Annotated in this window: 100 protein-coding genes and 1 tRNA gene (1 of these 101 running past the window's edge); 46 read left to right on the top strand and 55 right to left on the bottom strand. The window is 58.5% G+C overall.

Annotation, left to right across the window (positions count from 1 at the left end; genetic code table 11):
- The 3 genes from nfsA to AAHA41_RS17905 all read right to left on the bottom strand — a co-directional run.
- Positions 1–299 carry the 5' portion of an oxygen-insensitive NADPH nitroreductase gene (gene nfsA, locus AAHA41_RS17915; RefSeq protein WP_323070857.1) on the bottom strand. 427 nt of this gene lie to the left of the window's left edge, so the window shows 299 of its 726 coding nt (coding positions 1–299); it begins with the start codon at positions 297–299; its stop codon lies off the left edge, out of view.
- A gap of 71 nt (positions 300–370) precedes the next feature.
- Positions 371–1,936: an AbgT family transporter gene (locus tag AAHA41_RS17910; RefSeq protein WP_323070856.1), complete on the bottom strand. Its 1,566-nt coding sequence runs from the start codon at positions 1,934–1,936 to the stop codon at positions 371–373.
- 155 nt (positions 1,937–2,091) lie between these two features.
- Positions 2,092–4,032, bottom strand: a complete 1,941-nt coding sequence (locus AAHA41_RS17905; protein ID WP_323069853.1) for an EAL domain-containing protein — start codon at positions 4,030–4,032, stop codon at positions 2,092–2,094.
- Between the two features lie 855 nt (positions 4,033–4,887).
- Here AAHA41_RS17905 and AAHA41_RS17900 point away from each other — a divergent pair.
- The 3 genes from AAHA41_RS17900 to AAHA41_RS17890 are packed head-to-tail and all read left to right on the top strand — an operon-like array spanning position 4,888 to position 7,344.
- The gene (locus AAHA41_RS17900) at positions 4,888–5,826 is read left to right on the top strand and encodes a LysR family transcriptional regulator (RefSeq protein WP_041207450.1); all 939 of its coding nucleotides are present in this window, start codon (positions 4,888–4,890) and stop codon (positions 5,824–5,826) included.
- Between the two features lie 55 nt (positions 5,827–5,881).
- On the top strand, positions 5,882–6,904 hold the full coding sequence (locus AAHA41_RS17895; RefSeq protein WP_201966070.1) for a response regulator: 1,023 nt from the start codon (positions 5,882–5,884) through the stop codon (positions 6,902–6,904).
- Between the two features lie 8 nt (positions 6,905–6,912).
- Entirely contained in the window at positions 6,913–7,344 is a 432-nt protein-coding gene (locus AAHA41_RS17890; RefSeq protein WP_033114543.1) for a PAS domain-containing protein, read from the top strand.
- 95 nt (positions 7,345–7,439) lie between these two features.
- Here the strand turns inward: AAHA41_RS17890 and ltaE are convergent, their stop codons facing one another.
- The 3 genes from ltaE to AAHA41_RS17875 form a co-directional block, all read right to left on the bottom strand.
- Positions 7,440–8,459 carry a low-specificity L-threonine aldolase gene (gene ltaE, locus AAHA41_RS17885; RefSeq protein WP_323069851.1) on the bottom strand — a complete coding sequence of 340 codons (1,020 nt, stop codon included), beginning with the start codon at positions 8,457–8,459 and terminating at the stop codon, positions 7,440–7,442.
- Between the two features lie 112 nt (positions 8,460–8,571).
- Positions 8,572–9,273: a short-chain dehydrogenase gene (locus AAHA41_RS17880; protein WP_041207886.1), complete on the bottom strand. Its 702-nt coding sequence runs from the start codon at positions 9,271–9,273 to the stop codon at positions 8,572–8,574.
- A gap of 87 nt (positions 9,274–9,360) precedes the next feature.
- A complete protein-coding gene (locus AAHA41_RS17875) occupies positions 9,361–9,768 on the bottom strand; it encodes an XRE family transcriptional regulator (RefSeq protein ID WP_156852590.1) in 408 nt (135 codons plus the stop codon).
- A 124-nt stretch (positions 9,769–9,892) separates the two neighbouring features.
- Here AAHA41_RS17875 and AAHA41_RS17870 point away from each other — a divergent pair, with 124 nt between their 5' ends.
- The gene (locus AAHA41_RS17870; protein WP_323069850.1) at positions 9,893–10,792 is read left to right on the top strand and encodes an aldo/keto reductase family oxidoreductase; all 900 of its coding nucleotides are present in this window, start codon (positions 9,893–9,895) and stop codon (positions 10,790–10,792) included.
- Between the two features lie 71 nt (positions 10,793–10,863).
- Here the strand turns inward: AAHA41_RS17870 and AAHA41_RS17865 are convergent, their stop codons facing one another.
- Together AAHA41_RS17865 and AAHA41_RS17860 are read right to left on the bottom strand one after the other, a co-directional pair.
- A complete protein-coding gene (locus AAHA41_RS17865; RefSeq protein WP_323069849.1) occupies positions 10,864–11,145 on the bottom strand; it encodes an RNA-binding protein in 282 nt (93 codons plus the stop codon).
- 216 nt (positions 11,146–11,361) lie between these two features.
- Positions 11,362–11,904: a hypothetical protein gene (locus AAHA41_RS17860; protein ID WP_323069848.1), complete on the bottom strand. Its 543-nt coding sequence runs from the start codon at positions 11,902–11,904 to the stop codon at positions 11,362–11,364.
- A 106-nt stretch (positions 11,905–12,010) separates the two neighbouring features.
- Here AAHA41_RS17860 and AAHA41_RS17855 point away from each other — a divergent pair, with 106 nt between their 5' ends.
- From AAHA41_RS17855 to nuoN, 24 genes are all read left to right on the top strand, one after another.
- On the top strand, positions 12,011–12,781 hold the full coding sequence (locus AAHA41_RS17855) for an amino acid ABC transporter ATP-binding protein (RefSeq protein ID WP_323069847.1): 771 nt from the start codon (positions 12,011–12,013) through the stop codon (positions 12,779–12,781).
- A complete protein-coding gene (locus tag AAHA41_RS17850; RefSeq protein ID WP_323069846.1) occupies positions 12,774–13,577 on the top strand; it encodes an amino acid ABC transporter permease in 804 nt (267 codons plus the stop codon). The genes AAHA41_RS17855 and AAHA41_RS17850 overlap by 8 nt, the downstream gene beginning before the upstream one ends.
- Entirely contained in the window at positions 13,574–14,395 is an 822-nt protein-coding gene (locus AAHA41_RS17845; protein ID WP_323069844.1) for a transporter substrate-binding domain-containing protein, read from the top strand. Before AAHA41_RS17850 ends, AAHA41_RS17845 begins: the two co-directional genes overlap by 4 nt.
- The gene (locus AAHA41_RS17840) at positions 14,395–15,276 is read left to right on the top strand and encodes an amino acid ABC transporter permease (protein ID WP_323069842.1); all 882 of its coding nucleotides are present in this window, start codon (positions 14,395–14,397) and stop codon (positions 15,274–15,276) included. Before AAHA41_RS17845 ends, AAHA41_RS17840 begins: the two co-directional genes overlap by 1 nt.
- On the top strand, positions 15,270–16,007 hold the full coding sequence (mepA, locus tag AAHA41_RS17835) for a penicillin-insensitive murein endopeptidase (RefSeq protein WP_323069841.1): 738 nt from the start codon (positions 15,270–15,272) through the stop codon (positions 16,005–16,007). Before AAHA41_RS17840 ends, mepA begins: the two co-directional genes overlap by 7 nt.
- A gap of 44 nt (positions 16,008–16,051) precedes the next feature.
- On the top strand, positions 16,052–16,657 hold the full coding sequence (locus tag AAHA41_RS17830) for a LemA family protein (RefSeq protein WP_201908553.1): 606 nt from the start codon (positions 16,052–16,054) through the stop codon (positions 16,655–16,657).
- Entirely contained in the window at positions 16,654–17,382 is a 729-nt protein-coding gene (locus AAHA41_RS17825) for a TPM domain-containing protein (RefSeq protein ID WP_323069840.1), read from the top strand. The genes AAHA41_RS17830 and AAHA41_RS17825 overlap by 4 nt, the downstream gene beginning before the upstream one ends.
- A 21-nt stretch (positions 17,383–17,403) precedes the next feature.
- Positions 17,404–18,021 (top strand): TPM domain-containing protein, encoded by a 618-nt coding sequence (locus AAHA41_RS17820; protein WP_041207438.1) that lies wholly within the window; start codon positions 17,404–17,406, stop codon positions 18,019–18,021.
- A gap of 145 nt (positions 18,022–18,166) precedes the next feature.
- Positions 18,167–18,254: transfer RNA gene (locus tag AAHA41_RS17815), tRNA-Ser, on the top strand.
- 230 nt (positions 18,255–18,484) lie between these two features.
- Positions 18,485–19,243 carry a flagellar motor protein gene (locus AAHA41_RS17810; RefSeq protein WP_033114530.1) on the top strand — a complete coding sequence of 253 codons (759 nt, stop codon included), beginning with the start codon at positions 18,485–18,487 and terminating at the stop codon, positions 19,241–19,243.
- Positions 19,218–20,096: a flagellar motor protein MotB gene (locus AAHA41_RS17805; RefSeq protein ID WP_033114529.1), complete on the top strand. Its 879-nt coding sequence runs from the start codon at positions 19,218–19,220 to the stop codon at positions 20,094–20,096. The genes AAHA41_RS17810 and AAHA41_RS17805 overlap by 26 nt, the downstream gene beginning before the upstream one ends.
- A 363-nt stretch (positions 20,097–20,459) precedes the next feature.
- A complete protein-coding gene (locus AAHA41_RS17800) occupies positions 20,460–20,864 on the top strand; it encodes an NADH-quinone oxidoreductase subunit A (RefSeq protein WP_033114528.1) in 405 nt (134 codons plus the stop codon).
- A gap of 29 nt (positions 20,865–20,893) precedes the next feature.
- On the top strand, positions 20,894–21,568 hold the full coding sequence (locus AAHA41_RS17795) for an NADH-quinone oxidoreductase subunit B (RefSeq protein WP_033114527.1): 675 nt from the start codon (positions 20,894–20,896) through the stop codon (positions 21,566–21,568).
- Between the two features lie 2 nt (positions 21,569–21,570).
- Positions 21,571–23,376 (top strand): NADH-quinone oxidoreductase subunit C/D, encoded by a 1,806-nt coding sequence (gene nuoC / locus AAHA41_RS17790; protein ID WP_323069838.1) that lies wholly within the window; start codon positions 21,571–21,573, stop codon positions 23,374–23,376.
- Positions 23,377–23,466: 90 nt separating this feature from the next.
- Positions 23,467–24,009, top strand: a complete 543-nt coding sequence (gene nuoE / locus AAHA41_RS17785) for an NADH-quinone oxidoreductase subunit NuoE (protein WP_323069837.1) — start codon at positions 23,467–23,469, stop codon at positions 24,007–24,009.
- Entirely contained in the window at positions 24,006–25,391 is a 1,386-nt protein-coding gene (gene nuoF, locus AAHA41_RS17780; RefSeq protein ID WP_042033539.1) for an NADH-quinone oxidoreductase subunit NuoF, read from the top strand. Before nuoE ends, nuoF begins: the two co-directional genes overlap by 4 nt.
- 56 nt (positions 25,392–25,447) lie before the next feature.
- Positions 25,448–28,171, top strand: coding sequence for an NADH-quinone oxidoreductase subunit NuoG (gene nuoG / locus AAHA41_RS17775; RefSeq protein WP_323069836.1), 2,724 nt, complete (start codon positions 25,448–25,450; stop codon positions 28,169–28,171).
- Positions 28,168–29,136, top strand: coding sequence for an NADH-quinone oxidoreductase subunit NuoH (nuoH, locus tag AAHA41_RS17770; protein ID WP_323069834.1), 969 nt, complete (start codon positions 28,168–28,170; stop codon positions 29,134–29,136). Before nuoG ends, nuoH begins: the two co-directional genes overlap by 4 nt.
- Before the next feature lie 8 nt (positions 29,137–29,144).
- Positions 29,145–29,687 (top strand): NADH-quinone oxidoreductase subunit NuoI, encoded by a 543-nt coding sequence (gene nuoI / locus AAHA41_RS17765; protein WP_033114521.1) that lies wholly within the window; start codon positions 29,145–29,147, stop codon positions 29,685–29,687.
- Between the two features lie 10 nt (positions 29,688–29,697).
- Positions 29,698–30,249 (top strand): NADH-quinone oxidoreductase subunit J, encoded by a 552-nt coding sequence (nuoJ, locus tag AAHA41_RS17760; protein WP_033114520.1) that lies wholly within the window; start codon positions 29,698–29,700, stop codon positions 30,247–30,249.
- Positions 30,246–30,554, top strand: coding sequence for an NADH-quinone oxidoreductase subunit NuoK (gene nuoK, locus AAHA41_RS17755; protein ID WP_033114519.1), 309 nt, complete (start codon positions 30,246–30,248; stop codon positions 30,552–30,554). Before nuoJ ends, nuoK begins: the two co-directional genes overlap by 4 nt.
- Positions 30,551–32,398 (top strand): NADH-quinone oxidoreductase subunit L, encoded by a 1,848-nt coding sequence (nuoL, locus tag AAHA41_RS17750; RefSeq protein ID WP_124241258.1) that lies wholly within the window; start codon positions 30,551–30,553, stop codon positions 32,396–32,398. Before nuoK ends, nuoL begins: the two co-directional genes overlap by 4 nt.
- Positions 32,399–32,497: 99 nt before the next feature.
- The gene (nuoM, locus tag AAHA41_RS17745; protein ID WP_041207432.1) at positions 32,498–34,042 is read left to right on the top strand and encodes an NADH-quinone oxidoreductase subunit M; all 1,545 of its coding nucleotides are present in this window, start codon (positions 32,498–32,500) and stop codon (positions 34,040–34,042) included.
- On the top strand, positions 34,039–35,502 hold the full coding sequence (gene nuoN / locus AAHA41_RS17740; RefSeq protein WP_041207431.1) for an NADH-quinone oxidoreductase subunit NuoN: 1,464 nt from the start codon (positions 34,039–34,041) through the stop codon (positions 35,500–35,502). Before nuoM ends, nuoN begins: the two co-directional genes overlap by 4 nt.
- Positions 35,503–35,736: 234 nt before the next feature.
- Here the strand turns inward: nuoN and purL are convergent, their stop codons facing one another.
- Positions 35,737–39,642, bottom strand: a complete 3,906-nt coding sequence (gene purL / locus AAHA41_RS17735; protein WP_323069832.1) for a phosphoribosylformylglycinamidine synthase — start codon at positions 39,640–39,642, stop codon at positions 35,737–35,739.
- Between the two features lie 148 nt (positions 39,643–39,790).
- Between purL and mltF the strand changes: the two genes are divergently transcribed.
- A complete protein-coding gene (gene mltF, locus AAHA41_RS17730) occupies positions 39,791–41,275 on the top strand; it encodes a membrane-bound lytic murein transglycosylase MltF (RefSeq protein ID WP_041207429.1) in 1,485 nt (494 codons plus the stop codon).
- Positions 41,276–41,635: 360 nt separating this feature from the next.
- Here mltF and AAHA41_RS17725 read toward each other — a convergent pair whose 3' ends face one another.
- The 20 genes from AAHA41_RS17725 to trmJ all read right to left on the bottom strand — a co-directional run bounded on the left by AAHA41_RS17725 (position 41,636) and on the right by trmJ (position 60,489).
- Positions 41,636–41,866: a zinc ribbon domain-containing protein gene (locus tag AAHA41_RS17725; protein ID WP_071910699.1), complete on the bottom strand. Its 231-nt coding sequence runs from the start codon at positions 41,864–41,866 to the stop codon at positions 41,636–41,638.
- A 124-nt stretch (positions 41,867–41,990) separates the two neighbouring features.
- Positions 41,991–43,487: a ribosome biogenesis GTPase Der gene (gene der, locus AAHA41_RS17720; RefSeq protein WP_033114513.1), complete on the bottom strand. Its 1,497-nt coding sequence runs from the start codon at positions 43,485–43,487 to the stop codon at positions 41,991–41,993.
- 74 nt (positions 43,488–43,561) lie between these two features.
- A complete protein-coding gene (bamB, locus tag AAHA41_RS17715) occupies positions 43,562–44,746 on the bottom strand; it encodes an outer membrane protein assembly factor BamB (RefSeq protein ID WP_323069830.1) in 1,185 nt (394 codons plus the stop codon).
- Positions 44,739–45,389: a tetratricopeptide repeat protein gene (locus AAHA41_RS17710; RefSeq protein WP_041207428.1), complete on the bottom strand. Its 651-nt coding sequence runs from the start codon at positions 45,387–45,389 to the stop codon at positions 44,739–44,741. The genes bamB and AAHA41_RS17710 overlap by 8 nt, the downstream gene beginning before the upstream one ends.
- Before the next feature lie 3 nt (positions 45,390–45,392).
- Entirely contained in the window at positions 45,393–46,670 is a 1,278-nt protein-coding gene (gene hisS / locus AAHA41_RS17705) for a histidine--tRNA ligase (protein WP_033114510.1), read from the bottom strand.
- A gap of 138 nt (positions 46,671–46,808) precedes the next feature.
- Entirely contained in the window at positions 46,809–47,924 is a 1,116-nt protein-coding gene (gene ispG / locus AAHA41_RS17700) for a flavodoxin-dependent (E)-4-hydroxy-3-methylbut-2-enyl-diphosphate synthase (protein WP_033114509.1), read from the bottom strand.
- A 10-nt stretch (positions 47,925–47,934) separates the two neighbouring features.
- Positions 47,935–48,900, bottom strand: coding sequence for a cytoskeleton protein RodZ (rodZ, locus tag AAHA41_RS17695; protein WP_208736143.1), 966 nt, complete (start codon positions 48,898–48,900; stop codon positions 47,935–47,937).
- Entirely contained in the window at positions 48,890–49,681 is a 792-nt protein-coding gene (tapF, locus tag AAHA41_RS17690; protein WP_323069828.1) for a PilW family type IVa pilus biogenesis/stability lipoprotein TapF, read from the bottom strand. Before tapF ends, rodZ begins: the two co-directional genes overlap by 11 nt.
- A gap of 11 nt (positions 49,682–49,692) precedes the next feature.
- Entirely contained in the window at positions 49,693–50,796 is a 1,104-nt protein-coding gene (locus AAHA41_RS17685) for a bifunctional tRNA (adenosine(37)-C2)-methyltransferase TrmG/ribosomal RNA large subunit methyltransferase RlmN (RefSeq protein WP_041207424.1), read from the bottom strand.
- Between the two features lie 168 nt (positions 50,797–50,964).
- On the bottom strand, positions 50,965–51,393 hold the full coding sequence (gene ndk / locus AAHA41_RS17680; protein WP_041207423.1) for a nucleoside-diphosphate kinase: 429 nt from the start codon (positions 51,391–51,393) through the stop codon (positions 50,965–50,967).
- A 267-nt stretch (positions 51,394–51,660) separates the two neighbouring features.
- Positions 51,661–52,944, bottom strand: a complete 1,284-nt coding sequence (gene pepB / locus AAHA41_RS17675) for an aminopeptidase PepB (protein WP_323092170.1) — start codon at positions 52,942–52,944, stop codon at positions 51,661–51,663.
- Positions 52,941–54,245 (bottom strand): aminopeptidase PepB, encoded by a 1,305-nt coding sequence (gene pepB, locus AAHA41_RS17670; protein ID WP_323069826.1) that lies wholly within the window; start codon positions 54,243–54,245, stop codon positions 52,941–52,943. The genes pepB (AAHA41_RS17675) and pepB (AAHA41_RS17670) overlap by 4 nt, the downstream gene beginning before the upstream one ends.
- Before the next feature lie 150 nt (positions 54,246–54,395).
- Positions 54,396–54,734 carry an ISC system 2Fe-2S type ferredoxin gene (fdx, locus tag AAHA41_RS17665; protein WP_033114502.1) on the bottom strand — a complete coding sequence of 113 codons (339 nt, stop codon included), beginning with the start codon at positions 54,732–54,734 and terminating at the stop codon, positions 54,396–54,398.
- Position 54,735: 1 nt separating this feature from the next.
- Positions 54,736–56,583, bottom strand: coding sequence for a Fe-S protein assembly chaperone HscA (hscA, locus tag AAHA41_RS17660; RefSeq protein WP_323069825.1), 1,848 nt, complete (start codon positions 56,581–56,583; stop codon positions 54,736–54,738).
- A gap of 28 nt (positions 56,584–56,611) precedes the next feature.
- Positions 56,612–57,130 (bottom strand): co-chaperone HscB, encoded by a 519-nt coding sequence (hscB, locus tag AAHA41_RS17655; protein WP_215801453.1) that lies wholly within the window; start codon positions 57,128–57,130, stop codon positions 56,612–56,614.
- A 9-nt stretch (positions 57,131–57,139) separates the two neighbouring features.
- Positions 57,140–57,463, bottom strand: coding sequence for an iron-sulfur cluster assembly protein IscA (gene iscA, locus AAHA41_RS17650; protein ID WP_041207418.1), 324 nt, complete (start codon positions 57,461–57,463; stop codon positions 57,140–57,142).
- A 15-nt stretch (positions 57,464–57,478) separates the two neighbouring features.
- Entirely contained in the window at positions 57,479–57,862 is a 384-nt protein-coding gene (gene iscU / locus AAHA41_RS17645) for a Fe-S cluster assembly scaffold IscU (protein ID WP_033114498.1), read from the bottom strand.
- A 37-nt stretch (positions 57,863–57,899) separates the two neighbouring features.
- Positions 57,900–59,114 carry an IscS subfamily cysteine desulfurase gene (locus AAHA41_RS17640; protein ID WP_041207416.1) on the bottom strand — a complete coding sequence of 405 codons (1,215 nt, stop codon included), beginning with the start codon at positions 59,112–59,114 and terminating at the stop codon, positions 57,900–57,902.
- 53 nt (positions 59,115–59,167) lie between these two features.
- Complete coding sequence (gene iscR / locus AAHA41_RS17635; RefSeq protein WP_041207415.1) at positions 59,168–59,671, bottom strand: Fe-S cluster assembly transcriptional regulator IscR; 504 nt, start codon at positions 59,669–59,671, stop codon at positions 59,168–59,170.
- A 92-nt stretch (positions 59,672–59,763) separates the two neighbouring features.
- Complete coding sequence (gene trmJ, locus AAHA41_RS17630) at positions 59,764–60,489, bottom strand: tRNA (cytosine(32)/uridine(32)-2'-O)-methyltransferase TrmJ (RefSeq protein ID WP_182925655.1); 726 nt, start codon at positions 60,487–60,489, stop codon at positions 59,764–59,766.
- 186 nt (positions 60,490–60,675) lie between these two features.
- Between trmJ and AAHA41_RS17625 the strand changes: the two genes are divergently transcribed.
- Positions 60,676–61,092, top strand: coding sequence for a hypothetical protein (locus AAHA41_RS17625; RefSeq protein ID WP_215801455.1), 417 nt, complete (start codon positions 60,676–60,678; stop codon positions 61,090–61,092).
- Here the strand turns inward: AAHA41_RS17625 and AAHA41_RS17620 are convergent.
- On the bottom strand, positions 61,045–61,578 hold the full coding sequence (locus AAHA41_RS17620; protein ID WP_215801456.1) for an SCP2 domain-containing protein: 534 nt from the start codon (positions 61,576–61,578) through the stop codon (positions 61,045–61,047). The genes AAHA41_RS17625 and AAHA41_RS17620 overlap by 48 nt on opposite strands.
- A gap of 190 nt (positions 61,579–61,768) precedes the next feature.
- Between AAHA41_RS17620 and AAHA41_RS17615 the strand changes: the two genes are divergently transcribed.
- Both AAHA41_RS17615 and AAHA41_RS17610 read left to right on the top strand, forming a co-directional pair.
- Entirely contained in the window at positions 61,769–62,764 is a 996-nt protein-coding gene (locus tag AAHA41_RS17615) for a peptidase U32 family protein (RefSeq protein WP_041207411.1), read from the top strand.
- Positions 62,765–62,777: 13 nt separating this feature from the next.
- A complete protein-coding gene (locus tag AAHA41_RS17610) occupies positions 62,778–63,650 on the top strand; it encodes a U32 family peptidase (protein ID WP_323069822.1) in 873 nt (290 codons plus the stop codon).
- Positions 63,651–63,713: 63 nt separating this feature from the next.
- Here AAHA41_RS17610 and nlpI read toward each other — a convergent pair whose 3' ends face one another.
- From nlpI to queA, 7 genes are all read right to left on the bottom strand, one after another.
- Positions 63,714–64,658 (bottom strand): lipoprotein NlpI, encoded by a 945-nt coding sequence (nlpI, locus tag AAHA41_RS17605; protein ID WP_323069821.1) that lies wholly within the window; start codon positions 64,656–64,658, stop codon positions 63,714–63,716.
- A gap of 90 nt (positions 64,659–64,748) precedes the next feature.
- Positions 64,749–65,117 (bottom strand): rhodanese-like domain-containing protein, encoded by a 369-nt coding sequence (locus AAHA41_RS17600; protein WP_323069819.1) that lies wholly within the window; start codon positions 65,115–65,117, stop codon positions 64,749–64,751.
- 86 nt (positions 65,118–65,203) lie between these two features.
- A complete protein-coding gene (gene secF, locus AAHA41_RS17595) occupies positions 65,204–66,151 on the bottom strand; it encodes a protein translocase subunit SecF (RefSeq protein ID WP_033114488.1) in 948 nt (315 codons plus the stop codon).
- 10 nt (positions 66,152–66,161) lie between these two features.
- Positions 66,162–68,015, bottom strand: coding sequence for a protein translocase subunit SecD (gene secD / locus AAHA41_RS17590; RefSeq protein ID WP_041207408.1), 1,854 nt, complete (start codon positions 68,013–68,015; stop codon positions 66,162–66,164).
- A gap of 18 nt (positions 68,016–68,033) precedes the next feature.
- Positions 68,034–68,369 (bottom strand): preprotein translocase subunit YajC, encoded by a 336-nt coding sequence (gene yajC, locus AAHA41_RS17585; RefSeq protein ID WP_041207407.1) that lies wholly within the window; start codon positions 68,367–68,369, stop codon positions 68,034–68,036.
- Positions 68,370–68,419: 50 nt separating this feature from the next.
- Positions 68,420–69,556, bottom strand: a complete 1,137-nt coding sequence (tgt, locus tag AAHA41_RS17580; RefSeq protein ID WP_041207406.1) for a tRNA guanosine(34) transglycosylase Tgt — start codon at positions 69,554–69,556, stop codon at positions 68,420–68,422.
- A gap of 71 nt (positions 69,557–69,627) precedes the next feature.
- The gene (queA, locus tag AAHA41_RS17575) at positions 69,628–70,680 is read right to left on the bottom strand and encodes a tRNA preQ1(34) S-adenosylmethionine ribosyltransferase-isomerase QueA (protein ID WP_042033560.1); all 1,053 of its coding nucleotides are present in this window, start codon (positions 70,678–70,680) and stop codon (positions 69,628–69,630) included.
- A gap of 230 nt (positions 70,681–70,910) precedes the next feature.
- On the opposite strand from queA, the gene AAHA41_RS17570 reads away from it, so the two are divergent.
- The 3 genes from AAHA41_RS17570 to ahpF all read left to right on the top strand — a co-directional run bounded on the left by AAHA41_RS17570 (position 70,911) and on the right by ahpF (position 74,443).
- Positions 70,911–71,357 carry a CBS domain-containing protein gene (locus AAHA41_RS17570; RefSeq protein WP_040066530.1) on the top strand — a complete coding sequence of 149 codons (447 nt, stop codon included), beginning with the start codon at positions 70,911–70,913 and terminating at the stop codon, positions 71,355–71,357.
- Between the two features lie 814 nt (positions 71,358–72,171).
- Positions 72,172–72,738: an alkyl hydroperoxide reductase subunit C gene (ahpC, locus tag AAHA41_RS17565; RefSeq protein ID WP_005299724.1), complete on the top strand. Its 567-nt coding sequence runs from the start codon at positions 72,172–72,174 to the stop codon at positions 72,736–72,738.
- Positions 72,739–72,862: 124 nt separating this feature from the next.
- On the top strand, positions 72,863–74,443 hold the full coding sequence (ahpF, locus tag AAHA41_RS17560; RefSeq protein ID WP_323069818.1) for an alkyl hydroperoxide reductase subunit F: 1,581 nt from the start codon (positions 72,863–72,865) through the stop codon (positions 74,441–74,443).
- Between the two features lie 111 nt (positions 74,444–74,554).
- Here ahpF and AAHA41_RS17555 read toward each other — a convergent pair whose 3' ends face one another.
- The 9 genes from AAHA41_RS17555 to AAHA41_RS17515 form a co-directional block, all read right to left on the bottom strand.
- Positions 74,555–75,265 (bottom strand): SIMPL domain-containing protein, encoded by a 711-nt coding sequence (locus tag AAHA41_RS17555; RefSeq protein WP_043851502.1) that lies wholly within the window; start codon positions 75,263–75,265, stop codon positions 74,555–74,557.
- Positions 75,266–75,321: 56 nt separating this feature from the next.
- A complete protein-coding gene (locus AAHA41_RS17550; protein ID WP_323069817.1) occupies positions 75,322–75,882 on the bottom strand; it encodes a hypothetical protein in 561 nt (186 codons plus the stop codon).
- An 85-nt stretch (positions 75,883–75,967) separates the two neighbouring features.
- Positions 75,968–83,044 (bottom strand): retention module-containing protein, encoded by a 7,077-nt coding sequence (locus tag AAHA41_RS17545; RefSeq protein WP_342697333.1) that lies wholly within the window; start codon positions 83,042–83,044, stop codon positions 75,968–75,970.
- Positions 83,045–83,312: 268 nt separating this feature from the next.
- Entirely contained in the window at positions 83,313–85,238 is a 1,926-nt protein-coding gene (locus AAHA41_RS17540; RefSeq protein WP_323069813.1) for a LapD/MoxY N-terminal periplasmic domain-containing protein, read from the bottom strand.
- Between the two features lie 3 nt (positions 85,239–85,241).
- The gene (locus tag AAHA41_RS17535; protein ID WP_252353702.1) at positions 85,242–85,928 is read right to left on the bottom strand and encodes a transglutaminase-like cysteine peptidase; all 687 of its coding nucleotides are present in this window, start codon (positions 85,926–85,928) and stop codon (positions 85,242–85,244) included.
- Between the two features lie 197 nt (positions 85,929–86,125).
- Positions 86,126–87,454, bottom strand: a complete 1,329-nt coding sequence (locus AAHA41_RS17530; protein WP_041208465.1) for a TolC family outer membrane protein — start codon at positions 87,452–87,454, stop codon at positions 86,126–86,128.
- Positions 87,455–87,491: 37 nt separating this feature from the next.
- Positions 87,492–88,925, bottom strand: coding sequence for an HlyD family type I secretion periplasmic adaptor subunit (locus tag AAHA41_RS17525; RefSeq protein WP_182925667.1), 1,434 nt, complete (start codon positions 88,923–88,925; stop codon positions 87,492–87,494).
- Positions 88,918–91,062, bottom strand: a complete 2,145-nt coding sequence (locus AAHA41_RS17520; protein WP_139393955.1) for a type I secretion system permease/ATPase — start codon at positions 91,060–91,062, stop codon at positions 88,918–88,920. The genes AAHA41_RS17525 and AAHA41_RS17520 overlap by 8 nt, the downstream gene beginning before the upstream one ends.
- 358 nt (positions 91,063–91,420) lie before the next feature.
- Positions 91,421–92,350 (bottom strand): TIGR01212 family radical SAM protein, encoded by a 930-nt coding sequence (locus AAHA41_RS17515; RefSeq protein ID WP_041208468.1) that lies wholly within the window; start codon positions 92,348–92,350, stop codon positions 91,421–91,423.
- 612 nt (positions 92,351–92,962) lie between these two features.
- Here AAHA41_RS17515 and gltB point away from each other — a divergent pair.
- Both gltB and AAHA41_RS17505 read left to right on the top strand, forming a co-directional pair.
- Positions 92,963–97,420 carry a glutamate synthase large subunit gene (gene gltB / locus AAHA41_RS17510; protein WP_323071145.1) on the top strand — a complete coding sequence of 1,486 codons (4,458 nt, stop codon included), beginning with the start codon at positions 92,963–92,965 and terminating at the stop codon, positions 97,418–97,420.
- 12 nt (positions 97,421–97,432) lie between these two features.
- Positions 97,433–98,848: an FAD-dependent oxidoreductase gene (locus AAHA41_RS17505; protein WP_005346752.1), complete on the top strand. Its 1,416-nt coding sequence runs from the start codon at positions 97,433–97,435 to the stop codon at positions 98,846–98,848.
- Between the two features lie 135 nt (positions 98,849–98,983).
- On the opposite strand, the gene AAHA41_RS17500 is transcribed toward AAHA41_RS17505, so the two are convergent.
- The 5 genes from AAHA41_RS17500 to AAHA41_RS17480 form a co-directional block, all read right to left on the bottom strand.
- The gene (locus tag AAHA41_RS17500) at positions 98,984–99,745 is read right to left on the bottom strand and encodes an amino acid ABC transporter ATP-binding protein (RefSeq protein ID WP_323071144.1); all 762 of its coding nucleotides are present in this window, start codon (positions 99,743–99,745) and stop codon (positions 98,984–98,986) included.
- The gene (locus AAHA41_RS17495; RefSeq protein WP_323071143.1) at positions 99,742–100,398 is read right to left on the bottom strand and encodes an amino acid ABC transporter permease; all 657 of its coding nucleotides are present in this window, start codon (positions 100,396–100,398) and stop codon (positions 99,742–99,744) included. The genes AAHA41_RS17500 and AAHA41_RS17495 overlap by 4 nt, the downstream gene beginning before the upstream one ends.
- Positions 100,399–100,455: 57 nt before the next feature.
- Positions 100,456–101,229, bottom strand: coding sequence for an amino acid ABC transporter substrate-binding protein (locus AAHA41_RS17490; protein ID WP_323071142.1), 774 nt, complete (start codon positions 101,227–101,229; stop codon positions 100,456–100,458).
- Between the two features lie 270 nt (positions 101,230–101,499).
- Positions 101,500–101,895 (bottom strand): nuclear transport factor 2 family protein, encoded by a 396-nt coding sequence (locus AAHA41_RS17485; RefSeq protein WP_041208475.1) that lies wholly within the window; start codon positions 101,893–101,895, stop codon positions 101,500–101,502.
- Positions 101,896–101,927: 32 nt separating this feature from the next.
- Complete coding sequence (locus AAHA41_RS17480; RefSeq protein ID WP_323071141.1) at positions 101,928–102,554, bottom strand: O-methyltransferase; 627 nt, start codon at positions 102,552–102,554, stop codon at positions 101,928–101,930.
- 281 nt (positions 102,555–102,835) lie between these two features.
- On the opposite strand from AAHA41_RS17480, the gene AAHA41_RS17475 reads away from it, so the two are divergent.
- Together AAHA41_RS17475 and AAHA41_RS17470 are read left to right on the top strand one after the other, a co-directional pair.
- Positions 102,836–104,131 carry a DEAD/DEAH box helicase gene (locus AAHA41_RS17475; RefSeq protein WP_041208476.1) on the top strand — a complete coding sequence of 432 codons (1,296 nt, stop codon included), beginning with the start codon at positions 102,836–102,838 and terminating at the stop codon, positions 104,129–104,131.
- 90 nt (positions 104,132–104,221) lie between these two features.
- On the top strand, positions 104,222–104,872 hold the full coding sequence (locus AAHA41_RS17470; protein WP_323071140.1) for a DUF2913 family protein: 651 nt from the start codon (positions 104,222–104,224) through the stop codon (positions 104,870–104,872).
- Positions 104,873–104,971: 99 nt separating this feature from the next.
- Here AAHA41_RS17470 and AAHA41_RS17465 read toward each other — a convergent pair whose 3' ends face one another.
- The 3 genes from AAHA41_RS17465 to AAHA41_RS17455 are packed head-to-tail and all read right to left on the bottom strand — an operon-like array spanning position 104,972 to position 107,761.
- Positions 104,972–105,211, bottom strand: coding sequence for a FeoC-like transcriptional regulator (locus tag AAHA41_RS17465; protein ID WP_041208478.1), 240 nt, complete (start codon positions 105,209–105,211; stop codon positions 104,972–104,974).
- On the bottom strand, positions 105,208–107,478 hold the full coding sequence (gene feoB / locus AAHA41_RS17460) for a Fe(2+) transporter permease subunit FeoB (RefSeq protein WP_156853462.1): 2,271 nt from the start codon (positions 107,476–107,478) through the stop codon (positions 105,208–105,210). Before feoB ends, AAHA41_RS17465 begins: the two co-directional genes overlap by 4 nt.
- A 55-nt stretch (positions 107,479–107,533) precedes the next feature.
- A complete protein-coding gene (locus AAHA41_RS17455; RefSeq protein ID WP_033113699.1) occupies positions 107,534–107,761 on the bottom strand; it encodes a FeoA family protein in 228 nt (75 codons plus the stop codon).
- 119 nt (positions 107,762–107,880) lie between these two features.
- On the opposite strand from AAHA41_RS17455, the gene AAHA41_RS17450 reads away from it, so the two are divergent.
- From AAHA41_RS17450 to AAHA41_RS17420, 7 genes are all read left to right on the top strand, one after another.
- Positions 107,881–108,210, top strand: coding sequence for a translation initiation factor (locus AAHA41_RS17450; protein WP_041208481.1), 330 nt, complete (start codon positions 107,881–107,883; stop codon positions 108,208–108,210).
- A gap of 246 nt (positions 108,211–108,456) precedes the next feature.
- Positions 108,457–109,014 (top strand): TMEM165/GDT1 family protein, encoded by a 558-nt coding sequence (locus tag AAHA41_RS17445; protein WP_033113701.1) that lies wholly within the window; start codon positions 108,457–108,459, stop codon positions 109,012–109,014.
- 165 nt (positions 109,015–109,179) lie between these two features.
- Entirely contained in the window at positions 109,180–110,118 is a 939-nt protein-coding gene (locus AAHA41_RS17440) for a DUF2157 domain-containing protein (RefSeq protein WP_323071139.1), read from the top strand.
- Positions 110,111–111,115 (top strand): DUF4401 domain-containing protein, encoded by a 1,005-nt coding sequence (locus AAHA41_RS17435; RefSeq protein WP_323071138.1) that lies wholly within the window; start codon positions 110,111–110,113, stop codon positions 111,113–111,115. The genes AAHA41_RS17440 and AAHA41_RS17435 overlap by 8 nt, the downstream gene beginning before the upstream one ends.
- Before the next feature lie 8 nt (positions 111,116–111,123).
- A complete protein-coding gene (locus tag AAHA41_RS17430; RefSeq protein ID WP_323071146.1) occupies positions 111,124–111,621 on the top strand; it encodes a GDYXXLXY domain-containing protein in 498 nt (165 codons plus the stop codon).
- 71 nt (positions 111,622–111,692) lie between these two features.
- Positions 111,693–112,439: a transporter substrate-binding domain-containing protein gene (locus AAHA41_RS17425; protein WP_033113705.1), complete on the top strand. Its 747-nt coding sequence runs from the start codon at positions 111,693–111,695 to the stop codon at positions 112,437–112,439.
- Positions 112,440–112,581: 142 nt separating this feature from the next.
- Positions 112,582–113,337, top strand: a complete 756-nt coding sequence (locus AAHA41_RS17420; protein ID WP_323071137.1) for a transporter substrate-binding domain-containing protein — start codon at positions 112,582–112,584, stop codon at positions 113,335–113,337.
- Between the two features lie 72 nt (positions 113,338–113,409).
- Here the strand turns inward: AAHA41_RS17420 and AAHA41_RS17415 are convergent, their stop codons facing one another.
- Positions 113,410–114,765 carry an 8-oxoguanine deaminase gene (locus AAHA41_RS17415; RefSeq protein WP_323071136.1) on the bottom strand — a complete coding sequence of 452 codons (1,356 nt, stop codon included), beginning with the start codon at positions 114,763–114,765 and terminating at the stop codon, positions 113,410–113,412.
- Positions 114,766–115,343: the final 578 nt, after the last annotated feature.

Here is a 115,343-nt window from a genome sequence, read left to right as displayed (position 1 = left end):
TGCTCCGCATAGCCGGTCTGGGCATCTGGCACTATCTGGCTGTGGCGGTGGTAATCGGCGCAAAACACCAGAAACTCCGCCGCTTGTTCAACATAGGGCTGATTGCCTGCCAGCTGTGCCAGCTGCTTGCGAGCTTCAGGCCCGGTCACCCGAATGATGCTGGTCACCTGCAGAAAACTTGAGGTCGATGCCGACTGGGCGGCGGCCAGAATGGCGTCCAGCTGCTGCGAACTGATGGGCTCGGCAGTGAACTGACGAATGGAGCGATGGGAAAGGATAAGATCGATGGTCTGATTCATGGCACCTCCAGAGTGAGGTAACACCATAGCGAAAAAAACGAGGGAGCCCAAGGCTCCCTCGCATACCCCGCTCAGGGGGCCGGATAGACATACGGTGCTTGCAACCCGAGCGGGAAGCCAAGCGCCCAGTAGAGCAGCAGGAAGATGGTCCAGCTCACCAGGAAGGCCAGCGAGTAAGGCAGCATCATGGAGACCAGAGTGCCGATCCCGGTGCTCTTCACATACTGCTGGCAATAGACCACCACCAGCGGGAAGAAGACCATCAACGGGGTGATGATGTTGGAAGCGGAATCACCAACACGGTATGCCGCTTGGGTCAGCTCGGGGGAGATCCCGACAGCCATCAGCATCGGCACCAGAATGGGGCTGATCAGCGCCCACTTGGCGGATGCCGACCCCACCACCAGATTGACGGTCGCAGTCAGCAGGATCATTCCGACAATGGTGATTTCACCGGGCAACGCCAGTGCATGGAGCACCTCGGCACCGGAAAGGGCCAGCAGGGTGCCCAGATTGGAATCGCCAAACGCCTTGATGAAGAGCGCGCAGAAGAAGGCCATCACCATGTAGGAGCCCATCTTGTTCATGGTGGCCGACATGGCGTCGATCACATCCTTGCCACTCTTGAAGTTGCCCGCCACGAAGCCGTAGACAATCCCCGGCAGGATAAAGAGCAGGAAGATGAGCGGCACGATGGACTTCATCACGGGGGCGGCAAAGGTGGTCAGAGAACCATCGGCAGCACGCAGCGGTGAATCGCTCGGGGAGAGCGCCAGCGCCAGCAGCACGATGGCAGCCAGCATGGCAAAACCGGCCCAGTTGAAAGCACGGCTCTCCTGAGCTGTATAGCGGCCCATATCGTCGGCACTCTCCAGATCGTCGTTGAGCGCGACATGCTTGAGACGGGGCTCCACCACCTTCTCGGTGACAAACCAGCCGACGCAGATGATCAACAGGGAGGATGCACCGGTAAAGATGATGTTGCACAGGGTATTGACCATGTACTCGGGGTCAAGGATCTGGGCAGCAGACTGGGTAAAGCCCTGCAGCAAGGCATCGCCACCGGATGGCAGGAAGTTGGCGGCAAAACCGCCTGAAACACCGGCAAACGCGGCAGCGATACCCGCCAGCGGATGACGACCCGCGGCGTGGAAGATAATGCCGCCAATGGGGATCACCAGCACATAACCCGCATCCGCTGCGGTATGACTGACGATGGCCACCAGGATCAACATGGGGGTGAGGAAACGGGCCGGGGTCACTTTCAGCAGCTTTTTCAGGCCGGTATTGATGAAACCGGACTGCTCGGCCACCCCAACCCCCAGCATAGCCACCAGCACGATGCCTAACGGGGCAAAGCCGGTAAAGGTCGTAACCATGGTGGAGAGAAACTCGGCCAGACCGGCGCCGGTCAGCAGGTTGTTGACCACGACCGCTTCGCCAGTACGGGGATTGACCAGATCAAACTGGAATTGGGACAACACCCAGGAGCCGATCCAGACGATCAGCAGGGCGTAGAGAAACAGCATGGCGGGGTCGGGTAACTTGTTCCCGGCTTTCTCGACGCCATTGAGGAAACGGTTCAGCCAGCCACTGGGTGGGCTGGCCGGGCGGGCCTTGGTTGCAGCATGACTCATTATTGCGATACTCCTTTCCCTAGAAATGAGGCCGCATGCTAGCAATCCTTACCGTCAACACCCATGACGCACTGCAAAGAATCGATTAATTTAGATTAATTAATTCAATATAAAATGCCAAATTGTGGCCTGACGCACATTCACTATCCTGCCATTCAAATGCTGACCAGTGGATAACGCCCTACCGGACACTCGACCACAAAGCCGCTCTCCTCGACTTGCGCCACCGTCAGCGGCTTGCTGAAGAGATAGCCCTGGAACACATGGCACCCCTGAGTCTGCAGCGCATCAAGCTCATGTGGATCCTCTACACCTTCGGCCATGATGCCGAGACCAAGGCTGGTAGCCATGGCGGCTGTCGCCCGGATCACCGGCAGATTGAGCCCGACCACAAAGGAGCGATCCAGCTTGATGGTGTCGATAGGCAGCCGATTAAGGTAGGCCAGTGATGAGTAGCCAGTGCCGAAGTCGTCGATGGCGATATTGATCCCCTGATCGCTCAAGGCATCCAGAATACCGAGACACCCCTTCATATCGAGCATCAATACGGTTTCGGTCAGCTCCAGAGTCAGGAGTGATGCCTCAACGCCATACAGCTCAAGCTGCTGACGCACCTGCACCGGCAACGAGGAAGATAGCTGGAAACCGGAGAGATTCACCGAAACGGGCACTCGCTTGCCAAACTGCTTTTCCCACTGCGCCACCTGAGCCAGTGCTGTGCCAAGCACCCAGCTGCCGATCTCGCGGATCAGCCCCATCTCCTCGGCCAGCGGAATAAACTCCACAGGCGAGACATGACCCAGTATCGGGTTGTACCAGCGCAGCAGCGCTTCGTAGCCAATCAACGCGCCTTTTGCTGTATCCACCTGCGGCTGGTAACAGAGACTCAGCTCCTGTCGGCCAATTGCCTTGGCCAGGAACTGCTTGAGGTTCAACTTGCGCTGCAGGGTCTGCTGCATGCTGGGAGTAAAACGCTGCCAGCGCAACCGTCCCATCTGCTTGGCCTGATACATGGCCATATCGGCCCGGGTGATCAGGTTGTCACCGTCATCCGCGTCATCGGGATAGATGGCAATACCGATACTGCCGCCAATGGTCACTTCCGGCAGGCCGCTCAGTTGCAGCGGGCGCGTCATCTGGGAGAGCATCTGATCGGCGATTTCCTGAGCCCTTTCACCGTTGCTGCCAAGCGGTACCAGCGCAGTAAACTCGTCTCCACCAAGGCGCGCCAACTCCACATCTCGCGGGCAAATCTGCTTGAGGCGACCGGCGACCCGCTCCAGCAGGCGATCGCCCGCCTTGTGGCCGTAGTTGTCGTTGACCAGCTTGAAGTTATCCAGATCCATGAAGACCAGCGCGAAACGCTCACCCAGGCCGCAATAAGCCTCGAGGGATTTCATCAAGCCATAGCGGTTGAGCAATCCGGTCAACGAGTCGTGCCAGGCAAGGTGGCGATGCTCCAGCTCTTCGAGTTTGCGATCGGTGATATCCCGCATGGTGAGCAGGATCCGCGCCCCTTGCTGGATGTAACGGAACTGATACTGGAACCAGCGCATCCCCTTGAGGGTGCGGCACTCCCCCTCGGTCACCACCTCATCAAGACGGGACAGCTTCTGGTAAAAGCCGCCATCCTTGTTGGCAAAAACCTGGGAGAGCTGGGTGATCCGGTGGCCAAAGCACATCTCGAAGTGGTAATTGCCACTCTCGAACGCCCCTTTGCTGTCAAACAGACAGGCCAGGGTATCGCCAGTCGCCAGAGAAGATTCCTGATAGAGGGTATCCGAGTCGAGCACCGCCTCGGTCATCATCATCAAACGCCCCGCGATCTGCACCCCGGAAAGACGCAGATAAATCTGCTTCTTTATCCCTTTTGGAGATAGGGTCCACCACTCGTTGTAGCTGCGCCCCAGCTGAAAATCGCCGAGATAGCGCTGCAACAGCAGATCGATAGCGGTTGCCATATCGGCAGAGAAATCCCGCGCGCATAACTCATCGAGGGAGGCTGCCTCCCACACCAAGAGTGCGGCACGGTTTGCCCAGAAAATATGGTGATGCTCGATGTCATACACCCAGATCGGTGTATGCAGCACGTCCATGGTTTTCAGTAACCGTTCATCAAGCGTATTCATCTGGTTAATGTCATTCATGCGGAAGGGTCACTGGCCACCGGAAAACGGATCACGCAAGCTGCCACAGGCAGAATGCAAGATGCAAATATCTCTCGACTCGTATCTCACTAACCTAGTCAAGAGCAGGAAAACCATTTCATATATCGACGACAGAGCAGCATATCTTGAATTACAGGCAATGACGCAATCCGAAGCTCACTCTGTCAAAAAACATTGTCTGCTCGATTTTTATCTTTTTTTCTCAGATAAAACAAGCACTAAGAGTTACCCACTCGAGACCATACATGTCAATTTTTCAATTCAATACAATATCTTTACTATCAACAAACTAATCAAAAACAATAACTCTCTCTCTACTCTGCGATAAAACTTTCATTAATTAACCAAGCGGATGGTTAAACAGACAAAAAGACGCCAGCATGTGCAAAAATGAAGCAATGACGGCAAAATGTCGGTTCATAAATTCAGGTGATGTTTGAAAAGAGACCAAACTGCGAATATATGACCTGGCTCACATTTTCTTGCGACGGAAAATAGCCGACCAGAGGGAGCGATCATCCCCTCTGTCACCCACCGGTTGCAGTTTCTGGCAAGAGATAACGGCTGTTTTGCAGATCAGCACATCCTTGTATCGCCAATCAGCACCCAGCGAAACTAACCTCTCCTGCCCGTACCAGCAGCCGGACTTCACACTACCTATAAGTGAGTAACAAAATAGTATCAATAGAAATCGAACCCAGATCAATTAAACGCTGAATTACGCTTGCCAACCCTGAATGCTCTTTTTAAGGTGGCCCCCTTGTTACACCAAGAACAGCGTTTATGAAGCACATCGAAGAGTTCTACCTGTTCGTCAAGGTGGTGCAAGAGGGAGGTTTCTCCCACGCCGCAGCCGCACTGGGCATGCCAACAGGCACCATCAGTCGACGCATATCCCAGCTTGAAGAGCACTTGGGATGTTCCCTGCTACACCGCTCGACCCGCAAACTTCGGATGACCGACGAGGGGCTGCGCTACTATGAGCGCCTCTGCACCCCGCTTGGCGAAATCGAACAGGCCACCGGCGAGATCCGGGGCAAAGAGGCCGACATCTCCGGCATTATCCGGATTGCTGCGCCCATCGCCCTCTCCAATACCATCCTGATCGATATGCTGGCCGAGTTCGGGTTGCACTATCCCGCGGTGCAATTCGAGATCTCCCAGACCAACGATCACCAGCACCTGTTCGATAACGACCGGGACCTAGTTTTCTTCAACGGTGAGCTGCCCCAATCACTGCCCAATGCGCGCTGTCTTGGCCATATCGAGTACGGGCTCTTTGCCTCACCGCTCTATCTGGCTAAAAAAGGGACTCCAGCTCACCCCAATCAGCTGGAAGAGCACGATCTCATCTACTGCTGGCCCCACCAGCACTGGCAACTGACCGACAAAGAGGGGCAGCTTGTCTGCATCAAACGGGGGGCCAAGCTGGCGGTTAACCAGACGCAGGCTGCCGTACGTGCCGCCAGACGCCACCTCGGGATCGTCAATGCCCCGCTCCACTACGTGCATAGCTTCTTGCAGGATGAGCAGTTGCGCCCCGTGCTGCCCGACTGGCAAACCGGCAATCGCCCCTTCTACATGCTCTGCTGCCAGCACCAGTTCGCCCCGTTGCGTGTTAAGATGTTTGCTGAATTTGTTGAAAAATATTCCGCGCGCTATCGCAACAGACAGTGGGACAATCAATTTTCACAAGGTGATACCCTCACCCATTGCATCTGACCGTTAGCGGGCCACACTTAATAGCACTCCTTGCCAACAGAGCCTGCCTAACGCCATGAATGTATTGATCTGTGATGACTCCGGGTTCGCCCGCAAACAGTTGGCGCGGGCCCTCCCCGCCGACTGGAAAGTCGACTTGCACTATGCAGCCAATGGTCTTGAAGGGATCGAGCAGGTGCTGATGGGCCATGGTGACCTCATCTTTCTCGACCTCACCATGCCGGAAATGGATGGTTATGGCGTGCTGGAAACCCTCCAGCGGGAAGGGCTGCGCAACAAGGTCATCGTCGTCTCCGGTGACATCCAGCCGGAGGCCTATCAACGGGTGATGGGACTGGGTGCGCTCGATTTCATCAAGAAACCCGCAGCCCCCGAAACCCTGCTTGCCCTGCTCAAACAGCACGGTTTCTGGAGCGCAGAGCCAGGCAACACGGCCGCAACGGCTACGGCACCAACCGGTGGCGTCGTCGCCGATGCAGGCGTCAAGATCACTCCGGAGATCCGCGACGTCTATCAGGAGCTGGCCAACGTCTCCATGGGCCAGGCCGCCGACCTGCTGGCCCGGCTGCTCAACGCCTTCGTGGTGTTGCCGATCCCCAACGTCAACGTGCTGGAAGTATCAGAGTTGCATATGGCCCTCTCTGCCGCCGCCGACTCGGATACCCTCTCCGCCGTGTGTCAGGGCTTTATCGGAGCGGGGATCGCAGGCGAAGCGCTGATCCTGTTCCATGACTCCAGCTTCAAGGATCTGGCCAAGCTGATGAACCATCAGGGAACGCTGGATCGCACTGCCGAGCTGGAGCTGCTGATGGATACCGCCAACGTGCTGATCGGTGCCTTCCTGCGCGGCTACGCCAACCAGCTCGACACCCCCTTCAGTCAGGGCCATCCGGTGGTACTCGGCCAGCACAGACCCATCAACGAGCTCATCAACACCAACAAGAGCCGCTGGCGCCGCACGCTGGCCATCGAGATCAACTACCGGATCCAGGATTACGCGGTACAGTGCGATCTGCTGCTGCTGTTTACCGAAGATTCCATCGCCACCATGAACAACAAAATCATGCACATGCTCTAGGAGTGACTATGGAAATCCGCGAATTTCACTGGTTGATGAACATAGTCCAGAACTTGGACGTTGGATTGGTGGTGCTCGACAAGGAGTACAAGGTTCAGGTTTGGAACGGCTTTATGGAGAGCCACAGCGGACGGCTGGCTGGCGAAGTCCGCGATGGCGTGCTGTTCGACCTATTCCCCGATGTGGATCGGGCCTGGTTCGAGCGCAAGGCCAATATGGTGTTCAAGCTGAACAACCGCGCCTTCAGCACCTGGGAACAGAAACCCTATCTGCTGCGTTTCTCCAACTACCGCCCCATCACCGGCTCGGCCCCCCATATGTTCCAGAATCTGACTCTGGTGCCACTCGCCGATTTCGGTGGTCAGGTGACCCACATCGCGGTGATGATCTACGATGCCACCGATGAAGCCATGCTGATGAGCGGCCAGCGGCAGGCTTGACCGGACGGCTAATAAAACAGGGCGCCACGGCGCCCTGTTTTGTTTCGATATAAACAAGTCTCGCTATAAACGAGAGTCTGTATCAACAAACGTTATCAACGTGCCCCGAGATACTCGGTAAAGGCATCGATAACCTCTTCGATATCGTCGTCATTGATCTGCAGATGCGTCACCAGCCGCAGCTCGCCATAACCGGAGAAGAGAATGCCCCGCTCCTTCATAAAAGCGAGCAGCTGTGCCGGCTCCCCTTTGGCAAGGCGCAGAAATACCATGTTGCTCTGTACCAGCGAGAGATCCAGCTCAATGCCCGGCAGCGCAGCCAACCCTTGAGCCAACCGTTTGGCTCGGCGATGATCATCAGCTAGGCGCGCAACATGTTGCTCGAGGGCAAACAGGCCTGCTTGTGCCAGCATCCCCGCCTGACGCATGCCACCACCTACCATTTTGCGCAGACGACGTGCCCGGGCGATAAAGTCACGATCACCGACCAGCAGAGATCCCACCGGGGCACCCAGCCCCTTGGAAAGACAAATCGAGATGCTGTCAAACGGCGCGGCAATAACCTCCGCCGGGATATCGCTGGCAACGGCCGCATTGAACAGCCGGGCCCCGTCGAGATGCAGTTTCAGACCATGCTTGGCAACGAAGGCCCCCATCTCTTGCAGGTAGGAGAGTGGTAGCACCTTGCCATTATGGGTGTTCTCAAGACAGATAAGCCGGGTCTGGACAAAATGTGCATCGTCTGGCGCCAGAGCAGCCTTGATGTCGTCGAAGGCCAGGGTGCCATCACGCTGCATGGGCAGCGGTTGCAGCGCCACAGAGCCGAGCACCGCACTCCCCTGCGCTTCAAACCGGTAGATATGGGCGCCAGCACCAAGAATGGCGCCTTCACCCCGCTGGCAATGGCTCATGACCGCCAGCAGATTGGACATGGTTCCCGATGGCACAAACAGAGCAGCCTGCTTGCCAAGCAACTTGGCCCCATATGCTTCCAGCGCATTGACGCTCGGATCTTCGCCGTAAACATCGTCACCGACTTCGGCATGGAGCATGGCCTGACGCATGGCATCAGTCGGCTGGGTAACCGTATCACTTCGTAAATCGATATAGCGCATGAGATCCCTCCTGAAACAGGAGAGTGACGTTAGCCATGGCCCCCCTGTTTGGCAAGGGGAGAGGCTGGATTATGTGAGGTAAACGGGGGCACAGATAGCCATGCAACTCCCTTTACCAGGGGAGTTGCTGACCATTGAGATCCAGTAGCTGACCCGATTGAGACAAAGACAAGCCATCGATCAGGTTGAGCAGCTTGCTCGCCACCTCGGCAGGATCCTGCAGCTGGTCGGCAGGCAGTTCAGCCAGAAAGGGAGCATTCATCGGAGAGTCCATCAAGCCGGGCGCGACCGCAATCACCCCCGCCTGTGCAAAACGCCCCGCCCACTCAAGTGCAAGGGTCTTCACCCCCATATCGAGCGCCGCCTTGCTCATCCGATAGCTGTAGCGCTCCCCCGACTCGTTGGCAGTAATAGAGCCCGCCAGATCCGAGATGGCACAGAGCCAGACCTGGTGATCACCCTTCATCATCCGGCTCAGGCGCGCCGCCAAAGCCAGCGTTGGCCAGGCATTGGCCAGCAGGCTGTCACACAACCACTTGGGCACGACCTCCTCAACCCGTCGCTCCGGCATGGAGCGGGCATCATGGAGCAGACCTATGGTGTTGATGACGACGGAGGGGAGCGGATCCACATCATAGGTCGTAAACAGCGCATCAAACGAGATGACGTCAACCTCCTGCAGCGGGAAAAAGGATCCGACAGGAAGCCCTTTTGGATAGTCGCGCCCAGCCAGCAGAAAAGTCTCATCCCTTGCCATCAGCTCTCTTGCCAGCGCCGAGCCAAGCGCACCGCTTCCGAGGATCAGATAACTCATCGCCATTCCCTGGTTCATGAATTTGTTTAGAGCGTATCAGAATAATCGCGGCCCGTGACCCGGCCTGAACACCGCTCGTTAACCCACCTAAGCTTCTCCGATGTGCCGACCAAACTCGCGGGCCAGCGCCAGATCGAGAAACCCGTCCCCCTTTTTATGGGTGCGCAAAAACTGGTAGTAGGCGAGCAGGATCACCAGCGCCCCCTCATCCGGCAGCACGGCCTCGGGTTGCTGCTCCCGGAGCAGTTGCTGCGCCGCCCCGAGCGCCTCTCTATCCACAACTTCAGCCTGTCGATAGAGATAACCGCAGCCGGTTGCCAGCCATTCGAGCGAACAGTTGGCCCCCATCGCAATCTGGTTGGCCCGCGCCAACCCGGGCTCAGCCCCTTTCAGGTATTTGCGGATCAGCGCCTCGCTCAATCCTACCTTGCGGGCAAAAGCGCTGATGCTCCCCTCTCCGATGAGACTCTGCAGCCGCTCGGCAAACCCATCCATCTATCACTCTCCAATCAGAACTAAAGTACGAACCGTGCCAACCCACATTATTGCTTTGCCAGCGACATGGGGCCAAGATGCCGACAGCCGCTATTTATCCTTCTGACCTTTCAAGGAGTCAACCATGTCTGTATCCCGCATCAGCCTGCATCCGCAAGGCCCCAGCTTTTCACGCATCATCATGGGGTACTGGCGCCTGATGGAGTGGCATCTCGCCCCGGCCGCCCTGCTAGACCTGATGAAATACCATCTGGATCTGGGCGTTACCACTGTCGATCACGCCGACATCTACGGTGGCTACCAGTGCGAGGAGGCCTTTGGCAACGCTCTGCGTCTTGAGCCTTCCCTGCGCGACCGGATGGAGATCGTCACCAAATGCGGTATCGCCCTCACCACCAAGCCGCAGCACGCTCTCAACCACTACAACACCGGCAAGGCCCATATCATCGCCAGTGCCGACGCCTCGCTGCACAAACTCGGCACCGACTATCTGGATCTGCTGCTGATCCACCGTCCGGATCCCCTGATGAACGCCGATGAGGTAGCCGATGCCTTCATCACCCTGAAGCAGGCTGGCAAGATCAAGCATGCCGGGGTCTCCAACTTCACCGCGCGCCAGTTTGAACTGCTGCAATCCCGCCTCCCCTTCCCGCTGGTAACCAATCAGCTGGAGATCTCGCCGCTGCATCAGGAGGGGACGCTCGATGGCACTCTGGACCAATGCCAACAGCTCAATATCAAACCGATGGCATGGTCATGCCTGGGCGGTGGCCGGCTGTTCAACGATCACGCTTGCGAGCCGCTGCGGGCGGAGCTTGAGCGGATCCGCGCAGAAGTGGGAGCCCAGACCATCGAACAGGTGGTCTATGCCTGGGTCATGATGCTGCCAAGCCAGCCGCTGCCGCTCATCGGTTCAGGCAAGCGGGAACGGATTGCTGCCGCCGTTGCATCGGAGTCCATCAAACTTGATCGTCAACAGTGGTTTCGCATTCGCAAGGCTGCGCTCGGTTACGACGTCCCCTGATCCGGGCGAAAACCACCAGAAACAAAAACGGCATGGGGATAACCCATGCCGTTTTGCATTACTGAGGCACCTTAGCGATGGCGCTGCTGAGGGCGGCCACGGGGGACATCTGTCTTCGGTTTGGCCTGGTTGACCGTTACGGTGCGCCCACCAACTTCAGTGCCATGCAGGCCCGCAATCGCCTTTTCAGCGTCAGCGTTGGCCGGCATTTCAATGAAACCAAACCCCTTTGACTGGCCCGTATCGCGGTCGATGATGATATCAACCTTGTCGACCTGTCCAAACTGGCTGAACAGAGTTTTCAGTTCGTCGGCCGTCATGCGGTACGACAGATTACCTACGTAAATCTTCATGCCATCCACTCTCGATTCAAGGTGCCTTCTCTATGCAATCACCAGCATAACGGTAAGGGCACAACCCCTATGCCAGCCCTGCCATGGCTTCATGCCGTGGCTCTCTCCACACTGTTTTCAAGTGATTGTTCTCTTGGGTGAACAGTGCAGACAAGATCAATTCGAGTCACTGGCAGTATCCGAGCTTTACCGGGAATTGTCGAGAAAATAGTCTATTCAGGCTGACTGCAACGCCGCCAGCTGCAGCAGCAGAGCGCGGCGGCCATGCCAGGCCCGTTTAAACCCGAAGCGATAGACAGAGGGACTGACCAGATGCAGCTCACCCGCCTTGAGATCCAGCAGTGCCATGGCAGCGGCAAGTTCAGGCTCGCTCAACTGCAGATCCAGACTGAAATCGAGCCACTGGCCATCGTGGCCTACCCGCCGCTCCTGTTCGAGAGCAACCAGCTGGCTGCGCGGTACCGCCAACGCCTCGTTCTTGTTGCCATTGAGCAGATAGATATGAGCTTCATCCCAGCCAAGCTCTGCCAGCCGCCACGGTTGCCAGCTACGCGGCAGGGCCACCATCAGTGCTATGATGCCGCCAAAGAGAGTACCGACCCAGTTGAGCAGCGCCATCCCCTCCCGACCATCCCACAAGGAGACCGCCACCACGCTCCAGCTCACCAGCAACAGCAGAAAAATGACGCAGCGATAGCGGAGTGCCGGCGGCATCAGCAGTTGTACCTGCTTGTTGGCCAGCAAGGATGTAATAGGCATGAAAAGCTCCTGTCATCACGAAATGGCGCCATTGTGAATAGCCATAGCGCGGCTGACAAGGGGCTTTTCTTTGTCATCCTCCTATAAAATCAATACCATGGCGTAAATGATTCTCAGTGGAACCTGCTCCTTGCTCAGCTCGCAACCCTGCGTACGCTTTTGTGGCGTCAACAAATTCTACGGCGACTTTCAAGCTCTCAATCAGATTGACCTCACCATAGAGCGGGGAGAGAAGTGGGTGATCTGCGGCCCCTCGGGCTCCGGCAAATCGACCCTGATCCGCACCATAAACGGGCTGGAGGGGATCGATAGCGGCCAGCTATCCCTCTTTGGCGAACCGGTAAGCCCCGCCTATGTCCGCAGCCTCAAGGGGCGGGTCGGCATGGTATTTCAGCAATTCAACCTCTTTCCCCATATGACTGTGCTGGAAAACCTGATGGTGGCACCGATGCATACCCTGGGATTGTCGCCACAAGCGGCGCGGGATCGCGCCCTCGGCTTGCTCGAGCGGGTACGCATTCAGGCACAGGCTGACAAATACCCCCACCAGCTCTCCGGCGGTCAGCAGCAACGGGTCGCCATCGCCCGCTCTCTCTGCATGCAGCCTGAGTTGATGCTGTTCGATGAGCCCACTTCGGCCCTCGATCCCGAGATGATCCGCGAAGTGCTGGATGTGATCCGCGAACTCGCGGACGAGGGCATGACCCTGATCTGCGTCACCCACGAGATGGGCTTTGCCCGTCAGGTGGCGGATCGGGTCATCTTTATGGACGAGGGGCGGATCATCGAATCGGCCGCACCCGCCCAGCTGTTTGGCAACCCGACCCAGCCGCGAACCAGAGCCTTTCTGGAGCAGGTGCTCAGCTACCATGACTAACGCAAAACCCGTGCGGCTGCTCGGCTGGCTCTGTGGCACTCTTGTGCTCTCTCTGCTGCTCGGCTGGAGCATATATAGCGGTGCGCAAGCGATGGGATATAAGTGGCAGTGGCCACGCGTATTGCCTTTTTTAGGCGAATGGGATGAAGGAACCTTTTATGCCGGATCCCTGCTAAACGGCTTGCTGGTGACCTTGCAGGTCGCTCTGCTCAGTTTGCTCGGTACGCTGGTGGTCGGGATCTGCGTGGTGAGTCTGCGGCTGCTCCCCTCCCGCCTTGGGCCACTGATTGCCATCGCCTATTTGGGTTTGGTGCGAACCACGCCACAGCTGGTGCAACTCTATATTCTCTACTTCCTGCTCGGCCCCATGCTGGGGCTGGCGCCACTGACCTGCGCCGTGCTGAGCCTCTCTCTCTATCAGGGTGCCTTCACCGCCGAAGTGCTGCGGGCGGGGCTCAAGGCGATCCCCCAAGGCCAGTGGGAGGCGGCACGTACCCTAGGCCTGTCGCGGGCCATTACCCTGCGCAAGGTGATCCTGCCGCAGCTGGTGCGTATCACGCTGCCGCCCCTCACCAACGAGCTGGTATCGCTGATCAAACATTCGGCATTGGTCAGCGTCATTGCCATCTTCGATCTCACCAACGAAGGGCGTACTCTGGTGGCCGATACATTTCTGACTTTCGAGGTGTGGTTCACCGTGGCCGCCCTCTATTTGCTGTTAACGCTGACCCTCTCCGGCTGTGCTCGGCTACTCGCCCGGCATCTGGATCCGGAACAACAAGGACGCCAATCATGACGATTTCCATCAAAACCGCGCTATCGGGTGCCGCCCTGCTGCTGGCGACCCTTTTGACACCGGCACATGCAGACACGGCCCCTTCCGCTACCCAGGCCCGGATCGAGCAGAGCGGCACCCTGCGGGTCGGCATGTCCACCTTCGCCCCCTGGGCGATGCGAGACAAGCAAGGCGCGCTGATCGGCTTTGAGATCGATGTTGCCCGGCGCCTCGCCACCGAGCTCGGCTGGCAAGTGGAGTTTGTGCCCACCGCCTGGGATGGCATCATCCCCTCCCTGCTGGCGAAAAAGTACGACGTCATCATCGGTGGCCTCACCATCACCCCGGAACGGGAGAAGAGCGTGCGCTTCACTCACCCCTATTCCCACTCGGGCATTCAGCTGGCCGCCTCCAGCACGCTGGCCAAAGAGAAGAAAACCATTGCTGACTTCAACCAGCGCGGGGTGATCCTGGCTGTACGCCGTGGCGCATCGCCGGTACAGGTGGCCAAGGCCAACTTCCCCAAGGCAACCCTGCGCCAGTTTGACGATGAATCTCAGGTATTTCAGGAGGTGTTGAACGGTCGCGCCCACGGCGCTCTCTCCTCCTCGCCAAAACCGGAGCAGGAGACGCTGCGCCACCCCGATGCCCTGTTCATGCCCTTTGCCAAGCAGCTGGCTCAGGGCGATGAGGGGTTTGCCCTGCGCAAGGGGGATGACGCGCTGGCAGAACAGTTCAACGAGTGGATCGCCGCCCGTCAGGCCGATGGCTGGCTCAAGGCCCGTCACGACTACTGGTTCAAGTCGCTGGCATGGGAATCACAGGTCGCCAATCCCTGATGCAACGCTTGATAAGCCGAACTATCAAACGATTCAGCTGGCTGGACGGAGTCATAGTGCTGTTGTTGGCACTGGCGGGACTCTGGCTGGCCAGCCGCATCCACATCGGGGTCGCCTATGAGTGGCACTGGCACGATGCCTTCGCGCTGCTCTTTACGCATGGCCCCCATGGCGAGATGCCCTACTTTTTCAGCGGTCTGCTTACTACCTTGCGTATCGCGCTGCTTGGCATGGTGCTGGCGCTGCTGCTCGGCACTGCGCTGGGGGTGGCGGCGTTCAGTCGTCGCCCGTTTCTGGTTCTGCCGGCCACCCTCTTTATCCAGCTCATCCGCAATCTGCCGCCGCTGGTCTTTATCTTCATCTTCTACTTCTTTATCGCCAACCAACTGTTGCCAGCAAGCGGCCTCTCAAGCTGGCTCGGCAACATCTCAATTCCCACCTGGCTGGAAGTGCTGTTTGGCCCGCCCGCTCGCTGGGAGAACCTCATCTCCGGAACCCTCTGCGTCGGTATGATCAGCGCAGCCTTCGTTGCCGAGATCGTCCGCGCCGGTCTTGCCGCCATCCCCAGAGGACAGTGGGAAGCGGCACACAGCCTCGGGTTATCCCCCTGGGTGCGGTTGTGCCATGTGATCCTGCCGCAGGCGATGCTGTTGATGTTGCCTCCCCTCACCGGCCAGCTCATCGCACTGGTGAAAGATACGGCCATTGTTTCACTGATTTCGGTGCAAGAGCTCACCTTCGTCGGTACCGAGATGGCCAACTCGAGCGGGCTGGTTTACGAGATCTGGCTGCTGGTGGCGGCTGCCTATTTATTGATATGTTTGAGTCTGTTTATTCTGCTCAGCCGACTCGAAGCGAAACAAGGAGCACGCAAATGCTGACGTCCCTGTTACTGGCTACTGTGTTGCAAGCCGAAGCGATCGGCGGATACACCGCAGGCTGCCTCAAAAACGCAATGGCACTGCCGCTGGAGGGCCCTGGCTATCAGGTGATCCGCACCAAGCGGCTACGTTACTACGGCCATCCCGATCTCATCCACTATCTGCAGACACTGGCCAACCAGACCCGGATGGCCGGATTGCCGGATCTCTACATCGCCGATCTGGCGATGGCCCATGGAGGCCCCTTTACCACCGGCCATCGCAGCCACCAGACCGGCCTTGATGCCGATATCTGGTTTCGCATGGCCAACCGCCCCATCAGCAAATGGGAGCAGGATGCCCCCAAGGAGTGGGCGCTCATCGACGAACCCAGCTACAAGATGCTGCCGGGTCGCTTCGGGCCGCAACAGCTCACCCTGTTGCGGCTGGCGGCCAGCAAACCCGAGGTGGCCCGCATCTTTGTCAATCCGGTGATCAAGTCGGCGGTCTGCCAGCAGGCTGGTGATGAACCCTGGGTTGCCAAGCTTCGCCCCTGGGTTGGCCACTTCAGCCATTTTCACGTGCGGCTGCGCTGCCCGGCGGGCAGTCCTGATTGCGAGCAGCAAGCGCCTATTCCCCCCGGCAACGGCTGCGGAGCCGAGCTGGCCTCCTGGCTGAAAGACAAACCGCAGCTGCCCAAGGTGTCCAGTATCAACAAGATGACTGTGCTGCCTGCGCGTTGTCGCAACTGACCCCAAGCTGTTATGGTGGTTCCCTGTTTCGCAAGCCATTAATGATGGAGAACGACAAGATGGCCATATCAATCTGGCGCAAAACCACGCAGAGCCTGCTGACTCTGACCCTGCTGCTGGGCCTGACCGGCTGCGGCATGAACAACATCCCGACGCTGGATGAGCAGGTCAAGGCCACGTGGGGACAGGTTGAAAACCAGTACCAGCGCCGGGCAGATCTCATCCCCAATCTGGTAGCAACCGTAAAAGGCTATGCCAGCCATGAACAGGAGACCCTGAAGGCGGTCACCGATGCCCGCGCCCGGGTTGGCAGCCTGCAGGTGAGCGACCCGGCCCAGCTCAAGGAGTTTGAAGCGGCGCAGAATCAGCTCACCAGCGCCCTCTCCCGCCTGATGGTGGTAGTGGAACGTTATCCGGAGCTCAAGGCGGATCAACAGTTCCTCACCCTGCAGGCCCAGCTGGAAGGGACTGAGAACCGTATCGCCGTAGCCCGCCGCGACTATATCGAGGCGGTGCGCCAGTTCAACACCGAGATCCGCACCTTCCCCGGAGTGATCTGGCACAAGATGCTCTACTCAGATCTGGAGGCAAAACCCAGCTTCAGTGCCAAACCCGGAGCGGATGAAGCGCCCAAGGTGAGCTTCCAATGAACATGATGCTGCGCTGGTTGCTTCCCTGTCTGCTGCTCTGGGCCAGTGCCCTGCAAGCAGCACCGGACTTCCCGACGCTGAGCGGGCGGGTAGTGGATGAAGCCAGTCTGATGTCCCGCAAACAGGCCCACCAGCTGACCCAGCAGCTGGCCGCTTTTGAAAAGCGCAGCGGCATCCAGCTGGTCGTGGTCTCCGTCGACAGCTTGCAGGGCGAGACCATCGAAGAGTATGGCTATCAGCTGGGCCGGCACTGGGGGATCGGGCAGAAGGGCAAGGACAACGGCGTCCTTCTGCTCATCGCTCAGGACGAGCGCAAGGTTCGCATCGAAGTAGGCTATGGGCTGGAAGGTGATCTGCCCGATGCCATTGCCGCCAACATCATTCAGACCCGGATCCTGCCTGCGTTCAAACGGGGTGACATGGTGGCAGGGGTCGTTGCCGGCAGTCAGGCTATCATGCAGGCGCTGGGTGGCCAGTATTATCAGCCGACCGACAACGCCAGCAAGGAGGACAAACTCGGTGGCCCCTGGTTATTCATCCTGATGGTGATTGCGATGATCGTGCTCCATAACCTGCGCGGCGGCGGTGGTGGCCCGGGCGGGCGACGTCGTTCGGCCTACATGGCAGGGGGATTTGGAGCTGGCTCCTTTGGCAACCGCTCTGGCGGTGGTTTCAGCGGCGGTGGCGGCAGTTTTGGAGGCGGTGGTGCCTCTGGTGGTTGGTAACAGGGATTAAGAGACAACAACATGATTTCCAAACAGTTTTATCACACGCTTCAGGCCAGGGTCAGACAAGCCGAACAGGCCACGGATGCCGAACTGGTGACCGTGCTGGCCCCGGCCAGCGATGGATATCGCTATATTCCCACCCTCTGGGCCGCTCTGTTGGCTATGCTGACCCCGCTGCTGGTATTCCAGCTTGGCTTCTGGCTCGGCTGGTACGAGATCCTGCTGGTGCAGTGGTCGGTCTGGCTACTGCTGAGTCTGCTGTTCCACTGGACACCCATCAAGATGCGGCTGATCCCGAAACAGGTACGCCAGCACAGGGCCGCCCTGATGGCTCGCCTGCAATTTGTCGAGCAGGGGCTGCACCGCACCCGCGATCGTCTGGGTGTGCTCATTTTTGTCTCGGCTGCCGAGCACTATGTCGAGATCCTGGTGGATGACGGCATTGCCCAGCATATCGACAACAGCCAGTGGCAGGAGATCATCAACGACTTCGTGATGCGGGTACGCAACAACGAGATCGAGCAAGGTTTTCTGGAGTGTGTGGAGCGCACCAGCGCCATTCTGACCGACGCCTTCCCTGCAACTCGTGACCAGAACGAGCTGCCGGACAGCCTGATCATCCTCGACAAGCCCTGAGTCTGATTAAAAAAACAGCTTTCCGTTCAAGGGTTAGGCACTCGAGAAAGATTATGAAAAATAAGGGGAAAAATGGTTGACCCGTCCAGCCATTTCCCCTAAATTACGCCCCGTTCCAGCGCAACAGCGCAGCGAACGAAAATTTGGTGAGGTGTCCGAGTGGCTGAAGGAGCACGCCTGGAAAGTGTGTATACGGCAACGTATCGAGGGTTCGAATCCCTCCCTCACCGCCAAATTTAGAAAAGCCGACCTCAGGGTCGGCTTTTTGCTTTTCTACTGCTTGCTCGCTCTATCTTCCCTATTATTTATCCTGCACTGCCTGCTTTTTAAGCGCCCTCGATATCCATGCCATGCAGACTTGGCCAGAGCTCTAATTTATTGCTCGCAGATTGGATATCATTTTGAAAAACTGATACTTAAATAGCTAAACTAGCCATTATCAACATTCAGGGATGTGTAAAAAATGAGCTTAATCGGCTTGGTGCTGGCGTTGATCGCCATCTTGGGCGGTAACATGATCGAGGGCGGCCATCCCAGTGCGCTACTTGACCTGCCCGCCTTTCTTATCGTAATCGGCGGTACCATCGGTGCTGCACTGACCCAGTTTCCCTTCTCCGTAGTAGGTAACAGCCTGAAACGATTCAAATGGCTGCTTGCCCCTCTCAAACTCGACATGCTGGAACAGGCCCAGCTGCTCGAAACTCTGGCAGGCAATGCCCGGCGCAGCGGTATGCTGGCGCTTGAGGGGATGATTGAAGAGATTAAGGATCCCTTTTTGAAAAAAGGGGTACAGATGATGGTCGATGGCTATGAGAAGACCAAGATCCACGAGGTGCTGGAAAACGAGATCGAATTTGAACAGGAAGATCTCGAACAAACTGTCAAATTCTATGAAGCCATGGGGGGCTACTGCCCGACCATGGGGATCGTGGGTGCGGTATTCGGCCTCATCCACGCGATGGGCTTGCTGGATGCTCCGGACAAACTCGGTGGTGCCATCGCGGTAGCCTTTATCGCAACCATCTACGGGGTATCAGCCGCCAACCTCATCTTTTTGCCATTTGGCAACCGCTACAAGGCATTTGCTCACCAGATCCGCCACTACAAGGAGATGACCCTCACCGGCATTCTCTGCATCGTGGATGGCGAGTCTCAAGCCAGACTGCAAGTAACACTCGAACCCTATCTGGGAGGTCATGGTGGCCAAAAAGAAAAAGGCTGAAGCGCCAGAGAACCACGAACGCTGGCTGGTCTCCTATGCCGACTTCATGACTCTATTGTTCGCCCTGTTCGTGGTGCTCTACTCCTTTGCGATGGCCAAACAGTCCGAGACCCGAGTGCTGATCCAGGGCTTTATCGAGTCGCTGGGTAAAATTGGTCTGGTCTCCCCTCCCGCCGGTTCACCTGTTATGCAGGGGGGGACAGGCATCCTCGAGCCGGAATCCAAAACCACACCGAGCAGCCCGAAGAAAGAGACGGTGCTGGAGAAGGATGCTCCGATGGCGGCATCTGACCCGTTCAACGAGACCATAGGCGCCTCGGAGAAGCCGAGTGCCACCGAATCCTGGCCACACAAGACCAAAGAGCAGGAGTGGGTTCAGGTCACCAAGAAGAAACTTGAGCAGCAACTCAAGGCACAGATTGAATCCAAGGATCTGGAAGTCGAGCAGCTTGGCAGTCAGTTGGTGATCCGCATCGGCGAGAAGGCGCTCTTCCCGGCCGACTCGGCATTTCTGCAGCCCCAGTTTGTACCGCTGGTCAACAAGATATCGGGCATTCTTGCCGATATTCCGGGGGCCATAGTCGTCACTGGTCACACCGATGATTCACAGGCTCCGGTAGAGCTCTACCGCAACAACTGGGAACTGTCAGTACTGCGCGCCTCCGCGATAGTGCAGACACTGCTTGGCAATCCCAAACTGGATGCCAAGCGGGTTATTGCCCAGGGCGTAGCTGATACCCAGCCACGCTATGCCAATGACACCGCAGATCATCGGCAAGCCAACCGCCGGGTCGAGATCACCCTCTCTCAAGGTAAAGCCGCCGAACAGGCTCTTCCCCTGCTCAAACCCTGAGCGATAACCCCCTCCGCATAAAACCACCGCCCTGACTTAACACAGGGCGGCGGGTAACCCCTTTCAAAAAGCACAGACATATAGCCACTTATTTTAAATGGCTATTCCAGACAGAAATGCAGCCATTTGTCGCTGGATAATAATCAACCTTCTAAAGCTCAAATTTCAGACATGCCATCTGATCTGACCAGCGTCAATTACATACATTTTTCTCAATAAAATTGAGCTCCGTAACAAAATTTAATTTCCACTTAACCGATTAATAATTAATCCATAAAAATGACATGTAAATCAGTACTAAAGTGTCATAATGCGTGACATCATTGTTACACCGTATGATTAATTCGGTTAGGGAAAACCTCTATGTTTGCTGATATTGCTGTTCAACATTGGGCTTTTGCCATTTACGTCATTGCAGCTATTTGCCTCTGCCTGGGGATGATCGGCCTCGCGGCCGTGCTGGGTGGCCGTGCTCATGGCCGCACCAAAAACAAACCCTTCGAATCGGGCGTTGACTCGGTCGGCAGTGCCCGGCTGCGTTTTTCCGCCAAGTTCTATCTGGTCGCCATGTTCTTCGTCATCTTCGATGTCGAGGCACTCTACCTGTTCGCCTGGTCCGTTTCCGTTCGCGAAAGCGGCTGGGTCGGTTTCATTGAAGCCACCATTTTCATCGGTCTGCTGTTGATCGGTCTGGTCTACCTCTGGCGCATCGGTGCGCTGGAGTGGTCGCCGCGCAAACCGCAGCTGAACAACAAAAACAGTGACTGAATCACAGACCCTTTCCTTGAGGTTGCACCATGAAGTACACCCTTACCCGGATAGACCCGGATGCACCGGTTGAACGCTATCCCCAGGAGCAGAGCCAAACCGTCGATGACCCTCTGATGCAGCAAGCCGAGCGCGGCATCCTGATGGGACGGGTCGAGGAGGTGTTGCAAAATGCCGTCAACTGGGGTCGCAAGAACTCCCTGTGGCCCTACAACTTCGGTATCTCCTGCTGCTACGTGGAGATGTGTACCGCCTTCACCTCACCCCACGATGTGGCCCGCTTCGGGGCCGAAGTTATCCGAGCCTCTCCCCGTCAGGCCGATTTCATGGTGATCGCAGGTACACCCTTCATCAAGATGGCCCCCGTCATCCAGCGTCTCTATGAGCAGTTGCTCGAGCCCAAATGGGTGATTTCGATGGGTGCCTGTGCCAACTCCGGCGGTATGTATGACATCTACTCGGTGGTTCAGGGCGTCGACAAGTTTCTGCCGGTCGATGTTTACATTCCGGGTTGCCCGCCCCGTCCCGAAGCCTTTTTGCAAGCCCTGATGCTGTTGCAAGACTCTATCGGCAAGGAGCGTCGCCCCCTCTCCTGGGTGGTTGGCGATCAGGGGATATATCGTCCCGAGATGCCGGCCGAGAAGGACCGCAAACGCGGCGAGCGGATTGATGTGACCAACCTGCGCACGCCGGATGAGATCTGACCATGAAACTGACTCGCGATTTTCCCAGCAATTATGCAATGGCCCAGTGGCAACCCACCGATCATAAGGATGCCAAGGTCATTGGCGAACTGTTCGCCCATTTCGGGGCGCAGCATTTCACCGTGCAGACTACCCGTACCGGCGTGCCTGTCGTCTGGCTTGCCCGGGAGCTGCTGCTCGATGTGATGAGCTTTTTGCGCAAGGTGCCCTCCCCGTTCGTGATGCTCTTCGATCTGAGTGCTACTGACGAACGGCTACGCACCCACCGCGAAGGTCTGCCGCAAAGCGACTTCACTGTTTTCTATCACCTCATCTCCATCGACCGTAACGCCGATGTGATGCTGAAGGTGCCGCTTGACGAAAGCGATCTGCACCTGCCGACCGTCACCGGCCACTTCCCCAATGCCAACTGGTATGAACGGGAAGTGTGGGATCTGCTGGGTATCACCTTCGATGGTCATCCCCACCTGACCCGTATCATGATGCCCAAGAGCTGGCAGGGACATCCGTTGCGCAAGGATTACCCCGCGCGCGCCACCGAATTTGATCCCTTCATGCTCGATGCTGCCAAGCAGGACATGGAGCAGGAGAACCTGCTGTTTAAACCGGAAGAGTGGGGTCTGGCACGTGGTAACGAGAACGAGGACTACATGTTCCTCAACCTCGGCCCCAATCACCCCTCGGCTCACGGCGCCTTCCGTCTGGTACTGCAACTCGATGGCGAGGAGATCCGCAACTGCGTGCCCGATATCGGCTACCACCATCGCGGTGCCGAGAAGATGGGCGAGCGCCAGTCCTGGCACAGCTACATTCCCTATACCGACCGGGTCGAGTATCTGGGCGGGGTGATGAACAACCTCCCCTACGTGCTGGCGGTCGAGAAGCTGGCCGGCATTAAGGTGCCCCAGCGGGTCGACATGATCCGGGTGATGATGGCGGAGCTGTTCCGTATCCAGAGCCACCTGTTGTTCCTCGGTACCTATATTCAGGACGTGGGGGCCATGACCCCGGTCTTCTTCACCTTTACCGACCGCCAGAAGATCTACACCATCATCGAGGCGATCACCGGCGCCCGTATGCATCCGGCCTGGTTCCGCATCGGTGGTGTTGCCCACGACCTGCCCAACGGATGGCAACGTCTGATCCAGGACAACCTGCTGAGCTGGCTGCCCAAGCGGCTGATGGATTACGAGAAAGCCGCGATGCGCAACAGCATTCTGCGTGGTCGTACTATCGGGGTCTCCGCCTACACCACCGAACAGGCTCTGGCCTGGGGCACTACGGGTGCAGGCTTGCGCGCCACCGGCCTCAACTTCGACGTGCGCAAGTGGCGTCCCTACTCCGGTTACGATCAATTCGACTTCGAAGTGCCGGTCGGCAGCAACGGCGATGCCTATGATCGCGCCACCGTTCGCATCGAGGAGATCCGCCAAAGCCTCTCCATCATCGAGCAGTGCATGAAGAACATGCCGGAGGGCCCGTTCAAGGCGGATCACCCGCTGACCACTCCGCCGCCCAAAGAGCGCACGCTGCAGCACATCGAGACCCTGATCAACCACTTCCTGCAGGTGTCTTGGGGCCCGGTCATGCCGGCAGCCGAATCGTTCCAGATGATTGAGGCGACCAAGGGTGTCAACAGTTACTACCTGACCAGCGATGGCTCAACCATGAGCTACCGGACCCGGATCCGCACCCCGAGCTTTGCTCACCTGCAACAGATCCCCTCGGTGATCAAGGGCAGCATGGTGTCGGATCTCATCGTCTATCTGGGCAGTATCGATTTCGTTATGTCGGATGTGGACCGTTAACTCATCACGGGTTGCTCGCCAAGGCGAGTGACCCGCAATGACGAGACAACAGGACTCGCAGTAAAAGGACAAGCCACAAAAGGTCAAGTCATGAGCCAGCAATGTCAGTGTCACAATAATCAGACCCCGCAGGGGCAAGGGGCTTGCAGCAGCAAACGGGACAACTTTGTCCTGAGTCAGGCTGAACGCGACGCCATCGAGCATGAGAAACACCATTACGAAGATCCCCGTGCTGCCAGCATCGAAGCGCTCAAGATAGTGCAGCAGGCCCGTGGCTGGGTGCCTGACGGCGCCATTTCAGCGATTGCCACCGAACTTGGCATTCCCGCCAGCGACGTGGAGGGGGTTGCCACCTTCTATAGCCAGATCTTCCGTCAACCAGTTGGTCGCCATGTCATCCGCGTTTGCGACAGCATGGTCTGCTACATCAACGGTCACGAAGAGCTGCTGGCTGGCCTCAAGGAGGTGATGAACCTCGCTCCCGGCCAGACCACAGCCGATGGCCGCTTCACCCTATTGCCGGTCTGCTGCCTTGGCAACTGCGACAAGGGGCCGGCCATCATGATCGATGACGACACCTATGGCGGGCTCGACCCCGTCACCTTGCTGAAAACCCTGGAGGCATACCCATGAGCCTGCAGCAGAGCAAGATCCTCACCTCCTTTGGCACCGCCAACCGCACCCCGCGTGCGGCCGAGACCCATCCGCTCACCTGGCGGCTGCGTGACGACGGCCAGCCGGTATGGCTGGAGGAGTATCAGGCCAAGCAGGGTTATGAAGCGGTGCGCAAAGCGCTCGGCCAGATGAGTCCGGACGAGATCGTCAGTACCGTCAAGGATGCCGGTCTCAAGGGGCGTGGCGGCGCGGGCTTCCCTACTGGCGTGAAGTGGGGGCTGATGCCCAAAGACGAGAGCATGAATATCCGTTACCTGCTCTGTAACGCCGACGAGATGGAGCCCAACACCTGGAAAGACCGGCTGCTGATGGAGCAACTACCCCACCTGCTGATCGAAGGGATGATTATCTCGGCCCGGGCGCTGAAAGCCTATCGCGGTTATATCTTCCTGCGCGGCGAGTATGTCGATGCCGCCATCAACCTGCGCCGTGCGGTAGAAGAGGCAAAAGCCGCAGGTTTGCTTGGCAAGAACATTCTGGGCTCGGGTTTTGATTTCGAGCTGTTTGTTCACACTGGCGCCGGTCGCTACATCTGTGGCGAAGAGACGGCGCTGATCAACTCGCTGGAAGGGCGCCGCGCCAACCCGCGCGCCAAACCGCCCTTCCCCGCCGTTTCCGGTGTCTGGGGCAAACCCACCTGCGTCAACAACGTCGAGACCCTCTGCAACGTGCCCGCCATTATCGGCAACGGGGTGGCCTGGTATCACGGGCTGGCGCTGCCGGGCTCTGAAGACCACGGTACCAAACTGATGGGCTTCTCTGGCAAGGTAAACAACCCCGGGGTGTGGGAGCTGCCGTTTGGCATCACCGCCCGCGAGCTGTTTGAAAACTATGCCGGCGGCATGAAGAGCGGCTATCGCCTGAAAGCTTGGCAACCGGGCGGCGCGGGAACCGGTTTCTTGCTGCCTGAGCACCTCGATGCCCAGATGTACACCGCTGGTATCGGCAAGGTAGGCACCCGGATGGGGACCGGCCTCGCCATGGCGGTGGATGACTCCATCAGCATGGTATCCCTGCTGCGCAACATGGAGGAGTTCTTCGCCCGCGAGTCGTGTGGCTGGTGTACTCCCTGTCGCGATGGCCTGCCCTGGAGCGTCAAGCTGCTGCGCGCGCTGGAACGTGGTGAGGGGCAATCAGGCGATCTGGCTACGCTCGAGCAGCTCTGCAATTTCCTGGGCCCGGGTAAAACCTTCTGCGCCCATGCTCCGGGCGCCGTCGAACCGCTTGCCAGCGCGATCAAGTATTTCCGCTCCGAGTTCGAAGCGGGGATCAAGGGCAGCGGCGATAACCGCAAGCCGGTCAAAGGGATCCAGCCCAATCTCTTGGGTGAACGCTGGTAAACGCCAAGCGCATCAGACAATAGCCGAATTCACAAAACAGGTTTCAGGGAAGTTGTATGGCGACCATTCATGTAGACGGTAAAGAGTACGAGGTAGACGGGGCAGATAACCTGCTGCAAGCCTGTCTGTCCCTCGGTCTGGACGTCCCCTATTTTTGCTGGCACCCGGCGCTTGGTAGCGTGGGAGCCTGCCGCCAGTGCGCGGTGAAACAGTATCAAAATGCCGATGACAAGCGTGGCCGTCTGGTGATGTCCTGCATGACACCGGCCACCGATGGCACCTATATCGCCATCGAAGATGAAGAGGCCAAGGAGTTTCGCAAGAGCGTGGTGGAGTGGCTGATGACCAACCACCCCCACGACTGTCCGGTGTGTGAAGAGGGTGGTGCCTGCCACCTGCAGGATATGACGGTGATGACCGGCCACAACAGCCGTCGCTACCGCTTCACCAAACGCACCCACCAGAATCAGGATCTCGGCCCCTTCATCAGCCACGAGATGAACCGCTGCATCGCCTGCTACCGCTGCGTCCGTTACTACAAGGATTATGCCGGTGGCGAGGATCTTGGCGTCTACGGTGCCCACGACAACGTCTATTTCGGTCGGGTCGAGGATGGCACGCTGGAGAGCGAATTCTCCGGCAACCTGGTGGAAGTCTGCCCTACCGGGGTTTTCACCGACAAGACTCACTCCGAGCGTTACAACCGCAAATGGGACATGCAGTTTGCCCCGAGCGTCTGCCAGCAGTGCTCCGTGGGCTGCAACATCAGCCCGGGCGAGCGTTATGGCGAATTGCGCCGTATCGAAAACCGCTTCCACGGCAGCCTCAACCACTACTTCCTCTGCGATCGCGGCCGCTTTGGCTATGGCTATGTCAACCTGGCCGACCGCCCGCGCCAACCGCTGCTGCGTGAAGGTAACGACAAGCTGGCCATCACGGTAGATGGCGCCCTCAACCGCGCCGCCGATGCCTTGCGCACCGCCAGCGGCGTGATCGGTATCGGTTCGCCCCGCGCGTCGCTGGAGAGCAACTTCGCTCTGCGCGAACTGGTGGGTGAAGAGAACTTCTATTGCGGCATGGAGCAGGCCGAGTGGGAATGCCAGCAGAAGATCCTGCAGATTTTGCAGCATGGCGGCGTATCAACACCAAGCCTGCGCGACATGGAAGAGGTCGACGCCATTCTGGTACTCGGCGAAGATGTCACCATGAGCGCAGCTCGAATTGCGCTGGCCCTGCGTCAAGCCGTCAAGGGCAAGGCCCGCGAACTGGCCCGCAAGATGAAGGTCGACCTGTGGCAGGTTGCCGCGGTGCAGACTCTGGGCCAGAACGAGCGCTATCCGCTGCTCATCACCAGTCTCGACAACACCCGTCTCGATGATGTAGCTGCCGACAAACTGCACGCGCCCTACGCCGATCAGGCGCGCCTTGGCTTTGCCATCGCCAACCTGCTCGACAATGCGGCGCCAGCTATCACCGACCTCTCTGCCGAGCAGCAGGCTCAGGCTGCACGCTGGGCCGAACTGCTGGGCAATGCCAAAAAACCGCTCATCATCGCCGGCTCCAGCGCACGCAGCGTGGCGCTGGTTGAAGCAGCCAGCAACATTGCTCGAGCCCTGAAAGGGCGTGGTCTGGAAGCCAGCATCGCGCTGGTTGCCCAGGAGGCCAACTCGCTCGGTCTGGCCATGCTGGGTGGCAAGCCGCTGGAAGCTGCTTTCGAGCGCATCGAAGCGCAAGAAAAGCTGGCGCTGGTGACGTTGGAGAACGATCTTTATCGCCGTGCTCCGCGCAACCGTGTGGATGCAGTGCTGGCACGCCTGCAGCACCTGCTGGTCATCGATCATCAGGATACACAGACTGCACAAAAGGCAGATCTGATCCTGCCGGCCGCCAGCTTTGCCGAAGCCGATGGCACCCTGGTGAACATGGAAGGTCGCGCCCAGCGCTTCTTCCAGGTCTACGCCCCAGCCTTCTACAACACCGATATTCAGGTGCGTGAAGGGTGGCGCTGGCTGGCGGCGCTGCAAGGTGCTCTTGAGCATACATCTCTGCGCTGGCAGAACTTCGACCAGATCAACCATGACTGCGCCACCAGCAATCCGCTGCTGGCCACCATGCTGGAAGCTGCCCCCAACGCAGGCTTGCGCATCCGCGGCATGCGTCTGGCTCGTGAACCGCACCGCTACAGTGGCCGCACCTCCATGCTGGCCAACCAGAACGTCAGCGAACCACGGGTAGCTCAGGATCCGGACTCCCCCTTCAACTTCTCCATGGAAGGGTATGCCGGGGCCCGTCAACCGCTGCCGCAAGTACCATTCGCCTGGGCACCAGGCTGGAACTCTCCTTCAGCCTGGAACAAGTTCCAGGATGAAGTGGGTGGCAAACTGCGCGCCGGTGATCCGGGTCGCCGTCTGCTGGAAGCAAGCGAAGATATCCTTGGCTGGTTTACTACCATCCCCTCCCCCTTCAAGGCAGAGGATGCGCTGCAAGTGGTCAACTATGTCCAGTTGTTTGGTGGCGAGGAGCTCTCCGCCCGCAGCCCGGTCATCCAGACCCGGATGAACGAGCCCGAGCTGGTGCTCAATCCTGCCGATGCGCAGCGTCTGGCCCTGCATGCCGGCAATCAGGTCTCCTTCTCCTGGGGTGGCAGCCACTGGCAACTGCGTCTGCGTCTGAGCGAGCAGCTGGCGGCCGGTCTGGTCGGTCTGCCCCTTGGCGTCAACGGCCTGCCAACTGCGCTGCAGCAGGCATATATCAGTAACCTGCAGGAGGTCATCGCATGAGCGACTCGCTGATTGATCTGTTGCTGGAGGTCGGCAAGGCACTGCTCGTGCTGGTGGGGATCGTGGGGGCTGGCGCCTTCATGAGCTTCATCGAACGCCGCCTGCTGGCGCTGTGGCAGGATCGTTACGGCCCCAACCGGGTTGGCCCGTTCGGCCTGCTGCAACTGGCTGCCGACATGGTCAAGATGTTCTTCAAGGAGGACTGGATCCCGCCGTTCGCCGATCGGCGGATCTTTATCTTGGCTCCCATCATCGCCTTCACCGCCTTTATTCTGGCGTTTGCGGTGGTGCCGATCAGCCCGACCTGGGGCGTGGCGGATCTCAACGTGGGTCTGCTTTACATCCTGGCCATCGCGGGGCTGGCGGTCTATGCGGTTCTGTTCGCCGGCTGGTCGAGCAACAACAAATACTCCCTGCTGGGTAGTCTGCGCGCCTCGGCCCAGACCCTCTCCTACGAGGTGTTCCTCGGCCTCTCCCTGATGGGAGTGGTGATCCAGACCGGCAGCTTCAACCTGCGCGACATCGTCGAGGCTCAGGCTGGTCTGTGGAACGTGATCCCGCAGATGCTTGGCTTTGTCACCTTCCTGTTTGCCGGTGTGGCCGTCACCCACCGCCACCCGTTTGACCAGCCGGAAGCCGAGCAGGAGCTTGCCGATGGCTATCACATCGAGTATGCGGGGATGAAATGGGGTCTCTTCTTCGTGGGCGAATATATCGGCATCGTGCTGATCTCCTCGCTCATCGTGACCCTCTTCTTTGGTGGCTGGCATGGTCCCTGGTTGCCCCCCTTCATCTGGTTTGCTCTGAAGACCGCCTGCTTCATGGTGTTCTTCATCCTGCTGCGGGCCTCCCTGCCTCGCCCGCGCTTTGACCAGGTGATGGCGTTTGGCTGGAAAGTCTGCTTGCCGCTGACCCTGCTCAATATGCTGGTCACCGCGGCAGTAGTGCTGATGAATGTGCAGTGAGGCACGAGATGAAAATTTTTAGCATTATCCAGGGTGTTGGCACCCAGTTACGCAGTCTGGCCATGGTCTTCTCCCATGCCTGGCGGCCTCGTGAAACCCTGAACTATCCGGAAGAGGCAGTCTATGTGCCGCCCCGCTACCGCGGCCGTATCGTGCTGACTCGCGACCCGGACGGTGACGAGCGCTGCGTGGCCTGCAACCTCTGCGCGGTTGCCTGCCCGGTTGGCTGTATCTCGCTGCAGAAATCCGAGCGGGAAGATGGTCGCTGGTACCCGGAATTCTTTCGCATCAACTTCTCCCGCTGCATCTTCTGCGGCCTGTGCGAAGAGGCTTGCCCCACCACCGCTATCCAGCTGACGCCGGATTTCGAAATGGGCGAGTATCGCCGCCAGGATCTGGTGTACGAGAAGGAAGATCTGCTGATCAGCGGGCCAGGCAAATACCCGGACTACAACTTCTATCGCATGAGCGGGATGGCCATCGACGGCAAGCCGAAAGGGGAAGCCGAAAACGAAGCCAAACCCATCGATGTCAAGAGCCTGCTGCCCTGAGGAGTCAATCATGGAACTGGCATTTTATGCCTCGGCCCTGGTGGCCATTTACAGCACGCTGCGGGTGATCAGCACCAGCAATCCCATGCATGCGCTGCTCAATCTCATCATCTCCCTCATCGCCGTGGCCATGATCTTCTTCTGCCTGGGTGCCGCCTTTGCCGGCGCCCTGCAGGTGATCGTCTACGCGGGTGCCATCATGGTGCTGTTCGTGTTTGTGGTGATGATGCTGAACCTGGGTTCAGCACAGGCGCAGGAGAAAAACTGGCTCACCCCCATGACCTGGGTGGGGCCAGCCCTGCTCTCGCTGATCCTGCTGGGCTTCCTGGCCCACGGCATCCTCGGGGTGACCGGCGGCCTGCTCGGGGTGACCGACGTCACCGCCAAACAGGTGGGTGTCGAACTCTTTGGCCCCTATGTGCTGGCGGTGGAGCTTGCCTCCATCCTGCTGCTGGCGGGTCTGGTGACCGCCTACCATCTGGGCCGGGAAGACAAGAGCGGCGAAGTGCTCTCTGTCCCCCGCAATCAATCACGTCCGTCACATGAAGGAGGTCAGCAATGAATGGAATCCCCATGGAGCACGGCCTCCTGCTGGCCGCGGTGCTCTTCTGCATCGGGTTATGCGGCCTGCTGATCCGCCGCAACCTGCTCTACATCCTGATGAGCATAGAAATCATGATGAATGCGTCGGCACTGGCATTTGTGGTGGCGGGTAGCCGCTGGGCTCAGGCCGATGGCCAGATCATGTACATACTGGTGATTTCTCTGGCAGCAGCGGAGGCCAGTATCGGCCTTGCCCTGTTACTGCTGCTCTATCGTCGTTACCACACCCTTAACGTGGACACTGTGAGCGAGATGCACGGATGAGCCTCTTATATCTGACTTTTCTATTTCCGCTGCTGGGGTGGCTGGTATTGGCCTTCTCCCTCGGCCGTCTGGGGGAGCGTACTTCGGCGCTGATCGGGGTGGGTTCCATTGGTCTCTCGGCGCTTACCACACTCTGGGTCGGCATGGACTTTCTGGCCAACCCGCCCGAGGGTGGCGTCTATATCCAGCACCTGTGGCAGTGGATGGCGGTAGGCCACTTCACCCCCACCTTCAGCCTGGCGCTGGATGGCCTGTCGCTGACCATGCTGGGCGTAGTGACCGGGGTGGGCTTCTTCATCCACCTGTTCGCCTCCTGGTACATGCGCGGTGAAGAGGGGTACTCCCGCTTCTTCACCTACACCAACCTCTTTATCGCCAGCATGCTGTTTCTGGTGCTGGCCGATGACCTGCTGTTTGTCTACCTCGGTTGGGAAGGGGTGGGGCTGTGCAGCTACCTGCTGATCGGCTTCTACTACAAGGATCGCAACAATGGCGCGGCAGCCCTCAAGGCCTTCATCGTGACCCGTGTGGGTGACGTGTTCCTCGCCATCGGCCTGTTTATCCTTTATCGCGAACTGGGCACTCTCAATATTCACGAGCTGCTGGTTCGCGCCCCGACCATGTTTGCCGAAGGCTCCCCTGCCCTGTCGCTCGCCTGCCTGATGCTGCTGGGCGGAGCGGTCGGTAAATCGGCCCAGCTGCCGCTGCAAACCTGGTTGGCAGATGCGATGGCAGGCCCGACTCCGGTCTCCGCGCTGATCCACGCCGCCACCATGGTGACCGCCGGTGTCTACCTGATTGCCCGCACCCATGGCCTGTTCCTGCTTGCGCCGGAGATCCTCCATCTGGTCGGGCTGGTTGGCGCCATCACCTTGGTGCTGGCCGGTTTTGCGGCGCTGGTACAGACCGACATCAAGCGGATCCTTGCCTACTCCACCATGAGCCAGATTGGCTATATGTTCCTGGCTCTCGGTGTCGGTGCATGGGAAGGGGCTATCTTCCACCTGATGACCCACGCCTTCTTCAAGGCGCTGCTGTTCCTCTCCGCCGGTGCCGTTATCGTCGCGACCCATCACGAGCAGAACATCTTCAAGATGGGTGGCCTGCGCAAGAGTCTGCCGCTGGTCTATGCCTGCTTCCTGGTGGGTGGTTCGGCGCTGGCCGCGCTGCCGCTGGTCACCTCCGGTTTCTACAGTAAGGACGCCATCCTGTGGCAAGTAGAAGCCTCTGGCCAAAGCGCTCTGCTGTGGGCCGGTCTGGTGGGGGCGTTCCTGACCTCCCTCTACACCTTCCGACTGATCTTTATCGCCTTCCATGGCAAAGAGCAGACCAAAGCTCACGCTGGTCACGGCCTGGCTCACCATCTGCCGCTGCTGGTGCTGCTGGTGCTCTCCACCGGCATTGGGGCTCTTATCACCCCACCGCTGGCAGGTGTGCTGCCGGCAGGCCCGGGTGATCATATAGAAGAGGGTCGTCATGCACTGGAGATAACCTCCGGCATCATCGCCATTGCAGGGATCGCGCTGGCCGCGTTTCTGTTCCTTGGTGAGCGCCGTCTGGCCACATCCATTGCCAACAGCGCGCCCGGCCGTCTGCTCAGCACCCTCTGGTTCAACGCCTGGGGCTTTGACTGGCTCTACGACCAGCTGTGGGTCAAGCCTTATCTGCTGGCTACCCGTCTGGTCGGGCAGGATCCGCTGGACTGGATGATGGGCCTGCCCGCCTGGTTCGCCCTGCGTGGCAACCAGCTGCTGGCCTGGACAGTCACCGGCAAGTTGCGCTGGTATGCCGCTTCCATGGGGATCGGTGCCGCACTGGTGCTGGCACTGCTGCTACTGGGGTAAACGCGATGAACAACACGAAAATCGTACAGCCGGGCTGTTTGCCGACCTTGATGGAACAGGGCGTGCAATCTCATATGAACTTGAACGAGAGCTGATACCGTGACCTTACTCTGGATCTTGTTAATTCCTTTTATCGGCGGCTTGCTCTGCTGGCAGATGGAGCGTCTCGGCGGGCAGTTTGTCCGTTGGGTTGCCCTCCTCTCCATGAGCGCCAGCCTGCTGCTCTCCTGTGCCATCTGGCTAAGTGGTGATTTCTCTCTTGCCACCACCGGCCTCGATAGCGCGGGCGTCACTGGTGCCGCTTCCCCATGGGCTGCCGAATGGCGTCTGCCCTGGATCCCCCGCTTTGGCATCTCCCTGCATCTGGCAGTGGATGGTTTGTCACTGCTGATGGTCATCCTCACCTGTTTTATCGGGGTACTGGCCATCCTCTGTTCGTGGAAAGAGATCGTGCAACGCATCGGCTTCTTCCATCTGAACCTGCTCTGGATCCTGGGTGGCGTGCTCGGCGTCTTTATGGCGCTGGATCTGTTCCTCTTCTTCTTCTTCTGGGAGATGATGCTGGTTCCCATGTACTTCCTGATTGCGCTCTGGGGCCATTCGGTCACTGACGGAAAATCACGGATCAACGCGGCGACCAAGTTCTTCATCTACACCCAGGTGAGCGGCCTGATCATGCTGGTGGCCATCATCGGGCTGGTGCTGACCCACCAGCATGCTACCGGTGTCTTCACCTTCAACTATCTGGATCTGCTCAATACCCCGATGAGCAAGGGTGTACAGTGGCTGCTGATGCTGGGCTTCTTCATCGCCTTCGCCGTCAAGATGCCGCTGGTGCCGCTGCACGGCTGGTTGCCGGATGCCCATAGTCAGGCGCCGACAGCAGGCTCGGTGGACCTGGCCGGTATTTTGCTGAAAACCGCGGCCTATGGTCTGCTGCGCTTTGCCCTGCCCCTCTTCCCGGAGGCCTCCGCCGAATTTGCCCCCTACGCCATGGTGCTGGGTCTTGTCGGCATCGTGTATGGCGCCATCGTGGCCTTTGCCCAGACCGACATCAAACGGCTGGTGGCCTACACCAGCATCTCCCACATGGGTTTTGTGATGATCGCCATCTACTCGGGTAGCGAAGTGGCCCTACAGGGTGCTGTGGTGCAGATGATCGCCCACGGTCTCTCCGCCGCCGGCCTCTTCATCCTCTGCGGTCAGCTCTACGAGCGGCTGCACACCCGCGATCTGCGCCAGATGGGTGGTCTGTGGGGACGCTTACGCTATCTGCCGGGCGTGATGCTCTTCTTCTCGGTCGCCTCTCTGGGCATGCCGGGCACCGGCAACTTCGTCGGCGAGTTCCTGATCCTGATCGGCAGCTTCCAAGTCGCCCCGGTGATCACTGCGGTCGCTACCTTCGGCCTGGTGCTGGCCTCGGTCTACTCCCTCATCATGCTGCAGCGCGCCTGCTTTGGCCCGGCCAAGGACGAGAGCATCCTGAAAGGACTGGATCGCCGCGAGCTGACCATGATGATGGTGATTGCGGGCCTGCTGGTTCTGCTTGGCCTCTATCCCCAACCCGTGATTGATACCGCCAGCAGCAGCCTCATCAACGTGCTGCACTGGTATCTGCTGCCAACTGCTGGAGCTCTGCAATGACTTTCTCCGCTTCCCAACTGCTGGCACTGCTTCCCCTGCTGCTGACCACCGGGGCCATGGCGGCCCTGATGCTGGCCATCGCGTGGCGCCGCTGTGTCACTACCGCCTTTACCGTCACCATCATTGGTCTCAACCTGGCGCTCTTCTCCCTGCCCATCGTCATGGCGCAAGGGGATCAGGGGGTCACCCCGCTGCTGCAAGTCGATGGCTATGCCGTTTTCTACATGGGATTGGTGCTGATTGGTGCGCTGGCAACCTGTACCTTCGGCCAGTCGTGGCTGAAAGCCTACCCGGATAACCGGGAAGAGTTCTTCCTGCTGCTGCTGATCGCCACGGCCGGTGGTCTGGTGCTGGCCTGCTCCCGCCACCTCGCCTCCCTCTTTATCGGGATCGAGATGCTGACCCTGCCGATGTTCGGTCTGGTCGGGTACGCCTACCGCGAGCGCCACTCGCTGGAAGCCGCGGTGAAGTACATGGTGCTCTCTGCCGCCGCCACCGCCTTCCTGCTGTTTGGTATGGCGCTGCTCTATGCCCAGGCTGGCAGCCTGAGCTTTGATGCCCTCGGGGTGACCATGGCCCAGAGCCCGGCTCACCATCCGCTGCTGATGGGCGGTCTTGGTCTGATGCTAGTCGGCTTTGCCTTTAAACTCTCTCTGGCCCCCTTCCACCTCTGGACACCGGATGTCTACGAAGGTGCACCGGCACCGGTCGCCACCTTCCTTGCAACCGTCAGCAAGGTCGCCGTGTTTGCCGTACTGCTGCGCTTTTATCTGGCGGTACCGGCTGCAGCCGATCCCATGATCCACTGGTTGCTGGCCGCCATGGCGTTCATCTCCATCCTTATCGGCAACCTGCTGGCACTGGTGCAAAGCAACATCAAGCGGATGCTGGGCTACTCCTCCATCTCCCACTTTGGCTATCTGCTGGCGGTGATCGTGGCGAGCCGTATCGGCCAGATGCCGGTGGAAGCGGCTGGGGTCTACCTGCTGATGTATCTGTTCACCAGCCTCGGCGCCTTTGGCGTCGTCAGCATGATGTCGAGCCCCTATCGCGGCAAAGATGCGGACTCTCTGCACAGCTATCGCGGCCTGTTCTGGAAGCGTCCCTACCTGACCGCCGTACTGACCGTGATGATGCTCTCTCTGGCCGGTATCCCGATGACGCTCGGCTTCATCGGCAAGTTTTACCTCATCGGTGTGACTGTCGAGGCCCAGCTCTGGTGGCTCTCTGCCGCCATCATCCTGGGCAGTGCGCTGGGTCTCTACTACTACCTCCGTGTGATGGTGACCCTCTATCTGCGTGAGCCGGGCATGCAACAACGCGATGCCAGCGCCAACTGGGCGCTCTCCTCCGGTGGCGTAGTCGTGCTGCTCTCGGCCGCTCTGGTGGTATTGCTCGGCCTCTACCCACAACCGGTCATCTCGCTGGTACAGGGTTTCCAGAACGTAGTTCTGCAATAATCCCCCTTCTCTAAATCAAAACCGGCAGCCTTGGCTGCCGGTTTTTTTTCTTCTCATCTTTCCCCTCCCCCGACCCCATTTGCAGAGCATGGATCAACTCTCTCCCTCATCAACGTACGCTGCGACAAAGCCATTGGTTGACTTGCCACCTCGCTTGCCTAACCCACTCCATTGCTCCATAAAAAAACCGGCCAATTGGCCGGTTTCAGTTGTTACGCGCTAGCGTCGTCTCTATTAACCCAGACGAACCCGGGCATTGCGGAACATCCGCATCCAGGCACCATCCTCACCCCAGTTGTCAGGGTGCCAGGAGTTGGCCACGGTGCGGAACACCCGCTCCGGGTGCGGCATCATGATGGTGGCGCGACCGTCGGTGGTAGTCACTGCGGTGATGCCCTCTGGCGAGCCATTCGGGTTGGCCGGGTACTGCTCGGTCACGCTGCCGCGGTTATCGACAAAGCGCAGCCCCACCAGCCCGCTGGTTTGCAGTGCGTTCAGGTGAGCGGCATCGCGCACCTCGACACGCCCTTCCCCGTGGGAGACGGCAATCGGCATCACGGAGCCCGCCATGCCGGCGAAGAAGGCCGACGGTGACTCCTGTACCTGCACCAGACTGAAGCGAGCTTCGAACCGCTCGGAGCGGTTGCGCACGAAACGCGGCCACAGATCGGCGCCCGGGATGAGATCCCGCAGGTTGGACATCATCTGGCAACCGTTGCACACACCCAGGGAGAGGGTGTCACCACGCTCGAAGAAGCGCTGGAACTGCTCGCGAGCGTTGTCATTGAACAGGATGGACTTGGCCCAGCCTTCACCCGCCCCAAGCACATCGCCGTAGGAGAAGCCGCCACAGGCCACCAGGGTCTGGAACTCCTCCAGCTTGATGCGACCGGAGAGAATGTCGCTCATATGGACGTCCACCGCCGCAAAGCCGGCGCGGTCAAACGCCGCCGCCATCTCCACGTGGGAGTTGACCCCCTGCTCGCGCAGCACCGCCAGACGGGGGGAGACCCCACGGGCAATGTAAGGTGCGGCCACATCTTCGGCCGGGTTGAAGCTGAGCTTGGCCTGCAGGCCCGGATCGGTGGCGTCCTGACGAGCAGCATGCTCCTGATCCGCGCACTCGGGGTTGTCGCGCAGGCGCTGCATCTGCCAGCTGGTTTCGCCCCAAATGGTGCGAAGTGCAGTGCGGCTGGCGCGATAGACCTCCTGACCGACGCGTTGCAGGGTGATGAGATCCCCCTCGCGCACAGTGCCGAGCACGTGAGAGCAAGCCGCCAGACCGTGACCGGCCAGCAGGGTCATCACCGCTTCCTTATCTTCGCGGCGCACCTGGATGACGGCGCCCAGCTCTTCGTTAAACAGCGCAGGCAGCAGCTCGCCACCGATGCGATCGAGCTGGATGTCGAGACCGCAGTGACCGGCAAATGCCATCTCGGTCAGGGTGACGAACAGGCCGCCGTCAGAACGGTCGTGATAGGCGATCAGCTTGCGATCGGCCACCAATGCCTGAATGGCGTTGAAGAAGCCCTTGAGCTGAACCGGATTGTCGAGATCCGGCGCCTTGTCACCCAACTGGCGATAGACCTGTGCCAGTGCGGAGGCACCGAGGCGCTGCTTGCCATTGCCAAGGTCGATGAGGATAAGGTCAGTCTCACCGAGATCGGTACGCAGCTGCGGCGTGACGGTGTTGCGCACATCCTCCACCCGGGCAAACGCCGAGATGAGCAGGGAGAGCGGCGAGGTGACGCTCTGCTCCTTGCCATCCTGCTGCCAGCGAGTCTTCATGGACATGGAGTCCTTGCCCACCGGGATGGTGATGCCAAGGGCCGGGCAGAGCTCCTCGCCCACCGCCTTGACCGCCTCATAGAGGCCGGCATCTTCGCCCGGGTGACCGGCGGCGGCCATCCAGTTGGCGGAGAGCTTGACCCGCTTGAGGGAACCGATGTGAGCCGGTGCCAGGTTGGTGAGTGCTTCCGCTACCGCCATGCGAGCAGAAGCAGCGTGGGAGAGCAGCGCCACCGGGGTGCGCTCGCCCATCGACATGGCTTCACCGTGGTAGCTGTCGTAGGTGGCAGCGGTGACGGCGCAGTCAGCCACCGGGATCTGCCAGGGGCCGACCATCTGGTCGCGGTTGACCAGACCGGTCACGCTGCGATCGCCGATGGTGATAAGGAAGGACTTCTCCGCCACCGTGGGCAGACGCAGCACCCGCTCGGCAGCCTCGCCCAAAGTGATGCCATCGAGTTGGAGCGCTTTGCCTTGTGCCGGCAGGGTCACCACATCGCGATGCATCTTGGGGGGCTTGCCCAGCAGCACATCCAGCGGCAGGTCGATGGGGTGGTTGTCAAAATGCTGATCGGAGAGCGTCAGGTGCTTCTCTTCGGTGGCAGTACCAATAACGGCATAGGGTGCACGCTCGCGCTCGCACAGCGCCTTGAACAGCGGCAGCTTCTCCCTGGCCACTGCCAGCACGTAACGCTCCTGGGATTCGTTGCACCAGATCTCCAGCGGGCTCATGCCCGGCTCGTCGTTTGGGATGGCGCGCAAATCGAAGCGACCGCCGCGATCGCCGTCGCTCACCAGCTCCGGCATGGCGTTGGAGAGGCCACCCGCCCCCACGTCGTGAATGAAGACGATGGGGTTATCGTCCCCCAGCTGCCAGCAGCGGTCGATCACCTCCTGACAGCGGCGCTCCATCTCGGGGTTGTCACGCTGCACCGAGGCAAAATCGAGATCTTCGGCCGACTGGCCGGAAGCCATGGAGGAAGCCGCGCCGCCGCCCAGACCGATGTTCATCGCCGGGCCACCCAGTACGATGAGGGCTGCCCCCACCGGGATCTCCCCTTTCTGGACATGCTCGGAGCGGATATTGCCGATGCCACCCGCCAGCATGATGGGTTTGTGGTAGCCACGCACCTCGACGCCATTGTGGCTCGGCACCTCCTCTTCGAAGGTACGGAAGTAACCGAGAATGGCCGGACGGCCGAACTCGTTATTGAAGGCGGCGCCGCCGAGCGGCCCCTCCTGCATGATGTCAAACGCGCTGACGATGCGGCTCGGCTTGCCGAAATCCTGCTCCCATGGCTGCTCGAAGCCGGGGATGCGCAGGTTGGAGACGGAGAAACCGACCAGACCAGCCTTGGGCTTGGCACCGCGACCGGTGGCACCCTCGTCGCGGATCTCGCCGCCGGAGCCGGTGGCCGCCCCCGGGAACGGGGAGATGGCAGTCGGATGGTTGTGGGTCTCTACCTTCATCAGGATGTCGACTTGCTCCTGATGATACTGGTACTCGCCGCTGGCCGGGCTCGGGAAGAAGCGGCCACCCTGGCTCCCTTCCATCACCGCGGCGTTGTCTTTATAGGCAGACAGGACATGATCCGGCGTCTGCTCGAAGGTGTTCTTGATCATCTTGAACAGCGACTTGGGTTGCTGCCCACCGTCGATGGTCCAGTCGGCGTTGAAGATCTTGTGGCGACAGTGCTCGGAGTTTGCCTGGGCAAACATATAGAGCTCGATGTCGTTGGGGTTGCGACCCAGCCTGGTGAAATTCTCCACCAGATAGTCAATTTCGTCGTCGGCCAGCGCCAGACCCAGCGCCACGTTGGCCTCTGCCAAGGCTGCGCGGCCACCGCCCAGCACGTCGACCTGGGTGAAGGGGCGCGGCTCGTGGTGGGCAAACAGGGCGCTCGCCGCTTCCATGTCGGCAAACACCATCTCCATCATGCGATCGTGCAGCACGGCCGCCACATCGGCACGCTGGGCAGCGCTCAGCTCCCCCTTGGCCTGCACGTAATAGGCAATGCCACGCTCCAGCCGCTTGACCTTGTTCAGGCCGCAGTTGTGGGCGATATCGGTTGCTTTGGAAGACCAGGGGGAGATAGTGCCGGGGCGGGGGGTAACGAGAAACAGCTGACCGCTGGGGGTGTGTTCGGGGATAGTCGGGCCGTAGCGCAGAAGCTGGCCCAAGGTCGCTCGCTCCGGGGGCGACAGCGGGCTCGAAAGCTCGGCAAAGTGCACGTATTCGGCATAGACATCCTCTATCTCTACTCCTCTCTCCTGTTTCATCTGCGCAAATCGTTGCAGCAGTTTTTGGACACGAAACTCAGACAGTGCAGGGGCACCACGCAAGATATCCATATGACCTTTCTCACCAAGTTTTGAAGTGGGGGGAATTGAGACGCGCGTATTATAGGGAGCTGGCTCACAGCGGACAAACGTTTTTCTCGTTTTGTGTAGTGTGACTCGGCGCACACTCTCTGGTATAAAGGTGCTTCTTTTTTGACAAATGCCGATTTTTTCAACAAAGGTACTCACCTACTTGCGCTGCATTTTTCGACTATTTATCGGGCTGACGTTGCTGCTGACCCTGGTCGGTTGTGACTTCTACACCCCCTCCAGCCAGCTGGAGCAGATCCGCCAACGGGGCGAGATCCGGGTTGGCACCATCTACGGCCCCACCTCCTATTACCAGCGTGACGACACCGCCCAGGGGTTCGATTACGAGCTGGCGAAAAACTATGCCGACTGGCTGGGGGTCAAACTCACCATAGTGCCGGTTAACAGTTCGGATGAACTGGTAAACCTGCTCAAGAAGGGCAAACTCGATCTGGCTGCGGCCGCCATCATGGTCACCCCGGAGCGGCGCCAGCTGTTTCGCTTCGGACCGGGCTTCTATCAGGTTTCCCCCAAACTGGTCTATCGCAACGGCAAGCCAAAGCCGGACTCTCTCGATGATATCAAGGGCAAGCTGGTGGTGGCGGCCGGTTCGACCGGTGAAGATCTGCTCAAGGAGCTCAGCAAGACCAATCCTGACCTCAACTGGAGCGTCAGCAACAGCGCCGATTTGGAAGATCTCCTGAGACAGGTGGTCGAGGGCAAGATTGACTACACGGTGGTACAGGATACTGTGCTGGCCCGCAGCCAGCGCTACTACCCGGAGCTCACCGAGGGGCTGACCCTGGCCCAGAAGCAGACCGTCGCCTGGGCCATGAGCAAGCTGCCCGATGACAGCCTCTATGCCAGCGTCATCGACTTCTTCGGCCAGCGCTTCATGGATGGCGCCATTGCCAAGCTCGACGAGAAGTACTTCGGCCACGTGCAGAACTTCGATTTCGTCGATACCCGCACCTTCCTGCAGCGGGCCAAGAGTCTGCTGCCCAAATACCAGTCGCTGTTCCAGAACCACGCCAAAAACATCGACTGGCGCCTGCTGGCAGCCATCAGCTATCAGGAATCCCACTGGGATCCGCAGGCTCGCTCCTACACCGGCGTGCGCGGCATGATGATGCTGACCGAGCCGACCGCCAAGGCGATGGGGGTCAATGACCGGCTCCATCCGGAAGAGAGCATCAAGGGCGGAGCCCTCTATCTGCAACAGATGATGGAAAAGGTGCCCGACTCGGTGCCTGATGACGAGAAGGTGTGGTTTGCCCTCACCGCCTACAACATAGGTTACGGCCACATGATGGATGCCCGTCGCCTCACCAAGGATCTGGGCAAGAACCCGGACGCCTGGGGTGACGTAAAAGAGGTGCTGCCGCTGCTGCAGCAGGCGCGCTGGCATCGCAAGGTACGCTACGGCTATGCCCGTGGCGGCGAGGCGCGCAACTACGTAAACAACGTGCGCCAGTATTACCAGAGCCTGCTCTGGCTCGACAACGAGAAGCAGCGAGCACAGCAGCGCGAAAATATCGACAACGCCAGCGAACCTGAGCTGGCGGAGCGCCCCACCGTCATCGCCGAGGTGGTCAATCAGATCACCATGCGCTAACAAATTATTATTCGGCTGTTTTCGCGCAAACTTCTCTGTTACCATCGAATCACATCGGAGCCTATCCGAAATCGCATTGTTTTCATTATGTTGAGAGATTAAATAACAGCAATTTCGGATGGGCTCCATCAATGACCCAAGGCCCGGATGGCCACCTAAGTTGGGAGGAGACCAAGATGCAAAAACGTAGAAAAATCAGTCTGGTCAGAAAAGCAAAGTGCAGCTGGAGCCCCAGACGCAAACTCAAGCTTAATGACATCAAGCGCAACCTGTGGCGCAGAAATCGATCCTATACCCTGCTTATCGCAGAGCACACAGCATAAACCCGGCATTAGCCGGGTTTTTTATGCTCTGGATTTTTCAGGCTTGCTGGATGTCGGCACTAAATTGCACCGACCGCTTTGAGACCAGCGAGTTGCAGTGATTGCAGAAGTAATCGACCGCACCGCACGCCTTGAGCCGCTCCAGCTCCTGATGGCAGGTGGGGCAGAGTGCGGTAACCCGCACAATGGCCTTGCAGTTACCGCAAGTTTGCTCCTTGCTGCGGGTATCCAGTTCGCTCTGGCAGGATGGACAAAGCAGGGCTTCCATAATCAACTCCTCGAAAAGTGGATCTGCCATGGTCTGGCTCCATGGCAGATCCCCCTCCCCTTGCTCCTCACCTTACCATGGCGAGGATAACAAAGCGGCTGCCGGTGAGGGCAGCCGCCAGGGCTTATTTCTTCTTCATCTTCAGCAGCCGTTTGCGCTGACGCTCCTGACTCAGGGTCAGGGTATTCTTCTTGCCTTCAAACGGGTTGACCGACTCCTGGAACTCGACCCGGATCGGTGAGCCCATGATCTTGAGGGACTTGCGGAAGTAGTTGATCAGATACCGCTTGTAGGAGTCCGGCAAGTCGTTGAGCTGGTTGCCGTGGATCACGATGCGCGGCGGGTTGTAACCACCGGCGTGGGCATATTTCAGTTTGACGCGGCGACCGTTGACCATAGGCGGCTGGTGGTCTTCCTGCGCCATCTGCATGATCCGGGTCAGCATGGCGGTGCTGGTACGGCGCGTTGCGGACTGGTAAGCCTCCTGAATGGATTCAAACAGGTGGCCAACACCGCTGCCGTGCAGGGCGGAGATGAAGTGAACGCGAGCAAAGTCGATGAAGCCCAAGCGACGATCCAGCTCGTTCTTCACATCCTCTTTCACCTTCTGATCCAGACCATCCCACTTGTTCACAACCAGCACCACGGAACGGCCGGTGTTGAGCACGAAGCCAAGGATGCTCAAGTCCTGATCGGTGATGGTCTCCTGAGCGTCGATCACCAGCAGGCAGACGTTGGCATCTTCGATGGCCTTGAGGGTCTTGATGACGGAGAACTTCTCCACCGTCTCGTGCACCTTGCCACGGCGACGCACGCCGGCGGTATCGATGATGACGTACTTCTGCTCGTCACGCTCCATCGGGATGTAGACGGAGTCACGGGTGGTGCCCGGCATGTCATAGACGATGACCCGATCTTCACCCAGCATGCGGTTGGTCAGGGTTGATTTGCCGACGTTGGGGCGACCGACGATGGCGAACTTGATGGGCAGATCGGCGAACGGCGTCTCCTTGGTGTCCTCTTTGGTATCGAGTTCACCGGCAGCCACCATGCGCAGCAGAGCTTCTTCGTCGAAGTCCTCTTCTTCCTCGTCCTGCACCTCTTCGTCGCCAGCGGCTTCGACCAGCGTCTCTAGGTGAGGAGCCAGCGCCAGCTCCAGCAGGCTCAATACGCCGCGACCGTGGGCGGCCGCCATCTGGTAGACCTCACCCAGCGCCAGACCGTAAAACTCGGAAACGGCAGAGTCGCCGTCGATGCCGTCGGTCTTGTTGGCAACCAGAAACACCTTCTTGTGGGTCTTGCGCAGGTGCTCGGCGATGGCCTGATCCGCAGCAGTCAAACCGGCACGAGCATCCACCATGAACAGCACCACATCGGCTTCTTCGATGGCCAGCAGGGACTGCTCGGCCATCTTCAGCTCGATCCCCTCCTCGGTGCCATCGATACCGCCGGTATCGACCACGATAAATTCCAGCTCGCCCAGCTTCGCCTGGCCATATTTGCGGTCCCGGGTCAGGCCGGGGAAGTCGGCAACCAGGGCATCCCGGGTACGGGTCAGGCGGTTAAACAGGGTGGATTTCCCCACATTGGGGCGGCCCACCAGGGCAACAACAGGAGTCATAAAAGCCTCATTCTCAAGACGACAAAGGCTCCGGGTCCGAAGACCAGGAGCCGGATATTCAAATTAACGGACGATCAAGGACGCTTTAGCGCGTACAGCTTGCCGCCACGGCTCTGCACATACAGGGTGTCACCATCCACAAGCGGGGCGGCGTACAGACCACTGCTGTCGAGCTGCTGCATCGCCTTGATGGTACCGTCGGTACGATCAAGCCAGTACAGGTATCCTTCCACATCACCCACCACCACATAGTCACCGAAGATGACAGGTGCAGTGACGGTACGATTCTCCAGCTGGGTGTTGGACCACAGCTCCAGACCATTGCGACGGTCGATGGCAAACAGGTGGCTGCGACTGTCGGTCAGCACGATGGCGTTGCCGGTGATCGCCAGATCGCGATAGCCGGAATACTTGCGCTTCCACACTTCGTCGCCGCTCATCAGCTTGCGCGCCATCAACTGGCCATTGTAGGCGATGGCGTAGAGCTCATCACCGGCAATCAGCGGGCTGGCATCGACGTCCACCATGCGGTCAAGCTCGGTAGCACCGCGCGGGTCGGCCACCTTGGATTGACGCACCGGCTGACCGTTGCTCAGCAGGGCAATGCCCACCTTGCCATCGGCGCGGCCATAGATGACGGCGCCATTGGTGATCACCGGGGCACCGGCACTGCGCAGGGTCAGCGGCGGCTGCTCTTCGGAGAGCGTCCACTGCATCTTGCCTTCGTCGGTGTCGAGCGCAATCAGGCGACCGGAGGTGGTCAGTACCACCACGCGACCATCTTCAACCGCAGGGCTGGCGACAACTTCACCGGGCACATTGGTCTGCCACAGCACTTCGCCGTTCTCTTCGTTCAGGGCGTAAACCACCCCGTTCTCGGAGCCGAGGAACAGCTTGCCGTAACGGGAGACCAGGCCGCCGGAAAGACGGGCGCTGCGCTTGTCGGCGTTGACCGGCAGGTCGGCCAGATCGACGGTCCAGAGGCGATCGCCACTGGCACGGTCGAAGGCGGTGACATCGCCATCGCGCGCAGCGGCATAGATGCGATCATCTTCCACTGCCGGCTTGAGCTGGGAATAGAAGTCACCGATGCCGTCACCGACGGTGGAAGACCACTCGGTATCGGCACTGAAAGCGGATTCGACTTTGGGCAGCGGTGCCATGGGGTTCAAATCCTCTTCCGAGCTGAACAGGGAGCAGCCCTGCAGGGCGAAGGAGACCGCAGCCCCCAGCGCCACCATTTTGAATAGATTACGCATCCGGTGCCTCACCCGTGGTCATGGCCGGCAGGGCCAGATCGTCCATCTTCAACTTGAGCTCCTGGCTACCCTGCAGGCCGCCGGCATCGGCCGCTGCCTGATAGGCATCGCGAGCCTCCTCAATCTTGCCCTGCTTTTGCAGGATGTCACCGCGCACTTCGGCCACCTGGGCCTTGAAGGCGTCGCTATTGATCTTGCCAAGCTGTGCCAGCGCGTCATCGGCTTTGCCCTGATCGTTCAATACGCGAGCCAGACGCAGTGCAGCGATGGGACGAATGCTCTCGTCACCGCTGGTGGCCACCTGGGTCAGCTGCTCGGCAGCCAGATCCAGCTTGCCGGCCTTGACGGCGGCAGCAGCCAGTTGCAGCGCGGCCAGCTCGCCATAGGAATCGCCCTTGTTGGCGGAGACAAACTGCGCTGCCTGCTCGAAACCGGCGGCATCGCCTTTAGCCAGCTGGGTAATCACCTGGTTGTAGGCGTGGGAGGAGGCCTCCATGGTCTGTTGCTGGTACTGGTTGTAGTAGCGCCAGCCAAACAGGCCGACCAGACCGATCACGGTACCGGCGATCACCGAGGTCCCGTTCTCTTTCCACCACTCCTTGATAACCTCAACCTGTTGTTCTTCGGTGGTATAAACTTCCACAGCTTACTCTCCTTTGGCTGCCAGCAGGGCAATGGCGGCGTCAACCTTGACGGTCTGTTGCTCGGCCTGACCACGCAGATATTTGATAGTGATCTCCCCGTTTTGCACCTCGGTCTCACCAAGGATCAGGGCGATAGACGCGCCACTCTTGTCGGCACGCTTGAGTTGTTTCTTGAAGTTGCCGCCGCCGCAGTGGCTCATCAGGCGCAAATCCGGCAGCGCATCACGCAGACGCTCGGCCAGCTGGAAGCCAGCCTGCTCGGTCCCCTCGCCCACCATCGCCAGATAGACATCAACCGCCGGGCGAATGTCGCCGTTGAGCTCAAGGGTCTCCAGCATCAGCACCAGACGCTCCATGCCCATGGCGAACCCGACTGCAGGCGTCGGCTGGCCACCCAGCTGCTCCACCAGACCGTCATAGCGGCCACCGGCACAGACGGTGCCCTGGGCACCCAGGCTGTTGGTCACCCACTCGAATACGGTGAGGTTGTAATAGTCGAGGCCACGCACCAGACGCTCGTTCACTTCGTACTTGATGCCGGCAGAATCGAGCAGGCGCTTGAGCCCCTCGAAGTGAGCCAGACTCTCTTCGCCCAGATGGTCGAACAGACGGGGTGCACCGACCAGCACGGCCTGCACTTTCTCGTCCTTGGAGTCGAGCACTCGCAGCGGGTTGCTGTACATGCGGCGCTGGCTCTCTTCGTCCAGCTGATCCTTGTACTGCTCCAGATAGGCAACCAGCGCATCGCGGTAAGCGGCACGCTCGGCACTCTGGCCCAGAGTGTTGAGCTGCAGGGTGACATGCTCGCTGATACCGAACAGGCGCCACAGGCGGTTGGTCAGCATGATGAGCTCGGCGTCGATATCCGGCCCGTTGATGCCAAACAGCTCGACACCGAACTGGTGGAACTGGCGATAACGACCCTTCTGGGGACGCTCGTGACGGAACATGGGGCCCATATACCACATCCGGCGCTCCTGGTTGTAGAGCAGGCCGTGTTCGATACCAGCGCGGACGCAGCTGGCAGTCCCTTCCGGACGCAGGCTCAGGCTGTCGCCATTGCGATCTTCAAAGGTGTACATCTCTTTTTCGACCACGTCGGTCACTTCACCGATGGCGCGCTTGAACAGATGGGTCTGCTCGACAATCGGCATGCGCACTTCGCTGTAGCCATAGCTGGCAACGACCTGGCGCAGGATCTGTTCAACCTTCTGCCATACCGGGCTCTGCTCCGGCAGGCAATCATTCATACCGCGAATAGCTTGGATCTGTTTTGCCACGTTGATACTCGAGAAAAAGAGGTAAAATTTGGCCGCATTATAGGGATTTTCACCCCCGAGGTAAAATCAGGGAATCCGCAAGCGGGGTGTAAAATCAGTCACCTGGAAAGAGGGCCACCCGAAGTGGCCCCTGTCCGTTCAATCCTTGTCCACCAGGATCCGGTTAACCGGGTCCAGCATGGCAGCTCGGGCACGAATGCGGCGCTCAAGGGTCGGGATGAGATCCTTGTTGTCGAGCCGGTCAACGCGCTGCCCCCCTTCGTAGAAGGCACTCTTGTTGGCCGCACCGGCAAGACCGAGATCGGAAACCAGCGCTTCGCCCGGCCCGTTGACCACACAGCCGATGATGGAGACATCCATCGGGGTGATGATGTCTTCGAGCCGCTCTTCCAGCGCATTGACAGTGCCAATGACGTCGAACTCCTGACGGGAGCAGGAGGGGCAAGCGATGAAGTTGATGCCACGGGAGCGGATCCGCAGGGATTTGAGGATGTCGAAACCGACCTTCACTTCTTCTACCGGATCAGCGGCCAGCGAGATGCGCAGGGTATCGCCAATACCGTCAGCCAGCAGCATGCCAAGGCCAATGGAGGACTTCACCGCACCGGCACGGAAACCGCCCGCTTCGGTGATGCCCAGATGGAGCGGCTGCTCGATCTGCTTGGCCAGCAGGCGATAGGCGCCCACGGCGAGGAATACATCAGATGCCTTGACGCTTACCTTGAAGTTCTGGAAATCGAGGCGATCGAGATATTCGACGTGACGCATGGCGGACTCCACCAGAGCCTCCGGGGTCGGCTCGCCATACTTCTCCTGAATATCCTTCTCCAGCGACCCGCCATTGACCCCGATACGGATCGGGATATTGAGGTCGCGCGCGCAATCGACAACGGAGCGGACACGCTGCTCGTTGCCAATGTTGCCCGGATTGATACGCAGGCAGTCAGCGCCATACTCGGCCACTTTCAGGGCGATGCGATAGTCAAAATGGATATCGGCGACGATGGGAATGCGAGTCTGCTGTTTGATCAGCTTGAAGGCTTCCGCCGCCTCCATGGTGGGCACGGAAACCCGGACGATATCGGCACCGACCCGCTCGATCCGCTGGATCTGCTCGACAGTGGCGGCGACATCGGTGGTCTTGGTGTTGGTCATGGTCTGCACCGTAATGGGGGCATCGCCCCCTACCGGTACATTGCCAACCATGATCTGCCGTGATTTACGACGAATAATGGGAGATTCGTGTGCGGACATAACGAACAGATTACTCCTGCGGCAGTGAGAAGCGGGCAGTACGACCGTTGTTGTAACGGCTCATATCAAAGGATTTGCCCTTGTAGTCGAGCTTGACCGCCATCGGCGCGCCAATGATGAACTTCAGGGGCTCGGCACCTTCCAGTACCAGCTCGTCATTTGCCTTCTTCAGACCGCTGAAGAGAGTCTTGCCCTTGGCATCCTTCACATCCAGCCAGCAGTCGGCGGTAAAGCTCATCTTGAGTTGCGGCGCAGTTGCCGGATCAACGACAGTCTCTTCAGATTGGGTCGCAGTGGCACCGGATGCGGCAACATCGGCCACCGTGCTGACGGCGCCGCTGGCGTCGGTCAACGCCACGGCAGCAGAAGCCGGAGCCAGGGTGGCAGCCGCGTCGGAAACAGCAGCAGTCGGGGCCATGAGGGTAGCTGCCGCGGCAGAGACATCCTGAGCCGGCACAGTTGCATCATTGGCCACCGCAACGGTTGCGGTGTCGGCAGTTGGCGCTGCGGTTGTGCTCATTTCGGTCGCGGCCAGCGCCTCATCCCCGGCAGAGCGGCGAGTCGTGCTCTGCCACCACCAGGCAACTGAGAGCGCAATCAGCACCAGGATCACCAGCCAGGTCACGACTTTCAGACGGCTGTCGCTCGCCTGCTGACGGGAGCGGCGCGAGAAGCTCTGCATGTCGATATTGTCGGGCGGCGTCAGCCCCAGCTTATCGTAGGCAGCAAGAATGGTCTCCTCCGGGATCCCCACCAGCTTGGCGTAGGTGCGCAGATAGCCCCGGATAAAGGTATGAGACGTATGCTTGTCGTACGTATCCGATTCGATAGCGGCAATCAGGGTCAGACGAAGGTGAATGCGGGACGCAACCTGTTCTCGTGTCCAGCCGAGCTGTTCACGGGCGTTGCGCAGCAGCTGGCCTGGGCCCACTGCCTGGGTGTCGTCTTGAAAATCGTGTTGCTGTTCAGTAGTCATTGGCTAAATAACGCTTGGCTTGTTGCGAAGTGGGATATTGCCTTACCAGCTCATTCCCGAATTGGTGGAGTAATGCCGGTTTGTCCATTGCCTGTGCCAGCCGCAATCTCAACCAGAGACTGTCCTCGTTCTCGTCTGACACTTCTGCAAAACGGACGAGGTAGGACTGCACATCAGGCAGCTTGCCATCTTTCATGGAAAGCTCGGCCAAGTCCAGCAATAACCTTGGGTTGCGGGGATTATACCCCAAGGCCAGGCGATAGTACTCGTTTGCTTTATCATTTCTATGATTTTGCTGGGCGCAAAGTGCCGCATTTTCATAGGTATCGGCAATTTTCACGTAACCTGGCTGAATAACAGCCTGGTTGAACGCCTTGTCTGCCTCGTCATAACGGCCGCGGTCACACAAAAAGGCGCCATAGTTGTTCATTGCGTCAGCATTGGACGGATCCATGGCCAGGGCGTTCTTGTAGCTGGTCTCGGCCGCCTTGAAATCACCGACCTGTTGATAGAAATAGGCGAAGCCGATCTGAACCGCTGGATTGGAGGGGTCATATTTGAGGGCGCGATCAAGATTGAACTTGGCCTGTTCGGCATTGCCCTGCTGCAGATATTGAATACCGAGATCGATGCGGGTCTGGGCCGCCGCCTTCAGATCGGGCCCCGACTCACGCTGGGTGGAATTCTGGCCAGCGTAAGTGGTCTCGGTCACACAACCTGGCAGCGCACTAAGCGCTGCCACTACCATCAATGTACGTGTATCCATTCCCTGTCTATACAATGGCTTAGCAATTAAACCATTTTGACGGAAATCCCATCCTGTTGCATCCGATTTTTGATGGTGCGCTTGGTGCGGTCAATCACGTCGCCCACCAGCTGGCCGCAAGCGGCATCGATATCGTCACCACGGGTCTTGCGAACGATCACGGTGAAACCGTACTCCATCAGCACCTTGGAGAAGCGATCGATCCGGCTGTTGCTCGGCTTGCCATAGGGGTTGCCCGGGAAGGGGTTGAACGGGATCAGGTTGATCTTGCTCGGGGTATCCTTGAGCACCTTGGCCAACTCGTGGGCATGCTGCATATCGTCATTGATATGATCGAGCAGCACATACTCGACGGTCACCCGACCACCGTTGGCGTTGGATTTGCCCAGATAGCGACGAACCGCAGCGAGGAAGGCCTCGATGTTGTACTTGTCGTTGATCGGCATGATCTCGGAGCGCAGCTTGTCGTTCGGTGCGTGCAGAGAGATGGCCAGTGCCACGTCGATCTGGTCGCCCAGCATGTCGAGCGCCGGCACCACACCGGAGGTGGAGATGGTAACGCGGCGCTTGGAGATGCCAAAGCCGTAGTCATCCATCATCAGGCGCATGGCCGGCACCACGTTGGCGAGGTTGAGCAGCGGCTCACCCATCCCCATCATCACCACGTTGGTGATGGGGCGCTTGCCCCCCACAACACGGGCCGCACGCCACACCTGACCGATAATCTCGGAGACTTTGAGGTTGCGGTTGAAGCCTTGCTGAGCCGTGGAGCAGAACTTGCACTCCAGCGCACAGCCCACCTGGGAGGAGACGCAGAGGGTCGCGCGGTCATCTTCCGGGATGTAGACAGTCTCAACTTCCTGATCGCCCACCTGCAACGCCCACTTGATGGTGCCATCGGAAGAGCGCTGTTCGCGGCTGATCTCGGGCGCCTTGATCTCGGCGATCTCTTTCAGGCGCTCCTTGAGCACCTTGTTGACGTTGGTCATCTGATCGAAATCATCACAACCAAAGTGATAGATCCACTTCATGACCTGATCTGCCCGGAACGGCTTCTCGCCCAGTTCGACGAAGAAGGCACGCATGGCATCCCGATCAAGATCCAGCAGGTTGATTTTTGTTTCGCTCATCAATGGCCTCGGTTCAAACACTTCAATCAATTATTGGCTGACGACGTCAGGGGGCGGCATTGTACAAATTATGGGTGCGGCTTTCCACCTGGAGAATAGAGGGATATTGGCAGAACGACCAAAACAACAAAGGGAGCCGAGGCTCCCTTGGGTCATCATCCACGAAAATCAGCCGCGCGGGCAGATCTCGTTGTCAGAGAAGAAGTAAGCAATTTCGCGGGCAGCGGATGCCGGTGCATCGGAGCCGTGCACGGCGTTGCGATCGATGCTCTCGGCGTAGCAGGCACGCAGGGTACCGGCCAGCGCCTCTTTCGGGTTGGTTGCGCCCATGATTTCACGGTTGCGACGGATGGCATCTTCCCCTTCCAGCACCTGTACCATAACGGGGCCGGAAGTCATGAAGCTGACCAGTGCGTCATAAAAAGGCTTGCCCTGATGTTCGGCATAGAAACCGGCTGCCTGCTCGCTGCTCATCCGCAGCATTTTGGATGCCACCACCTTCAAGCCTGCGCTTTCGAAACGGCTATAGATGGCACCGATCAGGTTCTTGCTGACAGCATCCGGCTTGACGATAGAGAAGGTACGTTCGATGGCCATTGATATCTTTCCTTAACTACAGTGTTTTATTGTTAGAATCCATGTTCGCTGGCGATTATACGTAAACAAAAACCGGAAAAACACACAAACAAGCAACTTTTTATTAAACATCACTCCCCTGCATTCAACATTCATACTCATCTTGACCGAGCAGAGCGGGAAAATATGTGCGCTTGCGCACGATAGTCTCCTGAAACCAACAAAACGCCATCTTTTGCTCACTATTCAACCATCGGTAAAAAGGCACCCGAAGGTGCCTTGTCATGCTTAAAGTACTTCTGCCAGCAGCGTGTGCGCTATGGTACGCATCCCCAGGGTATTGGCCCCTGGTGCCCACAGGCTGTCGCCGTTGTCACTGAAGCAGGCAGCCAGATCAATGTGAAGCCACCCCTCCCCCTCATTGGCGACGAAGCGGGAGAGGAAGCCCGCGGCATTGGAGGCGCCACCCGGCCCGCCCCCCTTGACCGGACGACTGTTGGCCGTGTCGGCATAGTGGGAAGGACACTGCTGGCGGTGCCAGGGTTCCAGCGGCAGTGGCCAGGCCGGCTCCTGCTCAGCATCGGCGTACGCCATGGCCCGGCTCACCAGCCCCTTGTCGAGACCGAACAGGGCGTTGTAACGTCCACCCAGCGCCATCACTGCCGCACCGGTCAGGGTTGCGGCATCGATGATCAGCGGCGCACCGGACTCGCTCGCCAGTTGCAGGCCGTCCGCCAGCACCAGCCGCCCCTCGGCATCGGTGTTGACGATCTCAACCGTGGTGCCGTTCTTGTAGGTGAGGATGTCCCCCAGCTTGTAGGCATGACCGGAGACCAGATTCTCGGCGCAGCAGAGGATGAGCTTCACCCGCTTGTCGAGCCCGCGCAGCATGGCCAGCGCCAGTGCGCCGGTCACGATGGCGGCGCCGCCCATGTCGCACTTCATGGTGAGCATCCCCTCGGAGCTCTTCATGGAGTAGCCACCTGAGTCAAAGGTGATCCCCTTGCCCACCAGAGCCGCCGCCACCGGCGCCTTGGGATCCCGCCCCGGATTGAAGTCGAGCTCCAGCAGCACCGGCTCGCGCTCGCTGCCACGGCCGACCTGATAGAGGCCGACCCAGCCCGCCTGTTGCAGCGCTTCACCCTTGAGAATGCGGTGGCTCACCTTGTCCGGCGCCAGCTCGGTAATAAAGGAGGCCGCTTCAACCGCCAACTCCAGCGGCCCCAGCTGCTCCGGCGTGGCATTGGTCATCTCCCGCACCCAGCGGCCACAGAGCCAGCGAGCTTCCAGCTCCTCTCTGTCCTCTTCCGAGGACATGGCCCACTGCAATTGCACCTCGGCCTTGGGGGTTTGCAAGCCCTGGGCAAAGGCCCACTGTTGCTCACGCTCCCAGTGGCCAGCCAGAGACACCTTCTGGATTCCCTGCTGGCAGAGACGACGCGCCGCTTGCTGAATATCCAGCAAGGCATTGGTCGTTGTCATATGGATCACCATGCCATCGGCGCGGTGCGAGAGCAGCGCCCCCTCCCCCCACTCGGCAGGGGCCAATTCCCGGCTCAACCAGACGTTCATGCGCTCACCTCCTGCAGCCAGCGGGCGATAGTACGCAGGCCATGGCCCTTGGCGCCGGTCGCCCACAGATCGTTGCCTGCTTTCTGGTAAGAAGCGGCCAGATCCAGGTGTACCCATCCCTTGCCTTCATCGCGCACAAAGCGGGAGAGGAAAGCGGCCGCCGTAGTGGCACCAGCGGTCCCTTCAGCCGAAGCGACGTTGCCCAGATCGGCAAAGGCCGAGGTGAGCTGGCCAGCATGCCAGGGCTCCAGCGGCAGTGCCCAGGCCTGCTCGTTTTCCGCTTTGGCGGCGGCCAGTGTGCGGGCCTGCTCGGCTTCATCGAGGGCGAACACCGCATTGTAGTCGCGGCCCAGCGCCATCTTGGCCGCACCGGTCAGGGTGGCAGCATCGAGGATATAGGCCGCGCCACTGTCGGAGGCGGCCATCAGGCCATCGGCCAGCACCAGACGCCCTTCGGCATCGGTATTCTGGATCTCGACCGAAATGCCGTTCTTGTAGGTGAGGATGTCGCCCAGCTTGAATGCGTGGCCCGAGACCAGGTTCTCGGCGCAGCAGAGGATCAACTTCACCCGCTGGTTCAGACCGCGGCTGATGGCCAGCGCCAGCGCACCGGTCACCATGGCGGCCCCCCCCATATCGGACTTCATCGGCAGCATGTTGTCAGAGGACTTCATGGAGTAGCCACCGGAGTCAAAAGTGATCCCCTTGCCCACCAGCGCTGCAACGACCGGGGCGTTGCGATCACCGGTCGGGTTGTAGTCGAGCTCCAGCAGCACAGGCTCGCGCTCGCTGCCACGGCCCACCGACCAGATCCCGATATGGCCCGACTCGCGCAGCGCTTCACCGGCCGTGATGCGGGCGGTCACCTTGTCGCCAGCCAGACCGCGGATCAGCAGCAGCGCCGACTCCGCCAGACTCATGGGGTAGATCTCCTCCGGGGTGCCATTGGTGATCTCGCGTACCCAGCGGGTCGCCTTGAGCAAGCCATCCAGCTCGCGGGCATCCGCGTCGCTCTGCTGGCCGAAATCCAGTTCACGGACTCCCTTGGCGGCGTAGAAACCCTGAGCGAACGCGTAGCGACGCTCCAGATCCCAACCTTCACCGGCCAGCGCAACCCGCTTGATCCCGCTCGACTCGAGGCGACGGGCAGCACGCTGCACAGCGCGCAGCACCTCTTTCTCAACAGAGAGAGTGCCGAGGTGAATAGTGGCTTCATCGCCATTGAAACTGAGCAGGGCACCCTCGCCCCAGTGAGCGGCCGCAGCCTGGGTGGACAACCCTACCTTCATCATGTCAGCCATCTTCTCTTGCTTCCTTTTTTACTGGCACTGTTTTAATGCGCAAACAGGTAAGAACGAATACAAAAAAGGCCGTGCCCCAAAGGGGTCACGGCCTTCACCATATCACTGAAGCACCGATGGATGCTGCACGTGCAATTCACTTGTGTGTAATTAATGGCGTTCAGAGGCGAGGTTCAGGGTGTACTTGGGCAGCTCAACCACCAGATCCTCATCAGCCAGTTTGGCCTGGCAGCTGAGGCGGGATTCCGGCTCCAGCCCCCACGCCTTGTCCAGCATGTCGTCTTCCAGCTCGTCGCTCGGCTCGAGGGAGTCAAAGCCTTCACGCACCACACAGTGGCAGGTGGTACAGGCACAGGACTTCTCGCAAGCATGCTCAATCTCGATGCCGTTGCGCAGCGCCACATCCAGAATGGTCTCGCCGCTCTCCCCTTCGAGGGCAGCGCCATCCGGACAGAGCACGGGATGAGGAAGAATGATCAGTTTTGGCATATTACACCTTGTTGACGTTTTGTCCGGTCAGCACCTTACGAATGGAAGCATCCATCCGGCGGGCTGCAAACTCGCCACTGGCAGCATCCGCCGCCTCGATGGCTTCTTTGATTTGGTTGGTACTCCCCGCCTGACGCATGGCCAGCAGATGGGCGATGGCGCCGTCTATCTCGGCACGCTCTGCCGCATTGAGCAGTGCATCGCCATCGGCAGCCAGCGCGGCATTGAGGCTCTCGACCACCCGGTCAGCTTCAACCTGCTGCTCTGCCAGCATGCGGGCATCCATATCCTGATGGGCATTCTCGATGGAAGCGCTCAGCATGTTGAGGATATCCTCCTCTGCCAGCCCATAAGAAGGCTTGACCTGGATCTCGGCCTGCACGCCGGAGGATTTCTCCATGGCGCTGACCGAGAGCAGACCATCCGCATCCACCTGGAACGTGACGCGAATATGGGCGGCACCGGCGGCCATCGGCGGAATACCGGTCAGGGTAAAACGGGCCAGGGAGCGGCAATCCGCCACCAGCTCACGCTCCCCCTGCACCACGTGGATGGCCATCGCAGTCTGACCATCCTTGAAGGTGGTGAACTCCTGGGCGCGGGCCACCGGTATGGTGGTATTGCGCGGGATCACCTTCTCGGCGAGGCCACCCATGGTCTCAAGACCCAGGGAGAGCGGGATGACGTCCAGCAGCAGCATCTCGGCATCTGGTTTGTTGCCCACCAGAATATCAGCCTGAACGGCAGCGCCGATGGCCACCACCTTGTCGGGATCGATACTGGTGAGCGGCGTGCGACCAAAGAACTCGCCCACCATCTCGCGCACCAGCGGCACCCGGGTGGAGCCCCCCACCATCACCACCTCCAGCACTTCCACCTGCTCGAGACCCGCATCGCGCAGGGCGCGGCGGCAAGCCAGTAGGGTGCGTTTCACCAGCGGCGCAATGAGCTCATCAAACTGGCTGCGGCTCACCGAGCCCTGCCAGCCGGCAAAGGTGCAGGGAACACTGTCGGCATCGGTCAGACCGTGTTTGACGGCGGCAGCCACATCCAGCAACTCACGCTGCAAACGGGCATCCAGCTCGCCGGTCAAACCGGCTTGATCTTTAATCCAGTCAGCCAGCAGGTGATCAAAATCATCGCCACCGAGGGCGGAATCACCGCCGGTCGCCATCACTTCGAATACACCGCGGTGCAGACGCAAAATAGAGATATCGAAGGTGCCGCCACCCAGGTCATAGACCGCGATAACCCCTTCCTGACCGGAGTCGAGGCCATAGGCGATGGCTGCGGCGGTCGGCTCGTTGAGCAGACGCAGCACGTGCAGACCGGCCAGACGAGCCGCATCCTTGGTGCCCTGACGCTGAGCATCATCAAAATAGGCGGGCACGGTGATGACCACACCATCGAGATCGCCACCCAAGGTCTGGGCGCCGCGCTCGGCCAATTTTTTGAGGATCTCGGCTGAGACCTGCACAGGGTTGACCAGCCCCTGACGGGTCTGCAACTGCGGCATGCCGTTGTCGGCTGCCACGAATTGATAAGGCTGCTGGCGGGTATCGATATCGGCCAACGCCTTGCCCATCATACGTTTGACCGAGACGATGGTATTGTGCGGGTCGAGCGCCGCTTCACGCTTGGCATCGAAGCCCACCCGGATTGCATCCGCCTGATAGTGAACGACAGAGGGGAGCAGGTCACGCCCCTGTTCATCACTGAGAGTGGCGGCCTGACCGCTGCGCACTGCAGCGACGAGAGAATTGGTGGTACCGAGATCGATGCCGACGGCACGCTTGTGCTGATGGGGTACAGCGCTCTGGCCGGGTTCGGCGATTTGCAGTAATGCCATGGGTAATGAGACTTCCAGCGTTAAAGGATCAAGACTCGAGGAGCGAGTCTTCGAATCGTTCCAGCTCTTCGAGGAGCTTGTCGACAAACTTGAGTTTGCGAACGCAGTCGGCGGCGACAGGATCGTTGCCAGTGGCAAGCGAGTCGGTCAGCTGCTGCATCAACAGCTGGTGATCATGCCTGATCTCGCGGCGAAAATCCTTGATGGCGCGCTCAGGGTCAGCGTCACCTTTCAGATCGGCCAGACGCTCGCGCCATTCAAGCTGCTGCATCAGAAAAGCCGTGTCTTGCAGGGTCTGCTGTTCGCCACGAATATCGGTGCCACGCAGAGAGAGCAGATATTCGGCACGGCGCAGCGGCGCCTTGAGGGTGGTGAATGCGTCGTTGATCTGGGCGGCACGCTGTACCGCTGCCAGCTGCTCCCGCTCGGGAGCAGTGGCGAAACGATCGGGATGAAACTGGGTCTGCAGCTGACGGTAGGTGTCGGCCAGCTGCCGGGTATCGAGCTCGAAGCCTTCAACCAGCCCAAACAGCTCGAAATGGTTCATGCAATCCTCTTAGACACTGAAGCTTTCGCCACAACCACACTCGCCTTTGGCGTTGGGGTTGTTGAATTTGAAGCCCTCGTTGAGCCCCTCTTTGACGAAATCCAGCTCGGTGCCATCCAGATGGATGAGGCTCTTGGCATCGACAATAATCTTGACGCCCTGCTGCTCGAATACCTGATCTTCTCCGGTAAGCTCATCGACAAACTCGAGCACATAGGCAAGGCCCGAGCAGCCGGTGGTCTTGACGCCGAGGCGCAGGCCAATGCCCTTGCCCCGGTTGGTCAGAAAAGAGGAAACCCGTGCCGCGGCGGCATCTGTCATGGTAATAGCCATACTGCTCTCCGGCGCTTAGAGACCTTTCTTCTGCTTGTAATCGGCGATGGCGGCCTTGATGGCATCCTCGGCCAGAATGGAGCAGTGGATCTTCACCGGCGGCAGAGCCAGCTCTTCGGCGATGTCGGTGTTCTTGATGCCGGCCGCTTCGTCCAGCGTCTTGCCCTTGACCCATTCGGTCACCAGGGAGCTGGAGGCGATGGCTGAGCCGCAACCATAGGTCTTGAACTTGGCATCTTCGATGATGCCCTCTTCGCTGATCTTCAGCTGCAGCTTCATCACGTCGCCACAGGCAGGTGCACCCACCATGCCGGTTGCAACGCTGGGATCATTCTTGTCAAAACCACCGACGTTGCGCGGATTTTCGTAGTGGTCGATTACTTTTTCACTGTAAGCCATATCTAACTCCTGCTAATTCTGTTGCTCACTGAAGTGATCAGTGATGAGCCCATTCGACCGTGTTCAGATCAACGCCATCCTTGTACATCTCCCACAGCGGAGACATCTCGCGCAGACGACCGATAGAGTCACGAATGAGCTTGACCGCGTAGTCAATCTCTTCTTCGGTGGTGAAGCGACCGATGCTGAAACGGATGGAGCTGTGAGCCAGCTCGTCGTTCAGACCCAGCGCACGCAGCACGTAGGAGGGTTCCAGACTGGCAGAGGTACAGGCAGAACCGGAAGAGACCGCCAGATCCTTGAGCGCCATGATGAGGGATTCCCCTTCCACATAGGCGAAGCTGACGTTGAGGTTGCCGGAAACACGCTGCTCCAGATCGCCGTTGAGGTAGACGGCTTCGATATCTTTCAGGCCATCCCACAGACGCTGACGCAGGGTCATCACGCGCTCGTGCTCGCTTGCCATCTCTTCCTTGGCGATACGGAAGGCTTCACCCATGCCAACGATCTGGTGAGTCGGCAGGGTGCCGGAACGCATGCCGCGCTCATGACCGCCACCGTGCATCTGGGCTTCGATACGTACGCGCGGCTTGCGGCGTACGTAAAGCGCACCGATCCCTTTCGGACCGTAGATCTTGTGGGCGGAGAGAGAGAGCAGGTCAATCTTCATCGCTTCAACGTCGATCTCGACCTTGCCCACGCTCTGGGCGGCATCGACGTGCAGCAGGATCTTGCGGGAGCGGCACAGTTCGCCCAGCCCTTTGATGTCCTGGATCACGCCGATCTCGTTGTTCACGTGCATCATGCTGACCAGAATGGTGTCGTCACGCATGGCGTTCTCGATCATCTCGAGAGTGAAGAGACCGTTTGGCATCGGCTCGAGATAGGTCACCTCGAAGCCTTCACGCTCCAGTTGACGACAGGTGTCGAGCACCGCTTTGTGTTCGGTTTTGGAGGTGATGATGTGCTTGCCTTTGCTGGCATAGAAGTGGGCAACACCCTTGATTGCCAGGTTGTCAGACTCGGTCGCACCGGAGGTAAAGACGATCTCGCGCGGGTCAGCACCAATAAGCTCTGCCACTTGATTACGGGCCAGATCTACCGCCTCTTCGGCCTGCCAGCCGAAACGGTGAGAACGGGAAGCCGGATTGCCAAACAGGCCATCCATGGTGAGACACTGCATCATTTTTTCTGCGACACGCGGGTCCACCGGACAGGTTGCCGAATAATCAAGGTAAATAGGCAGTTTCATGTTTTTCTCCGTCACAGTTCGGGTCATACAGAATCCCGCTGTGGAAAGCACGTTTATAGTTGGACTTTCAAGCTCACATCGCCGTGTTCTGCCCGTTCAATCAGGGACAACACGCTTTTCATCTGTTCATCTTGCTTGCCGGCAATCCGGCGTACATCGGCCTGGCGAACCAGCTCGGCCAGGGTGATCTCGCCGAGGAAACTGGAGATCCGCTCGCTCAAATCACGCCAGAGGGAGTGGGTCAGGCACTGGGTACCGCCATGACAGCCCCCTTTGCCGAGGCACTTGGTGGCATCCACCGACTCGTCAACCGCAGTGATCACCTGGCCGACCGAAATCTCGTCAGGGGCCAACCCTAGGCGATAACCGCCACCGGGGCCGCGCACGCTGCTCACCAGGCCATGTTTGCGCAGGCGGGCAAACAGCTGCTCGAGATAGGACAAGGAGATGCCCTGGCGCTCGGAAATATCGGCGAGGGGAACAGGCCCCTGCTCTGCATGCAGCGCCACGTCGAGCATGGCGGTTACAGCGTAACGTCCTTTTGAAGTCAGTCTCATGTGCCTTACCGTCTTGCGAACCAATTCAATGGGCACATGGTCACATACCCGACCAAATCAGTCAAGTATATGGTTGAGTAATCCAGTCGGGTTTATCCCTGCGGTCTCGTCTTTTGCACCGAGGTAAGAATGCCCCGCAGAATATTGAGCTCAACCGACTCCGGACGAGCCCGGTTGAACAGGCGGCGCAGCTTGTTCATCACCTGCCCCGGATGATCATCGGTGATGAAACCGGTCTTGAGCAGCGTCTGCTCCAGATGCAGGTAAAACCCCTCCAGCTGTTCGGCACTGGGGTAATCCTGAGCCATATCTTCAGCAACCTCTTCCTGACCCTGCAACCAGTGCATCCGCACTTCGTAGCAGAGGGTCTGTACCGCCATGGCGAGGTTGAGGGAGCTGTATTCGGGGTTGGCCGGAATGGCCACATGGTAGTGGCACTTCTGCAGCTCATCGTTGGTCAGGCCGGTCCGCTCGCGACCAAAAACCAGCGCAACAGGATGCTTCATCCCTTCGGCTACCGCCATCTTGCCCGCTTCGCGGGGATCGAGCATGGGCCAGCTCAGAGTGCGTGAGCGTGCGCTGGTGCCAATCACCAGACCACAGTCAGCGATGGCTTCATCGAGGGTCGGGACGATACGGGCATTGGCCAGAATGTCGCTGGCACCTGCGGCAAGGGCGTTGGCGTTGCCATCCGGTAAAGCTTGCGGATCAACCAGTACCATTTGGGTGAGCCCCATGGTCTTCATGGCGCGCGCCGCAGAACCCATGTTGCCGGTATGAGAGGTATTTACCAAAACGATACGAATCTGATCCAACATGCCCTATCAATCTTCAGTCAAAAATGGCGCGCAATTATAACATAAGAGAGCGCTATTTTGGCACCGTTAAAGGCATCCCATTTCAGAACAAAAGCGGGCGCTGGTATAACAAACCGGCATGAGGCAAAGAGGAGGAAAAACTAGACTTAATGGATATGTGGAATAGTTCACAGGAGAGATCCGGCTATGCTTCCTCCGTTTATCTACGAGAAATTGCCCAGCCTCTATCTGCTGGCGGCCACAGCAATGATCACCCTCGGCAACCAGCCCCTGCTCTGGTTTGCAGGCGCACTCTTGTATATCGCCGGCGCAGCCACCTGGATGATGCGCTCCAGCTACCGGCGCACCGACCTCATCATCTTTCCAACCAAACGCTGGCTGCAACCGGAATGGCTTTATGAAGCCCAGCCCTTTGTCTGGCTCGCGCTGGGACTGGCCATGGCGCAGTTGCCTGCGCCACAAGCCCTGCTGGCACTGGTGCCTTGTCTGTGGGCTGGTCACTGCCTTTGGGCACGGCATCGTTATCGCCGCCATGCCCACGGCGTGACGATTCACTTACGACGGGATCCCGCCCGCCGCCGTCTGAATCGGAGTCTGCGCTGATCCGGTTCGAGCCTGCTCGATAAAGGTGGCCAGATCCATCAGGGGGTACTTCATCAGCACCGGCAGCCCATCGATGTCCAGGCTGTCCATCAGGTTTTTCACCTCCAGTCCCAGCTCGGTATCCCCTTCAATCTTCAGCTTGCGCTGGAAGAAGAGCGCGTCAGGATCCTCCTTGCGACCGGCAATCAGGATGAGATCGTTGGCGGTGCCGCTAAAACAGACATCGGCCTGCTCGCAGCTTTTTGCCACGACCAGTTGACCGCACTGCTCGCTGATATACCAGCAGAGCTCTAGATCGGTGACCTCTACTTTCAGCCACTTGTCTGCCAGGAACTCGAAATCGCCATCCGCGATGGCTTCCTTGAATACCCGTGCCAGCAAACTCTCCATCAGCTGCTTTTGCAGATTGAAGGGAACCAGCTTGAGCGGATGACGCAAGAGACGGGGCGCCTGCTCGACCAGGCGACGTTGCAGTTGTTGAAACACGATGGACTCCTTTGTTTTGCGCATTCAAGCACAGGGATGCCGGCAAGATCCTGTTGGAAATCAAACTTGTGCAGAGTTGGGTCAAGATGGGGAAAGCCACACAAAGCTGCCTCAGGTCAAAAAGCCAAGGTGCGGCGGTGCATACAATCAGGGCTCGTTTGCCCTTCATATGCACTCTCGGAGCGTACCAATGGAATTACTCTGTCCGGCAGGTAGTTTGCCGGCACTGAAAACCGCCGTGGATAACGGGGCCGATGCCGTTTATATCGGTTTCAAGGATGACACCAATGCCCGCCACTTTGCCGGTCTCAACTTTACCGACAGCAAGCTGGAGAAGGCGGTAGATTATGTGCATCAGCATGATCGCAAACTTCATATCGCCATCAATACCTTCGCCCATCCTGGTGCCGATGCTCGCTGGAAGCAGGCGGTCGACCGCGGGGTGGCTCTCGGTGCCGATGCTCTCATCATTGCCGACCTTGCCGTGCTCGATTATGCCAGCCGCCGTTATCCCGACATGGAGCTGCATGTCTCGGTGCAGGCCAGCGCGACCAATGCTGCCGCCATCCGCTTCTATCAGCAACAGTTCAATGTCAAACGGGTGGTGCTGCCACGGGTGCTCTCCATGCATCAGGTGAAACAGCTGGCACGCGAGACCGATGTTGGCCTTGAGGTTTTTGCCTTTGGCAGTCTCTGCATCATGGCCGAGGGGCGCTGCTACCTCTCCTCCTATATGACGGGCGAGAGCCCCAACACCGTCGGCGCCTGCTCGCCGGCCAAATTCGTGCGCTGGGAAGAGACCCCGAACGGCCTCGAATCACGACTCAACGAGGTGCTGATCGACCGCTACGGCCCCGGTGAGAATGCCGGCTACCCGACCCTGTGCAAGGGGCGTTTCGAAGTGGATGGCCAGACCTACCACGCGCTGGAGGAGCCCACCAGTCTCAATACCCTGGGTCTCTTGCCCGAGCTGTTCCAGACCGGTATCCAGTCGGTCAAGATCGAAGGTCGTCAGCGCAGCCCTGCCTACGTGGAGCAGGTAACCCGGGTCTGGCGCGCCGCCATCGACGCCTATCAGGCCAATCCCGAGGCCTATCAGGTCAAAGCAGAATGGGATGCCCAGCTCGCCCGTGTTTCCGAAGGTAGCCAGACTACCCTTGGCGCCTATCATCGTCAGTGGCAATAAGGAGCCCCTATCCATGAACTTCTCTCTCGGGCCCCTGCTCTTCTACTGGCCCAAAGCCGATACCGAAGCCTTTTACCGCGCCGCAGCCCAAAGCAAAGCAGATATCGTCTATCTCGGGGAAACCGTCTGCAGCAAGCGACGCGAACTGAAAGTCGATGACTGGATCTCCCTCGCCCGCGAAGTGGCGAGCTCCGGCAAGCAGGTGGTGCTATCGACGCTGGCGCTCATCTCTGCCCCCTCCGAGCTGAAAGAGGTGAAACGGCTGGTCGACAATGGCGATCTGATGGTCGAAGCCAACGATCTGGGCACAGTCCAGCTTGCCCATGAAGCGAACCTTCCATTTGTCTGTGGCCCGGCCATCAACGCCTACAATGCCGATGTGTTGCGCATGCTGCTCAAGCAGGGGATGAAGCGCTGGGTCATGCCGGTGGAGCTTTCACGGGACTGGCTGGTACAGCTTGAGCAGGATCTGGGGGCGACGCGCCAGCAGTTCGAAGTGGAGGTGTTCGCATACGGCCACCTGCCGCTCGCCTACTCGGCACGCTGCTTTACCGCCCGCTCTCTCGACAAGCCGAAAGACAACTGCGAACTCGCCTGCATCAACTACCCCATCGGGCGACTGGCCAACAGCCGCGAGGGGCAGCGCGTATTCAACCTCAACGGTATCCAGACCCAGTCCGGTTACTGCTATAACCTGGGCAACGATCTGGCCGGGATGGCAGGTCTGGTGGATGTGGTGCGTCTCTCCCCACAAGGAATGGAGACGCTGGAGATGCTGGCTCGCTTCAAGGCCAACCAGCAAGGGGACGCGCCGCTCCCCCTGCACAAAGGGAGCGAGTGCAATGGCTACTGGCGCCAGATCCCCGGCATGAGCCTGGTGGAATAAACGCAAACCACGCAAAAACAAAAAGGCCTCGCAATGAGGCCTTTTTTACACTTTCACGCTCCCTCAGGAGGGGCGGTCGCTCTTGCTCTGGCCACTCTGTGCGCCGGGAGGCAGCGGCTTGCGTGCCATCAGCTCCAGCTCCAGCAAGGCATAGCGATGCTCGATGAAGTCGTAGACGTTGTTGGAAAGCGCCAGCTTGAAGTAGCTGATCGCCTCCTTGCGGTTGCCCCGACCCAGCTCGTACTTGCCCAGATAGAAGTAGGTTTCGCACAGGCGCTCGGCGAGCTCCCGGTTATCCTTCACCCCTTTGACCACATTGCCCATCAACTCGGTGGCATTCATCTCGCCGGTGTAGAGACGAACCAGATCCCAGTTCCAGGCGTCGTCATCGTACTTGTTGAGACGCTCGCGCATCCGGCTCATGGCCGCTGCAGGATCGAGTTTCTGCTCGGCCAGATAGAGCCAGATCACCCGGTAAGGGTCTTCCGGCTGCGCCTCGTAGAAGCGTTTCATATCGGCGGCTGCCAGCTCCGGGCGATTGCCGTAGTAGAGCGCGATGCCACGGTTCAGGTAGGCATAGTCGTAATCGGGCGCCAGTTCGAGCGCCGAATCGAATGCCTCGTAGGCTTCGTCATAATTCTGCTGCTGCACCAGATAGACGCCGATGAAGTTGTAGGCTTCGGCGAAATCGGGCTTCTCCCGCAAGGCACGGTTGAAATCGAGCCGCGCAAGGGAGCGCAAACCAACGCGATCAAAGACCACTGCACGCTCATAGAACAGCTCGGCACGCTGCTCCGTGGTCAACTCCATCTCGCTGAGCATCTGCCCGAGTCGAGCTAGCGCCAGCTCGCTCTGGTAGGAGACCTGCAAAGGGGTCGCCAACACCAGAGATGCAGGCTGCGGCTTGGGAACCTGAGGGGAATTAACCTGACTGCTACTGCTGCAACCCCACATAGGGAGCAGCAACAGGATACCGAGGAGGTATCCAATCCCTTTCCTGACGTTCAATGAACACTCCGACGCTTACGCTTGACCCCGCATATGGTAAAGGTCAACCGTCGCTTTGTCATGTAGCTCAGCCTATCTCTCTCAAATAAATCAGGATTCGACAGGGTATCCGGCCTCCAGCCAGCCGCGAAAACCACCATCGACACTGATCACCTTGCGATAACCCATCTGTTGCAGATTGTCTGCCGCCAGAATGGAGCGAAAACCGCCGCCACAGTAGAGGTAAAGCTCGGTATCGACATCGGGAAAACGGGTCTCGATATCGCGCTCAATCACGCCACGGCCCAGATAGAGGGCGCCGGGCAGATGACCTTTGGCCCACTCGCTCTCTTCCCGCACATCGATCAGATGAAAAGTGCGCCCCTCATCCTGCCAGCGCTTGATCTGGTGGACATCGGTCTCGGCTACGCGGGAGCGGATCCCTTCTACCAGCGCCAGAAAACGGGGATTGTGTTGCATGGCAAGCTCCTTTTGTTGAAATCATCTGCGTCAGCATACGACAACAGCGAAAAAGAAAAGAGCGCCTTGCGGCGCTCTTTCGTGGTTTACGGCAGGATTTCCTGTTGATCCGCACCCTCTTTCTCTACCTGGGTTGGCAGCATGTGCTCGCGCTTGACGCCGAGGAACATGGCAAATGCACTCGCAACATAGATGGAGGAGTAGGTACCGAAGGCCACACCGATCACCATGGCCACGGCAAAACCGTGGATCAGCGCGCCGCCCTTGAGCAGCAGCGCCAGCACCACCACGAAGGTGAGGCCGGAGGTGATGATGGTACGGCTCAGGGTCTCGGTCATGGAGAGATCCAGAATGTAGTCGGTATCCCCTTTGCGCACCTTGCGGAAGTTCTCCCGCAAGCGGTCGAACACCACGATGGTATCGTTCAGGGAGTAACCCACCAGGGTCATCAATGCCGCCAGTACGGTCAGGTCGAACTCGTACTGGAAGTAGGCAAAGACACCGAGGGTGATCACCACGTCGTGCACCAGCGAGAGGATGCCGCCCATGGCCAGACGCCATTCAAAACGCACCGCCACGTAGATCAGGATACAGATGATGGAAGCCAGCATGGCCAGTGCACCATCGGTCGCCAGCTCGTCACCCACGGAGGGACCGACGAACTCGACGCGCTTGAGCACGGCACCGGGATCCAGCAGCTTGGCAGCAGCCAGCACCTCGTTACCCTGCTCCTCTACCTTAACACCCTCTTTCGGAGTCAGGCGGAACAGCACATCACGGCTGGAGCCGAAGTGTTGCAGGCTCGCCCCTTCAATCTTCTGCTCTTCCAGCACCTGGTGCATCTTGTCCAGGCTCACCGACTGCTGGAACCCCACTTCGATGGTGGTACCACCGGTGAAGTCCAGACCCCAGTTCAGGCCCCGATCAAACAGAAAGAAGAGGGCGATCACCATCAGCACGGAAGAGAAGACCACACCCGTTTTGGCATAGCGCATAAACGGGATCGGTTTTTCAAAATGTAGAATCTGAAACATCTCTCTATCCTCAGATGGGCAACTTGTCGATGCGCCGTCCACCCCAGGCCAGGTTGATAATGGCGCGGGAGACCGTGATGGCAGTAAACATGGAGGCGGTCAGACCGATGCCCAGCGTCAGGGCAAAGCCCTTGATGGCGCCAGTACCGATACCGAACAGGATCACACAGGTGATGAGCGAGGTGACGTTGGAGTCGGCGATGGTCGAGAATGCCCGATCAAAGCCCAGATGGATGGCTTGCTGAACCCCGCGGCCGTTGCGGATCTCTTCACGAATACGCTCGTAGATCAGCACGTTGGCATCCACCGCCATACCGAGCGTCAGCACGATACCGGCGATGCCTGGCAGGGTCATGGTGGCCCCCGGGATCATCGACATGATACCGACGATCAGCACCAGGTTCATACAGAGCGCCAGGTTGGCAACCCAGCCGAACGCACGGTAGTAGATCCCCATGAACAGCACGATCACCAGCATGGCCCAGCCGATGGCTTGCATACCGCTGTCGATGTTCTGCTGACCCAGGCTCGGGCCAATGGTGCGCTCTTCCACGATCTGGATCGGGGCGATCAGGGCACCGGCACGCAGCAGCAGCGCCAGGTTGTGGGCTTCGTTGGCGTTGTCGATACCTGTGATGCGGAACTGGCTGCCAAGGCGCGACTGGATGGTGGCGACGTTGATCACCTCCTCCTGCTTGCGGAACTTGCGCTTGCCATCCGGACCAGGCTGACCAACCGGCTTGTACTCGATAAAGACGGTCGCCATCCCTTTACCCACGTTGTCCTTGGTAAAGTTGGCCATCTTGTTGCCACCCTGGCCATCAAGCTTGATGTTGACCTGGGGACGGCTGTACTCGTCGAAACCGGACTGGGCACCCACGATGTGGTCACCGGTCAGGATCACCCGCTTTTGCAGCACGACAGGACGACCATTGCGATCGTTGTAGACCTTGGAGCTCGGCGGTACGCGACCGTCGGCCGCAGCCTGAATGTCGGCCGTCTCATCGACCATGTGGAACTCCAGGGTCGCGGTCGCGCCGAGGATCTCCTTGGCACGGGCGGTATCCTGGATACCGGGCAGCTCAACTACAATGCGCTCGGCGCCTTGCTGTTGTACCAGCGGCTCGGCGACACCCAGCTCGTTGACCCGGTTACGGATGATGGTGATGTTCTGCTCGAGGGCGTACTTCTTCACTTCCTTGATCTTCGCTTCGCTCAGACCGGCCATCAGGATAAATTCATCCCCTTTCTGCTCGGTGGTGAAGGTCAAATCAGGGTTCTGGCGGCGCAGATGGGTGACAGCACGCTCTTGATCCGCTTCGTCACGAAATACCACCTGTACCTTGTCACCGACCCGGCGCACGCCGGAGTAACGGATCTTCTGGGTACGCAGCTCGGAGCGGAAATCCTGCACCATCTGCTCTTGCTGCTTGGTCAGCGCCTCAGCCATGTCCACTTCCATCAGGAAGTGCACACCACCGCGCAGGTCCAGACCCAGTTTGAGCGGGTTGGCACCAATGGCTTCGAGCCAGGCAGGAGTAGAGGGGGCAAGGTTGAGAGCGGTAATGAAGTTGTCACCCAGCTTGTTGGCGACGATATCGCGCGCCTTGAGCTGATCTTCGGTGTTCTTGAAACGGATCAGGATCAGACCGTGCTCGAACGCAGCATGTTTGACCGGGATCTTGGCCTCGTCGAGACTCTCTTTCACCAGGTCAAGGGTATCTAGCTTGACTTCGGCACCACGGCTGGCAGAAACCTGCAAGGCCGGGTCTTCGCCGTAAAGATTGGGGGCTGCATATAGAAAACCGATGGCGATCACCACGATCACCATCAGGTATTTCCACAGCGGATAGCGATTCAACACGCTGTGCTCCTTGGGAGATTAAAGGGACTGGATAGAACCCTTGGGCAGAACGGCAGAAACGAAGTCCTTTTTGATGGTGACTTGAGTCTGGTCGTTCAGGGCGATCACCAGGTAATCGCTGTCGGCAGCCACTTTGGCAATCTTGCCAACCAGACCACCGGAGGTGAGCACTTCGTCACCCTTGGAGAGAGAGGTCATCAGATTACGATGATCTTTGGCGCGCTTGGCCTGGGGACGGTAGATCATGAAATAGAAGATGAGACCGAATACGGCCAGCATGATGATCATTTCCATGCCACCACCCTGTGCCGCCGGAGCTGCGCCTTCTGCATACGCCTTGGAGATAATGCTCATTTAACAACCTCTTATTGATGTAGATTTGAAAACTAGCTTATAAATTATTGTTATTTAACGTCATTTACAGCTAACGGAGGCACGGGCTTCCCTTGCCGACGGTAAAACTCTGTTACAAAGTCGTCTAATTTACCCTGCTCGATCGCGTCCCGCAAACCCTGCATAACACGCTGGTAGTAACGCAGGTTATGGATAGTATTCAGACGGGCACCGAGGATCTCGTTGCACTTGTCCAGATGGTGCAGATAGCTGCGGGTGTAGTTCTTGCAGGTGTAGCAATCGCAGTCGGCATCCAGAGTGCTGGTGTCGTTGCGATACTTCGCATTGCGGATCTTGACCACACCATCGGTGGTAAAGAGATGACCGTTGCGGGCGTTGCGGGTCGGCATCACGCAGTCGAACATGTCGATACCGCGGCGCACCCCTTCCACCAAGTCTTCCGGCTTGCCCACGCCCATCAGGTAGCGCGGCTTGTCGGCCGGGATTTTCGGGCAGACGTGCTCAAGGATGCGGTGCATGTCCTCTTTGGGCTCACCCACCGCCAGACCACCGACCGCGTAACCGTCAAAGCCGATCTCCAGCAGACCTTCCAGCGACACATCGCGCAGCGGCTCGTAGACGGAGCCCTGGATGATGCCGAACAGGGCATTCTTGTTGCCAAGAGCGTCGAACTTGTCGCGGGAGCGCTTGGCCCAACGCAGGGACATCTCCATCGACTTGCGCGCTTCTTCGTAAGTGGCCGGATACGGGGTGCACTCGTCGAAGATCATCACGATGTCGGAGCCCAGATCGTACTGGATCTCCATGGATTTCTCGGGGTCGAGGAAAATCTTCTCGCCATTGATGGGGTGGCGGAAGTGGACGCCCGCCTCGGTGATCTTGCGGATGTCGCCCAGGCTGAATACCTGGAAACCACCGGAGTCGGTCAGGATCGGGCCCTGCCAATTCATGAAGTCATGCAGATCACCATGGGCACGCATCACTTCCTGACCCGGACGCAGCCAGAGGTGGAAGGTGTTGCCAAGCAGGATCTGGGCACCGGTCTCACGCACCTCTTCCGGGGTCATCCCCTTGACGGTGCCGTAGGTACCGACCGGCATAAAGGCCGGAGTCTGCACGGTGCCACGCTCGAATACCAGCTGACCGCGACGGGCACGGCCGTCGGTGGTTTTCAGTTCAAATTTCATTGCTACCTCGATTCAGTCAGAGAAACAGTCTGACAATTAAAGGCCATTCGGCCCGCTATAAAAGGCGAAGCTTATGCCTCGCCCCGGCGACGGGTGACGAACATGGCGTCCCCGTAGCTGAAGAAACGGTACTGCCCAGCCACGGCGGCCTGGTAGGCGGTCATCACGTTATCATACCCGGCGAAGGCGCTGACCAGCATGATCAGGGTCGACTCCGGCAGGTGGAAGTTGGTCACCATGGCATCGACAATCTGGAACTGGTAGCCCGGGAAGATGAAGATGTCGGTGTCGCCAAAAAAGGGCGCCAGCGGCTTGCCCTGCGCCAGAGTCACTTTGGCGGCGCTCTCCAGCGAACGGACCGAGGTGGTGCCAACGGCAATCACCCGACCGCCGCGCGCACGGGTAGCGGCAATGGCATCGACCACCTCTTGCGGCACTTCGGCATACTCGGAGTGCATATGGTGATCTTCAATCTTCTCCACCCGCACCGGCTGGAAGGTCCCCGCCCCTACATGCAGGGTGACAAAGGCAGTTTCAACCCCCTTGGCCCGAATTTTCTCAAGCAGCGGCTCGTCAAAGTGCAGACCGGCGGTCGGCGCGGCGACGGCGCCCGGCTTCTGGTTGTAGACCGTCTGGTAGCGCTCCTTGTCGGCATCCTCGTCGGGACGGTCGATATAGGGGGGCAGCGGCATGTGGCCGATGGCCTCCAGGATCTCCAGCACCGGGCGGGCGTCGAGGAAATGGATCTCGAACAGGGCATCGTGGCGGGCGCGCATTTCAGCTTCCACGCCACCATCCATGATCATCCGGGTGCCCGGCTTGGGCGCCTTGGAGGCCCGCACATGAGCCAGCACGCTGTGCTCGTCCAGAATGCGCTCGACCAGCACCTCCAGCTTGCCGCCGCTGGCCTTCTGGCCAAACATGCGGGCAGGAATGACACGGGTGTTGTTGAATACCAGCAGGTCGCCCGGGTTGAGCTGGTCCAGCACATCGACAAATTGACCGTGGCGCAGGGCGCCGGTTTGACCGTCGAGCTGCAACAAACGGCTGGCGGTACGCTCCGCCATCGGATAGCGGGCAATCAGCTCGTCTGGCAGATCAAAATGAAAATCGGATACTTGCATCTTTCACCTCGGGGGGAATCGGCGGCTAGTCTAGTTATCCCCATCTTCCAAGGCAACCCAAAAGACCAAAAACCCAAGAGAGACAAGGGGTAGCGGGCAATTTTGTGACCACCAACCGGTTAATGACTCTTTAATGTTTTGTATTGACCCTGATCATGTTTTGCCACCCATGGCTGGGCTAGGGTGGAGACAGGCGGAGAAGAAAAACCAATGCAATCAGGAGGCCTACCATGATGACCATATCCGAAATCATGACGGAACATCCCTTTACCCTGGGGCCGGAGAACAGTGTCAAACAGGCGATGGATCTGATGCAGCAGGAGCGGATCCGCCACATTCCCATCGTTGACGAACACCACCATCTGCAGGGGCTGGTCACCCTCACCGATATCCTGGCCACCCGCGAATCCAAGCTGCTGCTGATAAGCCCGGAGCGGGAGGCGGAATTTACCGACAGCGTCCACCTTGACGAGATCATGACCCGCCAGGTTGCGAGCGTGGATCCCCATGCCGGCATCAAGGAGGCAGCGCTCTATCTGCAGCGCCACCGGTATGGCTGTCTGCCGGTGCTCAAGGGACGCAAGCTTATCGGCATCGTCACCGAGTCGGACTTCATCTCGGTGGCCATCAACCTGCTGGAGTTGATGGAGGAGCAGGAGCCCCCAACCGATTTTTGACACAACAACCTGTAATTTAATTACAGAAAAAGCGTTTTCAGCAGTAAAAAAGAGCAATAAAGGTGAAAGTGTTTCATTTTGATTGAAAAATTACACCAATTGCTTGCCATGTGATCTTCATCACACTATTATCCCCTCATGCAATAGTTGCCGAGGGGGAGATGAAGGAGTGTGCACCCATCCTCTTCCTCTCATATGTCTGCAAGTTTGCACACCCCGTAGTTAGTCTTTGCTGTAAAGCATTTGTTTATATAGCCATTCCTTGTTTGATGACCCGGCTTTATCGTTGCGATAGCGCCGGGATTTTTTTTATCTGCGCAAAACGCGCAGCCCGCTTGCACCAGCTCGAGTCGGCTTCTGCTTTCTCTCCCCCGCCTCCCCTCTTGCTGCTTGTGCCGCTCTTCTTTGCTCCCGATCCATATGACCACTCGATCCCCCAGATCGGGCGATATCCTCATCTTCTTTCGGCAAGCCCCCACTACCTCTTTTTGCCAGGCATAGGGGAGGTATAAATTAAAATCGGGTCATTCTCGCCAAACCCATAAATTTGATTTATAGCGACCGATTTGGTCCGCAACCCCCTCCTTGAAGGCAACAAGCGGCCTTGCGAGGGGGATGCCCGACTGTGGCTACCAGCGGCACCGACGATAGGCCACCGCGTATAAATCCAATATACCGATTAAAGCGATTCAATTTTGTAGCTTTAATCGATTAAAACATCCTCCTATGATGACTCCATCGAAAGTTAAACGCCTCGTCCGGCACGACTCTGCAAACCCGGACAGGCATATGTACATCACCAAGGAGCAAATCCATGTCTACCTACATCAACACTGAAATCAAGCCGTTCAACGCTACCGCCTACCACAATGGCAAATTCGTTCAGGTGTCTGACGCTGACCTGAAAGGCAAGTGGTCCGTGGTGTTCTTCTACCCGGCTGACTTCACCTTCGTCTGCCCGACCGAGCTGGGCGACCTGGCCGACAACTACGCCGAATTCCAGAAGCTGGGCGTCGAGATCTACGCTGTCTCCACCGACACCCACTTCACCCACAAGGCCTGGCACGACACTTCTGACACCATCCAGAAGATCCAGTACCCGATGATTGGCGACCCCACCGGCACCATCACTCGCAACTTCGGCGTGATGATCGAAGAAGCCGGTCTGGCTGACCGCGGTACCTTCGTCATCGACCCGCAGGGCATCATCCAGATCGTCGAGATCAACGCTGGCGGCATCGGCCGTGACGCACTGGAGCTGCTGCGCAAGGTTAAGGCTGCCCAGTACGTTGCCGCTCACCCGGGTGAAGTGTGCCCGGCCAAGTGGAAAGAAGGCGACGCCACCCTGGCCCCGTCCCTGGATCTGGTAGGCAAAATCTAAGCCTCCCCGCTCTGAAGACCGGCCCGTTCAAGGGCCGGTTTTGTTTACGGACCTCAGAAAAGGCGCCGGTCTGCTTTCTGGCCTGACAAAACGCCGACCCGCAATCACAAGAAGGAATTCGACCATGTTAGATACCAACCTCAAACAACAACTCAACGGTTACTTGCAGTACATCGTCAATCCCATCGAGATCAGCGTGTCCGGCAATGACAGCGACAAATCCGCCGAACTGCTGGCTCTGGCCAGCGAGATCGCCGGGATGTCCCCCAAGATTTCCCTGACCGATGGCACCAATGCCCGCAAGCCTTCCATGAGCGTCGCGCCGCAGGGCCAGGCCCCGCGCGTTCATTTTGCCGGCATCCCCATGGGTCATGAATTTACCTCGCTGGTGCTTGCCCTGCTGCAAAGCGGCGGTCACCCCTCCAAGGCCGATGCGGCCGTGCAGGAGCAGATCCGCAATCTGAAGGGCGAGTTCCACTTCGAGACCTATATTTCGCTCTCCTGCCACAACTGCCCGGACGTGGTACAGGCGCTGAACCTGATGGCGACCCTCAACCCCGGCATCACCCACACCATGATCGATGGCGCCCTGTTTCAGGACGAGGTCAACGAGCGTCAGCTCATGGCGGTACCGAACGTCTACCTGAACGGTCAGCCGTTCAGCCAGGGCCGCATTTCGCTCGAAGAGATCGTCGCCAAGCTCGACACCGGCGCCGCCGAGCGCAAAGCTGAGGAGCTGAGCGAAAAAGCACCTTACGACGTGCTGGTCGTCGGTGGTGGCCCGGCTGGCGCCGCCGCCGCCATCTATGCCGCTCGCAAGGGCATTCGCACCGCCATCGTCGCCGAGCGTTTCGGTGGCCAGGTGATGGACACTGTCGGCATCGAGAACTTCATCTCCGTGCCCTACACCGAAGGCCCCAAGCTGGCCGCCAGCCTGGAGCAGCACGTCAAGCAGTACGGCGTGGAAGTAATCACCGAGCAGCGTGCCGCCGCCATCAGCCGTGATGGCTACGTCAATGTGGATCTCGCCTCTGGCGCCACCTTGAAAAGCCGCGCCGTGATCCTGGCGACCGGTGCCCGCTGGCGCGACCTGAACGTGCCGGGCGAGCTTGAGTACCGCACCAAGGGTGTGGCCTACTGCCCGCACTGTGACGGCCCCTTCTTCAAGGGCAAGCGGGTTGCGGTGATCGGGGGTGGTAACTCTGGTATCGAGGCCGCCATCGATCTGGCTGGCATTGTCGAACACGTTACCGTGGTGGAGTTTGCCGACACTCTGCGTGCCGACGAGGTATTGCAGAAGAAGGCCCGCTCCATGGCCAACATCGACATCATCATGAGTGCTCGCACCACCGAAGTGATCGGTGACGGCAGCAAGGTGGTGGGCATGGATTACGAAGATCGCACCACCGGCGAGATCAAACACTTGGCGGTGGCGGGTATCTTCGTCCAGATCGGTCTGGTGCCGAACACCGAGTTCCTCAAGGGGAGCGACGTGGCCCTGACCCGCTTTGGCGAGATCGAGATCGACACCAGGGGCGCTACCTCCCTGCCCGGCGTCTACGCCGCAGGGGACGCCACCACGGTGCCGTTCAAGCAGATCATCATCTCCATGGGCGCTGGGGCGACCGCCGCGCTGGGAGCGTTTGATTACCTCATTCGCAATCCGGCCCCGCAGGCGAGCAAGGCTGACGCAGTCACCGCCTGATAGCCCCGCCAAATGCACAAGCCGACACCCTGCGTGTCGGCTTTTTTGTATCTGTTGCCTCATAAAAAAACTCGCAACAGGTGCGGGTTTTCATCAATCACGCCATCAGCATCATTCGAGCAGGAAAACGGCGTCGATATTGTCAGTCACCGTGATCTGCTGCTGTTGATAGCTGTTGGCAGCCATATCCGCTGCAGGCGCGGCCATCATCGTCTTTACCCTGAGGTTTTGGCTATAGACCGGTATCGGAGATGCGTTGCGATACTCCACGCTATACACCTTGCCCAGCTTCATACCAAACGCCTTGGCCAGCGACTCGGCCTTGCTCTTGGCATCTTCCACCGCTCCCAGTCTCGCCTGCTCCTTGACGGTTTGCGGCGATTTCAGGCCATATTCGATTTGCGATACTGACTCGAGCCCGGCTTTGAGTGCCGTATCCATCAGCTGGCTCAGCTTGTCGAGCTGGTAAAGCTTGACCGCCAGCTGACGCTGGGCACGGTACCCGAGCAGCTCGGGTTTCTTGTTCTCGGCATATTGATATTCGGGAGAGACCACCAGATTGCCCGCCTCCACATCGGAGCGCTTGATGCCCAGCCCTTCAAGCTGACCAAAAAACGCGGCAACCTTGGTATCGACCAGCTGCTTGGCCTTGAGCCCCTGCTTTTCCAGCGCGGTAACCGACACATTGAGCGTCAGCATATCCGGCTCCACCTTCTGCTCAGCGTAACCACTCACCACCAGATGGGGCGCTTGCGGCACTTCAAGGGCAAACAGGGGGGCACTGACAACCAGAGCCGACAGGGTAAGAAGGGGACGCCACATAGAAAAAAGCCTCAATCAACAAGATTGAGGCCATTATGCCCGCAGCAAAGTGAGATTCATATATCGTGCAGTGGCGGGATCTGATCCAGCACCTGATTGGTCAAATCAAGGCTGATGGTGACAACCGGGGCAGACTCATGCTCTCCCCCTGCAGATACTGGCGTGTTGCTGACCTGCACGACCAGCACCTCGTCATCAAAGTGAAACGAATCCCACGACAGAATATGTCCTTGTGGCTGGGAGTGAACCTCTGTCGGTACACTCTCCTCCATTGCCACAGACCAGGGAATAGTCTCGGAGTGCCCCAGCAGATCCTGCAGCTGCGGGGAGTAGAGACTGGCCAGCGAGTACTCCTGCTGGCCCAGATCATGCCCTACCAGAATGACACCATGAGACTCTTCAGCATCCATTGCCGGGGTATAGGTGATCGATGCCGCGGCAAAATCGACACTGAGCGAGCCAGCTACATCACCGGCGTCGTTCTCGATCTCCACGCCATCCAGCTGATCCCCCGCGATCGATGCCTGATAGCCAAACTGGCCTGCGCAGGTAATGGTTCCCTGCCCATCCCAGCTATAACGGATACCATCAATGTCGACCCAGTTGAATGACTGCATGACGCCCCTCTCCTCTGCTGCTGCTATCTTATCCATCCCTCAGGGGAAAAAACAGGGGCCAGGCAAGCCCGGCCCCGAGACAAGATTACGGATCAACCTTCAGATTGCCCTGATTCAACAGGTCTTCAATGATGGTCTGGTCATTGCGTGTTCCTCCCAGTGTCAGGTCGATGTTGTCAAACTGGATAACGTGGGTCGTACTGCCGCTACCCGAGCCATCCAGATCGATGGTGAGTGTTGACTTGCCAGTGCCCGGACCTGTGGTGAAGGTGAGATAAGCATCGAGCGAAGTCTTGTTGGCATGTTCGCCGCTAAGCAACTCACTGATATCCAGCACATCGCCGCCAGTTCCGGTGGTGAAGTCCTTGATCACATCGGTGCCACCCACATCTCCAGCGCCCCACTTGAAGGTGTCCTTGCCGGCACCGCCTGTGAGGGTGTCAGACCCGGTCCCGCCAACCAGAATGTCGATACCGTCACCGCCAATCAGGATGTCATTGCCTTTTTGTCCATAAAGCACATCATTCCCATCGCCACCTTCAAGGGTGTCATCACCACCAACCGCACCTTCCTTACCATACTCTGCATGCTGGCTGTAAAGTTCGTTGAGCAATTGCCCACCACTCTTGCCTGGATTGTCTGCTACAAACTCGAACCAGCCGCCATCCGTATTGTCTGCATGAATACTGTCACCAAAAATCACGTCGTTGCCTGCACCGCCCTGCAACAGGTCAGAGCCGACACTAACAGCGGTAAACAGCGATCCCAAGCCACTAGACAGGTCATCAAAGCTGTCTACGGCGAGGTAGTTGTCTGCAGTGTTGTCGATCGCATTGAGGTTATTGCCAAATGATGCACCGGATGGCACCCCAATCCCGACCGCATTAATCACCACATCCGAGGCAGACAGTGCGCTCAGGGTCGCTATACCGGTCGCAATCTGCGCAGAATTGGTCCAGTTCCCTGCAGTCGGCTCCCCATCTGTGAGGAAGTAGACATATTTATGATTCGCGGCTGGATCCCCGGTCATCATTGTATTGAGTTGTTTCAAGGCTGCTTCGTAATTAGTGCCTCCACCCGACTGCACTAGATTGCTGACAGCCTGCTGAGCAGCAGAAACAGAGGTGTAGGTACCAACATATTTGCTGCTATCTGCAAACGTACCAATCTCGACTTGCAGTTGCGCAATGCCACTGAACTTGGCCAGCAAGTTGTTGATGGCATCTTTCATCAACTGGAATTCCGAGTTGCTGATACTCCCTGACATATCGACCATAAATGTCAGGTTGTAACTACCCGAAGTCACCCCGCCGACATCACCGATCAACACATCAGCCCCGACGCCACCCAATATTGCGCCATCCACATCCGGAGCAAGAAGAGGGTTGGGACGAACGTGATCGTCAATGGCAGTGCTGACCCCGGAACCTGTGTCATTGGCATTGCTACCAACCACCAAGACCGGATTGATAATGGTTAACTTGGCACTGCTGGTATCTCCATCGCCATCTTTAATCTTGTAAGTGACTTCGACAGGCGCCCCCTCTGCCCCCCCTGATGGCGGGGTGAATCGATAGTCACCATCATTTTCAATGTAGAGGGAGCCCTTGTTGGTACCCAATGCAATAGTGAAAGAGGTATTGCTGTTATTGAAGGTGTAGGTTGTTCCGTTGTACTCCACAGACACCAGCTTGGGCGTACCAAAACCGTCGGCACCTGTACTGTCATTGGTTGTTACATTGCCATCAATTACCTGTGTCAGGTTGGTCAGTGTTCCGGACAGCTGACCCGCTGTATTGATCACCACCACATTGTTGTTGTGAGCACCACTCGGTGACCACGCGACACTTTGCAGGTCGGCATCGAGTACGCTGGTTGAGCCAATCCCCACGGCATATGCACCATCAATGCCTTTTTGTGTCAGGAAGTTCGTCCAGTCATTGCGCTCTGTGGCGTTAATTGCCTCATCAGCCGAACTGGGCACTCCATCCGAAATGAAAAATACAAAGGTGTTATCAGCGGAAGGCGGTGTCCCATAATTGTCCCTAACCGCTTGCAACGCATCATCGTAGTCCGTGGAACCGCCAGAAGAGATGCTAGTCAGCTGACCAGTTACCTGATCCTTGGTCAGCCATACCTGACTGCCGACACTCTTGACTGTTGCCGAACTATCAAAATCAACCAGCATCACTTTGACCAGTGAGTTGCCATAGCTGTTCATCAGATTCGTTACAGCATCCTTGATAACCTGCATATTGGTATTACCAATACTGCCTGAGCTATCGATAACCAACACCAGGTTGACTGTGCCATTAGTGCCACTGGTAATGGTATCAGCCACAGCAATCGGACCATCGTCCTTGAAGGCGATATTCAGCCCGTTCGCACTGGTCGCCGTGGTGCTGTCGCCATCACGGTCAGTGACAGTCTGTACCACCTTGATGGCCGCCGCTGACGCCAGCGACACGCTGTCGTCATGGTCGCTCGCACTGCTGCCATCCACACCGTGCTCCAGCGCCGCATACTGGGTCACCGTCACCTTGCCGCTGCTGTCTATCAGCACGCTGAAGGCCTTGGTGCCACTGGTGTTACCGCCGGTCCATCCTTCATAACCGTTGGCCACGGCCACCAGTTTGATTTCGCTGGCGCTGCCACTTTGACCCGCCAGCCACAGGCCGGTGCGGGCTCCCGCAGTAGCACTCAGGCTGTACTGCACGCTGCCTGCCCCGTCAGTGCCATACAACGGGGCATTAAACAGACCGCTAATGGCGCTGCTGCTGATGTCGACTGCATCAAACCCGCCAGTTTCATCTAGGGTTGCGCCAGCACTGGCTGCCGCCTTGGCCGACGAGCTCGGACCATCGTCTTTGAAGCTGATGACCTTACCGATATCCAGAACCCCGCTTGCGTGATCTCCATCCTTATCGGTGACGGTCAAAGTCAAATTAACGTGGCCAGAGCCCAAAAAGGTGGCTTCATCGGGATCAGAGGTTGGGTGAACTACAGCCCGCAGCTGATCAAGGGTCACCTTGCCGCTACTGTCGACCGTGAGGCTAAATACCAGCTGGCCAGTTGTGGCCGTGCGACCTTCGAGGATCAAGCCATTCATTCTCAGCTGAACTTGCTCACCAGTGGCGGTATCAATCAGACCAGAGTTGGCATTTTGTACATTCAGGCTGTAGCTCTGGGATCCCAGACCATCAGCCCCCGGCTGTACGTTGAACACACCACTAAAGTCAGCTGTTGCATCATGATTGAGGTTGGACTCATCGACCTGCAACTGCACAGCACCGCCCCAAGTAACAGTGGTGCTGACATCGTTGTAGTCGTAATCCGAGTTGAGGGTCATATCCTCCCAGTTCTGGTTGCCTGCGCTACCGGTATCCTGCAAATGTGAACCGCCAGGGTTGAGGCTCGCATCGCTGAACACGATGTTGGCACCATCGGCCCCACTCAACGCAGTGCTGCCAACGAATGCCTGCCACTTGCCATTAATAAACTGGAAAGTGACCGCGGCACCATCTACAAGACCGGGATTGGCTCCTCCATTGGGGATAACAAAGAACCCGGTATGAGCAGGATCCAGCGAACTGATATCTGTCTGGCTTCCCACACTCTGACTGTGCACATTTGCCCAGATGACTTTGCCGGACAATGGAGTGCCATCATCACCTTTGACGTAGTAGCCATAGCTATTTGAATAACCGGCGTTGCTACCCAGGAAGGTGACTGAGGAAGTCAGGGACAGCTCACCCACCTGGATTGTCGGTGTATCATCGTTAATGGTGACGGCAAGTACGCCACTGGCACTGTCCCCATCGCCATCTGTCACCTTGTAGCCCACATTGAGGGTGAGATTGTCTTCGGTATCGACCCCGGTGTGCATCAAGGGCTGCAGAAGTTTCACCGAGTAGGCACCAGTGCTCGGGTCGGTAATGGTGACCGTCATCAAGAGACCGCGAGTGGAACTGATAGACAAGGTTCCACTTTGGGCATCCCACGCTGAGGTCACACTTTCACTTCCCAACGCAGTAGGCCCGGAGAGTTCAAGCGATTTGAGGCCATCAGCCCCAGCCTGATAAACCAGATTGCCCGTGACGCTGGTATTGGCCCCTGCAACATCACCAGAGCCACCATTGATCCCGCCGACAAGTCCTTCATCATCAAGAACCAAAGCAGCCTGAACATTGCTTGCTTTGGGGCCATCATCCTCGAAGCGGAACACACCGTTGGCACCCAGGTCTACAGATGCACTGGCACGGTCGCCATCGGCGTCGGTCACAGTCTGCACCAACGTCAGCACGCCCTTGCCCACACTCAGCGCCACGCTGTCATCCGCATTGGTGGTGTCGCCATGCCAGACGTTGTCCAGCAGAGCCAACGTCACTTCCCCGGTGGTCGGGTTGATGGTCAGGGTGAAGTAGCTCACGGTGCCGACACTGCCGGTGATGACGTTACCCACCTGATTGAGCACGATGGCCGCACCCTGCCCGTTCGCGGCCAGCGGGTCGACCGCATACAGGCCGCTCGCCACATCGCTGCCGCTCAGCGCCAGGCTGTAGCCGATGCTGCCCGCCCCGTCGGCCCCAAAGGCCGGGTTGAACTGGGCCTGCACGTCGGCCGCACTCAGGCTGGCACTGGCCACCCCGTCACCGCCAACGCCGCCCAGACTGACCAGGCTTTCATCCACGGTTGCCCCCAGACGCGGGGCTTCCACCGCCAGCCCGGCACGCGGGCCGTCATCCTCGAAGCGGAACACACCGTTGGCACCCAGGTCTACAGATGCACTGGCACGGTCGCCATCGGCGTCGGTCACAGTCTGCACCAACGTCAGCACGCCCTTGCCCACACTCAGCGCCACGCTGTCATCCGCATTGGTGGTGTCGCCATGCCAGACGTTGTCCAGCAGAGCCAACGTCACTTCCCCGGTGGTCGGGTTGATGGTCAGGGTGAAGTAGCTCACGGTGCCGACACTGCCGGTGATGACGTTACCCACCTGATTGAGCACGATGGCCGCACCCTGCCCGTTCGCGGCCAGCGGGTCGACCGCATACAGGCCGCTCGCCACATCGCTGCCGCTCAGCGCCAGGCTGTAGCCGATGCTGCCCGCCCCGTCGGCCCCAAAGGCCGGGTTGAACTGGGCCTGCACGTCGGCCGCACTCAGGCTGGCACTGGCCACCCCGTCACCGCCAACGCCGCCCAGACTGACCAGGCTTTCATCCACGGTTGCCCCCAGACGCGGGGCTTCTTCTGCCAGCCCGGCACGCGGGCCGTCATCATCAAAGCTGAATACCGAACGCTCGCCATCTACCAAGCTGATGGTGGCGCTGTCTGTGACGCTATCTCCATCGCCATCCACTCGGGTTACGCTGTATTGCAAACCCAGAGTGTTCTGGCCGCTCAGCAACAGTGACAGCGATTCATCAAACAGGCCGGTGTTACCGTGAGACAGAGCCTCAAACTGGGTGGTCTGCAGCTGCGCAACGCCATCCACCTCCACTATCTTGATGCTGAACACCACATCACCGTCACCGTCCACCCCTTGCAGCTCGGTCGCGCTCACGGCATTGAGGGTAATCGCACCGCCATCGGTCGCCGACAGGTTGGTTTCAACACCCTCGCTGCCCACGCCCACAAAACTGAAGCTACCTGTCGTACTGCCAGCACCATCAGCACCATAGCTGCCACTGCTGGTAAAGAGCGACAACAGACCGCCAGCGATCGCCGTGGTTGCCTGTGCCAGTGCCCCGCTCACATCGTCACTGACGTAACCATCATCCACATCGCTACTGTTGTAGGTGTCTTCCTTGCCAACAGTCTCGTCCAGGCTCACCGACAAGCCGCCAAAGTCAGCCTCTTCCGCCACGCCCACACTCTGGCTTGGAACATCATCCAGCACTGCAATATCCAGAGTGGCGCTGGTCGTATCTCCATCATCATCCGTCAGTGTCACTAGGAGGTTTTCACCCAACTGAATGTCGTTGGCCGGTTGTTGATGAGCTTCGTTATCAAGAAGGGTATAGCTGTAGGTCACTGAGCCATTCCCCGTAACCGGATCGTAGGTAATGGCCGTAATTTGCAGAGTGTTACCCAAAGGGGTATCAACCGACTGCGGCAAGGTCACGACTGCGCCATTACTGATCAGCTGAAGTCCCCCCACACTCAGTAGCTGAACCCCATCAGGAGCATTGAAGGTAAATGTGCCGCTTTGAGTCAATTTAGCAGCATCTGGTGCAGAGCCATCTGCCAGATTGGCATCACTCACCAGCACTTCCCCACCTTCAACTGCCAACCCTTGCAGGTTTACCCCTTCATCGACCGGAGTAATAGTAATAACAAGAGTTGACGATACGGTGTCCTGCCCATCGGTTACTTGATAAGTGACAGCAGGTACCGCCCCGTCGTAGTTGGTTGCCGGTGTAAATGTGTAACTGCCATCTGCATTGATGATCAGGGTTCCAACACCGGTAATTGTTGCAGCAACACCAGCTGGAACTCCGATATTGATCCCCCAGTCATAAGAGACGATCGTGGCGGTAGCCGGCCCGTCAGGGTTGGTACTGTTATCCAGAAGATTACCGCTGATAGGCGAATCCTCCTGGGTAGTCACTGTTTCATCCAGATCTGCCAGTACATTAACCAACAGCGGGTCTGCAGCCTGAGCTTGATCAAGCACAGGTGTCGTATCGTAGGTTGTATCAAAACCGGCAGCAGCTATTGTGGCATCTCCGACACGGTCGATAGTGACAAAACCACCATTACCACTCGTTCCAGCGACCCCACCAATCCCACCACCGCCACCACCGGCTGCAGGTGCACCACCTGCGGCTGACGCTTCAAAGTTTTGAGTCGGGTCAACACCCTGCAAGATTGATTTTTGCAAAGCCGCTATATCGGAAGGCGCTCCATCACCACTGGCATTTGTACCACCCTGCGGCTGATCGGGTTGAGCCTCATCGGCACCGGTTGGCTGGTTCTTTGCAGGGGAATCATCGTAGGGCGAAAGGGCCAACTTGGCATCATCGGCGATGACCAATTTGGCACCGGGTTGTAAAATTTCGCCTTTTTGCAAAGGGCGCTGTGTTCCATCAGCCAGCACTATCTCTACGTTGCCTTCAACACCCGATACAACGACGGTTTTATCGATGACTTGAGTACGCATATCCATTGCTCCAAGGTGGCGGATCTCGCTGGATACACCTTAGAAGCACTTGCCAACTCTAACCGTTGCAAAAAATATATATATTGGCGGAACAGGGATGTTCAATAATGAACCAAATCGAACGAAGCTGTTTTTTCCTTTAATATCAACACATTAAAAAAGACCCCATTGAGACCTTATTCACTTTTTCATTCACTAATGACAAATTGATTTTATGAACAATATAAAAAGCGGCCCTGAAGGCCGCTTTGATTCAGAAAACATCGTTTCAGGATAGGGGAAAGGCCGGGTGAACAAATCCCTGGTATCCATCGATATGCAATTTGGAGAGTAGCTCCACTTGCTGCTGGTCTTCCACCCGAGTGGCAATGGTCAGAACACCGGCATTGTGGGCTGCACGACAAACAGCGGCAAGGAAGGAGGTATCGGCCCCCGGCTCCATCACCTGGCTGGTATAGCCATGATCCACCTTCACATAAGCAGGGGCCAACTCTTCCAGATAACCGAGAGACTGGAAGTGGCGACCATAGTGATCAACACCCCATTCGAAACCAAGCTGACGCAATACCTGAACCAGTGCTGTCACTTGCTCCCGATGTTTCACAATCGCCGCCTCGGGAATTTCAAACAGCAGACGCCCCTGCAGACTCACATGCTCCGAGAGGAATTCTGGCAACCACACCAGGAAATCATCAGAGCAAAGTGAACCAGCGGTAATATTGATAGCCAGCGTCAACTCGGCATCTTGTTGCAACAAGCCGGTACTCGACTCCAAGATAGCCTGGTCAAATTCACTCCCCAGTTTGAACTGTTCAATAGCAGGTAAGAATTGTCCTGCAAAGTAATCCGTTCCATCGCGCGAAATAGAGGCAAACAACTCGGCATGCATGCGCGAACCATTATCAAAGCGGCAGGCGGGTTGTGCCTTGAAGCGCCATAGATGACGGTTAATCGCATCTTGTACCAAGTCGCGCCATGCCAGACGTCCCATCATGCCCTGGCTATCTCCACCTTCAATAACAACAGCCCCACGACGTTCATTACGGGCTTTACCAAGTGCATTATCTGCCTTGGTCAATAGAGCTGAGAGATCATCGTTACCATCACGGCCCGCAATACCGATAACAGAGAGCGGGTTGCCCTCCTCCATCGGATTAACCACCAGGTCTGCAATACGGGAGTTAATAATCTCTGCCAGCTCTTTGAGCTGCTCAAAATCATCAGTCGGGCATAACAGTGCATACTCGGTTGCCGAAATGCGTGCAACAGCGGCACCATCCCATCCCTTAAGCTGCTCGCGCAACACCTGGGCGATGGACTTGACCATATTGTCACGAGCCGCGAAACCTTCATCACGGTAGATATCTTCCAGCATATCCACCGCAACCAGCATAACCCCGCCTTGACCAGCTTCAGCAATCCAGGCATTTACTTGGCCAACAAAATAGGCTCGATTACCCAAACCGGACACTGCATCGACATAGACGCGCTCACGCAGTTTTTCTGCCTCTTCAGCCTGTTCTTTGAACTGCACAGCCAGCTTGCCGGAGAGAATATTGATGGCCTGAACAACTTGCTTCAGCTCATGAGTCCGAGGTTCGGGGATGGTATGACCAAAATGGTGCAACTCAATCTCGACGGCTTGGTCACAAATCTGTTTGAGCGGCTTTAAGAGGAAGTTCAGCGCTCGCATCAACAAAATAGTGGTAATCAAAAAGCCAATCACAAACCAGGTTGCCAATTCGCTCATGCCCACCCACAGCTCGTGATAAGCTTGGCCCGGATGACCGACCACCTTCAATTTGCCGAGCTGTAGCCAACCAGATGTCAGAATCGACTCGTTGGAGACTTCAGGAAACAACCCCAATTTAATAAACCAGTCAGGTACACCCTGAATACGGCTACTGTTCTCCTCTTCAATCACATCTTTCGAGGCAAGCAGATCAAGCCGCACAATACGATAATAACCACCGTCAAATATCGCCTTGATCACCGACTCGGCACCGACTTTGTCTCCGTTTTCCAGATAGGGAGTCAGAGCCAGCCCCAGTGACGTCGCGGTGTTTATCACCGTAGTTTCCTGCTGCTGTGCAAGATAGGAGCGTGTCGAATTGAATTGCACCCAATAGGTGGCTGCAAACAACAATCCAAACAACAGCAACATGGTGGCCAATAACTGTCTGTAGAGCGTCATAGGTTAATCATCCAAATTCACCACAGGCCGAGCCAATCGCCCTGATGTCATGCGATTGCGTAAATCATTCCATAACCCCAAGCGGGATGAATCACCAGCCAGTTCCCCTTGGCCTCGCGCTTTCATCAACCACAAGTGACTACCGTTAAAACTGAAAACAGGCACAAGGTCATGCCGCTGGGTAGCAGGACGAATTGAGCCTATTAAATTGTCCAATATAACCGGAACTGACGATGGTGTTTCATAATAGGCTACGACCATATGAAACTGGTTATAGTCGAGTGCCTTGACGTATACCATGCGCATTTTCTCATCAGGAATACCGAGTTCAAGCAAGGTGGAATACTTGGCAATACTGAAATCTTCGCAATCACCACCGGAAGCCCCCAAAAACTCCAATGGGGTCGCCCAATAATCTTTTTTACGCCACAACTTTATATCGTCAATAAAACGCATCTGATTAAAGAACTGATTCACCTTTTCCAGCTTCTGGCGTTCACTTAATCCAGCATCCTTGTTTTGCTGCACCAGTGTGCGCCAAGTGGTGACTCTCTTCCCTGCCCGAATGCCGTAGGTCTGCTCAGCTCGCTTGATCAACTGCATATCTTCCTGAGTCAACGGTTGGCTGGCTGAGAGCAATAAAGAGAGAGGGAGTAGGAATAGCCACAGAGCAGCACGCACCATTCGCATCAAGCTGCGACTAGCGCCAAACCGGGCATGAGAAATACCAACAGATGACAACCAGAAAGTCACATCATTTTCCTGCCGCATCGTTGGTGAAACACTCCTGCACAAATCACCCGGTTTGAGCCAGACAGGATGGCATTATAGGTATCGCCATCCTGCCTGCAGTTACCCTAACCAAGAAAGGGCAACTGAATACCAACTTACTGCTTGGCCTGCCACTCGGTAGGCTGTTTGAAGTTGAACGCATTAAGCAGGCTACCCGTCGCATTCAAAATGCGATAGTCGGCCAGCAATGAGTCGTACTCTGCTGTGATATAGCTGCGGCGCGCTTCAAACAGTTCGTTCTCGGTGTTCAATACGTCCAGCAAGGTTCGCTGTCCCAAACCAAATTGCTTCTTGTATGCCTGAACAGTGTCATAGCTGGCATCCACGTGCTCTTTCAAGAAGGTTTTCTGTTTGGCCAGTGACTCTTTGGCGTTCCACGCAAGACGAGTTCCCTCTTCAACTTGACGGAAAGCATTCATATGAATGTCTTTTGCCTGAGAGTACAGCGCAGATGTCGCATTGCTTTGTGCCACATCGGAACCACCACGGAACAGGTTGTAGCGCATCCGCACCATGGCAGTCAGATCGTCGTTACGGCCTTTAACAGCATTGATATCCTCGTTCCAGTTCTGATCGACCTCAAAAGTCACATCAGGATAGAAACCGGACTTGGCACCTTCATGCTGGTACTTGGCGGCTTCAATATCTTGCAAAGAGGAGAGCAAAGTGGGGTGAACCTCGGTGGCTGTCTTCAAAGCACTCTCGAGTGACGGCGGAAGCAGCTCTGTATTCGGTGTCGGTTGAACCAGATCTTTTGGCACCTCATTGACGACACGAATAAATTCACTTTCAGCATCACGATAGTTGTTTTCTGCCGCAGCCTGGTTGGAATAGGCTCGAGCCACACGGCCATCGATCTGGGTCTGGTCAGCAGTTGAACCAAGGCCGGAGTCAGTACGCTTGCGGATATCGCTGCGGATCTGCTCGTGGGTCTCGAGGTTTTGTTTGGAGAGTTCCAGGATCTCCTGCTGGCGCAGCATATTGAGGTAAACCTCAGCTACCCGCAGAGCCGTATTTTCAGCTTCGGAGATCATCGCCAGACGCTGGGCATTGGCCTCTGCCTCGGTTCTGGAGACATTGCTACTGACATTGAAACCGTCAAACAACATCTGACGCAGACTGATCCCCGCCTCTTTACGAGTCATTGAGTCATCAATCGTTGTCGAGTTGGAGCCAGCAGCTCGAGTTGTCGGGCTATCGACCTTCTCGTAGCCAACGCCACCGCGCAAATCGATGGTGGGGTAGTAACCCCCTTTGGCGCCATCATGCTGATAAAGACGAGCCTGATAAAGATCAAACGCCTCTTTGATCTTGGGATGAGTCGCAAGTGCCTGCCCCACCGACTCTTCCAGAGTCTGGGCCTGCACCAATGCTGGCAACATAGTTACGCCACTGACCAGCATGGCAACAATCGTTTTTTTCATGTTATCTCCAGTCATGTCTTGTTTTTAGATTGTTGGCTTATCGTTCTCTCAGTGCCGACTGTTTTGCCCGTAATATCGGCTTAAGCAAATAGTCTAGGACACTTTTTTTACCAGTAATTATATCTGCACTGGCTAACATACCGGGGATGATGGGAAGTGCGTTAAGCTCATCGCCCAAGTAACTTTTCTCGGTACGCACCCGAACCAGATAGAAGGAGTTACCCTCTTCATCCTGGATCGAGTCCGCACTTATCTGTTCAACCTTACCATGCAAGCCTCCATAGATGGTGAAGTCGTAGGCGGTGATCTTGACCACGGCATCAAGCCCTGGCCGCAAGAACGCTATATCTTTCGGAGATACTTTGGCTTCCACCAGCAGGGTATCTTCCAGCGGAACGATCTCCATCAAATCCATACCGGGCTGGACAACCCCACCCAGAGTATTGACCTTGAGTTTTTTGATCGTCCCCTTAAGCGGGGCAATCACGCTGGTGCGATCAACCCGATCTCGCAATCCGACCTGCCCTTCCGACAACTGCCCCAGTCTGCCTTGTTTTTCATTCAACTCGGTCTGCGAATCAGCCCTGAATTTGAGGGCGATATCGTTACGCTTGGAGATGGTCTCACGCAGCACCGCATTGAGCTTGGGAATAAGCAGATGGTTGCTCTCAAGCTCCCCCTGCATTTCGTTGACCTGCCGCTCCAATTTGATCAGCTCAACCTGTGGCACAATCCCCTCTTTTGCTAACGGACGGCTGATATTGAGCTCTTGTCTTGCAAGTTCCACGCTGCGATTGACGGTGCGGATCTTGGCGTTGAGCTCAATCAACTCCTGCTCATTCTGCTCAATCTGCTGGCCTAGAATATAGAGCTGGTTCTTCAGGTTATTGAGACGATCCTTCTGGACTGAACGTTCACGGTTGGCATATTCGGCAAAGACAGTTTCATAGCCATCCGGAAACTCAATGGGCGCTTCGCCCACCACAACCTGTTCACGCCATCCCAGATTCGGCTCGTTTTTCACCTCGACGCTAGCCATTTCTGCATGTAGCCGAGCAATGTCCCCTTTAAGAGTCACCAACTCCTGCTCACGCTCGCGAAAATCGGAACGAAAACGGGTGTCATCAATACGTAGCAGTGGTTGGCCTTTTTCGACGATGTCGCCTTCTTTGACGAAGATCTCCTTGACGATCCCTCCTTCCAGGTTCTGGATAACTTGCAACTGGCGAGAAGGGATGACTTTGCCCTGCCCAACAGTCACTTCATCCAGCTGCGCCCAGGCGGCCCACACAATCGCGCTCATAAAGAAGAAGAAGCAGCACCAAAGCAGAATGCGCGCCCGGGTCGGTGTCGTCAGCAAAACGGCTGCGGCACCATCATCGACAAAGGCAAGATGCTCGGGGGCTGGCAACACTTCATCGGAAGGACGCTTTTTTAATCCCTTGAACCAGCCTAACAACCGCTTAGCCATGGGATACCTCCTGCAGCCGTACCTTGCCCTCTTTGAGCTGTTGCAACACCGCCTCTTTCGGGCCATCAGCCACGATTTGCCCCTGCTCGATCACTATCACTCGGGATGCGACATCAAGCATGGAGGTTTTGTGGGTGATGAGAATCAAGGTCGTTTCCGGACCCAGTCTGGCCAACTCCTGTTTCACCAGCATTTCAGACTGGTTGTCCATATTAGAGGTCGGTTCATCCATCACCAGAATGGGCGGATCATTAAGCAGAGCCCGGGCCAACAGGATGGCCTGACGCTGGCCGCCCGAAAGCTGGCGCCCACCTTCACCTATCTGCCGATCCAGACCATTGGGATCCCGGTTGGTAAAGTTGGTCACACCGGCCCGTTTGGCGGCGCGCAATACCCGCACATCGTCCACCAGCGGATTACCCAGCATGATGTTATCGCGCACCGAACCAAAAAAGAGCACGACATCCTGCGGCACACAGCCAATATTGCGGCGGATCACCGAGGGTGGCAGCTGATCGAGTTCAAAACCATCGATTCTGACCGAGCCATCAGTCGGACGATAGAGGCCCATCAAGAGCTTCTCGAGGGTAGTTTTACCTGCACCGATCCGGCCGATAATTGCCACTTTCTCACCCGGCTGGATGCGCAAATTGATATTGTGCAGGGTACTGGTCTCCATCCCCGGATATTTGAAGGAGACATTCTCGAACTCAATCCGACCAGAGATAACCGGATGATGGATATATTGTTTTCCCTCCTCCTGCTCACCCGGCGTTACCATGATCTTTTCCAGAATATCCAGCGCAGACTTGGCCTGGTTATAGCGGGTCGAGAGCACAGAGAGCTGCACCATGGGCGCGATGGCACGGCTGGATAGCATCACGGCCGCGATCATCCCTCCCATGGTCACATTGCCCTCGGATATCTGGTAAACCCCGACAATCACCAACCCGACCGTCACCACCTGCTGGATGTAGCTCGCCAGTGACGACATGGAGTTAGTGATGCGACGGGTCTGTACGCCCCAGGTAGAGATATGAGATACCGCCTGCTCCCAGCGATGCTGGAACATGCTTTCGGCACCAAAGATCTTCACAGTCTCAAGGCCCGAAATACTTTCGATCAGGTTGGCGTTTTTCTGGGAAGCCAGTCGCGATCCCTCTTCAATCGACTTCTTGAGCGGCTCCTGAATATAGAAGCTGTAAGCGATCAAAATCAGCATGGCAACAATGGGCACCACCACCATGGCACCGGCAAAGATCCAGATAATAAAGAGGAAGAAGATGGCGAAGGGGAGATCAATCAGCGTTGAAACTGTTGCTGAGGTAAAAAACTCCCGTACCGACTCAAACTCCTGCAAATGTTTGGCAAAAGCACCAGTTGAGGCAGGACGAGACTCCATCCGCATGCCCATCACCTTGGCAAAAATCTTCGCAGAGAGCAGTACATCCGACTTTTTGCCGGCGATATCGATGAAGTAACTGCGCAGCTGCCGCATCACATAGTCGAAGGTAAAGACCACCATGGCACCGACTGCCAGCACCCAGAGCGAGTCAAACGCCAGATTGGGTACAATCTTGTCATAGACGTTCATGGTGAAGAGCGGGCTGGCTATTGCGAACAGGTTGATCAGAATGGACGCGATCAATACATCACGATAGATTCCGCGGGATTCAAACAATGTACTCCAGAACCAGTGACCGTCACGGGTTTCCAGCACCTTGGGCGAACGTTCATCAAACTTGAACTGTTTCTTCACATAGAAGAGGCGCCCGATATATTCGTCCCCCAGCTGGGCGGCCGCAACCCACTGGGTCGCATCCCCAGCCTGCGGAAAAATCACTTTTCCCTGGCTTCGATCTTCATTCCATTCCAGCAAAATGCAGGCGCCGCCATTGCGCATCTGCAGCACGCAGGGCAGCAGCAGCGGGGAGATCTCATCAAGCGGTTGAATGACTTCACGGGCAGAGAGTCCTCCCCGCTCGGCAGCACGACCAAAAAGCGACGTGGTCAGACGCCCCGATACCAAGGGTAAACCGGTCGTCAGGGCATCCTGACTGTTGGGCACGCCGTAAAAGCGGGTCAGAAAGACCAGACACTCCAATAACTCATCAATACGACTTGTTTCTGCTTGCATAGCATCCTGTCACTGCATGAATGAGGTCGAGATAACCCCGCTGCCACCAGAACCTGTTCTTGCCAATCCAGATCAAGAACAACTGCCGCCACTGGCAATACCGCGGAGGGGAACGGCGCATCCGGGGTCGTTAATCCGGTTCGTTCTAAACAGCGGCATGGCTCATTATCGATAAAAGAGCGAGTGAAATACTCTGCTGACGTTTAGCTCATCATTAAATGTGGCTGAACGTAATTGATAGCGATATCTATTATGGTGCATCACTATATCAATCCGTACGCACCAAGACTATAGCTAAATCTATGAAGCTTTTTATATAAGCCTATGTTTTATGGGAAAATAGTAACTCTCCGCTCAACTACAGCTCAGAAAGCATAAAGGGTCTTCCCAGTGCGTACCCTTGTGGCCCCTGGCTTGCGAGGGCCTTGGCGATCTCGCTCATGGCCGTCCAGCGATTTTCACACCAGACCGGAGCCAGCAGAGTCGGACGACGAGCTGAGGCCGAAATGCGGTGATATACCACCTCGGGTGGAGTGTGCTGGATCATGGCGACAGCGGCTTCCACATACTGCTCCAGCGTCAATACCTCAAGCCGACCCGCCTGCCATGCCTTGCCAAGGGTACTGCCCTCGACCACATGAAGCGGATGGAGCTTGATCCCCTCAACTCCGGTTTCCACGATGCGATGCAGGGTATCGAGGCTATCCATCGGCACCTCGCCCGGCAGACCGACGATCAAATGAGCACACACCTTGATACCGCGCTGATGAGCCCGCGTCACTGCATCCACATAGGCAGCATAACCGTGGCCCCGGTTGATCCGTTGCAGGGTCTTGTCGTTGGCGCTTTGCAGCCCGAGCTCCAGCCAAACCTCGTAACCCCGGGCCTGATAGCCCGCCAGCAGATCCAATACGGCATCCGGCACGCAATCAGGTCGAGTGCCGACACAAAGTCCCACCATATCGCTCACCGACAGCGCCTCTTCATACATCCGCTGCAGATACTCGACCTCGGCATAAGTGCTGGTATAGGCCTGAAAGTAGGCAAGATAACGCTTGGCACGGGTCACCTCATCCCGACGGGCCAGCAGTTGCTGCACCACAGATAGCTGCTGGGCCGATTCGTCAGCGAAGGAAGAGACATTGCAGAAGGTGCAGCCGCCGCGCCCCAGGGTACCGTCCCGGTTTGGGCAGGTGAAGGCGCCGTGAATGGAGAGCTTGTGGATCTTCTGGCCATGACGCTGCTTGAGATCCTGACCGAATGTATTGACGAGTTCGTGTAACTGCATGACACCTCCGCTAAAGGAGCGCCATTGTACGAGCTTGCGCAAATACGGCGCTGAGCTGGATCAAGGGAAGAAAGGGTCAGAAATCATATAAATATTCACAATTTTACGGATAAATATATGAAACCGGCCGATTATTGATGCTTTTGAGACCTTGCCTGCCACGAGGGGGCGCCAGCAACCATATCCGCAATGGGATATAAACTATTGTTGAACAATGAAAAAATTTAAGAGTACGGCTTGTGGGCAAATGCAAGAGACAGGATTGTGAAATGTGATCACCTTCGTCCTTGGCATCCATGATTTGGTAAAATTACTACAGTTCTCGATACCCATGGAGTAAACCACCAAAACGAGCATATGCAGATTATTAATCCAAAAAATATGTTTTAATCAGAACAAAAACAAGATAAGACGTAATTCATCGCCGCAAATCCATATTTTGTTATGTGAATGTAACATTGCAAAGAGCCCGGAAGTCCAATTGACCTTGCTGAAAAATCCCATTAGTTTGGAGATTCGCCACGTCAGGCAGACGGAACCACAAGAGCCAGTCGCAATTTATGCAGTCAGACGATGACTGTGCGATGCAAGGCCGAGCAAGGGAGATATGCAATGTCACTATATGATCCAAAGCTGGAGAGGGATAACTGTGGCTTCGGCCTGTTGGCCCACATGGAAGGGGAAGCCAGCCACAAGCTTGTCCGTCTCGCGATGTCAGCATTGGCTCGCATGCAGCACCGCGGCGGGATATCCGCCGATGGCAAGACCGGCGACGGTTGTGGCCTGTTGCTGCAAAAACCGGACAGCTTCTTCAGAGCTGTCGCCGAGGAGAAGGGATGGCACCTTGGCCGCAACTATGCGGTCGGCATGCTATTTCTCAACCCTGACCCCGTATTGGCCCAGGCAACTCGCGACATCATCGACGAGGAGCTGGAAAAAGAGACCCTGAGTCTGGTCGGCTGGCGCAAGGTGCCTGTCGATACCAACGTACTCGGTACTATCGCCAAAGCCTCCCTGCCCAGCATTGAACAGGTCTTTGTCAACGCCCCGCCCGGCTGGGTCGACAAGGATCTCGAACGCCGCCTCTATATCGTGCGTCGCCGCATCGAAAAGCGCGTCAACGACGACTACTTCTATGTGGTCAGCCTCTCCAACCTGGTCACCGTCTATAAAGGGCTGTGCATGCCGGTGGACTTGCCGCGCTTCTATCTGGATCTCGCCGACATCCGTATGCAGGCAGCCATTTGCGTCTTCCACCAGCGCTTCTCCACCAATACCAGCCCGCGCTGGCCGCTGGCCCAGCCGTTCCGCTATCTGGCCCACAACGGCGAGATCAACACCATCGCCGGCAACCGCCAGTGGGCCAAGGCACGCAGCTACAAGTTTGCCACCCCGCTCATTCCCGATTTGCAGGAAGCGGCCCCCTTCGTCAATACCACCGGCTCTGACTCCTCCAGCCTCGACAACATGCTTGATCTCTTCCTCGCCGGTGGCATGGACCTGTTCCGCGCCATGCGTCTGTTGATCCCGCCTGCATGGCAAAAACACCCGAACATGGATGACGACCTGCGCGCCTTCTACGACTTCAACTCCATGCACATGGAGCCGTGGGACGGCCCGGCCGGTATTGTCATGACCGACGGTCGCTACGCCACCTGCGCCCTTGACAGAAACGGCTTGCGACCGGCCCGCTACGTCATCACCAAGGACAAGTTCATCACCCTCGCCTCCGAAGTTGGCACCTGGGACTACACCCCGGACGAAGTGCTGGAGAAGGGCCGGGTCGGCCCGGGCGAGCTGTTCGTGGTGGATACCAGCAACGGCAAGGTGTGGACCAGCTTCGAGATCGATGACGATCTCAAGAGCCGCCACACCTACAAGCAGTGGATGGACAAACATTGCCGCCGGCTGGTCCCCTTCGAGCAGATGGACGACAGCCAGACCGGTAGCCGCGAGTTCTCCGATGAGCAGTTGAAAACCTATCAGAAGCTGTTTGGCTACTCCTTCGAGGAGCTGGACCAGATCATCCGGGTTCTCGGTGAAAATGGTCAGGAAGCGGTGGGCTCCATGGGGGATGACACCCCGATGGCAGTGCTCTCTTCCAGCGCTCGCACCCTTTATGACTACTTCCGCCAGATGTTTGCGCAGGTGACCAACCCGCCTATCGATCCGCTGCGGGAAAACCACGTCATGTCTCTCGCCACCTGTATCGGTCGCGAGCAGAACGTCTTCAACGAGACCTTCGGCCACGCCCACCGGGTGCTGTTCCAGTCACCGATCCTGCTCTACTCCGACTTCCACCAGCTGTTGGCACTGGAGGGGGAGTACTACCGGCACAAGGTGATCAGCCTCAACTTCAAGCCCGAAGAGGGGCTGGAGGCCGCCATCCTGCGCATCTGCGAGGAGGCCAAGGCTGCCGCCAGGAGCGGTACCGTGCTGCTGGTGCTGTCGGATCGCGACATCAGCATCGATACCCTGCCCATCCCGGCCGCCATGGCGGTGGGTGCGGTGCAGCGTACTCTGGTGGACAACAACCTGCGCTGTGACGCCAACATTCTGGTGGAGACCGCGAGCGTACGCGACCCGCACCACTTCTCGGTGCTGCTGGGCTTTGGCGCGACCGCCATCTACCCCTATCTCGCCTACGAAACCCTGGCCAAACAGGTTGAAGAGGGTGTGCTCGCCATGCCCCTGCGCCAGGCGATGGTCAACTACCGCAACGGCATCAACAAGGGGCTCTACAAGGTGATGTCCAAGATGGGCATCAGCACGGTCGCCAGCTACCGCTGCTCCCAGCTGTTTGAGGCAGTGGGTCTGGCCAAAGCCGTGGTCGAGACCTGTTTCCGCGGCGTATCGAGCCGTATTCAGGGCGCCGACTTTGCCGACATCCAGCAGGATCAGCTCAAGCTCGCCCGTCAGGCCTGGCTGGCCCGCAAGCCCCTCGCCCACGGCGGCCTGCTCAAGTTCGTTCACGGCGGTGAGTACCACACCTACAACCCGGATGTGGTGCAGACCCTGCAAACCGCGGTGCGCTCCGGCAACTATGCCGATTACAAGGAGTACGCCCGTCTGGTCAACGAACGCCCGGTCTCTACCCTGCGTGACCTGTTGGCCCTGAAGAAGGTCGACAATCCGGTCGCACTGGATCAGGTTGAGCCAGCCGACAAGCTTTTCCCCCGCTTTGACTCCGCCGCCATGTCCATCGGTGCCCTCGGCCCAGAGGCCCACGAGTCGCTGGCTGTCGCCATGAACCGCCTCGGCGGTCAGAGCAACTCCGGCGAAGGTGGCGAAGATCCCAAGCGTTTCGGTACCGAGAAGAACTCCCGAATCAAGCAGGTGGCTTCCGGCCGCTTTGGCGTCACCCCCCACTACCTGATGAACGCCGATGTGGTGCAGATCAAGGTGGCGCAGGGTGCCAAGCCCGGCGAAGGTGGCCAGCTGCCCGGTGACAAGGTGACTGCCCAGATCGCCCAGCTGCGTTATTCCGTGCCCGGCGTGACCCTGATCTCGCCGCCGCCGCACCACGACATTTACTCCATCGAGGATCTGGCCCAGCTCATCTTCGACATCAAGCAGATCAACCCGAGCTGTCTGGTGTCGGTGAAACTGGTCTCCGAGCCGGGCGTTGGCACCATTGCCTGCGGCGTGGCAAAGGCCTATGCCGACTTCATCACCATCTCCGGTTATGACGGCGGCACTGGCGCGAGCCCCCTCACCTCGGTCAAATATGCCGGCTCCCCGTGGGAGCTGGGTCTGGCTGAAACCCAACAGGCGCTGGTCGCCAACGGTCTGCGCCACAAGGTGCGGCTGCAGGTGGATGGCGGCCTCAAGACTGGCCTCGACATCATCAAGGCGGCCATCCTCGGCGCCGAGAGCTTCGGTTTTGGCACCGGCCCCATGGTGGCGCTCGGTTGCAAATACCTGCGGATCTGCCACCTGAACAACTGCGCCACCGGCGTTGCCACTCAGGATGAGAAGCTGCGTCGCGAGCACTTCACCGGCCTGCCGGAGATGGTGATGAACTACTTCAAGTTCATCGCCGAAGAGACCCGCGAGCTGATGGCTCAGCTCGGCGTCACCCAGCTGACCGACCTGATTGGCCGTACCGATCTGCTGGAGGCCCTGCCCGGCCTCACCGCCCGTCAGGCCAAGCTGGATCTCACCGGCATTCTGGCCCGTCCGGTTGCTCCGGCAGGCTCCAGCCTGTTCAGCCAGCAGCACAACCCCACCTTCGACAAAGGGCCGCTCAACCTCAAGATGGTGGAGGATCTGCTGGAGGCAGTGGAAACCTCAAGCGGCGGCGAGTTCCGCTACGACATTCGCAACACCGACCGCTCGGTGGGTGCGCGTCTCTCGGGCGAGATCGTCAAACGTCACGGCAACCAGGGTATGGCGGCGGATCCGGTCAAAGTGCACTTCAACGGCACCGCAGGCCAGAGCTTCGGCGTCTGGAACGCTGGCGGCCTCGAGATGATCCTCACCGGTGACGCCAACGACTATGTGGGCAAGGGGATGACCGGCGGCAAGCTGGTGATCAAGCCCCATGTAGGCGTGGCGTTTAAATCCCATGAAGCGGCCATCATCGGCAACACCTGCCTCTACGGCGCCACCGGCGGCAAACTCTACGCCGCAGGCACTGCCGGCGAGCGTTTCGCGGTGCGTAACTCCGGCGCCCTGGCGGTAGTCGAGGGGATTGGCGACAACGGCTGTGAATATATGACCGGCGGCATCGTCACCGTACTGGGTCAGACCGGCGTCAACTTCGCGGCGGGCATGACCGGCGGCTTTGCCTACGTGCTCGACGAGTGCGGCAACTTCGCCAAGCGCACCAACCCCGAGCTGGTGGAACTGCTGGATGTGGCGGATCTCGCCATCCATCAGGAGCACCTGCGCGGCATCATCACGGCGCACCTCAATGAGACCGGCAGCTCGCGCGCCGAGGAGATCCTGGCCAACTTCGACTCCTATGTGCCCAAGTTCAGGCTGATCAAACCCAAGTCCAGCGACGTGAAATCGCTGCTGGGTCACACCAGCCGTTCCAGTGCAGAACTCAGAATCCAGGCGCAATAAGGAGGGAACCCTATGAGCCAGAACGTATTTCAGTTTATCGATGTCCAGCGGGTCGACCCGCCCAAGAAGCCACTCAAGATCCGTAAAATCCAGTTTGTGGAGATCTACGAGTCCTTCAATCAGCCGCAGGTACAGATGCAGGCGGATCGCTGCCTCGAGTGCGGCAACCCCTATTGCGAGTGGAAGTGTCCGGTTCACAACTACATCCCCAACTGGCTGAAACTGGCCAAAGAGGGGCGCATTCTGGAGGCGGTGGAGCTCTCCCACCAGACCAACAGCCTGCCGGAAGTGTGCGGCCGGGTCTGCCCGCAGGATCGCCTCTGTGAGGGCTCCTGCACCCTCAACGATCGCTTCGGCGCTGTGACCATCGGCAACATCGAAAAATACATCACCGACAAGGCGTTCGAGATGGGCTGGAAGCCCGATCTCTCGAACGTGGTCAAGACCGGCAAGCGGGTCGCCGTCATTGGTGCCGGCCCGGCTGGTCTTGCCTGTGCCGACGTGCTGGCACGCAACGGCGTCACCCCGGTGGTGTTTGACAAATATCCCGAAATTGGCGGCCTGCTCACCTTCGGCATCCCCTCCTTCAAGCTGGAAAAAGAGGTGATGCAGCGTCGCCGCGAGATCTTCCAGGGGATGGGCGTGGAGTTTCGTCTCGAGACCGAAGTGGGCAAGGACATCACCTTCGCCGACCTGCTCGGCGAGTTCGATGCGGTCTTCCTCGGGGTCGGCACCTACAAGTACATGAAGGGCGGCTTTGCCAACGAAGAGGCGCCGGGCGTCTATGACGCCCTGCCCTACCTCATCGCCAACGCCAACCGCTTGCTGGGGTTCGAGAAGGCGCAAGCCGACTACATCGATTTCGCTGGCAAGCAGGTGGTAGTGCTGGGCGGTGGTGATACCGCTATGGACTGTGTACGTACCGCTATTCGTCAGGGAGCCGCCAAGGTGATCTGTGCCTATCGCCGCGACGAGGAGAACATGCCGGGCTCCAAGCGGGAGGTGAAAAACGCCCGCGAGGAGGGGGTTGAGTTCATGTTCAATCTGCAACCGGTAGCGGTCGAGCTGGATGCCAGCGGTCGCACCGTCGGCATCAAGGTGGTGAGCACCGAGCTGGGTGAACCCGATGCCAATGGTCGCCGCAATCCGGTGGTCATCGAGGGCTCAGAACAGGTGCTGGCCGCCGATGCGGTGGTAATGGCGTTTGGCTTCCAGCCCAACCCCCAGCCCTGGATGGCGGAGTTCGGCATCGAGCTCGACAACCGGGATCGCATCAAGGCCCGCGAGCAGGCGGAATATGCCTTCCAGACCAGTAATCCCAAGGTGTTTGCCGGTGGCGATGCGGTACGTGGCTCCGATCTGGTGGTCACCGCCATCTACGAAGGGCGCAAGGCAGCCGAAGGGATCATGGACTATCTGGCGGTCTAACCTGCACTTTCTCAGTCAACGCAAAACAGAGCCCCGCCAGTGCGGGGCTCTTCTTTTGAGGCTCGGGATTCAAGGCTCGGAGTTCTCGCTGGCAGCTTGCCACCTATCACTCCCCCCACCTCGTCCGGGGTGCGGCTAGATGCTCCAGCTCTCCGGCAACCGCTCGGTGAGGGTAGAGATGTACTCGAAGGTACGCGCCCGCTTGGGAGTGGTGAACATCTGGCGTGCACTGCCAGCTTCCACTACCTCACCCGCCTCCAGAAAGAGCACCTGTTGCGCTATCTGGGCTGCCAGCCGCAGATCGTGGGTGGCAATCAGCATGGTGGTTCCCTCCCGGGCCAGCTGGCGCAGCACGGTCACCACCTCTTGGGCAAGCTCGGGATCAAGCGCCGAGGTGGGTTCGTCACAGAGCAGTACCTTGGGCGATGGCGCCAGCGCCCTCGCAATGGCAACCCGCTGCTGCTGGCCACCGGAGAGGGTGGCAGGCACCGCCTCGGCCTTGTGCCTGAGCCCCACCTTGTCGAGCAGTTGCAAGCCGCGCACCTCAGCTTTCGCTCTTGGCCACTTCAACACGGTCACCAACCCCTCAATGACGTTTTCTAGCACCGTCATGTGCGGGAACAGCTGGAAATTCTGGAACACCATGCCGGTCTGCTGACGCAATGCCTGCACGCTCTGGCGAGGCAAATGATGAGAAAAATCGAGTTCGCTTCCCCCCAGCACCAGATGCCCCGCATCCGGCCGCTCCAGCACATTGACACAGCGCAACAGGGTGCTCTTGCCACTGCCGGAGGGGCCAATCAGGGCGGTCACACTGCCCGCCACCATGGCCAGATCAATTCCCTTGAGCACCTGCTGCCCGCCAAACTGCTTCTCGATACCACGCAACCGGATCATAGGGCGACCTCCCGGGTCTCTTTGTGGGTCAACTTGCGCTCCAGCCGGTCTTGCAAGGTGGAGAGCACCGAGCTGAACATCAGATAGATGAGGGCCGTCTCGCTGTAGAGAATGAGCGGCTCATAGGTGACAGAGGCGAGCCGCTGGGCAGCCTGAAACAGCTCGGGCACGGTCACTGCCGCCGCCAGCGAGGTGTCCTTGACCAGTGAAATAAAGGTGTTGGAGAGCGGTGGCACCGCGATACGCGCCGCCTGCGGCAGGATCACCCGCCACATCACCTGGGGCCAGTTCATGCCAATCGAATAGGCCGCTTCCCACTGCCCTTTCGGGATCGCCGCCAGAGTGGCGCGGATTATCTCAGAGCTGTAGGCGCCGATGTTGAGGGTGAAGCCGATCACCGCAGCGGTGAAGGCGTCCAGCACAATGCCGGCACTCGGTAAGCCATAGAAAATCAGAAATAGCTGCACCAGCAGTGGCGTGCCACGAATAAGCCAGACATAAAAACGGACCAGTGCCACCAATGGTGTCGGGCCATATAATCTGGCCAGCGCCACCAGCAAGCCGAGCAATATTCCCAAGATAAAAGTGATCAGGGTCAGTGGCACGGTAAAAATAAGCCCCGCGCTAAGCAGGGGCCAAAAAGAGTCGATCATTAACTGCAACCAGGCTGGCACGTTAATTTCCTCGCTAGTTATTATTTTCCGGCAATATTATTGCGAGACATCAGTACCAAAATATTTATGAGATATTTTCTGATAGTTGCCATCCTGTTTGGCAGTACGCAGCGCCTGATTGATGGCGGCCAGCAATTCCGGCTGCCCCTTGGCAAGCAGCACAGCCGATTGATCCCCCTTCGCCTCGGTCGCCGCCACCCTCAATTTGGCATCCGGTTTCTGTTTCTTGAAGTCGAGGAACGAGAGACTGTCGTTGATGGTGGCATCCACTCGCCCGGTCAGTACCAGCGCCAGCGACTGGTTGAAGCCCTCGGTGGCGACCACCTCGGCCCCCGACTTTTTGGCCAGCTGGGCAAAGTTGCTGGTCAGGGACTGGGAGGATTTCTTGCCCTTCAGATCGGCAAAGCTGTTGATGCTGTGGTTGTCGCTGTGCACCACTACCACCGCCTTGGAGGTGATATAGGGATCTGAGAAATCATACTTTTTCTGCCGCTCCGGGGTGATGGCCACCTCGTTGAGCACCAGATCGTAGCGCTTGGCATCCACCCCGGCGATGAGGCCATCCCACTTGCCCTCGACAAACTCCGGTTTCACACCGAGGCCGCTTGCAATGAGCTCGCCAATCTCCACATCAAAGCCGACCAACTTGCCGCTCTTGTCGTGATAGGTGAAAGGAGGATAAGCCCCTTCGGTACCAATCTTGATCACGCCACTATGCTGAATCGCCGCAAGGGAGGATTGTGCCTCGGCAGAAGTCACCAGGGTCAACGGAAGGGATGCCAGTAATAAGAGAGTGTGCCACTTGTTCATATTATTTACCTCGTTATATTTTTATTTCCCATGAGTCGCCAACGACAACCGTATTAATGAAACCGTCTCTTGCATGGATGATGCAAATATCTGTGAACTCAGATGTATGCCTTGCAAATATCGAGCTGGCTTGGGCAAAACATATCGCGCCATATCCCATGGCCAAACCATGAAATATGGTGATATTTAGCGAAATAATGGATAACGAGGGTGGGATGGCTTGAACATGGCAAACACCGCCAGCCATCAGAGTGACCGGCGGCGCTCTTTTTAGACGAGTTCTGGCGTGCGGGTTAGCTTGCTCACCCAGGGACGGCGCCAGGCGGGGGCCTCATACTGTTCCGGCCAATATTCGGTCTGCTGCACAATGCGATCGCCCTCGACCCGATGAAAGGTGATGGCCCGGGCATGCACGACCCCATCGGTGATCTGCACTTCGCTCACCACCTCGTCTCCTTGTGCCAGCAGGCGGACTATGGTGAAACTCCACGGCCCGGCGGCCGGATAACGGCGATTGATCTCGACAAAGTTGCAGCGCCCGAGGATCCGCTCCCCCGATTGCGGCCAGTCACAGACAAACTCATCCCCCAGCCATCGCGCCGCTCTGGCAAAATCATTGCTCTGCATTGCCTGCCAGTAAGCTTCCACCACTGCCACCGGTTTCATCACTGCCACCTCCCTCTTCATGTTCAGGTTGCTCACACTCTCACCACCAGCCACTCCCCCTTGCCCACCGGCACCAGCGAGGTGACAAAACGGGGATCCTGCGCCACTTCAGCCATCCATTCCGCCAGCTCCTCCCGATGAGAGATGGCATTATCGACCACCAGCAAGCCGCGCGGGGGCAAGAGACGCTGCAACTGCGGCCACCACACCCGGTATTGCCGGCGATCGGAATCAAGAAAGATGAGCGGGAAGCCCGCCGATGGCAGGGTGGGCAACAGCGCTCCCGCCTCCCCGGCCAGCTGGGTGATCCGCCCGGCAAGACCGGCTTGTTCGAAATTGGCCTGCGCCAGTGCCCGCTTGCTCTCATCCCGTTCGATGGTCGTGACATGACCATCGAGCCGGGCCACCGCCTCGGCCAGCCAGAGGGTGGAGTAACCGTTGGAGGTGCCGATCTCGAGCACCGCCTGCGCCCCGCGCGTCTGCACCAGAACAGCCAGCAACTCGCCGGTATCGCGGGTAATGTTGAGCATCTTGTCGGCGCGATCCGTCTGCGCCAGGTCGTGCTGCTCGCCAAACTGCTCCAGCGCCTGCTTCAGACGCTCAAGGGGGGTATTGGCCCTCGCCGTCTGCAGTGGCAAACCGCGCTCGCACCCGGTCATCGCCCTCTCCTTTCATGACTATCAATAGCCACTATCCTTACGGCTGGCATTTTTGGAGTCAAATGGCGGCGACCAAAACCTTGCGCCGGTTAAAAAAACCGATAAAAAACTCTGGCCAATTGAGGCAGAATTTGCTGCGCCTATCTGTTACACTTCGCGCCCGCCATTTTCAGGCTGCGCTGATGCTGTATCAGGGTCGGCCACCAGTGGCAATCCGCGACCGTTCGCCCATGCCGGCTTGTCAAGCCGAACACAATCCAGCTGGATCACAGGAAACCGATATGAGATTTGAAGCATTCGATTTTGCCCCCGAGATTTTGCGCGCCGTCTCGGAGTGCGGTTATCAGGAGATGACCCCTGTGCAGCAGCAGGCGATCCCGGCCATTCGCCGTGGCCGCGACGTGCTGGCCAGCGCCCAGACCGGCACCGGCAAAACCGCCGCATTCGCCCTGCCCATCCTGCAGCGTCTGGTCGATACCCCTGCCGCAGCCGCGCCCTCCAGCACCCGGGTGCTGATCCTCACCCCGACCCGCGAGCTGGCAGCCCAGATTGCCGACAACATCAAGGCGTTTGCCCGTTATCTGGATCTTGGCGTCATCACTCTGGTGGGTGGCGGCAAGCAGGATGTGCAGGCCAAGAAGCTCAAAGCGGGCGCTCACATCATCGTGGCCACTCCGGGCCGTCTGGTGGAGCACCTCACCGCATGCAACCTCAGCCTCTCCACCGTGGAGTGTCTGGTGCTGGATGAAGCGGATCGCATGCTCGACATGGGCTTTAGCGCCGATGTGCAGCAGATCCTGCAAGCTGCCAACAAGGGCCGCCAGAACCTGCTCTTCTCCGCCACCTTCTCCGAAGGGGTGAAGAAGCTCGCCAATGTGATGCTCGACAAGCCCCAAGTGGTGAGCGTCAACAAACAGAACACCACCGCCGACACCGTGAGCCAGGTGGTCTATCCGGTCGAGCAGAAGCGCAAGCGCGAGCTGCTCTCCGAGCTCATCGGCAAGCAGAACTGGCAACAGGTGCTGGTCTTTGCCAGTACCCGCGAGAGCTGCGACGAGCTGGTCGAGGAGCTCAACCTCGATGGCATCAAATCGGCCGTGGTGCATGGTGACAAGGCTCAGGGCAGCCGTCGCCGCGCCCTGCGCGACTTTATGGAGGGCAAGGTTCGGGTGCTGGTCGCCACCGAAGTGGCCGCCCGCGGTCTGGATATCCCGGATCTGGAGTACGTGGTCAACTATGACCTCCCCTTCCTCGCCGAGGATTATGTCCACCGTATCGGCCGTACCGGTCGTGCCGGCAAGCGCGGTCAGGCCATCTCCTTCGTCAGCCGTGAGGAGGAGCGCACCCTGCTCGAGATCGAGAAGCTGATCGGCCAGAAACTGCGCCGCATCATGGTGCCGGGCTACGAGGTAAGCAGCCGCGAGATGCTGATCAAACAGCTCGAAGAGCGTCGCCGCTTTGGCGGTCGTGCCCGTCGCGACGACAATGCTGCCGCTCAGTCGATGGCCGAAGCCAAGCTGCAGGGGCAACGCCTCAAGCGTCTGGCCGCCGCCAAGAAGCCGCGCCAGCCCAAGTAAGCAGCCACTTGCTGTACCGATATGATGAAGGCGCCACCGGCGCCTTTCTCTTGCCCTGTGATGACGACTCGCCCCACCGGAGGAGGCACCATGACCCCATCAACCTACAATCAGGCCCTGCTCGAGATGGCCACCCAGAGTCTGGCCGAGCTGGCCCGCACCGGCGAACAAAAGGCTGGCAAGCGCACCCCGGCGCAGGAGAGCCACTTCCTCTGCACCTGGATGGCGGACTCCCTCAAGGAGAAGCGCTTCTCGCGGCTGGTGATGGAAGATTTGAAAGCTTGGGTGCAGCTTGGCCGCACCCTCGGGGCTGGCGCCGATCTCAAGGGACTGCTGGAGCGCATCGTCAGCCAGTACCAGAGCGCCATGGCAAATCCGCTGCAACTGGGGAGCAAGCTGGCCAACATGCTGGCTGAGCTGGAACAGGCGGGCTGGCTGGTACTGACCGAGAGCGAAGTGAACGCCAGGCTGCGCCTGCAATCGGGCGGTCAGGCCAGTCTGGTGGTAAGCCACAGCGAATATGAAGGGCATATCGAGGGCGGCGAGCTTATCAAGCCCCTCACCCTCTATGTGCGTGGCGATGAGCAACTGCTGGCCAGTGCGGCCTGCAAACAGGGGCTGCTGCTGAGTCAGGGCAACAAGAAAACCACCCTCATCAAGCACCACAAGGCCTACCGGCTGATGCCGGGCAACGAACAGCCAACCCTTGCGCTACTGAGCGAAGCTCGCCAGAGCGCCTGATCCCGCCTGTTTGTGCCCCAAAAAACGGCAGACCCTGCTTGGATGCAAGGTCTGCCGTTTTTTATTGTTCAGTTTAACCTGATGATATTCGATTGCTGTTTAACTTACCTTGATGCCAATCTGGCCCGGGGCACACCACTCGAACATCACCTCCTCGCTCTTGCCACAGCAGCTGCCGCCACAGACCCGGCTCTCGCGCTTGATGACCCGCCCCTTGCGCATCCAGACGCCGAGCATTGCCTCCACCGCATCTTCCGAGGTGTGGAAGTGGCGAGCCAGCTCGCGCCGGCTCACCTTCTGCTGCGCGGCGAGGTAATCCCCCAGCTCGCGCAGGATCATAATGTCACCACCTTGCGAGCGACGATGTCACCGTGACGGCGACCGGCCCACCAGAGCAGCAGCAGGGAGAGGCCATAGCTCGCTACCCAGAACAGGCTCTGCTCGGGGTGAGCGGCAAAGGTCGCCAGCTGATAGAAGACGGTGGCGCACATAAAGGCCATGTAGTTGCACCAGGCGGCGGTAAAGAGCGCCCACTGGCGGCCAGTTTCGCGCACCAGGGCACCCATGGCGGCGGCGCAGGGCATGTAGAGCAGCACGAACAGGAGGTAGGCAAAGGCACCAGCCGCACCGTCGAAGTGGGTCTGCATGTTGCCGTAGGTGGAGACATCCACCTCCTGCTCCTCGGCTGCCGCCTTCTGATCGTCGAGGTTGCCAACCGCAAGGCCCATCGGGTCGGTCGGGTTGATCTCGGCCAGATTGGTCGCTACGGCATCCACCGCTTCGTGGAAGCTGGCGACAAGGGAGAACTCGCCCTTCTCTTCCTCTGCGCCACCACCGGCGTAGAGGCTGTTGAGGGTACCGACTACCGCCTCTTTGGCGAAGATACCGGTGACGATGCCGACCGTGGCCTGCCAGTTGTCATCACGCACGCCGATGGGGTGCAGCACAGGGGTCACCGCCTGACTGATTTTGCTCAGCACCGAGCTCTCCTGCTCCTGATGGCCGAAGCTGCCATCGGTGCCCAGCGAATTGAGCACGCTCAGCACGGCGACCACCAGCACGATGGTTTTACCGGCGCCAAAGACAAAGGATTTGAGCTTCTGCCAGGTCTTGATGCCAACGTTGACCGGACGCGGCCACTCGTAATCCGGCATCTCCATCACCATGGAGTCGCTCTTGCCCGGCAGCAGGGTGCTGCGCAGCAGCAGACCAGTGAGCACCGCCACCAGAATACCGATGAGGTAGAGACCGAACACCAGGTTCTGGCCGGACTCGGGGAAGAAGGCCACCGCAAACAGGGCGTAGACCGGCAGGCGGGCACCGCAGGACATGAAGGGGGCCATGGCCGAGGTCATCAGCCGCTCGCGCTCGGAGTTGAGGGTGCGGGTCGCCATCACCGAGGGCACGGTACAGCCAAAGCCCATCAGCATGGGGACGAACGCCTTGCCGGGCAGGCCGAGACGGCGCATCAGGGCATCCACCACGAAGGCGGCGCGGGCCAGGTAGCCGGAGCTCTCCAGCACAGCGAGGAAGAGATAGAGGCAGCCAATCACCGGGATAAAGGTGGCGACGGTCTGCAAACCGACCCCGAAGCCATCGGCCAGAATGGCGCCCAGCCAGTCGGGCGCGTTGACCAGCCCCAACAGGTGGTGCACGCCTTCGACAAACAGGGCGTTGCCCATGATGTCGAAGAAGTCGATAAAGGCGCTGCCCACCTTGATGGCGAACATGAACATCAGGTACATGACGAACAGGAAGAAGGGGATGCCGATCCAGCGGTTGAGCAGCACCCGGTCGAGCTTCTCGCTCTGGGCCACGGTGAGCTTGCCCTGCTGCTGGCACGCCTGACTGGCCCACAGATGGATGTGGCCATAGCGGATGTCCGCCAGCTGCAGATCGATATCCTGCCCCTGATGGGCACGGGTCACCACATTGGTCGCGGCAGCCTGCTGACCGGGCAGCAGGGTCTCCTGCATGGCGGCATCCTCCTCCAGCAGACGCAGGGCGCGGCCACGGGTAGTGAGGTGGTGCGGGGCGAGCAGGGTCTCCAGCTCCGCCAGATCTTTCTCAAGATCAGTGCCGTAATCGAGCATCAGTGCCTGCTGGGACTTGCCGATAAAGCCGTGGATCTGGCTCTTGAAGGCGGCAACCTGCTGGCGATTGTGGGCAGAAAGGGCCACCACGGGGCAACCAAGCGCCTGACTAAGCAACCCTTCATTAATGGTGACGCGGCGTTTTTTCAGGATATCCATCTTGTTGAGCACGACGATCATCGGCAGCCCCAGCTCGCGCAGTTGCAGCGTGAGGTAGAGGGAGCGCTCCAGATTGGCGGCGTCGATGACGTTGAGCAGCAGGTCGGGCTGATGGCCCTGCACATAGCGGCTGGCGATCTGCTCATCAAGGCTCGCCTCCTGATTGGCGAGGCTATAGATGCCCGGCAAATCCATCAGCTTGTAATCGTGACCATCGGCGGAAAATTCGCCCATCTTCTTGTCGACGGTGACCCCGCTCCAGTTGCCAACCTGCTGGCGGGCGCCGGTCAGGGCATTGAACAGGGAGGTCTTGCCGCTATTGGGATTGCCGACCGTAACCAGTGAATAATTCATACCAGCACTACCTCTATTTTCTTCTGAACCGGGCTCTTGCGGGTGGACAAGCAACTCATACCGGTTCGACCTCAATTTGCTGGGCCAGACTCTTTTGCATGGAGAGACAGATCCCCTGACACTGGATCTGGAGCGGATCCCCCAGCGGGGCGGACCGCAGATAGATGACTTCAGTCTGTGGCAACAAGCCCATCACCATCAGCTTGCGACGCAACGGCCGGGACAACTGATTCATATTCTTGATGCGAGCACTCTGTCCAGGTGACAACTGCGTGAGTACCATGACTGACTCCTGAAGTTAAACAATAATAATTCGCTTTTACTTGGGGCATTATAATCTGTGTCTTCAACTTTTATTTGAGTAAAATCAAACTCCGCTTAGCTAACCCGTAAAGTAACCTCATGAGTCACGACAGCAACAGCCGCCTTGTTTACAGCACAGATGGCGGTCAAATCAAGGAGCAGAACGCTCCGCAATCCTCCTCCCCCTTCCCCACCGACGGCGTGGTGCGCATGCGCCGCGAGACCAAGGGGCGCAAGGGCGCCGGGGTCATCACCATTCACGGCGTCCCCGCCGAACAGCAAAAGGCAATCGCCACCTTGCTCAAGAAAAAGTGCGGCACCGGTGGCGGGCTCAAGGAGGGTGTTATCGAGATCCAGGGGGACAAACGGGAGCTGATAAAGGCCGAGCTGGAGAAAGCCGGCTTCAGCGTCAAGCTGGTGGGTGGCTGATCCCCTTGTCACCCATGCGGTTTTTCCCTAGAATGCCCGCTCCCATCGAGGGGGAGTAGTCTCGCATACCGGATCCGCACCGGCCTGCGACCCTGATCAACATACTTGGTGCCAACTCACCATGGTCAGGGTGATCCAGTTTATCCGTGGATTTGACAAGACCTTTGACGGGCCAGCGCCAATACCGGGGACGGATGGCGTCGGCTTGTCTTTGGTTTATAACAATTCCGTCCCCCGGTCATATCTATGGAAGCCTTGTTAACTTCAACCCTCAGCGTTGCGATTGCCGAGATCGGCGATAAAACCCAGCTGCTGGCATTGTTGCTCATCTGTCGTTTTCGCAAACCCTGGCCCATCATCGCCGGCATGCTGGCCGCGACCCTGCTCAACCATGCGGGCGCCGCCTGGATTGGCGAGTTTATCAGTCGCTGGCTCGACCCCAAGGTGATGACCTATCTGGTCGCGGCCGCCTTTATCGCCATGGCGATCTGGATCCTGGTGCCGGACAAAATGGATGACGAGGAGAGCTCCCTCGACAAGTACGGCCCCTTCATGGCCACCTTCGTGCTCTTCTTTATTGCCGAGATTGGCGACAAGACCCAGATTGCCACCGTGCTGCTGGCCGCCAAATATGACTCCCTCATTCAGGTGGTAACCGGTACCACCCTCGGCATGATGCTGGCCAACGTCCCTGTGGTGCTGATCGGCAAACTGGGGGCGGACAAGCTGCCGCTCAAGGCGATCCGCATCGCCTGTGCCCTGCTGTTTGTCGGGCTCGGGGTCAGCACCCTTATCTTCGTCTAGCGGCACTCTGGCCACCGGTTCTACACAAGCCCTCTTCGGAGGGCTTTTTGCATTCTGGCGCCCGCCTCCATCACTCCGGCAACCGCCGTTGTCGCAGCCGCAAGCTGCCACTGCACGGGAGTGGGGCTGCCATGTCATAATGGGGCAAACCTCGTGGAGCACCCCATGCACAACGTATCAAGAGAGACGCTACTCGAATGGGTGAAACAGGGACGACTGGCGCCAGAGAAGCTGGCCGCCGCCCTCACCCTTGCCGATCTGCCCCCTGCCCACGCCCGCTGGCAGTGGCTGTTCGATCGCCTGCTGCTCTGGCTCGGCGCCCTCTGCATCGGGGCCGGCCTTATCTTCTTCGTCGCCTTCAACTGGCAGGCGCTGGGACGACTGCCCCGCCTCGCCCTGCTGGAGGCGCCACTGCTCGCCATGCTGCTTCTGCTGTGGCGCAAGCCCCTTGGCGATACGCCGCGTCAGGCGCTGCTCTTTGCCGTGGCCCTCAATATCGGCGCCCTGCTGGCGCTGGTCGGCCAGACCTACCAGACCGGCGCCGATCCCTGGCAGCTGTTCGCCACCTGGGCGCTGATGCTGGTACCGCTGGCCGCCCTTGGCCAGAGCCCTTTGCTCTGGACCCTAAGCTGGCTGCTCGGTCAGCTGGCGCTGGTGCTCTACTGGCGGCTCGGTCTCTTCAGCTTCTTCTTCGCCTTTGACGAAGAGGGACTGGGCTGGTGTCTGACCCTGCTCAACGCTGCCCTCTGGGGCTTGTTGCTGCTCGCCCCCGCCCGCTGGCGCCTGATGCCGGGCTGGCTGGCGGGTCTTGCCGCCGGGCTTGGCGCCACCCTGCTCGCCCTGCTGGCGCTCTTCGATGCCGCCTCCCCGCTGGTGTGGCCGCTCTGGCTGGGCTGGCTGGCCGCGGCCTATGCCCTGTGGCACCATAAATTTATTGCCGGGCTCGCCATGGGGTGTCTCAGCCTGATTGCCGTTATCCTCGCCGCCCTTGGCAAGTGGATGAAGCCGGATGTGGACGGTTTCCTGCTGCTCAGCCTCATCGCCATCGGCCTCTCGGTCGCCGCCAGCCGCTGGCTGCAACAACAACGGAGGTCCCATGAGTGATCTGACGCTCTGGCAAACCCTGCAACAGGCCAATCTGGTGGAAGGGGAGATGCCCCGCAACAACCAGCCGCACTGGTCGAGCCGTTTTCTGCTCGGGCTGGTGGGGTGGATCGCCGCCCTGTTTCTGCTCTTCTTTCTCTTTATGACCTTCGAGCAGCTGACCCGCGAGACCAACAGTGCCCTGCTGCTTGGCGCCGTGCTACTGGGGTCGGCTTACGCCATCAACCGCAGCCAGAGCGGCGATCTCTGGGATCAGTTCGTGCTGGCGCTCGCGCTGGCAGCCGATGCCTGGCTGCTCTACGGCCTGCTGGATCAGGCCGACAGCCACCAGAGCCTGCTCTGGTTCGGCCTCTGCCTGTTGTCGCTCGCCATCGCTGTGCTGTTCGATCACTGGCTGGTGCGGCTGTTTCACAGCGTGGCGGCGGCCCTGCTGCTGACCCTCGCCCTTGCCTGCCTCGGGTTGCAACTGCTGGCCCTGCCGCTGGTGATGGCCGCCATCACCTTCTGCTGGCTGCGCGCCGATCACGACCCCGCTCGCCACCAGCTCTACCACGCCATCACCCTGGGGCTCGCCCTCTCCCTGCTGGTACTGGGTCGCCTGCACCAACCGCTGTGGGAAGGTGGCAGCAGCGTGCTCGACGAGCTGGGGCTGTCACGCCTGCCGCTCTGGCTCAATCCGCTACTCTGCGCCGCCCTGCTGCTGGCGGTGATGGTGAAACTGAAGCTGCCGCTCTGGTACGGTCTGCCGCTGGTGCTGCTCAGTGCCGTCATTCCGGGGATGGGGGCAGGTGCGCTGGTGCTGATACTCGGCTTCTATGCCGGCAGCCTTGGCCTGATGACCCTCGCCGCCCTGCTGCTGGTGGGGTATGGCGCTCTCTATTACTACGATCTCGGGCTCACCCTGATGACCAAATCCTGGCTGCTGCTGGGCTCGGGGGCCCTGTTGCTGGCCGCCCGCCAGCTGCTCAAGATCCTCTCGGCAAGGAGCGACTCATGAGACCCGCGATCCGACAACTCGGCCTGTTGCTTACTGGCCTTGCCATTCTGGCGGGCATCAACCTCACCGTCTGGCGTTTTGAGCGCGCCATGAGCAGTGGCGAAGTGGTGCTGCTGCGGCTCGCACCGGTCGATCCCCGCTCCCTGATGCAGGGGGATTACATGCGCCTCAACTATGAGATCGCCCGCGAGCTGGCCAGCAGCGATGGCCGCGACAAGCAGAGCGACACCCTGGTGATCCGCCTCGATGCCCATCAGGTGGCGAGCCGGGTTGCCGATGGCAAGCCGGATCAGCTGGCCAGCGATGAGCGGCTATTGCAGGTACACCGCAGCGATCGCCAGTGGCTGATCGGCCCCGACGCCTTCTTCTTCGAAGAGGGGGATGGCGAGGCCTTGAGCCGTGCCCGTTACGGCGAGTTTCGCCTGCAGCCAGATGGCAAGACCTTGCTGGTGGGGCTGCGCGATGAGGCTTATCAGCCGATTGGGAGAAGCCGGTCACGTTGGTAACGGGGCAAAGTGGCTATTTGAGCGGTTCATGGTCACACTCAAAGCACGGTTGACTGCTGAGGATGTTCCCCATGAGGATTTGGCTCACCTGCTTGCTGCTATTGCTCCCCTGGGCCTCGATGGCCCGGGCCGATCTGGGCAAACTCGAATACTTCACCGAAGAGTACCCCCCCTACAACTTCAGCGATGAGCAGGGCCAGCCCACCGGCCTTGCGGTTGAACTGCTGCAGATGGTGTGGAAAAACAGCGGGGTAGCCCCCCAACCGATCCGCATCCTGCCGTGGGCCCGCGGCTACTACCTGCTGACCCAGAAACCCAACGTGGTGCTCTTCTCCACCGCCCGCACCCAGGCGCGGGAAGATCTCTTCAAGTGGGTCTGCCCCATCGGCTATTCGGAGTACATCCTGCTCGGGCGCAAGGCGCAAAACATCACCCTCACCTCCGTCGACGAGATGAGCAAGTACCGGATAAGCGCGGTACGCTCCGATGCCGCCGAGCAACTGCTGCTCAACAACGGCATGGATGACAACAACATCATCCCCGCCAACCGCCTCAATCAGGCGGTCAAGATGCTCACCTCCGGCCGCGCCGACCTGCTCGCCACCAGCAAGCTGGCCGGTTATGACGCCCTGCGCGAGATGAAGCTCAACAGCGACGACTTCAACGTCGCCATGGTGCTGAGCGCCGAGCAGCTCTGCTACGCCTTCAGCCGTCAGGTGGATGACAAGGAGATCAAGCTGTTCCAGAGCGGCCTGACCCGTGCCCTCGCCTCGCAGGAGTTTTTGAAGCTGCAGGCCAAATACCTGCCCATTCGCTGACCAGCAGCGGAGACCCGAAACAGACGAGGGATGCCAACGGCATCCCTCGCTATTATTGAAGAACCTGACCGCTCAACCTTGGCGAAACCGGTCGGCTTGGTCACAATTGAGCATATATATTCCCTTGAGCAGGATGGAAAAAATGAAACCATGGATTGGATTGGCCGCACTGCTTGTTAGTTCCCTCGCCCACGCCAGCCCCGAGCTGGCCAAGCTTCACTACCTGACCGAAGATTACAAACCCTATAACTACGCCGACGAAGCGGGCAATCCGACCGGCTTTGCGGTCGAGCTGCTCAAGCTGGTGTGGCAGAAAACCAACACCCCGGAGCAGCCCGTCACCATCATGCCCTGGGCCCGTGGCTACTACCTGCTGACCCAAAAACCCAACGCGGTGCTCTTCTCCACCGCCCGCACCCAGGCGCGCGACCCCCTGTTCAAGTGGGCCTGCCCCATCGGTTACGCCGAAATCGTGCTGGTCGGGTTGGCCGAGCACAAGATCAACATCACCAAGCTCGACGATGCCAAGGCGTTCAATATCGGGGCGGTGCGGGCCGATGTGGGCGAGCAGCTGCTGCTCAATAACGGCTTTGACGAGACCAAAATCATCGCCGCCAACCGCCTCTCCCAGGCGCTCAAGATGCTCACCTCCGGCCGGGTGGACATGGTCTCCACCAACAAGACCACCATGGAGCAGCAAATTCAGGAACAAAAACTCGACCCCGCCAAGTTCAAGGAGCAGTGGCAGTTGAGCTCGGAGCAGTTCTGCTACGCCTTCAGCCATCCGGTGAGCGACGATCTGGTCAAGGAGTTCCAGAACGGCTTGACCCAGGTGCTGGCGGGTAGCGAATACCCGCTGCTGCACAACAAATACTTCCCCGCCCCCGCCGCCAAATAGCGGCTCCGCGCCAAACAGCAACAACAAGGGGCCCACTGCGGGCCCCTTCTCTTTTTTTCCGTTTGCGCTTTCCTAGCCGCGTACCAGCGCCGCGGCGGCCACCTTGTGACGGGCAATCAGCTGCTCGATATCCAGCCCCTCGATGGCGCCATCCACCACCCGCCACTTGCCCCCCACCATCACCCGATCGGCTCGCTCGGCGCCGCACAAGATCAGCGCCGCGATGGGGTCGTGACTGCCGCTAAAGCGCAGATCATCGAGCTTGAACAGCGCCAGATCCGCCTGCTTGCCGGGCAGCAGCTCGCCGAGATCGCCGCGCCCGAGCAGCCGGGCCGAACCTACAGTCGCCCACTCCAGCACCTTGCGCGGAGTAATGCGCTCGGCGCCGTAGCGCAGCCGCTGCAGATAGAGCGCCTGACGGGCCTCCTGCATCAGGTTCGAGGCATCGTTGGAGGCCGAACCATCCACCCCGAGCCCCACCGGCGCACCGGCCGCCTCCAGATCCAGGGTCGGGCAGATGCCGGAGGCGAGCCGCATATTGGAGACCGGACAGTGACACACCCCGGTGCCCGCCGCCCCCAGCCGCGCAATCTCGTCCGGATTGAAGTGGATGCCGTGGGCCAGCCAGGTGCGATTACCAAGCCAGCCCACCTTTTCCAGATAATCGACAGTGCGCAGGCCAAAGCGCGCAAGGCAGAACGCCTCCTCATCCAGCGTCTCCGCCAGATGGGTGTGCAGCCGCACATCGAGCTCGGCCGCGAGTCTGGCGCTCTCCACCATGATCTCCTCGGTCACCGAGAAGGGGGAGCAAGGAGCCAGCGCAATCTGGATCTGCGCCCCGGCGCCGCGCTCATGGTACTGGCGCACCAGCCGCAGACTGTCATCGAGGATCTGCTGCTGCCCCTGCACCGTGTGGCGCGGCGGCAACCCCCCCTCATCTTCGCCAAGGCTCATGGAGCCACGGGTCAGCATGGCGCGCATCCCCAGCTCACGCACCGCCGCCACCTGAATATCGATGGACTCCTCCATTCCGCGCGGGAAGAGGTAGTGGTGATCCGCAGCCGTGGTGCAGCCCGAGAGCAGCAGCTCCGCCATCGCCACCTTGCTCGCCAGCGCCAGCGCATCCGGCGTCAATCTGGCCCAGACCGGATAGAGGGTCTTGAGCCAGGGGAAGAGCGGCTGATTGACCACCGGCCCCCAGGCACGGGTCAGGGTCTGGTAGAAGTGGTGATGGGTATTGATAAGGCCCGGCAGCACCACATGGTCGCGGGCATCAAACAGCTGATCACACGGCCGGGCAGGCTGCTGGCCTGCCGCCAGCACCTCGCTTATCAGGCCGTTTTCAATCACCAGCCCGCCGCGGCCATCGACCGTTTCGGGGGTAAAGGTGGCAAGGGGGTTCTTAATCCAGATACGGGTAGCGGACATGGCCGACTCCTCCATCAGTGACACATAGGGGTGAGCCAGCTCAGTTATACCCTGTCTGCTGATCCAGAGGCGGCGGTCAGCGACCGCGGCCAACCCAGTCTAGGCATACGGCGCAAAAAGTCTGTGATCGCCGTTTTGAATCAAGGTGATAGCAATGGATTGCCCAAGGCGACCAGCCGCACAAGGTTCATCCCGCAATTAATCAATCAGTAATTAACAAAAGCTTGTGCCAGCGCAAAAAAACCTCTGGTTTCTGATAGTTGCGTGATGGCCGCCATAGTTAAGCGCTCAATGAATCCGTAAGATATTTGGCGGCGCCTGTTGGCCCCTTTTCCCAAACCAAGGTCAACGGCGCAATGTGGCAGCGACAGTCAGGGGCGGTAGCGTCTTTCACGGAGACCAGCCGGTCTCCCGCCCCTGCGCCAGGGTAACCGTCCCCTCTCCCCTTGCGGGCCCCCGGTGTCAGGATAGTTGTCGCCTGATCTGATCTATCTACAAGTGAAGACCGGGGGAGGATAAAGAGTGTCGAATGGCTCGTTATTCAAGTGAACGGAAGGCCGCTTTGCTCAAGAAGCTAC

Source organism: Aeromonas sp. SER, assembly GCF_038739615.1.
GTDB lineage: Bacteria > Pseudomonadota > Gammaproteobacteria > Enterobacterales > Aeromonadaceae > Aeromonas > Aeromonas jandaei.
This window is presented reverse-complemented; position numbering and strand designations above follow the sequence as displayed.

Excerpts from the sequence above, each read along its gene's own strand:
- AAHA41_RS17855 (WP_323069847.1), top strand. The coding sequence starts at position 12,011 with ATGATTCTCAGTGGAACCTGCTCCTTGCTCAGCTCGCAACCCTGCGTA.
- AAHA41_RS17895 (WP_201966070.1), top strand. The coding sequence starts at position 5,882 with ATGAATGTATTGATCTGTGATGACTCCGGGTTCGCCCGCAAACAGTTG.
- AAHA41_RS17520 (WP_139393955.1), bottom strand. The coding sequence starts at position 91,062 with ATGCAAGCAGAAACAAGTCGTATTGATGAGTTATTGGAGTGTCTGGTC.
- feoB (WP_156853462.1), bottom strand. The coding sequence starts at position 107,478 with ATGAATTATTCACTGGTTACGGTCGGCAATCCCAATAGCGGCAAGACC.
- AAHA41_RS17435 (WP_323071138.1), top strand. The coding sequence starts at position 110,111 with ATGAGTGATCTGACGCTCTGGCAAACCCTGCAACAGGCCAATCTGGTG.
- nuoE (WP_323069837.1), top strand. The coding sequence starts at position 23,467 with ATGAGCCAGCAATGTCAGTGTCACAATAATCAGACCCCGCAGGGGCAA.
- AAHA41_RS17480 (WP_323071141.1), bottom strand. The coding sequence starts at position 102,554 with ATGACCGGGTGCGAGCGCGGTTTGCCACTGCAGACGGCGAGGGCCAAT.
- pepB (WP_323069826.1), bottom strand. The coding sequence starts at position 54,245 with ATGGCTGACATGATGAAGGTAGGGTTGTCCACCCAGGCTGCGGCCGCT.
- fdx (WP_033114502.1), bottom strand. The coding sequence starts at position 54,734 with ATGCCAAAACTGATCATTCTTCCTCATCCCGTGCTCTGTCCGGATGGC.
- AAHA41_RS17860 (WP_323069848.1), bottom strand. The coding sequence starts at position 11,904 with ATGCCTATTACATCCTTGCTGGCCAACAAGCAGGTACAACTGCTGATG.
- hscB (WP_215801453.1), bottom strand. The coding sequence starts at position 57,130 with ATGAACCATTTCGAGCTGTTTGGGCTGGTTGAAGGCTTCGAGCTCGAT.
- AAHA41_RS17465 (WP_041208478.1), bottom strand. The coding sequence starts at position 105,211 with ATGATCCTGCGCGAGCTGGGGGATTACCTCGCCGCGCAGCAGAAGGTG.
- AAHA41_RS17900 (WP_041207450.1), top strand. The coding sequence starts at position 4,888 with ATGAAGCACATCGAAGAGTTCTACCTGTTCGTCAAGGTGGTGCAAGAG.
- ahpF (WP_323069818.1), top strand. The coding sequence starts at position 72,863 with ATGTTAGATACCAACCTCAAACAACAACTCAACGGTTACTTGCAGTAC.
- AAHA41_RS17685 (WP_041207424.1), bottom strand. The coding sequence starts at position 50,796 with ATGAGCGAAACAAAAATCAACCTGCTGGATCTTGATCGGGATGCCATG.
- AAHA41_RS17840 (WP_323069842.1), top strand. The coding sequence starts at position 14,395 with ATGCAACGCTTGATAAGCCGAACTATCAAACGATTCAGCTGGCTGGAC.
- ndk (WP_041207423.1), bottom strand. The coding sequence starts at position 51,393 with ATGGCCATCGAACGTACCTTCTCTATCGTCAAGCCGGATGCTGTCAGC.
- ltaE (WP_323069851.1), bottom strand. The coding sequence starts at position 8,459 with ATGCGCTATATCGATTTACGAAGTGATACGGTTACCCAGCCGACTGAT.
- AAHA41_RS17795 (WP_033114527.1), top strand. The coding sequence starts at position 20,894 with ATGAAGTACACCCTTACCCGGATAGACCCGGATGCACCGGTTGAACGC.
- AAHA41_RS17805 (WP_033114529.1), top strand. The coding sequence starts at position 19,218 with ATGGTGGCCAAAAAGAAAAAGGCTGAAGCGCCAGAGAACCACGAACGC.
- AAHA41_RS17905 (WP_323069853.1), bottom strand. The coding sequence starts at position 4,032 with ATGGACGTGCTGCATACACCGATCTGGGTGTATGACATCGAGCATCAC.
- AAHA41_RS17865 (WP_323069849.1), bottom strand. The coding sequence starts at position 11,145 with ATGAAGATTTACGTAGGTAATCTGTCGTACCGCATGACGGCCGACGAA.
- nuoG (WP_323069836.1), top strand. The coding sequence starts at position 25,448 with ATGGCGACCATTCATGTAGACGGTAAAGAGTACGAGGTAGACGGGGCA.
- AAHA41_RS17800 (WP_033114528.1), top strand. The coding sequence starts at position 20,460 with ATGTTTGCTGATATTGCTGTTCAACATTGGGCTTTTGCCATTTACGTC.
- AAHA41_RS17850 (WP_323069846.1), top strand. The coding sequence starts at position 12,774 with ATGACTAACGCAAAACCCGTGCGGCTGCTCGGCTGGCTCTGTGGCACT.
- nuoC (WP_323069838.1), top strand. The coding sequence starts at position 21,571 with ATGAAACTGACTCGCGATTTTCCCAGCAATTATGCAATGGCCCAGTGG.
- nuoL (WP_124241258.1), top strand. The coding sequence starts at position 30,551 with ATGAGCCTCTTATATCTGACTTTTCTATTTCCGCTGCTGGGGTGGCTG.
- bamB (WP_323069830.1), bottom strand. The coding sequence starts at position 44,746 with ATGCGTAATCTATTCAAAATGGTGGCGCTGGGGGCTGCGGTCTCCTTC.
- ahpC (WP_005299724.1), top strand. The coding sequence starts at position 72,172 with ATGTCTACCTACATCAACACTGAAATCAAGCCGTTCAACGCTACCGCC.
- AAHA41_RS17470 (WP_323071140.1), top strand. The coding sequence starts at position 104,222 with ATGACCCCATCAACCTACAATCAGGCCCTGCTCGAGATGGCCACCCAG.
- AAHA41_RS17415 (WP_323071136.1), bottom strand. The coding sequence starts at position 114,765 with ATGTCCGCTACCCGTATCTGGATTAAGAACCCCCTTGCCACCTTTACC.
- AAHA41_RS17625 (WP_215801455.1), top strand. The coding sequence starts at position 60,676 with ATGCTTCCTCCGTTTATCTACGAGAAATTGCCCAGCCTCTATCTGCTG.
- AAHA41_RS17550 (WP_323069817.1), bottom strand. The coding sequence starts at position 75,882 with ATGCAGTCATTCAACTGGGTCGACATTGATGGTATCCGTTATAGCTGG.
- AAHA41_RS17490 (WP_323071142.1), bottom strand. The coding sequence starts at position 101,229 with ATGAACAAGTGGCACACTCTCTTATTACTGGCATCCCTTCCGTTGACC.
- nuoK (WP_033114519.1), top strand. The coding sequence starts at position 30,246 with ATGAATGGAATCCCCATGGAGCACGGCCTCCTGCTGGCCGCGGTGCTC.
- AAHA41_RS17830 (WP_201908553.1), top strand. The coding sequence starts at position 16,052 with ATGGAGAACGACAAGATGGCCATATCAATCTGGCGCAAAACCACGCAG.
- AAHA41_RS17880 (WP_041207886.1), bottom strand. The coding sequence starts at position 9,273 with ATGAGTTATCTGATCCTCGGAAGCGGTGCGCTTGGCTCGGCGCTGGCA.
- nuoJ (WP_033114520.1), top strand. The coding sequence starts at position 29,698 with ATGGAACTGGCATTTTATGCCTCGGCCCTGGTGGCCATTTACAGCACG.
- AAHA41_RS17445 (WP_033113701.1), top strand. The coding sequence starts at position 108,457 with ATGGAAGCCTTGTTAACTTCAACCCTCAGCGTTGCGATTGCCGAGATC.
- queA (WP_042033560.1), bottom strand. The coding sequence starts at position 70,680 with ATGCAAGTATCCGATTTTCATTTTGATCTGCCAGACGAGCTGATTGCC.
- AAHA41_RS17495 (WP_323071143.1), bottom strand. The coding sequence starts at position 100,398 with ATGATCGACTCTTTTTGGCCCCTGCTTAGCGCGGGGCTTATTTTTACC.
- AAHA41_RS17440 (WP_323071139.1), top strand. The coding sequence starts at position 109,180 with ATGCACAACGTATCAAGAGAGACGCTACTCGAATGGGTGAAACAGGGA.
- iscA (WP_041207418.1), bottom strand. The coding sequence starts at position 57,463 with ATGGCTATTACCATGACAGATGCCGCCGCGGCACGGGTTTCCTCTTTT.
- nuoN (WP_041207431.1), top strand. The coding sequence starts at position 34,039 with ATGACTTTCTCCGCTTCCCAACTGCTGGCACTGCTTCCCCTGCTGCTG.
- AAHA41_RS17530 (WP_041208465.1), bottom strand. The coding sequence starts at position 87,454 with ATGAAAAAAACGATTGTTGCCATGCTGGTCAGTGGCGTAACTATGTTG.
- AAHA41_RS17420 (WP_323071137.1), top strand. The coding sequence starts at position 112,582 with ATGAAACCATGGATTGGATTGGCCGCACTGCTTGTTAGTTCCCTCGCC.
- AAHA41_RS17870 (WP_323069850.1), top strand. The coding sequence starts at position 9,893 with ATGTCTGTATCCCGCATCAGCCTGCATCCGCAAGGCCCCAGCTTTTCA.
- trmJ (WP_182925655.1), bottom strand. The coding sequence starts at position 60,489 with ATGTTGGATCAGATTCGTATCGTTTTGGTAAATACCTCTCATACCGGC.
- nuoI (WP_033114521.1), top strand. The coding sequence starts at position 29,145 with ATGAAAATTTTTAGCATTATCCAGGGTGTTGGCACCCAGTTACGCAGT.
- AAHA41_RS17425 (WP_033113705.1), top strand. The coding sequence starts at position 111,693 with ATGAGGATTTGGCTCACCTGCTTGCTGCTATTGCTCCCCTGGGCCTCG.
- secF (WP_033114488.1), bottom strand. The coding sequence starts at position 66,151 with ATGTTTCAGATTCTACATTTTGAAAAACCGATCCCGTTTATGCGCTAT.
- hscA (WP_323069825.1), bottom strand. The coding sequence starts at position 56,583 with ATGGCATTACTGCAAATCGCCGAACCCGGCCAGAGCGCTGTACCCCAT.
- AAHA41_RS17525 (WP_182925667.1), bottom strand. The coding sequence starts at position 88,925 with ATGGCTAAGCGGTTGTTAGGCTGGTTCAAGGGATTAAAAAAGCGTCCT.
- mepA (WP_323069841.1), top strand. The coding sequence starts at position 15,270 with ATGCTGACGTCCCTGTTACTGGCTACTGTGTTGCAAGCCGAAGCGATC.
- AAHA41_RS17570 (WP_040066530.1), top strand. The coding sequence starts at position 70,911 with ATGATGACCATATCCGAAATCATGACGGAACATCCCTTTACCCTGGGG.
- gltB (WP_323071145.1), top strand. The coding sequence starts at position 92,963 with ATGTCACTATATGATCCAAAGCTGGAGAGGGATAACTGTGGCTTCGGC.
- AAHA41_RS17545 (WP_342697333.1), bottom strand. The coding sequence starts at position 83,044 with ATGCGTACTCAAGTCATCGATAAAACCGTCGTTGTATCGGGTGTTGAA.
- AAHA41_RS17910 (WP_323070856.1), bottom strand. The coding sequence starts at position 1,936 with ATGAGTCATGCTGCAACCAAGGCCCGCCCGGCCAGCCCACCCAGTGGC.
- AAHA41_RS17725 (WP_071910699.1), bottom strand. The coding sequence starts at position 41,866 with ATGGAAGCCCTGCTTTGTCCATCCTGCCAGAGCGAACTGGATACCCGC.
- AAHA41_RS17890 (WP_033114543.1), top strand. The coding sequence starts at position 6,913 with ATGGAAATCCGCGAATTTCACTGGTTGATGAACATAGTCCAGAACTTG.
- nuoH (WP_323069834.1), top strand. The coding sequence starts at position 28,168 with ATGAGCGACTCGCTGATTGATCTGTTGCTGGAGGTCGGCAAGGCACTG.
- mltF (WP_041207429.1), top strand. The coding sequence starts at position 39,791 with ATGCCGATTTTTTCAACAAAGGTACTCACCTACTTGCGCTGCATTTTT.
- AAHA41_RS17475 (WP_041208476.1), top strand. The coding sequence starts at position 102,836 with ATGAGATTTGAAGCATTCGATTTTGCCCCCGAGATTTTGCGCGCCGTC.
- purL (WP_323069832.1), bottom strand. The coding sequence starts at position 39,642 with ATGGATATCTTGCGTGGTGCCCCTGCACTGTCTGAGTTTCGTGTCCAA.
- yajC (WP_041207407.1), bottom strand. The coding sequence starts at position 68,369 with ATGAGCATTATCTCCAAGGCGTATGCAGAAGGCGCAGCTCCGGCGGCA.
- AAHA41_RS17825 (WP_323069840.1), top strand. The coding sequence starts at position 16,654 with ATGAACATGATGCTGCGCTGGTTGCTTCCCTGTCTGCTGCTCTGGGCC.
- AAHA41_RS17500 (WP_323071144.1), bottom strand. The coding sequence starts at position 99,745 with ATGATCCGGTTGCGTGGTATCGAGAAGCAGTTTGGCGGGCAGCAGGTG.
- AAHA41_RS17600 (WP_323069819.1), bottom strand. The coding sequence starts at position 65,117 with ATGCAACACAATCCCCGTTTTCTGGCGCTGGTAGAAGGGATCCGCTCC.
- AAHA41_RS17535 (WP_252353702.1), bottom strand. The coding sequence starts at position 85,928 with ATGCGAATGGTGCGTGCTGCTCTGTGGCTATTCCTACTCCCTCTCTCT.
- AAHA41_RS17845 (WP_323069844.1), top strand. The coding sequence starts at position 13,574 with ATGACGATTTCCATCAAAACCGCGCTATCGGGTGCCGCCCTGCTGCTG.
- tgt (WP_041207406.1), bottom strand. The coding sequence starts at position 69,556 with ATGAAATTTGAACTGAAAACCACCGACGGCCGTGCCCGTCGCGGTCAG.
- AAHA41_RS17505 (WP_005346752.1), top strand. The coding sequence starts at position 97,433 with ATGAGCCAGAACGTATTTCAGTTTATCGATGTCCAGCGGGTCGACCCG.
- AAHA41_RS17810 (WP_033114530.1), top strand. The coding sequence starts at position 18,485 with ATGAGCTTAATCGGCTTGGTGCTGGCGTTGATCGCCATCTTGGGCGGT.
- AAHA41_RS17455 (WP_033113699.1), bottom strand. The coding sequence starts at position 107,761 with ATGGTACTCACGCAGTTGTCACCTGGACAGAGTGCTCGCATCAAGAAT.
- der (WP_033114513.1), bottom strand. The coding sequence starts at position 43,487 with ATGACTCCTGTTGTTGCCCTGGTGGGCCGCCCCAATGTGGGGAAATCC.
- ispG (WP_033114509.1), bottom strand. The coding sequence starts at position 47,924 with ATGTCCGCACACGAATCTCCCATTATTCGTCGTAAATCACGGCAGATC.
- AAHA41_RS17610 (WP_323069822.1), top strand. The coding sequence starts at position 62,778 with ATGAACTTCTCTCTCGGGCCCCTGCTCTTCTACTGGCCCAAAGCCGAT.
- iscR (WP_041207415.1), bottom strand. The coding sequence starts at position 59,671 with ATGAGACTGACTTCAAAAGGACGTTACGCTGTAACCGCCATGCTCGAC.
- AAHA41_RS17820 (WP_041207438.1), top strand. The coding sequence starts at position 17,404 with ATGATTTCCAAACAGTTTTATCACACGCTTCAGGCCAGGGTCAGACAA.
- AAHA41_RS17485 (WP_041208475.1), bottom strand. The coding sequence starts at position 101,895 with ATGAAACCGGTGGCAGTGGTGGAAGCTTACTGGCAGGCAATGCAGAGC.
- AAHA41_RS17615 (WP_041207411.1), top strand. The coding sequence starts at position 61,769 with ATGGAATTACTCTGTCCGGCAGGTAGTTTGCCGGCACTGAAAACCGCC.
- AAHA41_RS17875 (WP_156852590.1), bottom strand. The coding sequence starts at position 9,768 with ATGGATGGGTTTGCCGAGCGGCTGCAGAGTCTCATCGGAGAGGGGAGC.
- nuoF (WP_042033539.1), top strand. The coding sequence starts at position 24,006 with ATGAGCCTGCAGCAGAGCAAGATCCTCACCTCCTTTGGCACCGCCAAC.
- pepB (WP_323092170.1), bottom strand. The coding sequence starts at position 52,944 with ATGAACGTCTGGTTGAGCCGGGAATTGGCCCCTGCCGAGTGGGGGGAG.
- AAHA41_RS17540 (WP_323069813.1), bottom strand. The coding sequence starts at position 85,238 with ATGACGCTCTACAGACAGTTATTGGCCACCATGTTGCTGTTGTTTGGA.
- iscU (WP_033114498.1), bottom strand. The coding sequence starts at position 57,862 with ATGGCTTACAGTGAAAAAGTAATCGACCACTACGAAAATCCGCGCAAC.
- AAHA41_RS17515 (WP_041208468.1), bottom strand. The coding sequence starts at position 92,350 with ATGCAGTTACACGAACTCGTCAATACATTCGGTCAGGATCTCAAGCAG.
- AAHA41_RS17640 (WP_041207416.1), bottom strand. The coding sequence starts at position 59,114 with ATGAAACTGCCTATTTACCTTGATTATTCGGCAACCTGTCCGGTGGAC.
- AAHA41_RS17450 (WP_041208481.1), top strand. The coding sequence starts at position 107,881 with ATGAGTCACGACAGCAACAGCCGCCTTGTTTACAGCACAGATGGCGGT.
- rodZ (WP_208736143.1), bottom strand. The coding sequence starts at position 48,900 with ATGACTACTGAACAGCAACACGATTTTCAAGACGACACCCAGGCAGTG.
- AAHA41_RS17555 (WP_043851502.1), bottom strand. The coding sequence starts at position 75,265 with ATGTGGCGTCCCCTTCTTACCCTGTCGGCTCTGGTTGTCAGTGCCCCC.